Origin of the sequence: Jeongeupia chitinilytica, assembly GCF_014652315.1 — a bacterium.
GTDB classification, from domain to species: Bacteria; Pseudomonadota; Gammaproteobacteria; order Burkholderiales; family Chitinibacteraceae; genus Jeongeupia; species Jeongeupia chitinilytica.
Genome location: NZ_BMYO01000007.1, coordinates 110,623 through 218,691, shown reverse-complemented (window position 1 = coordinate 218,691; position 108,069 = coordinate 110,623). Strand labels below are relative to the sequence as shown.

The window sequence follows — 108,069 nt, the reverse complement described above, 5'->3', positions numbered from 1 at the left end:
CCGAGGGCGCGCGCCATCAGCTGCGCACCAAGGCAGATGCCGAGAATCGGCTTGCCTGCGTCGAGCCGGGCACCGATCAGTTTCAGCTCGTCGCTCACGAACGGGTACACCGTCTCGTCGTAGGCGCCGATCGGGCCGCCGAGCACGACCAGCAGGTCCGGTGCCAGCGGGTCGATCGCCGCCAGCCTGGCGGTCGTGGCATCGACATATTCGACATGGAAACCGCGCGCCGCGAATACGGCTTCGAGCGTGCCGAGGTCTTCGAAATGAACGTGGCGGATCGCAAGAACGGACTTCATAACACCTGCTCCTCTGGTAGTTGCTGGCTGGGCCAGTAATGGTGGTGCGGCAAGGCACGCGCGCCGAAGACGGCCTGGCCGACGCGTACGACGGTGGCCCCCTCTTCGATGGCGATTTCGAAATCACCGGACATGCCCATCGACAGCTCGTCGAGACGCATCCCGGCCGGCAGGTCCGGCAGCAGACGATCGCGCAACTGGCGCAACCGGACGAAGCAGGCCCGGACCCGCTCGGGGTCGGCCGACTGGATCGCCAGTGTCATCAGCCCTTTCACCCGCAGCGACGGAAACTGCTGCAACTGCTGGATGAACGATGCCGCGACATCCGGATGCAGGCCGTACTTGCTCGGTTCGTCCGAGGTATTGATCTGCACCAGCACGTCCAGCTGGCGCTGTTCATGTCGCAGACGCTGCTCGAGGGCCTCGGCCAGCCGCAGGCTGTCGAGCGCCTGGAACTCGCTGGCCAGCCGGGCGACGACCTTGGCCTTGTTGGTTTGCAGATGGCCGATGACGATCCATTCGACATCGCCGAGATCGGCCATCTGCGGCTGTTTCAGCTGCACCTCCTGCACCTTGTTTTCACCGAACGCCCGGTAGCCGGCGGCATGGGCAAAACGGATCCGCGCCTGATCGACGGTCTTGGACACCGGCAGCAGCCGGACACCGGCCGGATCGCGGCCGGCACGCGCGCACGCGCGGGCCATGCGCTCGCGGATCGCCGCCAGATTGGCGGCCACCTCGGCCGGCGTTTCCGCCTGCGGATACAGCATGCCCCCGGCAAGGGGGAGATCAGGACCTGGTGCGTTCAATGCATGCTCCCGGTTGCGATCGTCAGAGCGCGATCGTCAGTGTGGTGTTGGACGACGGGTAGGTGCAGCACGCCAGGGCAAAGCCCTGCGCGTGCTCGCCCGGGCTCAGTGCGAAGTCCGCTTCGCGACGGCAATCGCCATCGACGACCCTGATCCGGCAACTGCCGCAAATGCCCGAGCGGCACTGGCTCTTGATCGGCAGCTTGTGCTGTTCGAGCAGGTCGAGCAGGCTCTGGCGCGGATCGGCCTTGAGCACCTGCGCGTGGCCTTCGACCGCCACCTTCGGTGCCGCCAGCGCAGGGTCGACCACGATCGGAGCCGCATCGCTCGCCGGCGGCGAAAACGACTCGATCAGCACTTTCGCGCCGGGATGCAGCCGCCGCATCGCCGCCTGCTGTGCGCTGGCGAACGCATGGCTGCCGCAAATCACCACGGCATCCGGATCGGCCAGCGTGCTCAGGTCGGCGTCGCTCGGTCGGCCTGCGTGGAAGTGCGGCGTCCGCGACTGGATCGCGTCACCGGTCACGAAAATGCGCACGCTGAACCACGGGCTGCGCAAGTCCAGCTCGAGCAGCTCGTGCAGGAAGGGCACGGCCGAGATCGACTTGGTGCACAGGCACAGCTCGACCCGGGGTACCGCATGCCCTTGCTGCGCCAGCTTGCCGAGTTCGCGGATCAGCGCGATCGGCAGCGTGATGCCGATCCCGCCGGCCAGCATCAGCACCCGGCGCATTCCGGCCACGGCGTCGACGGTGATATGGCTGGCCGCATACTTGATCGCCAGCAGCTCGCCGGCGTTCAGTCGCGCATGCAGACTGTCGGCCACCCCCTGATTGCCGGTCTTCTTGACGGCGATCTCGAAGGTGTCCGGGGCCGGACGGCGGACAATCGAATAGCAGCGCTGCTGCGTCACGCCATGGGCATCCGGAAACTCGATCGCGACGTGACCGCCCGGATGCAACTCCAGCGCCGTGTGGGCCGACTGCGCCCGCAGCGTGAACACCTTCACGCCGCCGGCCTCGTTGTGCGCCTGCTCGCAGCGCGCATGCATCATCGTGGTCATGACACCACCTCCAGACTCGCCGACGGCAGCGACGTCGTCGCGCGCACGGCACGGTCGGTCAGGCCGATTCGCTCGATCAGCGCTTCGACCGAATCGGTGTAGACCCCGATCTCGTTGCTGTCGCCGGTATCGCGCAGGATGTCGTCCTGATGCGGCAGGCCGATCAGCTGGAAGGCTGCACGCCATGCACCCAGCTCGTTGTTGGCGAACAGCTGCACCGTCTTGAGGATGATCTCGCGCAGATAGCCGCGTTCGGCCTGGCTCAGCCCGTGCACCAGATCGGCGGCGACGAAGCTGAACACGCTCGAATGACTCCATTCGTCGACCGCGTGCGTGCGGGTCACCTGGTGGCAAATCGCCTGGATCGACTGGTCCTCGGCCATCGTCTTCAGGTAATCGGTGATCAGCGTTTCGCTGGCGCACGCGATGCCGAAGCGGGTCAGCCGGCGTTCCCACTCGGCGCCGCATCCGGCCAGCGCATCGTCGCGCCAGCGCACGAGGTTGAAATCCTCGAACGCCAGCGGCGCAAGACCGCGCTCGCGATAGATGTAGTTGCACGCGCCGATCGACATCCGCGTGTGCAGTGCCTCGTCGAGCAGGGCTTCCGAAATCACGTCCTGGATCAGGTCGCGATTCCTGGTGAAGCCCGGCGGCGCCTTGATCAGGTCTTCGCACGCCGGGGTGACGATGTCGCACTCGATGTAGACGGTCTTGAGGTTGTAGATCGCCCACGCATACGACAACGCCTGCGATTTCAGCTCGGCCGGTGTCGACAGCCACGCCTCGTGCTGTTTGAACGGCAGCAGCGATTCGCTGAAATCGCTCTTGGCCGGATCGAAGACCAGATCGGCATAGTCGTTCGGTCCCTGGTTGACCGCAGCCCGGGTGCGCCACAGCGCGGACAGGCGCTGGAGCATGGTTGCAACCGAGTCTTCACGTACTGTTTCTGAAAAAGCCATGGTGGTTTGCCTCATGCAGATACTGCGTTGAAGTTAGGGAGCCTCTTGCTTTACTGCACTCTGGCGGCGGCGACTTGGACCCCGCCCTCTTGTTTGTATTAGTTCAATACACACAATGAACTAGTTCATTAAATGATTTTGGGAAGCTTTCGTCAAGCTTGTTGATGTTTTATTTTCTTGACAGCGCCTCTCCCCATCCCGGTTACCGCCACGGATGGCTTGCAAATTCTTGGTTTGCAAAGCAAAGTGAAATGCCGCCAGACGTCGGACCGCCGCTATTGACCGTCGTGGATCAAGTGCAACACGCTGCTTGAACATGGCCGGATCAATCTTTGTTTTGGTTCGTAATACATTTTGAATGAGTACATACATGCTGGAAGGAAGCACCGCGCTTGAAATCGTCGCGTCGATCGACCGGATGATCCGCTTCGAGCAATGGAAGGCAGGCCATCAGCTGCCGTCGGTCCGGGTGCTGGCAGGCCAGCTTGGCGTCAATCCGAATACGGTGGCGTCGGCGTACAAGATGCTGCGCGATGCCGGCACGATCGTGACCGATGGCCGCCGGGGAACCCACGTGGCCGGCGACGTCGAGCATTCGGCCATCGAAATGGCGGTGCCTGCCGGACTGCGCGACCTCGCCTCCGGCAACGTCGACGGCCGCTTGCTGCCCCGGCTGAATCCGGACTGGCTGGCGACACCGGTCTCGCTCGCCAGCTACGACGCCGGCGAGGACGATCCGGCGCTGATCACGCTGGCGCAGCGCTGGATGTTCGAACCCGCCGGCTGCAACGGCCCGGTCGCGGTGTTCTCCAGCGTGCTCGACGCCATCGAGCGCGCACTGCTGCAGCGCTGCCGTCCGGGCATGAAGGTGCTGGTGGAGGACCCATGTTGGCCGCCGTTGCTGGCACTGCTGATCAGCATGCGGCTCAAGCCGGTGCCGCTGCCGGTCGATGCGCACGGCGCACAGGTCCCGAGTGCGGCGCTGTTGCAGGAATCGTGCGCGGTGATCCTGACCGCGCGGGCACACAATCCCACCGGGGTCAGTTACTCGCGCGAACGCTGGCAGGCCTGGCAGTTCGCGCTGGCGCGCTCGGCCGACAGCCTGCTGATCATCGACGACCATTGGGGTGCGCTGAGCGCCGTCGCCCCGCCGCCGCTGCAGATCTTCTCGTGCGAGTGGGTCTACGTGCTGTCGGTGAGCAAATTTCTCGGCCCGGAACTGCGGCTGGCAGTCGCCGCCGGCAACGGTCCGGTACTGAAAACCATGCTGCGGCGGCATACCTTCGCGCCCCGCTGGGTCAGCCCGCTGCTGCAGCGCATCGTCGCCCGGGCGTGGCAGGGCATGCTCGACGACAACGCACTGGCCACGGTACGCGACGCCTATGCGACCCGCCGTGCCACCCTGCAGGCCAGCCTGCTGCGCCACGGCGTCGGCGTCATCGAACACGGCGAGGGTCTGCACCTGTGGGTGCCGGTCGACAATGAAACCACCATCGTCCAGCACCTCGCGTCGCTCGGCTGGGCGGTACAGGCAGGTCAGCCGTTCCGGCTGGCCAGCCCGCCGGCCATCCGCATCAGCATCGGCAATCTGGCCTTGACCGACCTCGATACCCTCGCGGCCGATCTGGCCCGGGCACTGGTGCCGCGGACCCGCGCGATCTACTGAGCCGGCGTGCGCTCCGGCTGCCAGTCCGGTGGCCGGCGCGGGAACAGCGCATCCATCAGGTCGATCGGCCCGTCGCGCTTGCCCACCCAGACATCGTGGTGCGGCGAGACCTGGAACAGCGCGATCCGGCCATCGTCGACCGGCATCCACGCATAGTTGACCAGCAGGTACTGACGCTGGGTGTGGTTGTAGTCGTCGAGCAGCTGCACGTTGCCGACGCCGTCGCGCAATTGCCGGCGCTCGCGGATCAGGAAGATCAGCTGGTTGGCGACCGAAATCTGGTACGCCGACACCGACCATTGCGAACCGGTCTGCTGGTCCGACTCGAGGAAGGTGACGTCACCAAACCGGCAGACACCGTAATAGCTCAGGTTGCGGTGGTTGATCCTGAGTTCGTAATTGCAGCCCAGACTATTGACGATGACGAAGGCAACCGTCAGCAACGCCGCCAGCGGCAACAGCCAAAGCAGCAAACGGCTCCGTTTCATCGCGGCGCCCCCGCTTCGGGCTCGAGGACTTGCACGGCATGCCCCGAAACCAGCACCAGCCTGCCCTGCCGCTGCTCCGGCACGGCCGCATCGGCGAGACGCGGATCGGCGACCGCGCAAATCATGCCCCGGCCATCCTGACTGCAACGGACCGCAATCCATTCATGGGCGCTGATCAGGACCAGCAGCAAGGCCCCCGATCCGATCACGATATTGGCCAGCACCAGGCGACGCTGCCATTTGCTGTCGGTGCCGGCCGGTAACGGCATGGGTTCGGTCATTGCCGCCGGCAAATCCGCCGTCGGGATATTTTCCACGGCCGGTCCGGATGGCCGGGCAATCTCCGCCCTATCCGGCAGATCGCATTGCAGCGGGACGGTCAGGGTCAGCAAATAACCCTGGCGCGGCAGAGTGCGGATTTCCACCTCGTACGGCGCCACGTGCAAATGCCGGCGCAAATTGCCAATGGCGACCGGCAGGGAATTGGCACTGACCGGACGTCCGCCCCAGCCGATACCGACCAGTTCGTCCTTGCTGCAGACCACGTCGGGACATTCGAGCAGCCGGGCCAGGATCGCGGCTTCGGCGCCGGCCAGGCGAACGCGCACCGGTTCGCCGCTGCCCTGCTGCCGGATCAGGTAGCGAAGCCCGGGCTGGAACACGAACGAGCCGAAGCGCAAACAGGTGGTGGTCAAGCCCTTTTCCTTGGTGTGCAGATTCACGCTGTGCCGGACGGAATGCGTGCCGGCAGCCCAAACGGACGCAAACATCATCACCGGCCTTGTTCCTGGCATGCAGCGCGGCCGGAACGGCGATTTTGATTAGTTTTAATAATTTTTTATGTGTTTACCCGCCTGGCATCCGCCGCCAGAGTGGGCTGCATCGACGACCCGCCCTCATCGGGGCACGTTGCAGGAGGCCGCATGTTGCGCATTCATCCTACCCGACACTCGCATGCCGATCTTGACGCCGGTCCAGGACCTCGTCGTGTCGCCGGGTATGCACAGCCCGGTGGCTGGCGCATCGGTCATGACGGCATCCGGTGCGCTTTGAACAAGCGCAATGGCAAACGGCCGGGCGATTCGCGGCATGGCGCAATGGCCGATTGCATCGCCGGTGAATTGGCGCACCGCAATCGGCCAATGACCTTCGGAATCCGCCATTGCCGGCGTCAATACGCGCGCCGTCCATTAACCGGCGCGATACGGATTCAACTGTCCATTCAACCATTCACCCATCCCGACCAAGGAGTCCGATCATGAATCGCTACCGATTGCCGCTTGCCGCGTTGCTGACTTCGGCATTGGCATTGAACCCGCTGCTCGCCGTGGCCTCGCCGGCGTTCAATACCGATACGCTGATCGGCACCCGCTCCGATACCGCCGAGCAGATCCTGCAGAACAACGGCTACCGGCAGGTGCATACCGAGAATGGCAGCGACCGCAACTGGGTCAGCTGGTGGAACGGCGATCGCCAGGACTGTCTGGTCACGTCGGTGAAGAACGACCGCTATGTCGCGGTGCAACCGACAATTGCGCACGAGTGCCAGCAATACGCGAGCAGTGGCGGCATCGGCAAGGGCACCGCACTGGCGCTGGCGGCCGGCGCGGCGGCCTTGATCGGCGGCGTTGCACTGTACAACCACAACAAGCACCACCATGACGGCAACAACGATCAGGCAAACCAGAACGACTACGACTTGGGCTATCAGGACGGTTTGAACAACCGGACCAGCAGCAACGGCGGGGATGCCTATACCTCGGGCTACAACGCCGGCATCGACGAATACAACCGCCAGCACGCCGGTCGCCACCATCGCCACGGCCGCGATGCTTATGTCGACGTTTCCGACCTCGTCGGCGTGCGCGCGTCGTACGCCGAGTCGGACCTGACCAGCCGCGGCTTCCGCAATATCGACGGCAGCAAGGGCTGGCACAACGCCTACACGACATGGTGGAACCCGCGCGCCAACGAATGCGTGCAGGTCGTCACCCGCGACGGCAGGTACGACCGGGTCAACGTCGTCGATGCCAATCACTGCGCCTGAGCGGCGCACCACAGCACAGGCCCAGCGGCCGAAGGAGAAATCATGGAACTGGAAATGACCTGGCGCAGGGCGATTCGGGTCTGGTGGGCCTATGCCTGGCGCGTACTCGTGCTCACCCTGCTCGCCGGCGCGGTATTCGGCATCACGGCCGGCGTGATCGTCGCCATCCTGGCCGGCAACGCGGGGGCGTCGGCGGACATTCCCCGACTGGCACTGGCCGCGTTCGGCACCCTGCTTGGTGCCGTCCTCTCGCTCGTGTCGATGAAGTGCGTGCTCGGCTGCAATTTCGGCGAGTTCCGCGTTGCCCTGATCAGCAACACCCCCTGGCTTCCCCGCTGACCCACCCCTCACGGTGCCGCGCATCCGGTACCAAGGAGAACCCTTATGTTTCGCGCTTCGCTACTCGTGCTGAGCATTGCAGTATCCCTTCCGGCGGTTGGACATGCTGCCGATACCACCCAGACCGTCCGTTTCGCCCGCGGCGCCTCGTCGACCCGGTTCCAGCACAAGCTTGCCGGCAGGGAGGTACGCGACTACGTACTCGGCGCGCGCGCCGGCCAGACGCTGGTCGTCGACCTCAAGCCGGGCAGCGTCTACTTCAACGTGCTGCCGACCGGCACCGATACCGCCTTGTACAACGGTTCGATCAACGGCAGTCACGCCAGCATCCCGCTGCCGCACGACGGCAACTACACCGTGCGCGTCTACCAGATGGGTGCTGCCGCGTCGTCGGGCAAGACCAGCGCGTACACGCTCCAGCTCGCGATCAACGACTCACCGGCCGCCAAGCCAGCCCAGACCGCAACGGTCGACGTCTCGGATCTGGTCGATGCGCGCGCCGCCGGTGGCGAAACGGCACTGACCCAGCGCGGCTTCAGCAATGTCGACGGCTACAAGCACAGCGGCAAAAGCTACACGCTGTGGTGGAACGCTCAGGCACAGCAATGTGTTCGGGTCGCGACTGCCAACGGCCGCTACACCGAGTTGACCCAGGTCGACGCGGCCCGGTGCCGCTGAGCGGCGCAGCCGGGAGCCGGCGATGAAACTGCGCCACCCACGCCGCGCGATCACGGAGATCTGGCTGCCACGCAACGGCCAGCCCGGCGCATTCCGCGTGCTGCAGTTCCGCAACAACCGCTTTAGCAGCAACGATCACGCCGATCTGCGCTGGCAACGACAAGGCTGCGACTGGCAGGTGGAAATCGACGGTACCGAACGGCACCGGATTCCGCACGCACTGATTTGCGGCTAAGCCCACCGGGCACGAACGACCCGGATTCAAGGAGAACCTCATGCGTATCGCATCCCTCGTCACCGCCGTACTGCTGGCGGCCCCTGCCCTCGTTGCCTTGCCGGCCCGCGCCGGCAACGCGGCGATCGAACTGGCCGACATCAATGACCAGGGACTGGACTTCGCCCAGCGCACGCTGCAGGAGCGCGGCTACCGGCTGGTGTCGCTGAACGACGGCGATCAGGTGTGGTGGAACCAGGACAGCAACACCTGCGCCCGGCTCAAGATCGGCGCCCGTGCCCGGATCAGCGACGTCGAGAACGCGTCGGCAAGCGAATGCCGGATGTACCAGCGGCGGACGCAAGCCAGCCAGGACCGGCCTCAGGCCCGCCGCCGGGATCATGGCGGCGCAGCCGTCGAACTCGCCGATCTGGACCATCAGGGGCTATCGTATGCGCAACGCGAAATGCAGCAGCGCGGCTACCAGCTGGTGTACTCGAACGCACTCGACGGCCGCCAGCTCTGGTGGAACGATGCCGCAGGCCGTTGTGCCGACGTGCCGATCACCGGCAACCGCCAGATCGGCGAGATCCGCAACGCCGGCCGTGGCGAGTGCACCTCGCACCTTTAAGCCCCTCGGCCACCGTCGCCCTTTCCGGAGCCCATCGCATGGACGACCTTCGCCAACGCCGCCGACTGCGCCTGCTGGCACTGCTCGGCCCGCTGCTGCACCTTGGCATGCTGCTGCGCTTTGCCGACGGGCTCACGCCTTTCGCCGCGGGGCTTTACCTGTGGCTGTGTGCACCGTACGCGGTCGCGGCCTGGCTGATGCGGTCGCGCCCTGCCGGCGACAGGCGGCACACGTTCACACTGGGCAGCCCCTTGCCCGGCGTTGCCTATGCGCTGGCCTGCCTGCTCGCGGACGCCAGCATGCTCTACAGCGTGTTCTACCTGTCGCGCTCGTCGACCGCCGCCATCGGCCTGCTGTTCATCCCGCTCTGGGATTTGCTGCTGGTCGGACCGCTGGCGGCACTGCTCGCCAGTCTGGTAGTGCGTGTGCGTCAGCGCCGGCGCGCCTGAGCCTCAGTGGAAGTCGCGGCTGCCGACCTGCAACTCGCCCAGCCAGTCGCTCCTGTCGGCCAGCCGTTTCGCCAGCAGGTGCACGACGTCACCCTCTCGCTGCACCACGCCGTAAACCGCCAGAAGCTGCGAACCGAGCAGCTCGCGCCGCTGCCGCTCGGCCAGATCGCTCCAGACGATGACGTTGACGTTGCCGGTCTCGTCCTCGAGCGTGACGAACACCACGCCGGTCGCCGTCGCGGGCCGCTGGCGGCCGACGACCAGACCGCAGGCGCGTGCGGACATGCCGTTCGGTGCCGCCGCCAGCTCGGCCGCGGTCAGCAATCTTTCTTTTTTCAGCCGCGCGCGCAGCAGGCCGACCGGATGCGCGCGCAGGCTCAGCCCGGTCGCACGGTAGTCGGCGACGATGTCCTTGCCCAGTGACAGCGGTGGCAGCCCCGGTACGGCATCGGGCTCGACCAGCGCCAGATCCTGCTGCACCCCGGCCCCGCTGACCTGCCACCATGCCTCGCGCCGGTGGCCGGCAAGCGCGGCCAGCGCGTCGGATTCGGTCAGCGCCGCCAGCGTGCGCGGGTCGGCACTGCTCAGCCTCAGCAGCTGATCGACCGATGCATAGCCACCCGCCGGCCGCGCGGCAACGATGCGTCGGCCCGTCTCCTCGCCCAATCCCTTTACCTGCCGCAAACCGAGCCGCACCGCCGGTTGCCGCCCCGCCACCGACTCGCCCGAATATTCGAGCGTGCAGTCCCAGTCGCTCAGCTGGACATCGACCGGCCGGACCTCGACATCGTGCCGGCGCGCATCCTGAATCAGTTGCGACGCCGAGTAGAAGCCCATCGGCAGCGAGTTGAGCAGGCCGCAGCAGAACGCCGCCGGTTCGTAATGTTTGAGCCATGCCGACGCGTAGACGAGGATGGCAAAGCTCGCCGCGTGCGACTCGGGAAAGCCGTACTCGGCGAAGCCTTCGATCTGCCTGAAGATGCGCTCGGCAAAGTCGGCCGAATAACCGCGTTCGAGCATGCCGCCGACCAGCTTCTCGCGATGCTGTTCGAGCTTGCCGGTACGCCGCCATGCCGCCATCGACCGGCGCAACTGGTCGGCATCGCCCGGTGAATAGCCGGCGGCGACAACGGCGATCTGCATCACCTGCTCCTGGAAAATCGGCACGCCGAGCGTGCGCTTGAGTACGGCTTCGATCGCCGGACTCTCGTACGTCACTTTTTCCCGCCCCTGCTTGCGCTGCAGGTACGGGTGGACCATGCCGCCCTGGATCGGCCCGGGCCGGACAATGGCGACCTCGATCACCAGATCGTAGAAGGTATTGGGTCGCAGCCGCGGCAGCATGCTCATCTGCGCCCGGCTTTCGACCTGGAACACGCCGATGCTGTCCGCACGGCTGAGCATCCCGTAAACCGCCGGGTCCTCGTGCGGAATCCGCTGCAGGCTCATCGGCGTCCGCCGCAGGCCGGAGACCAGCTGCAGCGTGCGCCGCAACGCCGACAGCATCCCCAATGCCAGCACGTCGACCTTGAGCAGTCCGACGGTGTCCAGGTCGTCCTTGTCCCACTCGATCACGGTCCGGTCCGCCATCGCCGCGTTCTCGATCGGCACCAGCCTCGAAAGCGGCCCGCGCGAGATGACGAAACCGCCGACATGCTGCGACAGGTGGCGCGGAAAACCGCGCAGCGTGCCGGTCAGTCGCAGCAGCTGCTGGACCGGCAGGCTGTCCGGATCAAGACCGACCTCGATCATCCGCTGCGCCAGCGCCTTCCGGTCGTCCCACCACGCCAGCGAACGCGTCAGGCGGTCGAGCTGGTCTTCGGACAGGCCAAGCGCCCGGCCGACATCACGCAGCGACGACTTGGTGCGGTAGGTGATCACCGTCGCCGCCAGTGCGGCACGGTCGCGGCCGTACTTGCGGTACAGGTACTGGATCACTTCCTCGCGCCGGTCGTGCTCGAAATCGACATCGATGTCCGGCGGCTCGTCGCGTTCGGTCGAAACGAAACGCTCGAACAGCAGGTTGCCGTTTTCCGGGTCGACCTCGGTGATCCCCAGTACGTAACACACCGCCGAGTTGGCCGCCGAACCGCGCCCCTGGCACAGGATGCCGCGGCTGCGGGCAAACGCGACGATGTCCTCGACGGTGAGGAAGTAGGCCTCGTACTGCATCCGGGCGATCAGGGTCAGCTCGGCATCGACCTGCGTCACGACCTTGGCCGGTGCGCCGGCCGGGTAACGCCGCGCCAGCCCGGTCTCGGTCAGCGCGCGCAGGTGCGCTGCCGGCGTCAGGCCGGCCGGCACCAGTTCGTCCGGGTATTCGTAGCGCAGTTCGTCGAGCGAAAAGCGACAGCGCGCGGCGATCGCCACCGACTCGGCCAGCCACGCCGCCGGGTACACCTGGGCCAGCCGGGCGCGGTGACGCAGATGGCGTTCGGCATTCGGTTGCAGCGCCATGCCGCACTGCGCCACCGGCTTGCCGAGACGAATGGCCGTCAGCACGTCCTGCAAGGGTTTGCGCGTACGCGAATGCATGTGCACGTCGCCGGCGGCGGCACACCGCAATCCGGTCTCCGTCGCCAGCCAGCGCAATTGCGCCAGCCGGCCTGCATCGTCGGGGCCCGCCAGCAGCTCGGCGGCAATCCAGCTGCGGCCGGCAAAATGTCCGGCCAGCCACAGCCCGTCGGCCGGGTCGGGCGCCGCCGGGGGCAGCCACAACGCCAGCAGGCGGCCGGCGAAATCGGCGACATCCGTCCGGCCCAGCCGGTATTCGCCCTTGGCGGCATTGCGCCGGCCGCGGGAAATCAGTTCCGCCAGATCGCCGTAGGCAGGCTTGTCGGGGGCCAGCAGCAGCAGTTTCAGGCCATCGTCGAGCACGAATTCGGCGCCGACAACCAGCTTCAGTCCGAGTGCCTTGGCAGCGCGGTGAGCACGGACGATGCCGGCGAGCGAGCATTCGTCGGTGATCGCCAGCGCCGTGTAGCCCAGATCGCGCGCCCGCTCGACCAGTTCCTCGGCATGCGAGGCACCACGCTGGAACGAAAAGTTCGACAGGCAGTGCAGCTCGGCATAATCGGGCAGCGTCGTCGCGTCCTGCGATGCGCGGCTCAGGGCCAGATCGTGCATCTCAGAAGATCCCGTGCAACCACCAGCCGAGCTCGTGCCGGTCCTGGAAAATCCAGTACCGCCGCCCCGACGGACCCACGGCCTGCCAGTAGTCGCGCACCGTGCTGCCGTCATCCCACCAGCCCGACTCGATCCGTTCGGGCCGGCCGATGGCACGCAGCGGTTCGTCGTGCCAGGGCCGCTGATCACGCACGGCCAGCGCCAGCGGCTCGGGCAGCAGCCAGCCCGGTCGTGCACCGATGGAGCGATCGTCGATGGCCTGACCACCGGAGGGCGGCCCTCCGCCGGGAAGCAGCGTGCCGGCTTCAGCATCGGCGACGATCCGCCACGCCCGCTCGGGCCGGTGATCGGCCACGGTGGCGATGCTGCAGACCGCCTCGTCCCCCAGCCGCGCCCGCAAGCGCGCCAGCAGCAGCGGCAGATCGCCGTGCCCCAGTTGCCGGTCGAGCAGCGGCAAGGCCTGCCCATCGAGCGGTTGCAGCCGGTCGGCACGTACTTCGACCGCGAACACCGGCGCGGCGAGCGTGATCCGCTCGGCACGCTCGCGCAGCACCGCGAGCATGTCGCCGAGCCGGCGCAGCGGCCGGCCGAAACCGACGTCGAGCTCGGTGGCCGGCAGATCGTCGTACACGAAGCGGAAACACAGCGACTGCACGCCGAGGCCGCGCCCGCCGAGAAAGCCGGCCAGCTCGGTCAGCAAGCGCTCGGCCAGCCGGAGGAAAACGTCGACGTGTTCGAACGGATAGTCGAGGTCGATGCAGCGGACAAAGCGCGCCGGCGGCACGAAGGCCACGCGCGGGTCGGCAACGATGCCGAGCGCCCGGTCCAGCCACAGGCCGACATCAGGGCCGAAGCGTCGCGCCACCCCGGCGCCGGGCAGCGCCATCAGTTCGGCCAGCGTCGTCACGCCGAGCTGCGCCAGCCCGTCTTGCTGGCGCGCTTCCAGCGGCAGCACCGCCAGCGGCAGGGCGGCGATGCCGGCGCGGAGCCCGGCGGGCTCGACGATGGCCGCCGCCTCGCCCTGCCCGGCCCGCCAGCACGCGGCCAGCGGTGTCGGCGCGCAGGCACTCTGCGCGGCATAACCGAGCGATGCCAGCCCGGCCTCGACCCGCTCGCGCAGCGCTGCCAGTCCGCCGAAATAGCGCAGGCAACCACCGATTTCGAGCAGCAGCATGGCCGGCCCGACCACGACCACGGTCGGCGTGAACTGCTGCGCCCAGCAGGCCAGCGCCTGCAGCGCCTCGGCTTCGGCCTGCGGCCGGCGCCGGTGCACCGACAGCTCGTTGGCCAGCGCCAGCGCAGCGGAGAGCCTGATCCCGGCACGGATGCCCAGCGATTGCGCCAGCGCATCGGCAACAACCACGCGCTCGAGCCGGCCCGCCGACTCGACCACCAGCCTGGGCCTAGGCGGCGTTTCGGTGGCCGGACAGACGTCCAGCGGCAAGGTCGGCAGGTACAGCGCCAGCCAGAGCATGGTTTGTCTCCGTCAACATGATGGCCTCGGCCAGCGGTGAACCGCGACGCTTGAGTACCCGCACCGCCGGCCCGGCCGGTGTCGCCTCGAGTGCGAGCCGCAACGGCAATGGCGACGCTCCCGCCGCACGGGCGCACAGCAGGAAGCCGCAGCCCCCTCCTTCGCGGCTGGCCAGCAACAGCCGCCGGGCAGCCCGGTCGTCGACCCCGTCCATCCAGCCGAGCACCGCGCCGCAGCCCGGTTCTCGCAACGCCTGCTCCATGGCCCACAGCGCGTCGGCCCGGCTGGCCGGCCTCACCCAGATCAGCCGCGTCAGCGCCACGCCCGCGGCCTGCCATGCCGGCGCATACGGCAGCAGCGGCGGCTGGATCAGCACCACCGGCTGGTTGCAGCGCCGCAGCACCGGCCACAGCAGCGCCAGTTCTCCACTGCCCGGTCGCCGGACGACGAGTTCGCTGACGCTGGCGCGCGGCCAGCCGCCGCCGGGCAGTACCGCGTCGAGTGCAGCATGGCCACTCGGCAGGCAGGGCTGCGCCACAGCGCCCTGCTCGCCGCGCCAGATCGCCGGATGCCTGAGCACGTCGTCCAGACTGGAATTCTGCGTGTCCATGCCTTGATGATATAGAACGAATGTTCTACACCACAAGTACAACCGGCAAACGGCAGAAACGAATCGGGCCGGCATCAAGCCGGCCCGGTCGGGAAACGGGGGTACGGGCGACTCAGGCGCCAAGCACCACCGCCACCACGCGTCGCGATTCGGCAGTGAGGATGTTGAAGGTCCGGCACATTGCGCCGGTGTCCATCGCATCGAAACCGACACGGGCGGCAGCAAGTGCGGCAGTCAGGCGCGGGTGCGGAAAGCGCAGGGTGCTGCCGGTGCCGAACAGCACCAGTTCGGGCCTGAGTTCGAGCAGCACGGCAAAATCGTCCGGCGTCAGGGCCTCGAAATCGGCCGGCCGCCACTCGCGGATTTCCTCGGGCGTGACGATCAGGCTGCCTTCGTAACGGACATCGTTGACCTTGACGAAGCCCTCGCCATAACTGGCGAACTGGTTCAGATGCTCGGTCACGGTGTGGTGCAGTTTCATGGGGCGAAGTCCGGATGCGTACAGCCGCCATTCTAGCCGAACTGTCATCCGCATCGTCGCCCCCTGCTGTATGCACCGCAGCATGATTCTTTCGATAGAATGGTCAGTTCCTCTACCCCCATACCGGCCAGATCGCCATGGAAGCCATCCTCAAGTCGAACAAACTGCTCAACGTCTGCTACGAAATCCGCGGCCCGATTCCGGAGCGAGCGCGGCAGATGGAAGAGGAAGGCCAGCGCATCATCAAGCTGAACATCGGCAACCTGCAGCCGTTCGGTTTCGATGCGCCGGAAGAAGTGGTACAGGACGTGATCCGCAACCTGCCGAACGCCTCGGGCTACGTCGACAGCAAGGGCCTGTTCCAGTCGCGCAAGGCGATCATGCATTACACGCAGGAGAAGAACATCGCCGGCGTCACCGTCGACGACATCTACATCGGCAACGGCGCATCCGAGCTGATCGTGATGGCGATGCAGGGCCTGCTGAACAACGGCGACGAAGTGCTGGTGCCGATGCCGGACTACCCGCTGTGGACCGCCGCGGTCAGCCTTGCCGGCGGCCGTCCGCGCCATTACCTCTGTGACGAGGCCAACGGCTGGCTGCCGGCGCTGGACGACATCCGCGCCAAGATCAGCGACAAGACCAAGGCCCTCGTCATCATCAACCCGAACAACCCGACCGGCGCACTGTACCCGGACGAGGTCCTGCTCGAACTGGTGCAGATCGCCCGCGAGCACGGGCTGATCATTTACGCCGACGAAATCTACGATAAGGTGCTGTACGACGGCGCCAGGCACACTTCGATCGCGTCGCTCGCCGACGATATCCTGTTCGTCACCTTCAACGGCCTGTCGAAGAACTACCGCGCCTGCGGTTATCGCGCCGGCTGGATGATCGTATCGGGCAACAAGAAGATCGCCCGCGACTACATCGAGGGGCTGAACATCCTCTCGACCATGCGGCTCTGTGCCAACGTACCCGGCCAGTACGCGATCCAGACCGCGCTGGGCGGTTACCAGAGCATCGACGACCTCGTTGCTCCGGGCGGTCGGCTCGCCAAACAGCGCGATCTCGCGCACGAACTGCTCAACGCCATGCCCGGCGTCAGTTGCGTCAAGCCCAAGGCCGCGCTGTACATGTTCCCCAAGCTCGACCTGAACGTGTATCCGATTGCCGACGACCAGCAGTTCATCCTCGACTTTCTGGTGCAGGAAAAAGTGCTGCTGGTGCAGGGTACCGGCTTCAACTGGCACCAGCCCGACCACTTCCGCGTCGTCTTCCTGCCCAATACCGACGATCTGACCGATGCGCTGGGCCGGCTCGACCGCTTCCTGGCGTCTTACCGAAAACGCCACGGTACCGCATAATGCGGGTCTTGCCGCTCACCGATGACCGGGGTGCGCTGATCGCACCCGAGTGGCTGCCCGCAACCGAACCGGTGCACCGCCAGTTGCGCCCGATGCTGCCGGATGATTATGCCGGCCGGATCGCGGCGGTTTGCGCCGCCGGTGCCCGTCTGGCCGTCGTAGTCGACGGTGAGCGCGTTCTCGGCCTCGCGCTCTGGCGCCTGATCGAGAATACCTATGAAGGCCGGCGTCTTTACGTAGACGATCTGGTCACCGACGCGGCCGCACGCTCACAAGGCGTCGGCCGCGTACTCCTCGCCTGGCTCACCGAGCGGGCCCATGCGCACGACTGCGACGTGCTCGCGCTCGACTCGGGCGTGCAGCGCGCCGGCGCACACCGCTTTTATTTCCGGGAAGGGATGAGCATCGCTTCCTACAGCTTCAAGAAAAATTTGAAAATGGCCTGACAGGCCCGAGGGTTGACCGTGATGAAACCGATCTATGTAGGCTTGTGCGGCGTCGGCACCGTCGGTGGCGGCACTGCCACCGTGCTGAAACGCAATGCCGAAGAAATCGCCCGCCGTGCCGGCCGGCCGATTACCGTGAAAATGGCCGCCAGCCGCGACCTCGCGCGCGCGCGCGAAGTCTGTGGCAGCGACGTCGAAATCATCGACGACGCGCTGGCGATTGCCCGTCATCCGGACATCGACATCGTCGTCGAGCTGATCGGCGGCACGACCGTCGCCAAGGACCTAGTGCTGACCGCGATCGAACACGGCAAGCACGTCGTCACCGCCAACAAGAAACTGATCGCCGAATACGGCAACGAAATCTTCGCCCGCGCACAGGAAAAAGGCGTGATCGTCGCCTTCGAAGCCGCCGTCGCCGGTGGCATTCCGGTCATCAAGGCACTGCGTGAAGGCCTGACCGCCAACCGCATCGAATGGGTTGCCGGCATCATCAACGGCACCAGCAACTTCATCCTCACCGAGATGCGCGACAAGGGTGCCGCGTTTGCCGACGTGCTGGCCGAAGCGCAGCGCCTCGGTTATGCCGAAGCCGACCCGACCTTCGACATCGAAGGCCACGACGCCGCGCACAAGCTCACCATCATGAGCGCGATCGCCTTCGGCATCCCGGTCCAGTTCGACAAGGCCTACCTCGAAGGCATCAGCAAACTGCAGGCCGCCGACATCAAGTACGCGCAGGAGCTCGGCTACCGGATCAAGCTGCTCGGCGTCACCCGCCGCCGCGACACCGGCATCGAACTGCGCGTCGCCCCGACGCTGATCCCGGCCAAGCGCCTGATCGCCAACGTCGACGGCGTGATGAACGCCGTGCTGGTCAAGGGTGACGCTGTCGGCGCCACCATGTACTACGGCCCGGGCGCCGGTGCCGAACCGACCGCCTCGTCGGTCATCGCCGACCTCGTCGACATCACCCGCCTGCACACCGCAGACCCGGAACACCGCGTACCGCATCTGGCGTTCCAGCCGTCGCAACTGGCCGACCTGCCGATCCTGCCGATCGGCGAAGTCGAGAGCTGCTACTACCTGCGCCTGAACGCGCGCGACCAGACCGGCGTGCTCGCCGACGTCACCCGCATTCTTGCCGACCAGCAGATCTCGGTCGACGCGATGCTGCAGCGTCCGAACGATGCGACCAGCGACGACGGCCACGACGATGTGGTGATCATTACCCATCTGGCGATCGAGAAGAACGTCGACGCCGCACTGGCGAAGATCGAAGCGCTCGACACCATCAACGGCAAGATCGTCAAGCTGCGACTCGAGCATCTGAACGGTTAATCCATCCAACTCGGCGTGGCTTCGACCACGCCTTTTTGCTGAATGAGATCATGAAATACATCTCGACCCGCGGCGGCATGGCCCCGCAATCGTTCTCGGACATCCTGCTCGGCGGCCTGGCGCCCGATGGCGGCCTTGCCATTGCCGAAGCCTACCCGCGCTTCGGCCTCGACGCGCTTGAGCGCCTGTCGACGCTGTCGTACGCCGATCTCGCCTTCCAGATCATCGATCATTTCGTCGACGACATCCCCGCCGCCGACCTGAAGGCACTGATCGCCAGGACCTATACCGCCGAGGTCTACTGCAACGGGCGGGATCCGGCCCGTGCGGCCGAGATCACCCCGGTGACCCGGCTTGAAGACAACCTCTACCTGCAGGAACTGTCGAACGGCCCGACGCTGGCGTTCAAGGACATGGCCATGCAGCTCCTGGGCAACCTGTTCGAGTACGTGCTGGCGCATAAGGGCGAAACGATCAACATCGTCGGCGCGACGTCCGGTGATACCGGTTCGGCCGCCGAGTACGCGATGCGCGGCAAAGCCGGCGTCAACGTCGTCATGCTGTCGCCGTACGGCAAGATGAGCCCGTTCCAGCGCGCGCAGATGTTCAGCCTGCAGGACGCGAACATCCACAACGTCGCGGTCAAGGGCTTCTTCGACGCCTGCCAGGACATGGTCAAGGCGGTGAACAACGATGCGGCATTCAAGGCCGAGCACAAGATCGGCGCCGTGAATTCGATCAACTGGGGTCGCGTGATCGCCCAGGTCGTCTACTACTTCAAGGGCTACTTCGCCGTTGCCAAGAAGGTCGGCGATCCGGTCGACTTCTGCGTGCCGTCGGGCAACTTCGGCAACGTCTGCGCCGGCCACATCGCGCGCCAGCTCGGCCTGCCGATCCGTCATCTGGTCGTCGCGACCAACGAGAACGACGTGCTCGACGAGTTCTTCAAGACCGGCCGCTATCAGCCGCGCGGCCTCGACCGCACTTACGAAACGTCGAGCCCGTCGATGGACATCACCAAGGCGTCGAACCTCGAGCGCTTCGTGTTCGACCTGATCGGCCGCGACGGCGACGAACTCGCCTCGCTGTGGCAACAGGTCGAAAAAGCCGACGGTTTCGCGCTGTCCGAGGGCGACTTCAAGCGCATGCACGACGCCTACGGCTTCCGCTCGGAAAAGAGCACGCACGCCGACCGGCTGGCCAGCATCCGTGAAGTTGCACAGAAGTACGGCATACAGATCGATCCGCACACTGCCGACGGTTACAAGGCGGCCAAGGCGCACCGCGATGCGAACGTGCCGATGGTAATCCTCGAAACCGCGCTACCGGCCAAGTTCGAGGCGACGATGGTCGAAGCGCTCGGCAGTCAGCCGCAACGCCCGGCCCATCTCGTGGGACTGGAAGACCTGCCGCAACGCTTCGACACGCTCGAAGCCGACGTCGATGCGCTGAAACGCTACGTCGCCGAACGGGTCTGAACGATCCGCCAATGAAAAAGCCGGTCATCGACCGGCTTTTTCATTGCTACTTGGCGGAGACCGCTGCCGGGGCCAGCACCTGCTTGCCCGGCACACCGAGCAAGGCATCGACCGTGACCAGCGCGTAGCCCTGCGCCTTGAGCTTGGGGATCATCGCGTCGACCACGGCAATCGTCCGGTCGCGGACGCCACCGCCGTCGTGCATCAGCACGATGGCTTCCGGGTGCAGATAATCGGTGACCATTTTCTCGATCTCGACCGGGTCGCCCTTCTTCCATGCGACCCACCAGTCGCGGGTATCGATCGACCAGCTGATCACCTTCATGTTGCGCTCCTGCAGCCAGCGCACTTCGGCATCGCTGATGTCGCCGTAAGGCGGCCGGAACAGCGTCGGCGCAAAGCCGAGCGTCTGCTGCATGATCTGCTGCGTCCTGTCGACCTGATCGCGCCAGAACACCGCCGGAATCAGCTTGCTCGAATACGGGTGGCTGTAGGAATGGTTGGCGATCGTATGCCCCTGAGCGGCCACGTCGCGCGCAATGTCCGGATTCTTTTCGACTTGCGCCCCCAGCCAGAAGAAGGTCGCATGCACACCGTGCTTTTTCAGCACTTTCAGCAGTTCCGGCGTATTGGCGCTCGGACCGTCGTCGAACGTCAGTGCGATCTGCTTGCGCAGGCCCGGCCCTTCCAGCCAGTAGGTGCCCGGGAAAGCCGCGGCCTGCCGCTCCATGACTTCGAGCGGAACCTGCTCCCAGCCTTCGAGATAAGGCGTGCGGATTTTCTGCACCTTGTCCGCGGCGCCTGCCATTCCGGTACACAGCATCATCAGCATCACCATCCATACGTGGACTATCGACTTCATCCCGGCACCTCCCTGCGTTGCCGACCATTCTAAAGAAGAGTGACGCACCACCGGTTTGCCCGGCTTGCCGCATCCTCGGCACATAAAAAAAGCCTGCCGAAAAAGGCAGGCTTTTTTTTGCAGCGCCGATCAGATCGTGCGCTTGAAGGCCAGACCTTCGGCATCGAACAGCAACACGTTCTTTTCCGGGAAAGCGATGCGCACGCTGTCGCCGTACTTGAGACCGGTCATGTGGCCCGGCAGCTTGATGCAGATGATCTCGTTGATGCCCGGGATCTCGATGTAGGCCAGCACGATGTCGCCCAGGTGTTCGATCAGGTCGACACGTGCCGGAATACCGTTGGCGTCCTGCGGGTCGGCCAGCTGGATGTGTTCCGGACGAATGCCGAGGGTGACCTTGTCGCCGACCTTGCCACGGCTGGCGTCGACCGCGCTGCGCACCGTGATGCCCTTCGGCAGGCGCATGACCGCTGCACCCTGTTCGACACCGACCAGCTGCGCTTCGAGCAGGTTCATCTTCGGCGAACCGAGGAAGCCGGCAACGAACAGGTTCGACGGGTTTTCGTACATTTCCAGCGGCGTGCCGACCTGCTGGATGATGCCGGCGTTGAACACGACGATACGGTCGGCCAGCGTCATGGCTTCGACCTGGTCGTGGGTCACGTAGATCATCGTGGTCTTCAGGTCCTGGTGCAGCTTGGACAGTTCGACCCGCATGTTCAGGCGCAGCGACGCGTCAAGGTTCGACAGCGGTTCGTCGAACAGGAAGACCTTGGGTTCGCGAACGATGGCACGGCCGATGGCCACACGCTGGCGCTGACCGCCCGACAAGGCTTTCGGCTTGCGTTCGAGCAGATGGGTAATCTGCAGGATGTCGGCCGCCTTGTTGACGCGTTCGTCGATTTCCGCCTTCGGCGTACCGGCGAGCTTGAGCGCAAAACCCATGTTCTGCGCGACCGTCATGTGCGGGTACAGCGCGTACGACTGGAACACCATCGCAATGCCGCGCTTGGACGCGTGCACGTCGTTGGCCAGCGTGTCGCCGATGTAGAGTTCACCGTCGGTGATGTCTTCGAGGCCGGCGATCATGCGCAGCATGGTCGACTTGCCGCAGCCCGACGGACCGACGAAGACGACGAACTCGCCGTCCTGGATGTCGAGGTTCACACCCTTGATGACCGTGACGTCCTTGGTGTAGTTCTTCTTGATGTTCTTGAGCGTAACCGAAGCCATTTTCGATTTCCTTGCAAATTCAGTTCTTGAGCATTAGCCGATCACGACACGCTTACTTCACGGCGCCATCGAGGCCGGAGATGAAGTAACGCTGCGTGAAGGAGAAGAAGATCAGGACCGGCAACACGGTCAGCACGATCGCGGCCATGACGAGGCTGGTCGACACCGCGAACGGACCGGTCAGGTCATTGAAGACGCCGACGGCCAGCGGCAGCTTGTCACGTGTCGTCATCACGATCGACGGCCACAGGTAGTCGTTCCAGGCGTTCACGAGCGTGAAGATCGACAGCGCGGCAATCGACGGCGCCGACACCGGCACCATCACGCGCCAGAGGATCTGCAGCTCGGTCGCACCGTCAACGCGGGCTGCATCGATCAGATCTTGCGGAATCTGCTCGAAGGCCTGCTTCATCAGGAAGATACCGAACGCACCGGCGAAGTTCGGGATGATCGCGCCGGTGTACGAGTCCAGCAGACCGAGGTGCTTCAGCGTGATGAAGTTCGGAATGATGTTGACTTCGGACGGCAGCATCAGCGTGGCGATGATCGCAACGAAGATCAGGTTGCGGCCCGGAAACTTCAGTCGGGCCAGCGGATAGCCAGCCAGAACCGAAATCACCACGACGGCAACGATGGTCCAGAACGACATGATCGTCGAGTTCTTCAGGTAGGCCAGGAACGGCATTTCCGTGAAGACACGCTCGAACCACATGATGCTCGGATCGGTCGGCCAGAACGAACGCGGGAACAGCCAGGTATTGGACGGATCAGCGGACAGGCCGACCGACAGCGCCCAGACGAACGGGAAACACGTGAAGATGGCGAAGGCGATCAGGCCGGCGTATTGGCCGGCCAATGCCAGCGCCAGCCGGGTCTTGCGACTCGAAGCCATGGTGCGGGACCTCTTTTGGGTGTTGCGGCTATCCTGCGCGGACGCAGACAGTGCCTTCTCAGCGGAGTGACTGGCAGACATGATGCGCTCCTTATTTCTTTTCGCCGAAGAATCGGAACTGAATGGCGGAAAGCATCAGGCAGAAGAATGTCACCACCAGACCGGCAGCAGCACCACGACCGAAGTTGTAGTTGCGGAACGCTTGGTCGTACACGTAGTAGAGCGCGGTATAGGTATCGGCCTGGCCACGGGTGAGAACGATGATTTCCTGGAACGCACGGATGGCGGCAATGGTCGACAACAGCGTACAGAGCAGGATCGTCGGCTTGACCATCGGCACGGTGATCTTCCAGAAGCGGTCCCAAGCGTTGGCGCCGTCGAGGATTGCCGCCTCTTCGACTTCGGCCGGAATCGCCTGCAGGCCCGCAAGATACAGCACCATGTAGTAGCCGATCCCCTTCCAGAAGGTGAACAGCATCACCATGTAGAGGGCGATATCGGGATTGCCGAGCCAGTCGATCTGGCCGTCCGGACCTTGCGGCACCAGATGCAGCGTCTGCATCAGCCAGGTCAGCATGCCGTCGTACTTGTAGACGTTGGCCCAGACCACACCGGCAATCGAAATGGCGGTAATGACGGGAATGTAATAAGCCGCACGGAAGAAGGTCATCCCCGGCAGCTTGTTGTTGACCAGTTTGGCAACGACGAGCGCAGCCACCTGGATCACCGGAACAACCAGCAGATAGAGCAGCGAGTTCTTCAGGGCGCTGTGGAACAGTTCTTCCTGAGCAATGTACTTGAAGTGCTCGAAGTTGTTCCAGGTCGCAACGCCATCGGCAATGCTGTAGTTATTGAATGCCAGATAGGTGTTATACCCTACTGGCCAGAACGTGAAGATGCCCATCAAAATCAAGGCGGGGGCCAAGAACAGATAAGCAATGGCGGTATAGCTGCTGGAGTTTTTCACGGCGCAACTCGACTGTATTTATTTATGTACGGCGGGAGAAAAACGGAACTGCCGTTGCCGACAGCCCCGTTTTCCGAGAAGCAGAAGAATTGCTTACTTCTTGCCGAGCTTCTCGTTCCAAGCAGCAACCACTTCATCCAGGGCGGCCTTGACCGACTTGCGGCCTTCGACTGCGCTCTGAACTTCGTCTTGCAGCTTCTTGTTCATTGCAGCTTCGTCCGGCAGCACGCCCGGAGCAATGGTCAGAGTGCGAGCGTTTTCCATCGACTTGGCAGCAACGGCACGAGCCTGGTCAACCACGTCGGCGCTCTTGGCACCAGCCTGGAAGTACGGGTCGAGGTTAGCCTTCTTGGTCGACGGGAAGGTGGTTTCGGTTGCCTTCGAGAACGCAACTTGCTGGTCGTCCGAGGTCAGGAACTTGCCGAGCTTGGCAGCAGCGGCCGGATCCTTGGTGCCCTTCGGAACCACGAAGTCCATCATCCATGCGCCGAATGCCATCTTGCCAGCATCAGCCGGGAACGCAGCAACGCCGGTCTTCTCGTAGATGGCCTTGGCATCGGTCTCGGTACGCTTCAGGGCTTGCGGCGCGGTGGTCATCATCGCGATCTTGCCCGAGTTGTACGCGGCGATTTCCTGCTCGAATTCCATCTTGAAGACATCCTTCGGCATCACGCCAGCCTTGTACAGGTCAGCGAACTTCTGCACGAAAGCAACGTGCTTCGGCGAGTTGAACACGGCCTTGCCGTTTTCAACGACCGGCAGGCCAGCGTAGTAGAACCAGCCAACCATGTTGCCCATCTTCGGAGCGAAAGCGGTAACGCCGGTCTTGGCCTTGATCTGCTTGGCGTCAGCCACCAGCTCGTCGAAGTTCTTCGGAGCATTCTTCACGCCAGCCTTGGCGAAGATGTCCTTGTTGTAGGCAATGATCGAAACCGAGTTGTACCACGGGAAGGCATACACCTTGCCGTTGACGGTCACGTCCTTGAGGGCTGCAGCCAGGTAAACGTTCTTGTCGGCGCCGAGGTACTGGTCCAGCGGCAGGATGTTGCCTTGCTGAGCGTACTCGTGAACCCAAGGCACGTTGAAGTTCACCAGTGCCGGCGGGTTGCCTGCAGCGATCGAGGCGATCAGCTTCGGCTGGATTTGGTCCCAGTTCATGTCAACCCACTTGGCTTGCAGGCCCGGGTTGGCAGCGTTGAACTTGGAAACGGCTTGCTCGAAGTAACCGTTGAACTTCGGTGCGAGGTTCATGGTCCAGAATTCGAGTTCGGTATCGGCGTGAGCTTGGAGAGCCGCGAAGCCGAAGAAGGCCGCGCCAACGGTCAACATTTTTTTGAGCTTCATCTTGTCTTCCTCTTGGAGTTATCGACAAAAACGCAGGACGAAGGTCCTTGCGGTACACCACATTCGACCCAGTGTCACCACCAAATCATGCGGATTGTTTATTTTGCCGGGACAGTCTACCAGATTTAGTCCCGGCAAAATTTGATTCACTGCAATAACGCGAACACCTTACTTCGATGCGAGCTTGCCGTTCCAGAACGCAGCAGCGTCATCCAGCGCCTGCTTGGCCGACTTGCGGCCGGTCACTGCGGCTTGCACTTCGTCATCGAGCTTTTTGTTCATCGTCGCTTCGTCCGGCAGACCCGATACGGTCAGCGTACGCGAAGCCTTGATTGCGGTTGCGGCAACGGAGGTAGCACGCTCGACCGGATCGGCCGACTTCGCACCGGCCTGGAAGTACGCGTCATCCAGTGCCTTGTTGCTCGACGGGAAGGTGGCCGACGCCTTGGCGAATGCCAGCTGCGCATCGTCGCTGGTCAGGAACTTGCCAAGCTTGACCGCAGCATCGACGTTCTTGTAGCCCTTCGGCACCGACCACAGGAACAGGAAGCCACCGAACGGGGTCTTGCCGCCGGCTTGCGGGAAGCCGGCAACGCCGGTCTCGGCGTAGACCTTCGGCGAATCGGTCTTGGTCCGCTTCAGCGCGTGCGCACCTTCGGCGAACATGGCGATCTTTTGCGAACCGAAGGCGGCGATCTGGTCTTCAAACTGCATCTTGAAGACGTCCTTCGGGAACACGCCGGCCTTGTAGGCGGCAGCGAACTCTTCGACCAGCTTGACGTGTGCCGGGCTGTTGAAGACGGCCTTGCCATCCTTGATCACCGGCAGACCTTCGTACAGGAACCAGCCCGTGAAGCCGTCGTTCAGCTTCGGCGCAAAACCGGCGACACCGGTCTTTTCCTTGACGAGCCTGGCGGTCTGCATCAGCTCGGTGAAGCTCTTCGGTGCTTCCTTGACGCCGGCCTTGGCCAGCAGGTCCTTGTTGTAGAACAGCACGCCGGTCACCTGATACCACGGCAGACCATAGATCTGGCCGTCGTAGCTGGCATCCTTGTTGGCGCCTTCGGTGTAGACATTCTTGAAGCCGCTGGCCTGCTTGGTGATCGGCACGATCATCTTCGACTGGGCATACTGGTCCATCCAGGGCTTGGGCAGGTTGACCAGCCCCGGCACATTGCCGCTGGCCACGGCAGCAACCATGCGCGCCTGGAAGGCATCCCACGGTACATCGACCCACTTGGCTTCGATTTCGGTCTGCGAGGCATTGAACTTGCCGGTCAGATCCTTCATCACGCTGTCGAACTTCGGCGACAGGCTGTTCGACCAGTACTCGACCTGCACCTTGCCGGCAGCCAGAGCATTCAACGACGTGGCGGCAAATACGGCGGCAGCCAGTGCAACGGTACGCTTCAACTTCATCGATCCAATCTCCTTCCGGGCGGGGGGATTACCCGACTTCCCAATGCGTCGGGCAACCTAAGTCAACTCACGCATTTACCGTCAAACCAGTGCCACCTTCGCTACGCGATCGGCGGCAACGTGCCAGACGGGCGTAAGACTCGTTCGTTTTCGGCGCGGAGCTCTTCGGCTCACTGTGTCGCGTCTGAACGGTTCGGGCCAGATTACCGCAATTTGAAAGTACGCAGAAACCCGCTAGGGCGTGCTGCAACGCAGCAGATCGACAACGGATGAACGGCAAACACGGACTGCCATCCGGCATATTCGCAGCGCGACGTAGCCGACAACGTAACTCGTCAAACTCCGACTACATGACAAATAAAGAAAGAATCTGTTTTTTTATTCCGAATCAGCAATTTAACAATGGAGCTCAACGACCAGATCGTAGTAATCACTGCGGAAGTAGGAATGGGTCAGTTCGATCGCCATGCCGTTTTCAAGAAACCCGACCCGGGTCAGGTGCAGCATCGCCGATCCGACCGGGACGTTGGCCAGCGCCGCAAGCGCCTCGTTGGCATTGATTGCACCGATATTCTGTATCGCCCGAACAACACTCAGATGGCGATTGCGCATGAATTCGTAAAGGGAATCCCCAATCTCCGCCGGCTCCGGAACCAGATGATAGGGCAAGGCGGTTTCCTCAATCGCCATGATGACGTCACTGGCGGTGCGGACCCGCTGCAGCCGGCTTACACGGCTGTTCGGTGCCAGGTTGAGCTTGAGCAACTCTTCCGGCGTTGCAGTTGCAACTTCACGCTTGAGCCATTTCGACCCGGGCGTGAAGCCGCGCTGCTTGAGCATTTCCGACAGATTGGTCAGCCGCGTCAACGGCTGTTCCAGCTTTGGGGTGATATAGGTTCCGGCGCCCTGGCGCCGGATGATCATGCCCTGCTCGTAAAGCAGGTCGAGCGCCTTGCGCGCAGTCACGCGCGAGACGCCGAGCACGTCACAGAAAGTGCGCTCGGAAGGCAGCGGATCATCCGCCTTCCAGAACCCCGCGTGGATCGCTGCGGCCAGTTTGTGACCGAGCTGCAGATAGAGCGGCGTCGCACTGTCCGGATCGGGTTTGAGGACGAGCAACTTGGCCGATGCTTGCATGGCGACGCCTCCGGCTGATCAGACGACGGCGCGACGGATCAGGATCAGCGCACCGGCGCACGAATCGGCCTGGGGGCGCGAGGTGCTGGCAAGGAAGTCGACCGGAATGTAGGGGCGCAGCGCCTCCGACAGGCCGCCACCGCAAATGGCGATCGGCAGCGAAGCATCGTTGCGACGCAGTGCCTTGCCGATGATCTCGATTTCACGACCGGCGTCGAGCAGGAAGGCCTTGGCAACCGGATCGCGCTCGCCGAACTCGACGACGATCGGCGACAGCGACGCACACTCGCCCTGCTTCATCTTGCCCATCCAGGCAAAGATCGCCTCCTTGGTCTCGCCGACGACGCTCATCAGCTTGCGGCCGAAGTCGGTTTGCGGCTGGCGACCGTCGAAGAGACGCTGGACGTGGTTGATCGCCTTGAGGCCGAGGAATGCCCCCGAACCTTCGTCCGAGGTCGGGAACCCCCAGCCGCCGACTTCCAGGCGCGTACCGTCGGCGAGCCAGGCTTCGCCGATCGAGCCGGTGCCGATCGCGATGATCGCGCCGAACTGGCCCTTGTGGGCACCGAGCAGTGTCGAAAACCCGTCGGTCTCGACGATGATTTTCGCAAAGCCCGGGTTCTTCTGTTCGAACTCGTCCGCCCAGGCGCGGTTATGCACGCCCGACAGACCCAGACCGACCGCACAGCGCGAGAAATCCGGCGACGCGACGCCAATTGCGGCGAAACCGTCCCGGATCGCCTGCAGGATGTTGGCCCACGCCTTGTCGACGCCCTGGCCCAGCGCCGATGCGCCGGCTTCGGCCCGGACCTTTTCGATGCCGTCGAGACCGGCGATACAGATGCGCGTACCGGTGCCGCCACCATCGACGCCAATCAGATATTCAACTTGATTCATGACCCGTCCTCTTCTTCATCGTTATATTTGTTGCGCTTTAAGACCACTGGCACGGAGCTTCAATACCAGTGTCCTGCGCTTGGCTCGCCGGACCCAATCCAGACAACGACGGCATCGCGGTCGCTGCGAACCAGATTGCGCCGGGCAAGAACACCAATCTATGTGTGCCTCCCCCGCTATGTCAACGAACGCTGATGGAGCTGCGTCAACAACAACGCCCGCAGCAGCGGGCGTTGCAGGGGTACCGAAGATACCTCAGTGCCTGGCGTGCAAGCCGCACTCCTTGAACTCGGGGTTTTCCCACCACCAGCGACCGGCGCGGACATCCTCGCCCATCGCGATCGAGCGGGTACAGGGCGCACAGCCGATCGACGGGTAATGCTTGTCGTGCAGCGCGTTGTACGGCACGTTGTTGTCGCGCAGGTAGGCCCAGACGTCCTTTTCGGTCCAGTCGAGCAGCGGGTTGAATTTGTCCAGCCCGTTCGCCTCATCGAACTCCTGATGCGTCATGTCGGTCCGGGTCGGCGACTGTTCGCGCCGCAACCCGGTCACCCAGGCCTGCTTGCCCGACAGCGCCCGTGCCAGCGGTTCGAGCTTGCGGATGCGGCAGCATTCCTTGCGCAGTTCCACCGACTGGTAGAAGGCATTGATCCCGTTGGCATTGACGTAGCGCTCGACCGAGGCCGCGCTCGGAAAGAACGTCACCACCTGCGTCGCCGGATACGTTTCGGCGGTCTTCTGCATCAAATCGTAGGTTTCCGCCGGCAGCCGGCCGGTGTCGAGACTGAAGATCTCGATGCCGATGCCGTGTCTGGCGATCAGGTCGGTCAGCACCATGTCCTCGGCGCCGAACGAGTTGGCGAACACCGCCGGGCTGTATTCGGCAGCGATGCGCTCGAGCAGCGCCACGGTCACCGCCAGCTTGTCTTCGATACTCATGCGAACTCCGGATTGCGTGAATCGGTTACGGTCAAAATACCAGTTTGCTGCCGGTCACGACCAGCATCACCGCCAGCAGCGGCCGCAGCACCCGGTCCGGCACCTTGCCGGCGAGCTTGCTGCCCAGGTAGATGGCCGGCAGCGAGCCGATCAGCAGGTTGAGCAGCAGATGCCAGTCGAGGTTGCCAAGACCGGCATGGCCGAGGCCAGCGACCAGCGTCAGCGGCACGGCATGGGCGATTTCGGTACCGACCAGACGCGACGTCGGCAGCAGCGGATACAGCATGAACAGTGCCACCGTACCGAGCGCGCCGGCGCCGATCGACGTCAGCGTGACGATGACCCCCAGCAACACGCCGACGACGACGGTATAGCTGTTGCGGCGCTCGTCCGGCATCGCCAGCCAGTCGCCGGCGTGGCGTTGTGCCAGTTTCAACAGCGGCTGTTTGCAGATGATCGCCACCGCGGTCAGCAGCAGCGCGATACCCAGACCGTGCTTGATGAGCCGGTTGACCGTCTCGATGTCGCCGTGCCAGTTGTGCAACAGCAACACCGTTGCGGCCGCGGCCGGGACGCTGCCGGCGGCGAGCCAGCCGGTGATTTTCCAGTCGATGTTGCGGGCACGCTGGTGGACGAGAACGCCGCCCGACTTGGTGATCGCCGCGTAGAGCAGATCGGTGCCGACGGCCGTGGCCGGGCTGATGCCGAAGTACAGGAGGATCGGCGTCATCAGCGAGCCGCCGCCCACGCCGGTCATGCCGACGACGAAGCCGACCGCGAGCCCCGCAATGATGTAAGCCAGTTCCATACCGCGCCGTTCCTTGATTTGAAGCGCGATGATAGCAACGGCTTTTATAGCAACTTAGATTGATATGTTAGGATAATAGAATCCTCGGTTATTTGATATCCGCCATGAAACTGCAACAGCTGCGTTACCTCGTCGAAGTCGCCAAACAGGGCCTGAACGTGTCCGAAGCGGCGGAAAAGCTGCACACCTCGCAACCGGGGATTTCCAAGCAGATCCGCCTGCTCGAGGATGAACTCGGCGTGCAGATCTTCATCCGCAACGGCAAGCGCGTCGTCGACGTCACCGCGCCGGGGCGCGAGATCCTGCGCATTTCCGAACGGATGCTGATGCAGGCGCAAAACCTCAAACGCATCGGCGAGGAATTCGTCAACGTCGAGGGCGGCAGCCTGACCATTGCGACGACGCACACGCAGGCGCGCTACGCGCTGCCGAAAACGATCAAGGCCTTCCTGTCGCGCTATCCGAAGGTGCGGCTGTCGATCAAGCAGGGCAGTCCGACACAGATCAGCGAGATGGTCGTCGACGGCGAGGCCGACATCGCCATCGCCACCGAAGGCATCGATCATTATCCGGAACTGGCGATGCTCGACTGCTACGACTGGAACCGCGACATCGTCGTGCCGCAGGACCACCCCCTCACCGGGCTGACCCGGCCGCTGACGCTCGCCGACGTCGCCGCCTACCCGCTGATCACCTACGACTTCGCCTTCACCGGCCGCAACAAGATCAACAGCGCGTTCGAGGCGGCCGGGCTTGCTCCCAATGTCGTGCTCACCGCGATCGACACCGACGTGATCAAGACCTACGTGTCGCTCGGTCTCGGCGTCGGCATCATCGCGGCAATGGCGTTCGAACCCGATCGCGATCACGGTCTGGTCGCGATCGATGCCGGCCACCTGTTCGAATCGTCGACGACGCGGATCGGCGTGCGTCGCGACGCCTATCTGCGCGGCTACGCCTTCGATTTCATTTCGCTGTTTGCACCGCAACTCTCGCGCGAGATCGTCCAGGGCGCGCTGATGTGCGAGATCGACGACGGCGAATGAGCCGGCCGCGTCAGACGCCCGCACGAGAAAACGGCCCCGCTTTCGAGCGGGGCCGTTTCATTCCGGACACCGGACGGGCTCAGAGTGTCTGCTGTGCCCAGAAGATGCCGGCCACGGTCTTGGCGTCGGTGATGCTGCCGTCGAGCACCCCGGCGACCAGTGTCGACAGTGGTATCGCAACGGTTTCGACGAACTCGCCTTCGTCGAGCTTCGCCTCGCCGGCAGTCAGGTCGCGTGCGAGAAAGAGATGGATTTCCTCGGTCGCATAGCTGATCACCGGGTGCGTCACGCCGAGGTAATCCCAACGTGTGGCGGTGTAGCCGGTTTCCTCCTCGAGTTCGCGCTGCGCGCAGGTCAGCAGCGCCTCGCCGGCATCGAGCTTGCCGGCCGGAAACTCGACGAACACCCGGCCCAGCGGATAGCGGAACTGCCGCTCCATCAGCAGGCGACCGTCCGGCAGGACCGGGATGACCATCACCGCGCCCGGGTGCACCACGTACTCGCGCACCGCCTCGGCGCCGTCCGGCAGGCGCACGCGATCGCGGTTGATATGCAACAGTGCGCCGTCGTAGACACGCTCACCGTCGATGCGGGTTTCGACCAAATGCGAATCATCTTGCATGCGCAGGTTTCCATGCTGAGGGCGGAAAACCGCAGTGTAGCGCCGATCCGCGTCGTTCCGGTGACAGCGCCGGCGAGCTAGCCAGCCGGGAAGCCGGCTCCAAGCGCAAATAATCACACCGCACAAGCACCGCGCGTGCGTTTATGCTCGACGGCATATCAAAAAAGCCGGCCGTCAGTGCCGGTCACCCACAGGACAGACACATGATCCACGCCAAAAAATTGTTCCTCGCCGCCCTGCTGGCGATTTCGGCCACCGCAGCGCAAGCCATCGAAGCGACGGCGAGCGCCGGCGACGATTACCAGCACATCGACGGCAATGCCTCGCTGCTCGGCATCGACTTCTCGGCCGACTGGACCCACAACGACCACAAGGGCGAAGTCGCCGGTGTCGGCCTCGGCATCAAGCTGCCGGTTCCCGTCGTCGACGCCGCGCTGGGCGTCAAGGCAGTCTATCTGTCGCCGAACGACATGGACACCGAATACGCCGGTGCCCTCGGCGGCCGCCTGACCATTCCGCTCGGCGAGCATTTCGCCGCCTACGGCAGTGCCTATTACGCACCGGACGGCTTTGCCAGCGGCAACGTCAAGAATTTCACCGACGCCGCGATCGGCGTGCGCTGGAACGTGATCAAGCCGCTGTCGATCGACGTCGGTTACCGTTACACCGCCATCGACCGCGACAACGGCGACAAGATCAGCATCGCCGACGGCATCTATGGCGGTCTGGGCGTGCGCTTCTGATCCGGACGCACGACGACCGTTACACAAAAGGGGCCGTGCGCCCCTTTTTCTGTATCTGCGCGCCGGCCGCAGCGCCGGGTAAGATGGCTGCCCGCCCTCTCCGCCCGGAACGACGATGAACGAGACTTGGCTTTCTCCGCTGCTTGATCTGCTTGCCCGTGGCGAGCGCCTGCTGGACGAATACGAGCGCCGGATGCCGGCGTTGCCGCCGGTCAACGACTGGCAGGCACAGGCCTATCGCTGGCGCAGCTTCGACCAGCGCGTTGCGCTGCAGCCGGTGCTGCATCCGCACACGATCACGCTGGCCTCGCTGTGCAACATCGACCGGCAGAAGGAACTGCTCGTCGCCAACACCCGCCAGTTCGTCGAAGGCCGGCTCGCCAACAACGTCCTGCTGACCGGCTCGCGCGGCTGCGGCAAGAGTTCGCTGGTCAAGGCGGCGTGGAACGAATTCAAGGCGCAGGGCCTGCGGCTGATCGAGGTCGAAAAGACCCACCTGACCGACCTGCCCGACATCGTCGAACAGGTTGCCGGCCGGCCCGAGCGCTTCATCCTGTTCTGCGACGACCTCAGCTTCGAGGAAGGCGACTGGGGCTATCAGGCGCTGAAGACGGCGCTCGACGGCTCGATCGCCGCGCCGAGCGCCAACGTGCTGATCTATGCCACGTCGAACCGCCGCCATCTGGTGCCGGAGTATTTCAGCGAAAATGCCCAGACGCGTTACGAAGGCGGCGAGATCCACTTTGCCGAAGCGATCGAGGAAAAGGTCGCGCTGTCGGAGCGCTTCGGCCTGTGGCTGTCGTTCTACGGTTTCGACCAGAACGACTACCTGAACGCCTGCAGGCTGTGGCTGGGCAACTTCGGCATCGCCGAATGGCATGACGAGACCGAGCGCGCAGCGCTGCAATGGGCGCAGGGGCGCGGTTCGCGCAGCGGCCGCGTCGCCTGGCAGTTCGCCCGCGACTGGGTCGGCAAGGCCGGCTGACGCGCCCCGCAGGCAGGTATGAATGCCGCCGTGCCGTCAGCGCCGGCACGGTACAATCGCGACCTTCCTTTCCTGCCCGCTTCCGCCATGACCGCACCGCGCATCACCCACGTCGCCGCCGGCATCCTGCTCCGCCCGGACGGCACTTTCCTGCTCGGCAGCCGCCCCGCCGGCAAGCCGTACGCCGGCTACTGGGAGTTCCCCGGCGGCAAGCTCGAAGCCGGTGAAACCGGGCTGGACGCGTTGAAGCGCGAGCTGCACGAGGAAATGGGCATCACCGTCACCGCGGCCACGCCCTGGCTGGTGCAGACCTTCACCTATCCGCACGCCACGGTGCGGCTGCAGTTCTTCCGCGTCACCGGCTGGGACGGCGAACCGCAACCGCACGAGGGCCAGTCGTTCGCGTGGCAGACGCCCGGCGCGCTGAACGTGTCGCCGATCCTGCCGGCCAACGGCCCGATCCTGCGCGGACTGGCACTGCCGCCGGTGCTGGCGCTGTCGAATGCGGCCGGCCTCGGCATCGACGCCTGGCTGGCACGGCTCGACCAGCGTCTGGCCCGTCCGCCCGGACAGGGCGGCCTGCGCTGGCTGGTGCTGCGCGAACCGCAACTCGCCGCCGACGACTACCGCGCGCTGGCGACCGGGGTACTGGACCGCTGCCGCCCCCACGGTTGCCGCGTGCTCCTGCACGGCGATCTCGCGCTGGCGCAGCAACTCGGCGCCGACGGCGTGCATCTGCCGGCACGGACCGCCGCCGCACTGTTACGCCGCCCCCGCGGCATCGACTGGCTCGGTGTTTCGACCCACGATGCGGCCGAACTCGCCGTCGCCCAGCGCGTCGGCGCCGACTATGCCCTGCTCGGCCACGTCGCCGAGACCGCGTCCCACCCCGGCCAGCCCGCATTGGGCTGGGACGGTTTCGCCGCCCTGACCATGGCCGGCTGGCCCTTCCCGGTCTACGCAATCGGCGGCATGGGCGACGATGACATCGCGACCGCACAGGCCCACGGCGGCCACGGCGTTGCCCAACTCTCGGCAGCCTGGAGCCGCGCATGAAAGACAAGATGCTGAAACGCGCGCTGCTGCGCGTCGGTGCGGTGCTGCTGATCGCCTTCGGCGCGGCGTGGCACTACGGCTGGGTCCACCCGCAATACTGGTTCCGCGATTACCAGGTCAACACCATCGTCACCCAGCAGTGCGACGATCTGGTTGCCGGTTGCCGCTTCCGGCTGGAAAACCACGACTACGTGCTGAAGAGCCGCGGGCCGGTCACCACCAAGGCGCCGGTCGAGCTGGTGCTGAGCGGCAAGGCCGACAAGGTCGGCGCCGAATGGGCCATGGCCGGCATGGACATGGGCAGCGCCCGCTATGCGCTGCAGCGTGACGGCGAAAGCTGGCAGGCGTCGACGATCCTGCCGGTCTGCAGTCAGAAGCGGCAGGACTGGCAGCTGACGCTGGACATCGACCGCAACCGCATCGTGCTGCTGACCCGCTCCCGGCCGTGATCCGGCCGCGGCCGGATCAGTGGCCGTTGAGGCGTGAAAACAGCTGGATCACCGCAACGCCGGCGACGATCAGCGCCATGCCGAGCCATGCCGCCGGATCGGGCACCTGCCGGTACATCACGCTGGCCACCAGCGTCACCAGCACGATGCCGGCACCGCACCAGATCGCGTAGGCCACACCGACCGGTACCGTTTTCATCACCTGCATCAGCAGGTAGAAGGCACTCGCGTAACCGAACACGACCAGCACGCTCGGCACCAGCCGGCTGAAACCCTCGGATGCCTTCAGGCTGCTGGTTGCGATCACCTCTGCGACGATGGCCAGTCCGAGCATCAGATATGCATTCATCTCAATGTCTCCTTCGAATGCGCCGCATCCTGACCCGAAAAGCCGATGGCACCAAGTTGGAAACCATCTGATAATCGGATGGATGAACTGGACCCACGACCAACTCGCCACCTTCGTTGCCGCCGTCGATGCCGGCTCGTTTTCGGCCGCCGCACGCCGGCTCGGCCGGGCGCAATCGGCGGTCAGCAGCGCGATCGCCCTGCTCGAAGCCAGCCTCGGCGTCACGCTGTTCGACCGCAGCGCCCGCACGCCGGTGCTGACCGACGCCGGACGCGTGCTGCTCGACGAAGCCCGCGAACTGCTGCGCCAGCGCGAGCACTTCGAAAACCGCGCCTTTGCGCTCGGCAGCCAGGCGCCCGGGCAGATCACCCTCGCGCTCGACGAGGGACTGCCTTACCTGCCCGCGATGCAGCTGCTCGCCGATTTTGCCGGGGCCTATCCGCAACTCGCCGTCACCGTGCTCAACTGTTCGGCCGCCGAGATTGCCGAATGGGTCGCCGACGGCCAGGTCGACGCCGGGCTCTCGTTCCGTCGTCACGCCGACGACGCCGCAATCGAGTCCGAATCGGTCGGCGCCGTGCCACGGGTCATCGTCACCGGCGTGACGCATCCGCTCGCGACCGGCGAGCCGGTCAGCCGCAGCACGCTGGCCCGGCACCGACAGCTGATCGTCACGCCGCGCACCGGCAACGACGACGGCGACGAGCGCCTCAGTCCGCAGGTCTGGTATTCGGACAGCCTGTACGCGGTCGCCGAACTGGCCGCCCTCGGCGTCGGCTGGGCGGTGGTGCCGCGCAACGTCGCCCGCTACCCGACCCTGGCCGGCCGGCTGGTCGAACTCGCCGGCAACGACGTCGCATTCAGCGCACTCGAAGTCCGGCTGTGCTGGCGCACCGGTCGCGGCAGCTGGCCGATTCTCGGCTGGCTGCGCCGCTATCTGGCACGGGCGGTGTTCGCCGGTGACGATGTGCCACCACAACCGGTGCCCGGCGCGTGACGCTGGCGAGCGGTTTTGAAACAATGCAGTCTTTACCCACGCGCACAGCCATGCTCCGCCTGCCCGTCGTCCTCGCCGCCCTGCTGCTGTCGCTGCCCACCCTCGCCAAGATCTACCAGTGGCGCGACGCCGACGGCCAGGTCCATTACAGCGACCAGCCACCGGCCGGCCAGACCAGCCGCGAACGGACGATCCGCCCGAATGTGGTCGGCGCCGGCAAGCCGGCGACGGCAAGCGGTCCGCAAGCCAGGGCCGCCAGCGTGGTGCTGTATACCAACCCGCAATGCGGCACGACGTGTGCGGAAGCCGTGATGCTGCTCGACGCCCGCGGCGTCGACTACGAAGTGCGCAACCCGGCCAGTTCCGAGGCCCAGCTGCTCGCGTTCTACCAGGCCACCGGTCAGACACAGCTGATTCCGCCGGTCCTGCAGATCGGCAGCGAAGTCTTCCGCATCTGGGACCCGCAGCTGTGGTCCGCGGCACTGACCAAGGCCGGTTATGCACCGGCCAAGCGCTGAACCGTCAACCGGCCGCCGCGGCCGGCGTTGTAATGTCATTCCCCCTGCGATGTCCCCGATGAAACGCCTGATCCTGTTGTGCTGTACCGCCGCCCTGCTCGCCGGCTGTTCGAAAACCGACCCCCATTCGCCGAGTGCGATTCGCCAGACCATTTTCAAGGACATGCTGCGGACCAGCGAAACGCTCGGCGGCATGGTCCGCGGTCGCAGCAGTTATGATCCGGCCGCGTTCCAGAGCGGCGCGCTCAAGCTGAAGACGCTGGCTTCGGCACCGTGGACGCATTTCCCCGAGTTCGACGCCAGCGGCCCCAGTCACGCCAGCGCGGGGCAATTCAACGCAGCCGCGCGGAAACTCGAGGCCGCGACCACCGAACTGGCCGCCCGGACCGGCCCGGCCGCGACGATGGCCGACATCCGGCCGCGCTTTGCCGCGGTCGAGGAGTCGTGCGCGGCCTGCCACCGGCAGTTCCGCCCGGAGTAATCAATCCGGCAGACGCTGCCCGCAGCGGCGGCAAAACAGCGCATCACCGTCGTGACCGGCCGCGTTGCAGGCCGGACAGCGCCGCCGGGCTTCGTCGTCGCGCACGCGGGCAAACTCGGCGGTCACGATCCCGGTCGGAACGGCGAGGATGCCGTACCCCATCAGCGTCACCACGGCCGCCAGTGCCTGGCCCAGACCGGTTTTCGGTGTCAGGTCGCCGTAGCCCAGCGTCGTCAGCGTGACGATCGCCCAGTAGATGCCGCGCGGAATCGACGTGAAGCCGTTGGCCTCGCCCTCGATCACGTACATCAGCGTCCCGAGCACCACGGCCATCATCAGCATCACGTAGATGAACAGCGTGATCTTGCGCCGGCTGGCTGCCAGCGCCTGGGTGATCGAACTGCCCGCGTTGAGGAAACCCGCGAGCTTGAGTACCCGGAACACCCGCAACAGCCGCAGCACGCGGATGTCGCTGAGGTAATAGATGCTTTGCGGCAGCAGCAGCCCCAGATAGGTCGGCAGGATGGACAGCAGGTCGATCACGCCGAGCGGACTGAGCACGTAGCGCCACGGCCGCTCGACGCAGGCGACGCGCAACAGGTATTCGACGGTGAACAGCAGCGTGAAGCCCCATTCCAGCGTCGTGAGCAGGTCGCCCCATTGCGCCCGGATGCCGGCGACGCTGTCGAGCATGACCGTCAGCACCGACGCAACGATCGCGAGCAGCAGGCAGAGGTCGAAGGCACGGCCGGCCGGCGTGTCGTGTTCGAAAATCACCGTATGACACGTGTGCCGCCAGCCGCTGGCGGGTTTGAGTGGGATCGGCACTGCGGACATCGTGAACCGGATGGCACTGACAAAAGGCCAGTCTAGCCTTTCGGCGCCGGCGCCGACCCCGATCAGGTCAAGCCCGGGACAGTGACACCGGCAGCACCGTGCGGCGGGCCTGATAGAATCAGTCCATTCCCAATCTTCATTGTGCGACCCGCCCATGCAATTTGCCACCTGGAACGTCAACAGCCTCAAGGTCCGCCTGCCGCAGGTGCTCGAATGGCTGCAGAGTCGCCCCGAGCTGACGGCGCTCGCACTGCAGGAAACCAAGCTCGAGGACCACAACTTTCCGCAGGCCGACATCGAAGCCGCCGGTTTCCACGTCGTCTACGCCGGGCAGAAAACCTATAACGGCGTCGCCATCATCAGCCGCCTGCCGATCGACGACGTCGTCGTCAACATTCCCGGCTTCGACGATCCGCAGAAGCGCGTGATCACCGGCACCATCGGTGGCGTGCGCCTCGTCTGCGCCTACATCCCGAACGGTCAGGCGCTCGACTCGGACAAATATCCGTACAAGCTCGGCTGGCTCGAAGCGCTGATCACCTGGCTCAAGGACGAACTGGCGCAGCACCCGCAACTGATCCTCGCCGGCGACTACAACATCGCGCCGGAAGACCGCGACGTGCACGACATCAGGAAATGGGAAGGCGGCGTGCTGGTCTCGCCGCCCGAGCGCGAGGCCTTCACCACGCTGATCGGTCTGGGTCTCGCCGACGCGTTCCGCGCGTTCGAACAACCGGACAAGTCGTTCTCGTGGTGGGATTACCGCGGTTTCAGCTTCAAGAAGAACGCCGGCCTGCGCATCGACCATCTGCTGATCACGCCGGCGCTGTCGCAAAAGCTGACCGCGTGCGAGATCGACCGCGAGCCGCGCAAGGCCGAGCGCCCTTCCGATCACACCCCGGTGATCGCCACTTTCTCCGCCTGAGGACGATATGGACAAGGTCAAACTGCTATCGGGCAGCAGCCTGTTTTGCGAACTCGACAGCGACGAGCTCGCCGGCCTCGCCGCGCATGCCCAGCCCCGCAGCGTGCGTGCCAAGGAAATCGTCGTTGCCCAGGGCGCGACCGGCGACGCGATGTACGCGGTGCTGCACGGCCGGCTCAAGGTACTGCGCACCAGCGACGAAGGCCGCGAAGCCACGCTGGCGATCCTCGAAGCCGGCGAAGTCTTCGGCGAAGTCGCCATGCTCGACGGCGGGCCACGAACCGCGAGCGTCGAAGCGCTCGAACCGTGCGAGCTGCTGGTCCTGCGCCGCGATGCGGTGATGCAGCACCTCGAATCGCACCCGAAGGTGATGCGGCAGCTGATTGCCGCGCTGTGCCAGCGGCTGCGCGGTGCCGACGAACTGCTGCAGGACACGCTGTTCCTGCCGCTGCCGCAGCGACTGGCCAAGACACTGCGGCAGCTTGGCGAACAGCACGGCGCGCAGGACGCCGGCGGCGTGCTGATCGACCTGAAGCTCACACAGCAGGAAATCGCCAATCTCGTCGGCGCCAGCCGCGAGAGCGTCAACAAGCAGCTGAATGCCTGGGTCGACGACGGGCTGATCGCGCTCGAAGGCGGCTACGTCCGGCTGATCGCGCCGGAACACCTGCCGCGCTGACCGGCAGACCCGAGCGGACCCGCGGGTCCGCTTTTTCCTGCGCTGCGCCTCAGCTGGCGACGTATTCGATCCGCCGGTTCTGGCGCCGGCCGTCCTCGCTGCCGTTGTCGGCGACCGGCCGGCTGTCGCCGTAGCCGACCGCCGTCAGCGCATCGGGTGCCACCCCCTTGCCGATCAGGTAGTCGCGCACCGCCGCGGCCCTTTGCTCCGACAGCGCCTTGTTGTGCGCCGCATCGCCGACGTTGTCGGTATGCCCGGCAATCTCGCCGTGCTTGCCGCTGGCCTTCAGTTCCTCGGCCAGCTTGTCGAGCGCGGCGTGGTACTGCGGTTCGATCGCGGCGCTGTCGGTCGCGAACTGCACGTCGACCTGGATGCCGGCCAGCTTGAACAGCGCCGGAGCGCTCGCCGCCACCGACGCCGCAGGCGCCTTGACATCGACCTCGGGTACCACCGGCGCCTTGGGTGCACTGCAGAACTTCAGGCCAAGGAAAGCGAGGATCGCCAGCGGTACCACCCACCACAACCAGCGCGGCAGACCGGACCTCACCGCCGTTTCGGCCGATTCGACCGCGCTGCCTAGCTGCCGCTTCGCCTCACCCGCGGCCTCGCTGGCCGCACCGATGGCAGTGCCCGCGTGCGAGCTCAGCCCCCCGAACAGGCTGGCCAGGCTGCCGACGCCGAGCGCCTGCAGCAGGTGGCCGTCGAGCAGCTTGGCCAGCCAGCCCTGCTGTTCGGTCAGCAGGCCGACAAAGCTGCCATAGCCGCCATCCGGTCCAAGCCTGCCCTTGATCAGCGACAGCAGCATCGGTGCGCCCAGCGCCAGCAGCGTGCCGGCCGACTCGGTCGGCACACCGGCCTTGCCGGCCACCGCAGCGGCCACCTGACCGGACTGACCGCCCAGGATCACCGGCAGCAGCGCCCGGCCCCGCTCGACCAGTCCGCCCAGCACGTTCGAATCGCCCGCCTGCACGGCCGGACTGTCGAGCACACCGGCGTCGACATCCGGGCCCGAAATCAGCGAGAACAGTCCGCGGGCAGCCTGCGGATCTCCGGCCTGCTTGACGAGGCCGGCCACCAGCGCTGGCAGGGTTTGCGCTGCGGCCGCACTCGCCGTTCCGGTGTCCATGCCCAGCTTCTTGCCCGCGAATTCGGCCAGCACCGGCCCCGCCGCGCCCTGCAGCGCTTCGATCAGATTGAACGCCATGGTGTTGCCTCCGTGCATGATGGGGAGACCCTCGCTCCCCCTTGCATCGCGAAGGCGGACCCGCAGGTCCAGTCCCCATTCAGGAAGGCACACCAAGAAAAATTCAAGCAGATCAGGCAGATAAAGCCGGACGAGCGGAGATTGCTCCGCTCAGCGGCGTCCGTAGCGCAACCGCAGCAGCCGGGTGCGAACCTGCACGTCCTCCCACACCGGCATGACTGCCAGCAGCAGCAGGAACAGCGCCAGCGGCACCGTGGCGACGAAGCCGACACGCTGGAACGCCCATGCGCCAGCCACGCCGCCGGCCAGAAACAGGACCAGCAAACCCAGGTTCAGCGCCAGCAGCGTGCGGTCGGCGACCACCCTCGGCAGGTCCGGGCTGTCGTGCCGGTTCCAGTACAGCAGCCGGCCGAGTTCGATGCCGATATCGGTCACGAGACCGGTCACATGAGTCGTGCGGATGCGCTTGCTCGAGAGCTTCGTGACGATGGCGTTCTGCAAGCCCATCAGGTAGCACAGCCACATCACCGTAAACGGCAGGAAAAAGCCGGCGTAGCGGCTCAGCCAGCCGCCGAGCAGGCCGAAGCCGAGCATCAGCACCGCTTCGACCAGCAACGACAGCGCATACTCGCTGTGCATGCGCCGCCGCCGAGCCCAGTTGATCAGCAGCGACGAGGTGGCCGCGCCTGCGGTAAAACAGACAAAGGCGCCCAGCCCGGCCAGCACCAGCCTGAGGTTGCCGAGGACGAACTGGTCGGCCATGGCCGAGACGATGCCGGACATGTGCGAGGTGTACTGGCCGACGGCGAGAAAACCGCCGGCATTGGCGGCGCCGGCAACGAAGGCCAGCGACAGGCCGAGGCGCTGGTCGGCGGCGAGCGTGCGCTCCCGCCCGACCAGTGCATGCATCCATTTCATCGCGCGCTCCCGTCCGACCACATCCGTTCAGCATGGCAGAACGCCGCCGCCGGCGCTTCGCCCCAGATCAAGGCCGGGCCGGCGGGGCGGCCATTGCGGCAAATTAACGTCGCGGCACGATGGAATTGGTCAGCCGGGCGATGCAGACCAGCTTGCCGGCGGCATCGTCGATGCGGATTTCCCAGACGTGCTGGCTCTGGCCCAGCCGGATCGGCCGGGCGGTCCCGGTCACCCGGCCCGAAGTGGCCGAGCGCAGGTGGCTGGCGTTGATTTCGGTACCGACGGCCAGCTGCTTGTCGGTGTCGACGATCAGGTTGCTCGCCAGACTGCCGAGCGTTTCGGCCAGCGCGCACGAAATGCCGCCATGCAGCAGCCGCATCGGCTGGACCGTGCGGTGATCGACCGGCATGGTCGCCACCAGATAGTCGTCGCCGACTTCGGCGAAGCGGATGTCGAGGTGCTCGACCGCAGTATCGGCGCACATCGCGTCGAGGTCGGCAGGGGTGAACGGGCGGATCCAGATCGACATGAAGACCTCCTGAGAAGGCGTCCACGATAGGTCGGCGCCGTGCGCCCGGCAAGCCGGCCCGCCCTGACGACGCAATTTGAAACGCTTCAGGCCTCCGGCGCGACGACGTCGGCGCCGCGCGCCTGCAGCAGCTCGCGCAGGATGGAACGGTGGCAGTGATGTTCACTGTCGCAGTAACAGCCGACCGACACGTCGGTCCGGTGCGACAGCGCCGCCAGCAGGTCGAGATCGCGGCTCGCCGCCGGCTCGGCCATCTCCGCGAGAAAGCGCCTCTTCACCGTCGGCCACAGCACCTCGTCGTGCGTGGCCAGCATCACGCGGAACTGCTTGAGCAGCTCGGCCGACGGCGCAAGATTGGGAAACCAGACGTCGAAGTAGTCGAGCCGCGCGTAGTCGGCCTTGGCCACCCCGCGCGGCGGACGCCGTACGGTGCCGAGCCGCAAACCTTCACCGGGCTGGCGCGGACTGCCGAGCCGGACGATGCGGATGCTCATGCTGCCTCCCTTGCTTCGGAGCGCAGGCCGTTGCGCCTGCCTGGCGTATCAGCGCTGGGCGACGCTGTTGCCGGCCCCGCTCCACGCGTAGTAGTTCTTCCACGCACCGTAGACGAGGTTCGGGTATTCGGCACGCCCCAGGCTGCCGTTGTAGCGCCCGAGCGCGCGGAACAGGTCGCCGTTCTCGATGTCGAGGTAGTGGCGCAGGATGGTGCAGCCGTAACGCAGGTTGGTGTTCACATCGAGCAGGTTCTGGTCCGACGTGCCGATCTGCCGCTGCCAGAACGGCATCACCTGCATCAGCCCGCGTGCGCCGACCGGGCTGATCGCATAGCGGTTGAAGCCGCTTTCGATGTGGATCAGGCCGAGTACCAGCTGCGGGTCTAGCCCGGCACGGGTCGCTTCGTACTGCACCGCGGTCAGCACCTTGCGGCGCATGAATTCGTCGGGAATCCGCTTCGCCAGCCGCGCACTCATTTCCGCCATCCACGCATCGGCTTCGGCCTGCGTCGGGAAGATCAGCTTCGCCTGCACGCCGTCGCCGATGGCGCGCGACATCGCCGACTGGACCGACGACGACAGGGCCTCTTCCTTCTGCGCACCGGCGAAAGCAGCACAGACGTACAGCGACAGGAAGGCGGCAAGGGCAAACTTGTTCATGAGACGGGTCGTCGGTACGGATGTGAAAACGGGGCCAGCGTCAGACGCTAAGCCCCGTTGCTACGATCGGCAAGCCGGGCGTCGATTTATGCCAATTGCTGCTGCACGAAGGCAACAGCCTCGCCCAAGGCAATCTTCTGCATCTCGCCACCGGCACGGGCGACATACTCGACCTGACCGTCGGCCAGCACCTTGTCGCCGATGGTGACACGGTGCGGAATGCCGATCAGCTCCATGTCGGCAAACATGACGCCCGGGCGCTCGTTGCGGTCGTCGAGCAGCACGTCGACACCGGCAGCGACGAGTTCGGCATACATCTTGTCGGCAGCGGCCTTCACCGCTTCGGACTTGTGATAGCCGACCGCGACGACGGCAACCGTGAACGGCGCCAGCGCCGGGGTGAAGATGATGCCGCGCTGGTCATGGTTCTGCTCGATCGCGGCGGCGACGATGCGCGACACGCCGATGCCGTAGCAGCCCATTTCCATCGGTTCCTGCTGGTTGTTCTCGTTGACGAACAGGCAGTTCATCGCGGCCGAGTACTTGGTGCGCAGCTGGAAGATGTGGCCGACTTCGATCCCGCGGCACAGCTCGATCGAACCCTTGCCGTCCGGGCTCGGATCGCCGGCGACGACATTGCGGATGTCGGCAACGATGTGCGGTTCCGGCAGGTCGCGCCCCCAGTTGACGCCGGCGATGTGGAATTTCGGCTTGTTGGCGCCGCAGACGAAGTCGCTCATCGCCGCGACGGTGCGGTCGGCGATGACCTGGATGTCGGTGGCGATGCCGACCGGGCCGAGGAAGCCCGGCGGGCAGTTGAACTTGGCGCGGATTTCTTCGTCGGTGGCGAAGCGGAATTCGCCGATGCCGTCGACCTTGGACAGCTTCACTTCGTTGAGCGAATGGTCGCCACGGATCAGCGCAACCACGAAACGGCCGTCGCCGGCGACCAGCGCGATCAGCTTGACGGTCTTCTCGATGCCGATTTCCATCAGCCTGGCGACGTCCTCGCAGGTCGTCTGCTTCGGCGTATCGACATCGCGCAGCGCCTCGGCCGGTGCGGCACGCAGTGCGGTCGGCGCCAGCGCTTCGGCCAGTTCGACGTTGGCGGCGAAGTCCGAATCCGGGCAGTAGGCGAGCAGGTCTTCACCGGCGTCGGCGAGCACGTGGAATTCGTGCGAACCATCGCCGCCGATCGCGCCGCTGTCGGCGGCGACCGCACGGAACTTCAACCCGAGGCGCGTGAACACGTTCGAGTACGCCTGGTGCATCTTGCCGTAGGTGAGCTGCAGGCCTTCGAAGCTGGCGTCGAACGAGTACGCATCCTTCATGGTGAATTCGCGCGCACGCATCACGCCGAAACGCGGGCGGATCTCGTCGCGGAACTTGACCTGGATCTGGTAGAAGTTGACCGGCAGCTGCTTGTACGAGCGCAGCTCGGTGCGGGCGATGTCGGTGATCACTTCCTCGTGTGTCGGGCCGAAGCAGAAGTCGCGCTCGTGGCGGTCACGGATCTTGAGCATCTGCGGGCCGAACAGGTCCCAGCGACCGGTTTCCTGCCACAGCTCGGCCGGTTGCACTGCCGGCATCAGCAGCTCCTGCGCGCCGGCCCTGTTCATCTCGTCGCGCACGATCGCTTCGACCTTGCGCAGCACCTTCAGGCCCAGCGGCATCCAGGTGTAGAGGCCGGAGCCGAGCTTCTTGATCAGGCCCGCACGCAGCATCAGCTTGTGCGAAATCAGTTCGGCCTCGCTCGGAGCTTCCTTGAGGGTCGAGATGTACAGTTGCGAAGTGCGCATGGCAGTGTCGGTCGGCAATCGGGGAAACCCGAGATTCTACCAAAGCCGCCCCGCTCTGCCTGCCTGTACGCGGAGTGGTCGGAATTATCCCGGCAGCGGTACAACGCATCGGTGGCAAAATAGGCATAATGCAGAAATCCAAACCGGTTTGAACACAATGCAACGTCAGACGCTCCCGCTTCCCGCCGCGACCGGCAACGGCGCCCGCTACGCCACGATGGCGCTGTTCTTCGTCGCCGGTGCCACCTATGCCACCTGGGGCATCCACATTCCGACGCTGCGCGACCGCTTTGCGCTGTCGCCGGCGTGGCTGTCGGTGGCGATGTTTGCCGTCGCCCTCGGCGCGATCGTCGCCATGCAGCCGGTCGGCAAACTGATCGCCCGGGCCGGCAGCGACCGGGTCGCCGGCTATGCGGCCTGGTGCTTTGCCGCCACGACCGCGCTGCTGATGCTGATGCCGGGCCTCTGGCCGACGCTGGTGATGCTGATCGGCTTCGGCATTGCCAACGCCGCCTACGACGTGGCGATGAATGCGCAGGCCGCCACGGTCGAAGCCGGCAGCGACAAGCCCATCATGTCGACGCTGCACGGCCTGTTCAGTATCGGCGGCATGGTCGGCGCCAGCGTCGGCGGCCTGGTCATTTCACTCGGCGTGCCGCCGTGGCTCCATTTCGTCGGCATGGGCCTGCTCATCGCGATCACCGGGCTGGTCGCGCGGCCGAAGCTGATCGCCGATCCGGCGGTCAGCGCCGTCAGCGCCGACAAGCACGCGCATGCGGGCCGGCTGCTGTGGGTGATCGGCATCCTCGCCTTCCTCGGCCTCGTCGCCGAAGGCGCAATGTACGACTGGACGGCGATCTATCTGCGCGACGTGGCAAAGTCGGCGGCGCTGGCCAGCTTCGGCTATGCGACCTTTTCGGGCGGGATGGCGGTCGGCCGTTTCAGCGGGGATGCGCTGCGCGCGCGGCTTGGCATGCTCAGGCTGCTGATGCTCAGCGGCAGCATCGGCCTTGCCGGCATCGTGCTGGCACTGGCCTGGCCGAATCCGTGGGCAGCCTTGCTGGGCTTCCTGCTGATGGGGCTGGGATGCGCCAACCTGGTACCGATCTTCTTCGTGGCCGCCTCGCGACTGCCGGGCCTGCATGCCGGCGAAGCGATCGCCGCGGTCGCACGGCTGGCCTACGTCGGCATGCTGATCGGCCCGGTGCTGATCGGCTTCGTCGCCGAGCACGCCGGCCTGCGTACCGCACTGTGGCTGGTGGCGCTGTCGATTGCCTGGATTGCCATCGATGGCAGCCGGGTGCTGAAGAAGGCGATCGCACCACCGCCGCAGCCCTGACGCGCAGACCCTGAGCAGGATCAACAAGCGCGCAAGCGGCACGCCGTACTATTCACACTCGACCGGCCCCTCCGGGCCCATGGGGAGTGCGCAATGAAGTACCGGCAAGCGGGCGATTTCCTCGCCCTCGTGGCCAACCGCAATCCGGCTCAGCCGGAATACCTGCAGGCCGTCACCGAAGTCGTCGACAGCCTGTGGCCCTTCATCCAGCTGCATCCGCGCTACGCCGAGCACGGCCTGCTGGACCGGCTGATCGAGGCCGAGCGGACACTGATCTTCCGCGTCGCTTGGGTCGATGACCACGGCGAGGTCCGCGTCAACCGCGGCTACCGCGTCCAGCACAGCTCGGCGATCGGTCCGTACAAGGGCGGCATCCGCTTCCACCCGTCGGTCGACCTGTCGGTGCTCAAGTTCCTCGCCTTCGAGCAGACGCTGAAGAACGCGCTGACGACACTGCCGATGGGCGGCGCCAAGGGCGGCGCGGACTTCGACCCCAAGGGCCGCAGCCCCGGCGAGGTGATGCGCTTCTGCCAGGCCTTCATGACCGAGCTGCACCGCCATGTCGGTGCCGACACCGACATTCCGGCCGGCGACATCGGCGTCGGCGCGCGCGAGGTCGGCTACATGGCCGGCATGATGAAGAAACTCTCGAACCGGGCCGACTGCGTGTTCACCGGCAAGGGCCTGTCGTTCGGCGGCTCGGTGATGCGGCCGGAAGCCACCGGCTACGGCACCGTCTATTTCACCGAAGAGATGCTGCGCCACGCCGGCCGATCGCTCGAAGGGCTGCGCGTTGCCGTTTCCGGTTCGGGCAACGTCGCCCAGTTCGCGATCGAGAAAGCCATGGCGTTCGGCGCCAAGGTGCTGACGGCGTCCGACTCGGCCGGCACCGTGATCGACCCCGACGGCTTCACCCCGGACAAGCTCGCTTTCCTGCAGGAGATCAAGAACCGGCATTACGGCCGGGTCAGCGACTACGCACAGAAGCTCGGGCTCGAATACGCGCCCGGCCTGCGGCCGTGGCACGTGCCGGTCGACGTGGCGATGCCGTGCGCGACGCAGAACGAGCTCGACGGCCAGGATGCCGCGCAACTGGTCGCCAACGGCGTGCGCTGTGTCGCCGAAGGCGCCAACATGCCGTCGACCGCCGCCGCGGTGCGGATTTTCGTCGAGCACGGCGTGATGTATGCACCGGGCAAGGCCAGCAACGCCGGCGGCGTCGCGACCTCGGGGCTGGAAATGAGCCAGAACGCGATGCGCCTGTCGTGGACGCGCGACGAGGTCGACGCCCGGCTGCTGCAGATCATGCGAGGCATCCACACCGACTGCCTGCGCTACGGCCGGCGCGACGACGGCAGCGTCAGCTATGTCGATGGCGCCAACATCGCCGGCTTCGTCAAGGTGGCCGACGCCATGCTCGCGCAGGGCGTCATCTGAGCCGTCCGTCCCACAAACCGTTCACGCCGATGCGCCAACCGGCGTGAGCGAAGAAGCTTCATCACGGTTTCCGCCGTTTGCCCCGCCATACAGGCGGGGTTTTTTCATTCCGGCGCCAGACAGGACATCGCCGATGCGACGGCGTCGGCAACGCGGCGGCGCGTTGCCGGTTGTTTCATCGTCAGCGCTTCGTCGCGATTGATGATCACGCCGGCCTCGAGCAGCAGCGCCGGCACCGTCGCGTACTTCACCACCACCAGCGACGAGCGATAGACGGCCAGCTCCGGGTCGAGCACGACGTACCCTTCGCCGGCATCGTTCATCACGTGATGCAGGTTGGGCGCAAAGCCGGCGCGCTTCATCGCGCTGCCGACCGCTTCGGCACAGGCGTAGCTTTCGGCGTAATGCGGATTGTCCGGCGACACGAAGACCGAGTAGCCGTGCGAGATGTCGCTGTAGCGCTGCGGCTTGCCGGCGACCGTCCACGTCGACAGGTAACGCTCGTTGACCGAGTCGTGGTGGATCGAGATGAACAGGTCCGCCCCCTCGGCCATCGCCGGCCGCGCGCGCAGACTGTCCATGTCGCCGCCGGCGCCGATCAGCAGCACGACGTGTCCGTCGGCACGCAGGCGCTGCACAACGACCTGCGCCAGCGCCAGGTTGTAGCCGAACTCGGTGTCGCCGTAGGCGCTGGTCGCCCCCGGTGCTGCAAGGTAATGGCCGACGTCGACGGCGATCGTCGCCGCCTGCGCGCTGCCCGCACACGCGGCGAGCAGTGCCCAGACGGCCGTCGACCTAGCCGGCCGCATTGTTTCCGTCGTCTGCGGCATTCGCTGCGTTCGCGGCAGCCAGCTCGGCAGCCTGCTTCTCCGCACGCTTCGCGGCAATTTTCGGCCGCAGGATGTTCATCATCACGATGTCGCGCGCGCTCATCAGCGCCAGCAGCCAGACGATCAGCACCGCCGCGTAGCCGAGGGTGTTGTTGCGGAAGCCCGGCGCCAGCGATTCGACCAGCGGATTGATCACGAACTGGATCGAACCGATCACGATCAGCAGCAGCACCAGGGTCGAAATCGCCCGCTCCTTCAGGAAGGTGCCGCGCAACAGCACGCGCTGATCCCACTTCGACAGACCACGCAGTTCGGGCACGTCGTCGGCCCGGAAGTAAAACGCCATGATGACTCCTTTAAACAAACAGCTGACCGCCCGTCGGGGCGATTCGTTCCCGGCGCAGTGTTGCCGTAAGCGTCGCCATTGGCAAGCGCTGATCGACATCGCACCGGCCGGCGGCATACCGGCTGCAAGGCGTAAGCGCTTGTGGTAAGAAAGGCGCGGGAGACCACAACACGGAAAACGAAATGAACAAGCCGCTCCGCGCGCTGCTCGCCGCGCTGTCCGCCACCACCCTGTCCGTCGCGGCAATGGCCGAGACGCCACCGCTGCAAGCCCCCGAGCTGGTCCGTGCGCTCGCCGACCAGGTCTATTTGCCGAAGCTTCTGGCCTTCCAGACCGAATCCACCCAGCTGCAGCAAAGCGTCGACGCACTGTGCGCGCAGCTGGATGCCGCCAGACTCGCCCAGGCCCAGGCGGGCTGGCGCAAGAGCGTCGACGCGTGGCGGCGGGTCGAGAGCGATCGGGTCGGCCCCTTGCTGCAGGACCAGTACCTGAACAGGATCGATCCGTGGCCGCTCGACCCCAAGGTACTGGCCGCAAGCCAGTCGGCCACGCCGGCCAATCCCGCCGACCCGTATTCGTTCGAACTGTGGAACCGGCAGCCGAAGGGCGGCAGCGGCCTGCCGGCGCTCGAAAGCCAGTTGTTCGGCCAGCCGGCCGCCAGGCAACTGGCCCAGCTCAAGTGCGGCTTCGCCCAATGGCAGGCTGCCTCGCTGGCGCGCCAGTCGCAGATTCTGGTGATGGAATGGCAAGGCATGCGCCGCGGCCTGAACTACGACCCGACGTATCCGCGACCGCTGATGATCGAAATGCTGACCCGCAGCGTCGTCGGCCTGCGCGAGATCGCCGGCTGGAAGCTGGGCAAAGAGGAGATCGCCCCCGCCGCCTCGCAGTTTCCCGATGCGCTGGCCGGCCAGACCCGCGCCAGCCTGATCGCCAGCTTCGACAGCGTCCGCGCCGTCCTGCTCGGCGCACCGAACGGCGTCGGCTTCGACGATTACCTGCTGACCCGCGGCAAGGACGATGTCGTTGCCGAACTGAACAGCCGGCTCGACGACACCCGCCGCGCCCTCGATGCGCTGCCCGACGATTTCACCGCACGCGCCGGGGAAGTCCGGGGTGAACGCGTGCTGGCGCAACGCCGGCTGACCGCGCTGGCCGACTACGTCGACGGCCCGCTGCGCGACGCCTTGGGACTGGCGATCTCGCGCTAAAAAAAGGCCCCGGCTCAACCGGGGCCCAAGAGGGTGGCGCCCGAAGGCGCCGGGGGGTGTCTGGTGCCGCCGGGTTCAGGCGGCAAAAACCGGTCGTCCGCCCACCCAGGTCGCCACGACGCCGAGCGCGGGCGTGATCGCCGTCAGGCTGGCGGTCTGCCCCGGGGCGATGCTGCCGAGATCGGGCCGGCGCAAGGCACGCGCCGGATTGCGGCTCGCCAGTGCCCACGCGCGCTCGACGGGCAGGCCGAACCAGTCCATCGCGTGCTTCACCGCGTCGATCAGCAAGGCGGTACTGCCGGCCAGGCCGCCGACGTCGGTACGCACCACGCCGCCCTTCATGTGCACGGTGATTTCGCCGATCCGGTAGTCGCCTTCGGGCATGCCGGTGGCACGCATCGCGTCGGTGATCAGGATCAGCCTTTCCTCGCCCGCGCTGTTGAGCGCGATCTGCGCCGCCGCCGGGTGGACGTGATGGCCGTCGACGATCAGCTCGACGTCGGACTCCGGCCGCGTCAGCCCCGCGCCGACAACGCCCGGATCGCGGTGATGCAGCCCGCGCATGCCGTTGTAGCAATGGACGACGCCGCGCGCACCGGCCAGCATCGCGTCGACCGTTTCGTCGTAGCTGGCGTCCGAATGGCCGATCAGCGTACGCACGCCGCGCTCGCGCAGCCAGGCGATCGCCTCGTCGGCACCGGGCAACTCGGCCGCAAGCGCGACGGTGTTGAGCGAGCCCTCGGCCAGCGCATGCCAGCGCGACAGCTCGGGCACGCTGATCGGCCGCATCAGCGGTACCGGGTGCGCGCCGCAGCACTTGGCAGTGAAATACGGCCCTTCCAGATAGGTGCCGACGATTTCGGCACCGGACACGCCGTGCTTGCGGCTGTCGCGGACCTGGACGATGGCAGCTTCGATCGCTTCGACCGGTGCGGTCACCGTGGTTGCTGCAAACGCGCCGACGCCGTGGCGGGCAAAGTAGGCCGACATGGTGTCGAGCGCGTCGTGGCTCGCGTCCATCACGTCGGCGCCCATCGCGCCGTGCACATGACTGTCGACCAGCGCCGGCATCAGCCAGGCGTCATCGAGGTCGCGGTCGAAATCGCCACCGGCCTTCACCGCGAGGATGCGGCCGTCGTCGCCGACATGCACCACGCCACCGGCGAGCCAGCCCTGCGACGTCAGCACCCGTGCGGCGCGGATACGGACCGGGTCACAGGCCATCGACGGCCTCCGCACGCTTCTGCTGCCTTGCCAGCCGGTCGGCCAGACTGGTGATGCCGCCCTGCCCGGCCTCGATCGCGCGCTGGCGGAATTCGGCCGCGGTGGCGATGTCGTCACGCTCGAACAGCATTTCGGCGAACATCGACAGATTCATCCCGGCGATCACCTCGGTCCCCGGACGGGCCTGCGCCAGGATCGAGGCAATCCGGAACGGCGACCCGCCGAGCAGGTCGGTGAAGAACACCGTTTCACTGCTGCACGTCCCCAGTACCTCGTTCAGCCGGACTTCGAGATCGCCGGTACCCATGCCGTCGGGAAAATCGACGACGTGCAGGTCGGCCTGCGCGCCGAACACCTGGGTGATCGCTTCTTGGATGCCGGAGGCAATGCGGCCGTGGCCGGTCAGGATCAGGGAAATCATTGTCTTGCTCCATGCGGCCATGGCCGCGATGTCGTTTCAGCCGCCAAGCACCCCGGCATGCAGCCGGGGTGCAGGCGATTACAGGAAGCCCATGAATTTGCCGACCAGCCCCAGCAGCACGGTCAGACCGATCAGCTTCACCGGCGAGTAGCCCTTCTTCATCAGCCAGTAGACCACGAGCGTGAAGCCGAGCGGCAGCAGGTTGGGCATCAGCTTGTCGAGCACGCCGGACTGCAGCGCGATCTTGGCTTCACCGGCGTGGATCTCCAGCGGCGTACTCAAGCGTACGTAGGAAGCGACCAGTGCACCGATCACCGTCATCCCGACGATGGACGCCGCGTGCGAGATCTTCTTGGTGCTGTTCTTGAGCACGTTGATCGCGCCCAGCCCCGCCCGGTAGCCGTAATGCGCCAGCCCGAAACGCAGGCCGAAGTGCAGTGCGTTGAACAGCAGCAGGAAGACGATCGGGCCGAACATCGAGCCTTCGAGCGCCAGCGCCGCGCCGATGCCGGCGCAGATCGGCAGCCAGGTCAGCCAGAACATCGCGTCGCCGATCCCGCCCAGCGGCCCCATCAGCGCAACCTTGACCGCACGGATGGTCGAGATCTTCTCCTTGCTCTGCTCCATCGCCAGCACGAGGCCGGACAGGAAGGTCACGTCGAACGGGTGGACGTTGATGAACTCGAGGTGCATCTTCATCGAGTTCCGCAAGTCCTCGTCGTTCTTGTGGATCTTGCGCAGCGCCGGGATCAGCGTGTACAGCCAGCCGCCGGCCTGCATCCGTTCGTAGTTGAACGATGCCTGCAGCGCCAGCGAGCGCCACGCCATGCGGTTGATGTCCTTCTTGGTCAGCGGCTCGGCCGGGATGGTGTCGATGTAATCGTCCCGTTCGACCGAACTCGTGGCCAGCGCCTGTTCCATCCGCTTCTCGGCCTTGGCGGCCAGTGCGGCTTCGCTATCGTTAAATGCCATCTTCCACCTCCACATTCCGGGCAGCAGCAGCCTGCGGCTGGGCGCGGTTGCTGTTGAAGAAATCGATCATCGCAATCGCCAGTGCGCCGAGCGCGATCGCCAGGATCGGCAGCTTCAGGTAGGTGACGCCGACGAAGCCGAGGATGAAGTAGGCGACGTAGTTCTTGTTGAGCATGATCTTCATCAGCAGCGCGAAACCGATTGCCGGCATCATGCCGCCCGCCACGCCGAGGCCGTCGAGCACCCACTGCGGCGCAGCCTTGACGACCGCACCGGCGGCATCGGCGCCGAAGTAGATCGGCAGGAAGGCCACGATGAAGTAGAAACAGAACAGGATGGCCATGCCGAAGTAGTTGACCAGCTCGATACCGCGCCAGTTGCCCTTCTTCGCCATCGCGTCGCACTTGTGCATCATCGGCGAGAACGCGGTGAACAGGATGGTGATGCACCCCTGCACGGCGATCGAGAACGGCACCGCCACCCCGATCGCCACCGTGGGCTCCGCCTTGGTCAATATCGCGAACGCCGTGCCGATGACGCCGCCGATGACGACGTTGGGCGGCTGGGCGCCGGCCAGCGGCACCATGCCCATCCACACGAGTTCCAGCGTCCCGCCGACCAAGAGGCCGGTATGGACATCCCCCAGAATCAGCCCGACCAGCGGGCCGAGCACCACGGGACGGTGGAAGTGGGTCAACCCGTCAAACAGGTCCACCCCCGCCAAACCGGCCAGCAGCGCTATCAGCAGTGCTTCGATCAACATGTCTCAACCCCTCCCAGAGTCAGAGCAACTTCGAAACGAGTTCGCCGGCCTCGTCGGGAACGCGGCGGATCTCGCAGGTCACGCCCAGCGAGGCCAGCTCGCGGAACGTCGCCACATCGGCGTCGTCAACCGACACCGTCTTGTGGATCTGGCGCTTGCCCTCGGCGAAGTGCATGTTGCCGACGTTGACAAACGTGATCGGTACCCCGCCCTTGACCAGCGTCAGCACGTCCTGCGGCGTCTTGCAGACGATGAGGATCTTCTGGCGGTCGGCGGCCTTGTGGATGACTTCGGTCGTCTTGGCGAGCGTGAAGTAGCGCGTCTGCACGCCCTCGGCGACGACCATGTCCATCAGGTTCTGCTGCACCGGGTCATTGGCGGCGGCGTCGTTGGCAACGAGGACCAGATTGGCGCCGAGGCTGCCGGTCCAGGTCACGCCGACCTGGCCGTGCACGAGGCGGTTGTCGATGCGGGTCAAGAGGATGTTCGGCATGGTGTTTTTCTCGCTTGTCCTGAATCAGTTCGGATACGGGTAGATCGTCACGCCCTGGACGACGCGGTTCACTTCGCCGGTCGGGCACGGGTTGTCCGGCGTCAGGCCGGCGGCGAGCGAGGCCTCGAAGGCGAACAGCTGCGCGAACAACAGATAGGGCAGCGCCAGCCACAGGTCGTCGGCATCGGCCAGTTCGACCTGCAGCGTGTCGCCGGCCCCGGTCCCGAGCGCGATCACCTGCGGCGCGATGCCGTTGCCGACCAGTTCGGCGTACAGGTCGTCGTCGTAACGGCGCGTGTACGGTTTCGACGACATGAACACCAGCACGCAGGTCCGCGCATCGATCATGAATTTCGGGCCGTGGCGCACGCCGAGCGGCGAGTCGAAACGGGTCGCGATCCTGCCGGCGGTCAGCTCGAGCAGTTTGAGCGACGCCTCCTCGGCCAGCCCGGCCAGGCCGTTGCTGCCGAGATAAACCACGCGTTCGAAGCCGTCGATCGCCAGCTGGCGCGCCCGTTGCGGCCAGAGCGCGAGCTTGGCCTCGCACAGCGCGGCAACCGACTCGACCCGTGCAGCCGCGTCGGCCAGCGGTACCGCGCCGAGCATCAGCGCGGCGCTGACGAACATCGACGTGAAACTCGACGTCATCGCGAAGCTCTGGTCGTTGGCGCCGTCGGGCATCAGCACGCAGCGCACCCGCGGGTTGCCGGCGGCATAGCGCGCCAGCGCACCGTCCGGGTTGCACGTCAGGATCAGGTGACGGCAGTCCGGCAGCAGCTGGTCGGCCAGTTCGACCGCAGCCACGCTTTCCGGGCTGTTGCCCGAGCGGGCGAACGACACCAGCAGGGTCGGCAGGCGCGGATCGAGCCAGGCTTGCGGATCGCCGACGATGTCGGTGGTCGCGACCGGGTCGATGCGCAGGCCGGTACGTTCGCGCAGCACCGGGGCCAGCGTCTTGCCGGCGAAGGCCGAGGTGCCGGCGCCGGTCATCACCACGCGCAGGTTCGGCGTGGCGAGCAGGTCGTTCAGCCACGGCTGCCAGTCGGCGGCCGACGCCTGCAGCGTGGCGGTAATTTCGCGCCACAGCCGCGGCTGCTGGGCGATTTCGCGGGCGGTGTGGATGGCGCCGTGGGCGACGAGCCAGTCGTGATCATGGTCGAGGTAGCGCATCATGCAGCCCTCCGCACGTCGGCAGGCCGGGCCATGCCGCAGGCACGGGCATAGCTGCGGGTCACTTCCATCACCTTGTCGATCACCAGCGCCTCGGCGGTCGGCGCGATGCGGCCTTCGGCGATGCGCTTGGCCTGCTCGGGCAAGTACTGGCTGACCAGGGTCATCAAGAGCGGCTGCTTGCCGAGGTTGGCGAACAGGGTTTCCTGTGCGGCGACGACCTTCGGGTGCGGCCAGTAGTAGCGGATCCGGTCGGACAGGCTGTAGTTGCGGTCGAGGTACTGCTGGTGGCCCGGCTGGCTGTAGTACGGCAGCCAGTAGTCGGGCTCTTCCTGCATCACCTGCGCGATCACCGACTTCAGGTGCGAGGCACCGAGTTCGCCGATGGTTTCGCGTTCGATCACGTCGAGTGCATACAGCGCTTCGCGCATCGCGAACGTCAGCCCCGGACCGACCTTGAGGATGGCGAAGTGGTCGCGCACCAGTTCGGCGAGCGCGGTGTCGCTCTGGTAATCGGTCGAGTGCGCTTCGAACACCAGCGGTTCGGATTCGATGAAGGTGCTCAGCGCCTTGGCCTTGGCCGCGTTGTAGCGAACGACCTTGTGGTGGTCGAACTCGACGCCCGGCTGCACCACCATGGCGATGACGCGCTCGAACGTCCCGGCGAGGCCGGCGGCGGCAAACACGTCGCGATGGACCTTGAGCGTGGTGCCGGCGGCCTCCGGTGACGTCACTTCCAGCTCGCCGAGTTCTTCGTTGGCGCCACCGGGCACCGGCACTTCGGTGCCGATCACGTAGACCGGCGCCTCGCCGCCGACCTCGCGCCAGGCCGCTTCGGAAATCGCGCACAGCTGCGCGGCGCGTTCGGCGACGACGGCATCGGACAGCGGCACCGGATCGCCGGCGCACGACATCGAGCAGTCGAGGTGGATCTTGCGGAAACCGGCCTTCACGTAATCGCGGACCATGTCGCCGGCCAGTGCCATCGCCTCGCTCGCCGGCGCCTTCTTCCAGGCGTTCGGGCCGAGGTGGTCACCGCCGAGGATCAGCCGCGCCGGATCGAAACCGGTTTTCTTCGCCAGACCGAACACGAAATCGCGGAAGTCCGCCGGCTTCATGCCGGTGTAGCCGCCGAACTGGTTGACCTGGTTCGACGTCGCCTCGATCAGGATCGCGCTGTCGTCTTCCAGCCCCTGCAGCAGCGCGGCTTCGAGCACCAGCGGGTGCGCCGAGCACACCGAGTAGATCCCGTCCGGCTGGCCGGCCTTGTGGCGGTGGATGATGTCGAGCAACAGACTCATGGCGTTCTCCTTGTTCATTCGTCGGCGACGATCACGTTGACGCCGGACAGCGTCAGCGCACGTCGGTATTCGTCGGTGATGCCGCTGTCGGTGATCAGCGTGTGCACCTGAGGCAACGGGCAGATCACGCAGAAACCGCGGCGGCCGAACTTGCTCGAATCGGCCAGCAGCACGACCTTGTCGGCCGCCTTGATCATGGCGCGGTTGAGCTGGGCATCCTGTTCGTTGGTGGTGGTGACGCCGGCCTTGAGGTCGATGCCGTCGGCACCGATGAACAGCGTGTCGAAGTGGTGCAGCCGCACCGCCTGTTCGGCGATCGGTCCGCACAGCGAGTAGGAATCGGCACGGACGGTGCCGCCGGTCATCATCAGTTCGAAGCGCACGTCGCCGATCAGCTCGTTGGCGAGATTCAGCGCGTTGGTCATCAGCGTGCAGCGCTTGTGCGCTTCGACGTAGCGCGGCACGAAGCCGACGGTCGAGCCCGAATCGATGATCAGCGCATCGCCGTCGCCGACGAGCTGCGCGGCAGCGCGGCCGATCAGCTGCTTGGCTTCGCTGCGGGTTTTTTCCTTTTCGCGGAAATCGAGCTCGAAGGCGAAGTGCGGGCTGAGCACCGCCTTGCCGTAGCTGCGGCTGATGCAGCCGCTGTCTTCGAGGAAATCGAGGTCGCCGCGTATCGTCACCGTCGATACACCGAGCGCGTCGGCAAGGTCGCTGACGTTGCAGCTCTCCTGTTCGCGCATCAGTTGCACGATGCGGTTGCGGCGTTCCTGTACCCGATCCATGGCTGCGTCCTGGTGTCCGTTTTCCGTGCGCCGGACGGTGATCCGTATCCGGTCCGGCGTATTGCGTTGACCGGACTGTAGGCCGGAAAACACAAACAGGTCAAAGCCATAACTTTCGATTAGGGCCAATCAAAACTTGCGGGTTTTCGACGACTCGACAGACCGGCGCGATCCGGGACCTTCACAAAACTACAAACCGTCATGTTTAAAACATCAAACCGCAATTGATTGATTCATATGAACATATGCAGAACATCCATCACATGTCGCGCAGAAGATCCGGCCAAAAACCGCCTTGCATGAAGGATTGTTACGGAGAAATGAAGAAACGGAACCGGTACATATGACAAACGAAAGAAAAACAAATGGAAAAAACAAAATCCGATTTTCTTTCGATCTTTAACCGACGAACGGTAATATTTACCGCGTTCCGGACCCGCTGCGACGAATCCCAATACACTATGGGCAGAGGGTCGCCGGGTAGACCGACCGGCGACCCGTGCCGAGATACCCAGCAAGGATTCCGCCAATGAAGAACTTCAGCTTCCACAATCCGACCCGCCTGCATTTCGGCAAGGGACAGATCGCCCAGATCACCGCGGAAATTCCGCCGGGCGCACGGGTACTGGTCGTCTATGGCGGCGGCAGCATCAAGCGCAATGGCGTCTACGACCAGGTGATCGCCGCGCTGGCCGGGCGGACCGTGGTCGAATTCGCCGGCGTGCCGGCCAACCCCGAATTCGAAACGCTGATGCAGGCGGTCGAACTCGGCAAGGAACAGGGTGTCGACTGGGTACTCGGTGTCGGCGGCGGCTCGGTGCTCGACGGCAGCAAGTTCATCGCCGCGGCGCTGGCGCTCGACCCGGGCATCGACCCGTGGCTGATCGTCGGCAACAAGACGCCGCTGAAATCGGCGCTGCCGATCGGCTGCGTACTGACGCTGCCGGCCACCGGTTCGGAAGCCAACTTCACCGGCGTGATCACCCGCAAGGAAACGCAGGACAAGCTGTCGTTCAAGAACCCGGCCGTGTTCCCGCGCTTCTCGGTCCTCGACCCCACCGTGATCTCCACGCTGCCGGCACGCCAGCTCGGCAACGGCCTTGTCGACGCCTTCGTGCACACCACCGAGCAATACCTGACCTACCCGCTGGAGGCGCGCGTGCAGGACCGACTGGCCGAAGGCATCCTCTCGACGCTGGTCGAGATCGCGCCGGCACTGCTGCAGGACCAGACCGACTACGACGCCCAGGCCAACCTGATGTGGGCCGCCGACCAGGCGATGTACGGGCTGGTGCCGCTCGGCCAGCCGCTCGACTGGGCCACGCACGCGATCGGCCACGAGCTGACCGTGCTGTACGGGCTCGACCATGCCCAGACGCTGGCCGTGACGCTGCCGAACCTGCTGGCGCATACCTTCGACGCCAAGCGCGCCAAGCTGGCGCAGTACGGCCGCCGCGTCTGGGGGCTGGACGGCGACGACGCGACCGTGGCGCGCGCCGCGATCGACGCGACCCGCCGTTTCTTCGAATCGGCCGGACTGAAGACGAGACTGGCCGATTACGGCATCGACGCCGCCGAAGCGGCAGCCGGTGTCGAAGCACAGCTGACGCGCCACAAGCGGCTGGCGCTGGGCGAGCACGGCACGCTGACCCCGGCCGACTGCCGCGCCATCGTGCTCGCATCGGCCTAGCGCGGGACCGATCGGCGGCCCGTCGCGACCGTCTGCAGACTTGTCATCCCGGCGTCATGAAGCCGGCTTACAGTCGCGCCCCTGACTACCTGGGGAACGGCAATGCGGCATTTCTGGATCACGATGGCGACGCTGGCGCTGCTCGCCGGTACGGCACGCGCCGACCTCACGCTCGGCCTGCTGGCCGGCAAGAACGAGGGCGACGTCGTGGCCGACTGGCAGCCCGTCGCCAACGATCTGGCCAAGGCGCTGGGCCAGCCGGTGAAGGTCGTCGCGGTCAAGGACGACGCCGAACTGCTGCGCCGTTTCGCCAGCAAGGAAATCCAGATTGCCCGCGCCAACACCGGCACCGCGCTGTCGCTGATCGAAGCGGGCAACGGCGAAATTTTCGCCCGCCTTGCGCTGACCGGCGGCGTGGCCGACTACCGCTCGCTGCTGCTGGTGCGCAACGACGGACCGGCCGACTTCGACGCCCTGCTGCGCGACAAACAGCGCTGGCGGCTGGCCACCGGCGCAACGAGTTCGACCGCGGGTTACCTGATTCCGGCCTACCTCGCGTTTGCCAAACGCAACGTGCTGCCCGAAGCGTTCTTCCGCGAGGTGAAGTCCGGCAACGCCGAGGACAACTTCCGTGCGCTGGCCGACAGGCGCGTCGACGTCGCCGTCTGCAACAGTGACGATTTCGACAAGCTGCGCGAAACCTATCCGCGCGACGTCAGACAGATGCGCGTGCTGTGGCAGTCGCCGTCGTTTTCCTACGATCCGCTGGTCTACCGCAAGGATCTGCCGGCGGCGACCCGCACCGCCGTCGCGCGCTTCTTCCTCGACTACGGCCGCAAGGGCGCGAACACCGCGCAGGAGAAAACCCGGCTCTACTACGCCGACCAGCTGTCGGGCTTCCTGTCGTCGAGCAACCGCCAGCTGCGCGAAGTCACCGACCTGCAGCTGTACTTCGACCTGTTCAAACTCAATCTCGCCAAGCAGACCGACGCCGAACGCACCGCCAGCGAGAAACAGCTTTACCGCCGCTACAACCAGCTGGTTGCCGTCCTCGGCGGGCCGAAGTAGTCCGATTTCAGAGCACTCGATATTGATACGGGCCGCAAGGCCCGTTTTTTTTGCTTCCCGGCGTCCGGTCCCAGCACGGATTTGCGCCAGATCACAATCGGTGAATGTTGCACTTGAACTTTCCGCTTGCGGAAGTGCAAGCTAATCGGTTGATTTTGTGGAGATTTTGATGTCTGAGACTGCCAACCGGGCAAACTGGGGCTCCAAGCTGGGCTTCATCCTCGCCGCTTCGGGCTCCGCCGTCGGCCTGGGCGCCATCTGGAAATTCCCCTACGTCGCCGGCAAGAACGGCGGTGGCGCCTTCCTGATCGCCTACCTCGTCTGCGTCTTCACCATCGGCATCGCGCTGCTGCTGGCCGAGATGCTGATCGGCCGCACCGCGAAGAAATCGGCCACCACCGCCTTCCGAGACCTCAAGGGCGGCCTGTGGCCGTGGGCCGGCCGGCTGTCGGTGCTGTGCATCTTCATCATCCTCTCGTACTACTGCGTCGTCGGCGGCTGGACGATCGCCTACATCTTCCGCTCGATCACCGGCGAGGCCCTGACCAGCGACACCAAGGCGCTGTCGGCAGCCTTCGGCAGCTTCATCGCCAATCCGGGCCAGGCACTCGGCTATACCGCAGCCTTCCTCGGCATCACCGTCGCCGTGGTCATGGGCGGCGTCGAGAAAGGCATCGAGCGGATGAGCAAGGTGCTGATGCCGGCGCTGTTCCTGCTGATGCTGATCCTGATCGCCCGTTCGCTGACGCTGCCGGACGCCTGGGACGGCGTGAAGTACTTCATCACGCCGGACTTCTCCAAGCTGACCGCCAGCATGATCGTCGACGCGCTTGGCCTGGCGTTCTTCTCGCTGTCGCTCGGCGGCGGCATGATCATCGCCTACGGCTCCTACCTGCCGCAGGACACCAAGCTCGTCGGTGCCACGCTGTGGGTCAGCTCGCTGGCGACGCTGGCCTGCGTGCTCGCCGGGCTGATGGTGCTGCCGGCGGTGTTCGCCTTCCACGTCGATCCGGCGGCCGGCCCGGGGCTGACCTTCATCACCATGCCGGCGATCTTTGCGCAGATGCCGGCCGGCCAGTTCTTCGCGATCGCGTTCTTCTTCCTGCTGCTGTTTGCCGCGCTGACCTCGTCGGTGTCCATCCTCGAGCCGATCGTGTCCTTCCTGATCGACGAATTCGGCTGGGCGCGCAAGACCGCGACCATCGCCGTCGCCATCGCCTCCTTCGTCGTCGGCATTCCGGCCGCGCTGTCGTTCGGCCCGCTGGCCGACGTGCAGCTCTTCGGCAAGGGGCCGTTCGACCTGATGGACTATGTTGCGTCGAACATGCTGATGCCGGCCGGCGGCCTCTTCGTTGCCCTGTTCGTCGGCTGGGCGATCTGGCCGAAGATCCGCAACGAGCTCAGCGCCGAAGGTTCGGCCGCCGTCCTGCCGGCGTTCCGGCTGGTGTGCGCGGTACTGGCGCCGATCGTCATCGGCGTGATCTGGTACCACAATCTTTGAGTCGCCTCGCGACCCGATGAAAAAGGCCGGCATTGCCGGCCTTTTTGCTGCGCGACGGGTATGCCCCGGCCACTCAGGCGGTCGCGATCCGGTCGCGGCCCATGTCCTTGGCCGCGTAGACGAGGTTGTCGACACGCTTGAGCGCCGCGTCGATGCGCTCGAACGGCTGGTACTGGGTGACGCCGATGCTGGCGGTCACCCGGCCGACGATCTCGAACGGCTCGTCACGCAAGGCGGTGAGCAGCATCTGCGCCAGCTGTTCGGCGGCGGCGAAGTCGGTATCGGGACAGACGAGCAGGAACTCCTCGCCGCCCAGACGGCAGAAGATGTCCGAATTGCGCACGCGCTGGCGTACCAGCTGCGCCAGATGCTGCAACACCTTGTCGCCGACATCGTGACCGAACTGGTCGTTGATGCGCTTGAAATGGTCGATGTCGAACATCAGCAGCGACAGCGGCGCACCGCTGCGGTTGACCCGGCCAACCTCGCGCTCGATCGCCAGATTGAAATAGCGGCGGTTGTAGAGCTGGGTCAGCGGATCGGTGATCGACATCTGCTCGAGTTCGCGCTGCAGGCGTTTCTGTTCGGAGATGTCCTCGGCAATGCACCACGCCAGCCCCTGCCCTTCCTTGCTCGGCATCAGGAAGCCGTTGATCAGCACCGGCACGCGGTGGCCGCCGCGGTGCAGGTATTCCTTTTCGTACGGGCCGTAGCGCTGGTGGCGATACAGCTCGTACACCAGCTCGCGGTCCTGTTGCGCGAACTCGACGGGCGTGATCGCGGCGAGCGATTGTGCGCGCAACTCGTCGACGCCGTAGCCGAGCAGATTGCAGAACGCGGTATTGGCGTCGACGAAGTGGCCGTCGCTGTGTCGGATCAGCGCCATGCCGACCGGCGACGATTCGAAGAAGGTGCGGAACTTCTCCTCGCTCGCCGCCAGCGCGTTCTGCGCCTCGACCCGGTCGGAAATGTCCTCGCACACGCCGATGAAATGCGTCGGCACACCCAGGCCATCGGTCAGCGGCGTCAGCGACAGCGAGTTCCAGAACGGCGTACCGTCCTTGCGGTAATTGCGCAGCCTGACCCGACCCGCACGCTGCTCTGCGATCAGCCGGCGCACCGTCTCGATCTCGGGCTGCAGCCGGTCGCGCCCCTGCAGGAAGCGGCAGTTGCGGCCGATCACCTCGTGGCGCGCGTAGCCGGTAATGTGTTCGAACGCCGAGTTGACGAAGATCAGCGGCAGATCCGGTTCGCGCGCATCGACGATCAGCACCGCGAGCGAACTGGCCTCGATCACGCTGGCCAGCAGCGCGATCTGGTCGCTGGCCTTCTTCTGTTCGGTGATGTCGGAAATGAAGCCGTACCAGATCGTGCTGCCGTCTTCCTGTCGCTCGGGCGACGACTCGCCGCGCAGCCAGCGCACACCGCGCTGCGGCAGGTCGACGCGGTAGTCGCAACGCCACAGACTGAGCTGTGCCTGCGACTGTTCGATCGACTCGATCAGCATCGGCATGTCGTCGGCAACGATGCGTTCGAGCACGACGCGGGCATCCTCGGCAGCCTCCTCGGGGCTGACACCGTAGATTGCCTGGATGCCGTCGCTGGCATACGGGAAGCACGAGCGGCCGTCGGGGAAGCGCTGGAACTGGTAGATCAGCCCCGGCACGCGCTCGGACAGCTTGGACAACAACCGGTCGCGACGAAGCAGCGCCGCCTCGGCCGCCAGCCGTTCGGTGATGTCGACGCCGATGCACAGGTAGCCGACGCGGCGGCCCTGCGCACCGACGATGCGCGTCACGGTCAGCTCGACCTGACGCAGCTCGCCACTGCGGGTCCGGTGCGTCCAGACGCGTGCATCCATACCGCTGCGTTCGGCCACGAGGGTCAGCGCCTCGAAACGGCCGACCGCATGCCCCAGTTCGTCACCCAGCTCCTGCACCCGCGCGTCGATCTCGGGGTCCGAGAGGAATTCCAGCATCGATGCGACGCCGGCAACCTCGTCGGCTCGATAGCCGAGCAGGTATTCGGCGCCGCGATTGAAGAGTTCGATCTGCCCGTGCAGGTCGGTGGCAATGATCGACACCCGCGATGCGGCATCGAGCACGTTGCCCAGATAAGCCCGGGTTTCCTGCAGCTCGAGCAGCGTACGCCGCTGTTCCGACAGGTCGGAAATGCGGATCAGCACGTCGTCGACGCTGGCACCGGCACGCGCCACGCGTACGCCCGAGATCGCGTAGCTGTGGCCGCCGATCACCCGATCGAGCAGGAAGGGCTCGCCGCCGGTCAGCAGCCCGGCCACTTCGGCGTCGAACCCGGCCTGTGTGGCCACGGCGGTAAACGCCCCGACCTCGTGCCCGTCGTCGATGCGCCACTCGGTCAGCAGCGTTTCGGCCGACTGGTTGGCCTTGCGTACCGACCAGCGCGCATCGACCAGAAACAGCGCGTCGTCGATGGCGTGGAAAATCCGCCGCAGCCGTTGTTCGCTCTGCCGGAGTTCGCGCGCCCGCGACACGGCCAGTGCTTCGGCATAGCGCTGGCGATTGGCGAGCACGAAGACCAGCAGCGCCACCAGCAGCGGAATCATCGTGCCCGGCACCCAGACCGTTGCGGCATCGATCCAGTTGTCCTTGCGGGAGAATCCGCCGGCGGCGGTCACCCGCAAGGTCAGCGCCCGGTCACCGATCAGCAGCGGCTGAAAGTACGCAGGCAGCGGTGCCGCGGCGGCGGGGTCGCCGCTGCCGACTATGGTCCGGCCGCTCTCGTCCTCGAGCGCGAGCACGATCCCGCGCTCCTGTGCCAGCCGGTCCAGCTGCGCCTGCAGCAGCTTGAGCCGGTAGGTGCCCCAGACAAAGCCGAGCGGCACGTTCTGCCCGGGCCGGAACACGGCGATCGCAATTGCGTACCCCTGTTCGCCGAGGTAATCGCCGCGCAGCGGCATCACCGGCGAGGTGGCGATGCCGCGCCGTTCCTGCGCGCGCCGCAGCACCGGCCCACGCGTCGGGTCCCTGCCCAGCTCGGCACCGACGAAGCCGCCGTGCGAGCCGCCCGGTTCGGCGTAGTGGACGCGCTGCGATCCGTCGTTGCCCGGCCGGACCCAGGCTAGGCCGCCAAAGGTATCCAGATAGGGTTCGACGAACAGGCCGAAGTCACTCGCCGACGCCTCGGGCGACAGCGCCATGAAGCGCGCGATCGAATGCAGCGCGCCGATGTCGTGCGCCACACCGCGCCCCAGCTGGCCGACGACGCCCTGTGCTTCCATCCGGAAACGCCCCTCGAGCGCCCGTGATTCGATCCGCACCAGCAACTGCGAGACCAGCCAGGACAGGCACAGGCCGACCGTCAGGACGGTCAGCGCCAGCACGAGCGGGCGTGGTACGAAACGCAGGGCGGCAGGCAGTCGGATCACGTCGTCGGGTCGAGGGGATGGCGACCGCCAAATATAACATCGGCCCCGCTGCGCCCTTCCGCGTTCCCGCTTCGCGGCACCGAAGCGTTGGTGTGCCGCATCACTTGGAAAGCGGCGCCGAAGCGAGGCACAATCGCGCCGGTGAATACCGACTCCTTTTCGCTCTCGCCGCTGGGCCATCTGGCAACGCCGTTTCCGGACAAATTCGGCATCCCGCGCCAGCCTTCGCTGGCGCCGCACGCCACCGGCACGCTCAGGCTGCTTCCGCCTTACGACCGGCCCGAAGCGGTGCGCGGACTCGATGCGTTCTCGCACGTCTGGCTGACCTTCGTGTTCCACCAGACCGGTGGCCAATGGCAGCCGACGGTGAGACCGCCGCGCCTCGGCGGCAATGCCCGCGTCGGCGTCTTCGCCAGCCGCAGCCCGTTCCGGCCCAACTCGCTCGGGCTGTCGCTGGTCGAGCTGGCCGGCGTCGACACCACCGACGGCGTGGTATTGCACTTTCGGGGCGTCGACCTCGTCGACGGCACCCCCATCGTCGACATCAAGCCCTATATCCCCTACGTCGAAAGCCTGCCCGATGCCGTCGGCGGCTTTGCCAGCAGCGCTCCGCCACGGCTGACGGTGAATTTTTCCACCGCTGCACGGCAGGCGATCGAGCGGCAGGCAAGGCATCATCCGGAACTGGCCGCACTGATCACCGAAGTGCTGGCGCAGGATCCGCGCCCGGCCTACGCCGGCGACCCCGCCCGCGTCTACGGTGTGCGGCTGTACCGTTTCGATGTGAAATTCCGCGTGGCCGACGGCTGCGCCTTTGTGGACTCCCTGGACCCGGCATGAACCGACTTTCCCGCCTCTCGCGTCCGCTGTTCGGCGCGTTCCTGACGCTGGCGCTGCTCGCCGGCTGCACCACTACGCCCCCTGCACCTCCTGTCACGCCGGAGCCGCCGCCCAAGGTCCGTGTCGGCTTGGCGCTCGGCGGCGGCGCGGCCAAGGGCTTCGCGCACATCGGCGTGATCAAGATGCTCGAAGCCAACGGCATCAAAATCGATACCGTTGCCGGCACCAGCGCCGGTAGCGTCGTCGGCGGCTTGTACGCCAGCGGGCTGGACGCATTCGCCTTGCAGGAAAAGGCCTTTGGTCTCGACGAGGCTGCGATTCGCGACGTCAGCCTGTTGAACGGCGGCATCGTCAAAGGCCAGAAGCTGCAGGACTTCGTCAACCAGCTGGTCGGCAACCGGCCGATCGACAAATTCACCAAGCCCTTCGGCGCGGTCGCGACCGAACTGGATACCGGCAAGCGCACCGTATTCGTCCGCGGCAACGCCGGTCAGGCCATCCGCGCCTCGAGCAGCATTCCCGGCGTATTCGAGCCGGCGCTGATCGCCGGCAAGCGCTACGTCGACGGCGGCGTGGTCAGCCCGGTGCCGGTCGACGCGGCGCGCGAGCTGGGCGCCGACATCGTCATCGCCGTCGACATTTCGACCAAGGCCGGCAACAAGGCCCCGAGCGGGCTGATCGGCACGGTCAATCAGGCGGTCGTGATCATGGGCCAGAAGCTCGGCGAGCAGGAACTGACCCGTGCCGACGTGGTGATCCGGCCCAAGGTCGGCAAGATCGGTCCGACCGATTTCGACCAGAAGAATCAGGCCATCCTCGAGGGCGAAAAAGCTGCGCTGGCGGCCGTTCCGCAGATCAAGCAGAAGATCGCCGAGAAGCAGCAGGCGCTGATCGCCGCACGGATGGCCAAACGATGAGCGAGGCGCTGATCCGCTTCGAGCCGGCCGAGCGCGCCGAACTGGCCGCCCGCCTGCGCACTTGGTGCGATCGCGAGATCGGTCTGGAACTCGGCGGTTTCGATGCCGAGTTCCTGCTCGACTTCGCCATCAATGAAATCGGCACGCAGTGCTACAACCGCGGCCTGCTCGACGCGCAGGCCGCGATCGCCAAGCGCGTCGACACGCTGACCGACGCGATTGCGGAGCTGGAGAAAGCCCCGCCACGTCGCTAGTCAGACGAGACTGCGCAGGGCACCGGCCAGATCCGGGTGGCGGAATCGGAAGCCGTGCGCCAGCAGGCGAGCCGGAACCACCCGCTGGCCACCGACGAACAGCTGCGCCATTTCGCCTGCCAGCCAGCGGATCGGCGCGGCCGGCAAGGCCAGCCAGACCGGACGGTGCAGCTGGCGCCCTGCGCAGGTGGCGAACGTCGCCTGTGCAACCGGCTCGGGCGCGACGGCGTTGTAGACCCCCGCCATCGTCTGTTCAGCGAGTGCGTTGGCGATCAGCGCCAGCACGTCGTCGCGATGGATCCAGCTCATCACCTGCCGGCCGCTACCCAGCCTGCCGCCAACACCCAGACGGATCGGCAGCAGCAGCGCCGGCAAGGACCCACCGTCACCGAACACCAGCCCCAGACGCAGCACGACCTGCCGCACACCGTACGTGGTCGCCGTACGCGCGGCATCTTCCCAGCGCCGGCACAGCTCGACCATGAAACCCTGCCCCGGTGCAGCATCCTCGGCCAGCGTCTCGTCGGCCGGCCGCACGCCGTAATAGCCGATCGCCGATGCCTGCACCCAGACGCCGGGGCGTGTTTCCGCCCTTTGCAGCCAGCCCAGCAGGGCTTGCGTAGTACCGATCCGGCTGGCAAGCAGCTGCGCCTTGCGGCGCGGATTCCAGCGCGGCCCGATCACCGGCGCACCGGCCAGATTGACCACGGCGTCGAACGCCTCGTCATCGGCCAGTGCATCCAGCGAGCGCACGCAGCGCGCCCGGCCATCGAACAGGTAGGCCGCCCGCAGCGGATCACGCGCCAGCAGGGTCACGGCATGGCCGGCGTCGAGCAGTTGCCGTACCAGCGCCGTGCCGATGAAGCCGGTGCCGCCGGTCACGAGCACGCGCCGGTGCGACAGCGCGGCAAACGGATTGGGTACTGGCAGGGCACGGGACAGCCTGAACGCCGCCCTGCCGTCACGCAGTCCCGACAGGGCCACGCCAAGCGCAAACAGCGCCAGCACGGTGCCGCGCCAGCCCGAATCGGTGGCCACCAGCGCCGTCGGCAGCGCCCCCCACTGAACCAGTTGCACCGCGTAAAGCCCGAACACGGCACCGCCGTTGATCGCCAGCAGCGTGTGCAGCACCCGTTCGCTCGCCGGCAGCTTGCGGCTGCCATCCTCGACGACGAAATCCCACAAGGTCAGTCCGACCTCGACGGCGATCAGTGCCGCCACGGCCAGCGCCCAGAAGCCCTGGAATGCAAAATGCGCGACACCGGCGAACAGCAGCCCGTACAGCACGGCACGTACGGCATGGATCGCCAGCTCCAGCCGGGCACTGCGCTGCGCGGGCAGCCGCACGGTCAGCTCATGGTGGTAAACGGTATCGAAGGCGCCCATCAGGCCTTGCGCGATCAACAGATTGAGTACCCATTGCAGTGGTTCTGACATCGCCCTCTCCTCATCGTCATGAATCGTCGGATACGCTCCGGTCACGCCACCACAGCCAGCACAACGGCGGCAGCATCGTGGCCAGCGCCAGCACGTCGACCCAGACGTGGATCCACGCACCGGCGCGCAGGGAAACCAGCATGTCCTGTGGCGCCCACAGCAGTAGCCCGGCAATCAGCCAGCCCCATGCGGTGACGCTGCGCTGCACGTCACCGATGCGGACCAGCGCCCACATCCACAGCGCCAGCCCCTGGATCGTCGGGCCGAACAGCGACATCCACCACACCTGCAACGCCCGCGCCCCGTCCGGCGTCGTGCCGCCCCGGAACGCCGGCTCGATGCTGCGGTGATAACCGTCGAGCAGCGCGGCATCGGCCACCCACGGCAACGCCAGCCCGACCACCAGATGTGCCAAGGCCGCGCCATACAGCCAGCGGACCAGCCAGACTCTCGTTTGCATCACGGCCTCCGGTCTTGGGTCAGCGCAGAAAAGGATTGCCGATTTCGCAACGGTCGCCGTCGCAACGCGTGATCGGCCGGTAGCCCAGCCAGCGCGAGATGCGATAGCGGTTGCGGGCAAACCGGCGGTACCAGCGCGCCAGATGCGGCCGGAACACGGCGACCCGCAGCGGCGCCACCAGCCAGCCGCGGCCGACCAGGGTGTAGGCGGCCAGCATCGTGTCGATCCCGACAAGCATCCGGCCATTGGCGTCGCGCCCGTGCAGCTCCCGACCGAGTGCCGCCATGTCGACACCCAGCTCGGCCGGATCGAATCCCGCTTGCGAGATATCGACAAACCCGAGCTGTCCGCCACGGTCCCAGCGATGCAAGCGCTGCATTTCGGCGGCACAGAACGGGCAGAGCCCGTCGTAATACAGGGTGAGCGTGGTCATGGCGCATCTCCGTCGTCGTCCGGTCCCGTCCGCCCGATCCGGCAGCCACAGCGGAATTGCTGAAGGCAGCAGTGGCGTGACACCGGCCAATTCGTCATTTATTTCCGAAATTTCTGTATTTACAGAAATTAAAGATCGAACGAATGCCAACGTCAAGGCCGATTGATATCGGCCGCGCCGCACGCCACAGGCAAGCGCCTCATTGTCCTGTCAATGGAACAATCAATTGCCGATCCGGTGGATTATCATTCCGGGCAGCTTGTACGATGATAGCGACACCACCACTGACTGGAGTCCCCGATCATGACCACCGCTTCCTATCGCCGTATCGCCCGCATCGTTCGCGGCATGGCCACCTCCGACGGCGGTGGCGTCCGGCTCAACCGCGTCATCGGCAGCCAGGACCTGCCGATGCTCGACCCGTTCCTGCTGCTCGACGAATTCCGCTCGGACAACGCCGACGACTACCTCGCCGGCTTTCCGGAGCACCCGCACCGCGGCTTCGAAACGGTGACCTACATGCTCGCCGGCCAGATGCAGCACGGCGACAACAAGGGCAACACCGGCAACCTCGGCCCGGGCAGCGTGCAATGGATGACCGCCGGGCGCGGCATCGTCCACTCGGAAATGCCGCAACAGGAAAACGGCCTGCTGCAGGGCTTCCAGCTGTGGGTGAACCTGCCGGCCAGCGACAAGATGACCGCGCCGCGCTATCAGGAATTCGCCGCCAGCGAAATCCCGCAGGTTGCGCTGGATGGCGGCGGTTCGGTCAAGGTGATCGCCGGCACGTTTGGCGGCGTGACCGGCCCGGTGTCAGGCGTGGCGACGCAGCCGAGCTATTTCGACGTGACCCTGCCGGCGGGCGCGACGCTGGATCTGGCCATGCCGGCGGAACATCATGCCTTCATCTACGTCTATCAGAATGTGCTGGGCGTAGTCGACGGCCCGCAGGAGCGGCCGGTGAAGCAGGGTGAACTCGCCGCGCTGACGCAGGGCGACACGATCGCCGTCGGCGCGCTGGAACAGGAAGTCCGTTTCATCGTCGTCGCCGGCAAACCGCTGAACGAGACTGTGGCACGCTACGGCCCCTTCGTGATGAACACCGCCGAAGAGGTCCAGCAGGCCTTTGTCGACTTCCAGCAAGGCCTTAACGGTTTCGAACGGGCCTAGGCACCCGAAATCAGTGTGCGTGGCTCTCGGCAGATGCGGTCAGCATTTTTGCCGAGAACCGCCCACTCATCACATCGGCACCGGCGGCATAGCCTTGTGCACGCTCCTGTGCGAGCAGTTGCGCGATGGTGGCGTGCACCTCGTCGGAAATGGCACCTTGCTCGCGCATCTGATCGAGCAAGCGATAAGCATTCGGTTGATGCGACATGTCCTGATTCCTTGGCGAGATGAACAACAAACATCGATGCCCGCAACGATAGCTCGCCATCTTTGTGGGCAATACTGCGATAAATCCTAACTGCGGGCTTCCCTTACCACCGCGCTCGCCGCAAAGTATTCGCATCCGCCGCGACTGCCGCGATGAAAGAAGAAGTCAGGCAACCGGCGCCCCTGCGCCAATCCAGACAAGGAGCCGTGATGAGCAGCACCGAACACGAAGTATCGATCTCGACCGACTGCCCGGCACCACCCTTCGTGCAGCGCTTTGCCGCGCACAATGCCGTGCTCGGCGAAGGCATGCAGATCCGCCGCGCCCTGCCCAACCGCGAACGCCGGATGATCGGCGCGTGGTGCTTCCTCGACCATTTCGGCCCGGTCGACATCGGTGCCGGCAAGGGCATGCGCGTCGGCCCGCACCCGCACATCGGGCTGCAGACCTTTTCGTGGCTGCTGGAGGGCGAGGTCTACCACCGTGACAGCCTCGGCTTCGAACAATTGATCCGCCCCGGCCAAGTCAACCTGATGACCGCCGGCCACGGCATTTCGCATTCGGAAGAATCACCGCCGAACCACAGCGCCATCATGCATGGCGCCCAGCTGTGGATCGCGCTGCCGGACGAGCAGTTCGAGCGGCCGCCGGCATTCGAGCATTACCCGTCGCTGCCGGAATTCGACGACGGCGGCTACCGGGTCACCGTACTGGCCGGCGAATTCATGGGACACGTGTCGCCGGCGCGCGTCTATACGCCGCTGCTGGGGCTCGACCTCAACGCCGCCAGCGCCGCCGCGACGACGCTGCCGCTGCGCCGCGACTTCGAGTACGGCGCCATCGTGCTGGTCGGCGAAGCCCGGCTGAACGGCGAGACGCTGGTGCCGGGCGAATGCCTGTACTTCGGCTGTGGCCACGATGCATTGCAGGTCGAAACCGATGCCGCGACACGCATCCTCATCGTCGGTGGCGAGCCGTTCAAGTCCGAGCGCATCCTGTACTGGAACTTCGTCGGCCGCAACGGCGCCGACATCCGCGAGGCGACGGACGAATGGAACGCCGGTGACGCGCGCTTCGGCGAGGTTCACGGCTACGACGGCGACCGTCTGCCGGCGCCGGCCGTGCCGAAACTCAGGGGGGAATGATGGCGCACGATATCGTCAACGCACACCTGTCGGGCGAACCGTTCCGCACGCTGCTCACCGACGGCCGCCACGATTGGTTCGGTGATGTCGGCCGCGAATCGGGCGGCATGGATGCCGGCCCCGATCCGCACGCGCAGCTGCTGGCCGCGCTCGGCACCTGCACCGCGATCACGCTGAAGATGTACGCAGCACGCAAGGGCTGGCCGCTCGACGACGTCCGGGTCCGGCTCGCCTATGCGCCCGACCACAAGGATGGCGATGCCAAAATCGACCGGCAGGTCGAGTTCGTCGGTGCGCTCGATGCCGACCAGCGCGCCCGCCTGCTCGAGATCGCCAACGCCTGTCCGATCCACAAACTGCTGACCGGCCCGGTCGCAGTGGCCACCACACTCACGGAGTCCCCATGACGGTTCGCCTGCTCGCTTTTTCCGCCAGTACCCGCGTCGCCTCGTTCAACAGCAAGCTGATCGCCGTCGGCGCCCAGGCCGCGCGCGACGCCGGTGCCGAGGTCACGCTGATCGACCTGCTCGACTACGAACTGCCGCTGTACAACGGCGATCTCGAAGCCCGCGACGGCCTGCCCGAAGCCGCGGCACGGCTGCAGCAGCAGTTTGCCGCCCACCACGGCCTGCTGCTGTCGACGCCCGAATACAACGGCATGTTCCCGCCGCTCTTGAAGAACACGCTCGACTGGGTCAGCCGTGCCGATGCCAGCGGCCAGTCCGGGCTGCGCTTTCTCGAAGGCAAGGTTGCCGGGCTGCTGTCGGCGTCGCCGGGCGCGCTGGGCGGGCTGCGCTCGCTGATCGCCAGCCGCCAGTACCTGACCAACCTCGGCTTTCTGGTGATTCCGCAGCAGCAGGCCGTCGGCGGCGCCGGTCAGGCCTTCGGCGAAGGTGGCGCGCTGGTCGAGGCCCGGACACAGGCCGGCGTCGAGAAAGTTGCCCACGCGCTGGTCCGGATCGCCCGACAGACCCAGGAATAAGGTCCGTTCAATTCCGCGGCCCACGGCAGTGACGATGCATCGATCGACGCTGCCGCGCGGCCGGGACCGGCCGCGACCGTTCAGACCTTCACGTCCACCGAACCGGTCACGACCTGCAGCGCTTCACTCACCGGATTGGCATCCAGCCTTGCCCGCGCCGGCGCATGTTTGTCGCTGCGCTCGCTGCGTTGCTCGATCAGCTGGCGCAAACGCTCCTGCAGCATCGCCAGCTGGGCCTGCAACAGCTGCTGGATTTCCTTCTTCTCTTTCGGTCCGAGCGAATCGTCGTGCGCAAGCTTGCTGATCTGGTCCTGCGTGTCCTGGATTTTCTCCTTGACCCGCTCGATCTGCTCGTTGATGTTGCCGCCGCCGGCAACAGGCTGTGTACTGGTCCCGAGACTCGGGACCGAAATGGTCGACATGGCGGACTCCGCTGTTTTCCATGCCATCGGCAATCCGCGGCAAATCTTGAGCCGGCGCCCCCGCCTCGCCAAAACCGGCCAAATCCGCTACAGTCCAAGGCAACAGAACAATCGTTCTAGCCTGATGGACCTTGCCCAACTCCAGCCCGGCCTGCGCACCCGTCTGTTGAAGCTCGGCATCAGCCGCGCCTTCGATCTGGTGCTGCACCTGCCGACGCGCTACGAAGACGAAACCCAGCTCTACCCGATCGCCGAAGCGCCGGTCGGCACCGCCGCGCTGGTCGAAGGCGAAGTCACCGGTTGCGAGACCACATTCCGGCCGAAGAAACAGCTCGTCGCCCGCGTGCGCGACGCCAGCGGTACGCTGGTCGTGCGGCTGATCCATTTCTACCCGAACCAAGCCCAGCAGCTTGCCGTCGGCAAGCGGGTGCGGCTGTACGGCGAGATCCGCCACGGCTTCTGGGGCGACGAAATGGTCCACCCCAAGGTCAAGACGCTGTCGGACAACGACACGCTCAACGACAGCCTGACACCGATCTACCCGACCACCGCCAACCTGTCACAGGCCCAGCTCTCCCGGCTGATCGCCAAGGCGCTGAAGGACGAGCCGCTGACCGACACCCTGCCGGCGGCGGTGCGCCACGATTTCGGTTTTCCCGATTTCGCCGAATCGGTCCGCTTCCTGCACAACCCGCCGCCCGACGTCGCCCGCGTCCAGCTGATCGAACGCATCCACCCGACGTGGCGGCGGATCAAGTTCGACGAGCTGCTCGCCCAGCAGCTGTCGCTGCGCATGGCGCGGGCGATCCGGCGCGAGCGCACCGCCCCGGTGATCGCGCCGCCGGGCCGGCTGGCCGCGCAGCTCGTCGCCAGCCTGCCGTTCGGGCTGACCAAAGCCCAGAACCGCGTGCTGCTCGATATCGCCAAAGACCTCGGCCAGCGCCATCCGATGCAGCGGCTGCTGCAGGGCGACGTCGGCGCCGGCAAGACCATCGTCGCCGCGATCGCCGCCTGCCACGCGATCGAGGCCGGTTATCAGGTCGCGATGCTCGCGCCGACCGAAATCCTCGCCGAACAGCACTACGCCAAGTTCGTCCAGTGGCTCGAGCCGCTCGGCGTCAAGGTCGCCTGGCTGACCGGCAGCCTCAAGGCCAAGGCCAAGCGCAGCGCACTCGAGGACGCCGCGCTCGGCAGTGCGCAGATGGTCGTCGGCACGCATGCGATCTTTCAGGGCACGGTCGAATTCAAGAACCTCGGCCTCGCCATCGTCGACGAGCAGCACCGCTTCGGCGTTGCCCAGCGGCTGGCGCTGCGCGAGAAAGGCGGCAGCCCGCACCAGCTGATGATGTCGGCAACGCCGATCCCGCGCACGCTGGCGATGAGCTTCTACGCCGACCTCGACGTCAGCGTGATCGACGAACTGCCGCCGGGCCGTACGCCCATCGTCACCAAGCTCGTCTCGGACGCGCGCCGCGACGAGATCATCGAGCGCATCGCCAGCAAGGTGCTCGAAGGCCGGCAGGTGTACTGGGTCTGCCCGCTGATCGAGGAATCCGAAGCGCTGCAGTTGCAGACTGCCGTCGACACCCACGCGCAGCTGACCGAGGAGCTCGAAGGCATCGCCATCGGCCTTGTCCACGGCAAGATGAAGCCGGCCGAGAAGGCCGCGATGATGGACGCGTTCAAGCGCAACGAGATTCAGGTGCTGGTCGCGACGACAGTGATCGAAGTCGGCGTCGACGTCCCCAACGCCAGCCTGATGGTGATCGAGCACGCCGAACGGATGGGATTGGCGCAGCTGCACCAGTTGCGCGGCCGCGTCGGCCGTGGTGCGCACGCCAGCCTGTGCATCCTGCTGTATACCGGCCCGCTGGGCGAGACGGCCAAGGCGCGGCTCAAGGTCATCTACGAGTCCACCGACGGTTTCGAGATCGCCCGTCAGGACCTGCAGATCCGCGGCCCCGGTGAGCTGGCCGGCGTGCGCCAGTCCGGCGTGCCGATGCTGCGCTTCGCCGATCTGGAAAAGGATGCCGACCTGCTGGACGCCGCACGCGACGTCGCCGAGAACATCCTCGCGACCGAGCCGCAACTGGCGATTCCGCATCTGGACCGCTGGCTGCCGGGGCGCGAAGCGCTGCTACGGGTCTGACCGACGATGCTGCGACGCAACCTGTGGCGCATCGCCGGCCTGCTCGCGCTGCTGCTCGGCGCTATCGGTGCAGTACTGCCGCTGCTGCCGACGACGCCCTTCGTGCTGCTGGCCGCCTTCTGCTTCGCCCGGGGCGAACCGGCGTGGCACGCCTGGCTGCTGCGCCACAAGACCTTCGGCCCGCTGCTCGCCGACTGGGAAGCCCGCGGCGCCGTCCCTCGGCGCGCCAAGTGGGCAGCCACCATCATGATGGCCGCAAGTCTGGCAATCAGCACACTGCTGATCCGCAGTCAGGCGCTGTGGTTTGCGGGAGTTTCGATGGCGCTGGTACTGATCTGGTTATGGCGACGACCCGAATAACACCCTTAATGCGGCCAGAACGCCAGAATGACCGGCAGCACGATCGACGTCAGCACGCCGTTCAGCCCCATCGCCAGCCCGGAGAACGCGCCGGTCGTCGTCGACAGCTGAAACCCGCGCGCGGTGCCGACGCCGTGGGCGGCTACGCCGAGTGCCAGCCCTTGCTCGATCTCACCGGTGACCTTGAGCCAGCGCATCAGTGGCACGACGATGATCGCGCCGAGGATGCCGGTGATGATGACGAGGTTGGCGGTCAGCGGTGCGAGGCCGCCGAGCTTGTCGGCCAGCGCCATCGCGATCGGCGTGGTCACCGACTTCGGTGCGAACGACACCTGGACCGGCCACGACAGTCCGAACAGCTTGCCCAGCAGCAGCGCCGAGACGATGCCGGTGACACCGCCGACGAGCAGTGACACCGACAGCGGCACGAGCAGCGAGCGCACCCGTTGCAGGTTGTCGTACAGCGGCACCGCCAGCGCAACGGTCGCCGGACCGAGCAAGAGGTGAAGCAGGCGCGCGCCACTGAAATAGTCCGGATACGGCACACGGGCGACGCTGAGGACGACGATGATCAGCGCAATCGCCACCAGCACCGGATGCAGCAGCGGATTGTGGCCGCTCTTGCGGAACAGCTTTTCGGCCAGCAGGTAGGCAAGCCCGGTCACCAGCAACCACAACAGCGGCGCGGCCTTGAGCGAAGCGAAGGCGGCATCAACGTTCATCGGCCTTCCCCTTGCGACGCACCAGCACGCGGTTGCGCAGCTTGCGGCGATGACGGTTCAGCATCGCCTTCATCGTCAGCGCCGTCACCGCCATGGTGATCACCAGCGACAGCACGAGCACCGGCAGCATCGCCAGCCCCTGATCGCGCAGCACCGGGCCAAGCAGCATCAGCCCGACGCCGGCCGGCACGAACAGCAAGCCCATGTAACCGAGCAGCCCTTGTGCGACCTGTGCCAGCCGCGGATCGACGCCACGATGCCAGACGCACCAGAAGGCAAGCAGCAGCATGCCGAGCACCGGGCCGGGCAGTGGCAGGTGCAGCAGGGTTGAGGCGGCCTCGCCGATCAGCTGGAACAGCACCAGCACGCAGAATCCGTACAGCACCTATGCAACTCCTCCAAGCGATCCGTTGGCACCCTGACCACACCAACAACACGGCAAGCACGATTCATAAAACGGCGCTGACAAGGCGTGCGAAGCGCAGACAGTACAAGCAAATACGGCAAGCGAGCACAGCCGGCGGGGCTTTTTGCATCGTGCTAGAGGCTGACGAGTTCGACCTTGCCCAGACTCCGCCCCAGAAAACGCTCGCCGATGGTCTGGAACTTCACCGGCACGTCGGTCACATAGCAACGATAGTCCGGCCGGCCGCGATGCGGATTGGCCAGGCCCTGCTCGGCCAGCAGGTCGGCGGCCTGATCGGCAATCGCCAGCGCCGAATCGACCAGTTCCATCCGGCTGCCGGTCACGTCGAGCAGCATCGGCTTGAGCAACGGGTAATGGGTACAGCCGAGGACCAGCGTGTCGATGCTTTCGACGAACACCGGCCGCAGGTATTCCTGCGCCACCATCCGGGTCACCGGGTGGTCGACCCAACCTTCCTCGACCAGCGGCACGAACAGCGGACAGGCCTGCGAGTAGACGCGGTACTTGGGTTCGAGCGTGTGGATGGCGCGGGCGTAGGCGTTGGAATTGATCGTCGTCGGCGTGCCGATCACGCCGATACCGCCCGACTTCGTCCGTTTGGCCGCTTCGCGCGCACCGGCCTCGATCACGTCGAGCACCGGCACCGGCGACGCCTCGCGCACCTTGTCGGCGGCCACCGCCGCCATGGTGTTGCAGGCGATGATCAGCATCTTGACGTTCTGCGCGCGCAAAAAGTCGGCGATCTGCTGGGTGAAATGCTCGATGGTGGCGACCGACTTCACGCCGTAGGGCACGCGCGCGGTGTCGCCGAAATAGATGATGTTCTCGAACGGCAGCCGGTCCATCAGCGCGCGGACGACGGTCAGGCCGCCGACGCCGGAATCGAATACGCCGATGGCGTGCGATGGTTGAGCGTTCTGCATTCTGTTCCCCGAAAGCGGGCATTCTACGCCGCCCGGCAAGGGCGAAACAGCCTCAAACGCGTCGGGGAAAGCGCTTGCGCAAGGTTTGGGCAAATTTCAGCGCATGGGCATTGTCGCCATGGATGCAGACCGAATCCGCCGCCAGCGGCAGCCAGTCGCCGTTCTGCGCGTACACGCCGCCCTGCCGCCACAGGCTCTCGACCTGGGCGATCGCGGCGATGTCGTCGAGCACCGCGCCGGCTTCGCTGCGGGGCACCAGACTGCCGTCGTCGCGATAGGCGCGATCGGCGAAGGCCTCGCGGATCACCGTCAGGCCGACCGCCTCGCCGGCGCTGGCCAGCGCGCTGCCGGCCAGCGCCATCAGCGCCAGCGACGGGTCGATCTCGTAGACCGACTGTGCCAGCAGCATCGCCAGTTGCGGATCGCGCGCCGCGTCGTTGTAGAGCGCGCCGTGCGGCTTCACGTAACACACCGACACGCCGGCCTCGATGCACACGGCCTTCAGCGCCCACAGCTGGGCGGTCAGGCTGGCGACGAGCTTCGGCTCGGGCATCGCCAGCGAGATGCGGCCGAAGTGCTCGCGATCCGGGTAGCTCGGGTGTGCGCCGATGCGTACGCCGTGCGCCCGAGCCAGCACGACCGTTTCGCGCATGGTGTCGACATCCCCGGCATGGCCGCCGCAGGCGACGTTGGCGGCGTCGATCAGCGGCATCAACGCCGCGTCGTACTCATAGCCCTCGCCAAGATCGGCGTTCAGTTCCAGATACTTCATCGTGCCTCCCAGGCGAGCGAGCGGCTGACGCGTGCCAGCCAGTCCCGTTGTGCCGCGAGAGCGGCCAGTGCGGCGTCGGAGTCGACTTCGGCGAAGCGCAGCGTGTCGCCCGGCTTGAACTGCCCTGCCCGCCACAGATCGGCACGGATCACCACCAGCGGGCGCAGGTATCCGCCGGTGGTCTGCGCATCCGCCAGCAGCACGATCGGCTCGCCCGAGGGCGGCAGTTGCACGCAGCCCGGCATCACCGCGTGCGAATCGAGCGAGTCCGATGCATCGCACTCGAGTTGCGCACCGGTCAGGCGCATGCCCATCCGGTTGCTGGCCAGACCGACCTGCCACGGCGTGCTCAGCAGCTGACGCTGTGCGGCATGGCCGAGCAGGGACCAGTCCGGCCCCGGCAGCACGCGCAGGTGCTCGCCGCGCTCCGGTTGCGCCACCGCCACGCCGGGAACCTGCCGCGGAGCACGGCCGCATTCGACGACGTCGTCACGGCGCAGCGCCCGTCCGTGAAATCCGCCCATGCCGGCCAGCAGGCCGGTCGAGCGGCTGCCGAGAATCGGCGGAACCGCGATGCCGCCGGCCAGCGCCAGATACGCGCGCGCGCCGCGCTCGGCAAAGCCGAATCGCAGCACTGCGCCCTTTCCGGCCGTATAACGATGCGCCGGATGCAGCATCGCGCCATCGAGCGTGACCTGCATCGTCGCGCCGGCCCACGCGAACGTCGTCTTCGCATCGAAGCGCAACGCCAGCCCGCCCAGCGTGATCTCCAGCCCCGCCGCTCCCTCGTCGTTGCCGGCGACGAGATTGGCCAGCCGCAGCGACAGCGGATCGCAGGCGCCGCCGTGCGGCACGCCCAGTGCGGCGTACCCGTCTCGACCGAGGTCCTGCACCGTGGTTAGCGGACCGGGTTTGAGGACGGTCAGCGTCATGACGTCACCGGGACGAAAACGACGCGATCGCCGGGCGACAGCAGCCCCGGCGTTTCGCGGTACGGATCGAAGAGGACGGCATCGGTATGGCCGATCAGTTGCCAGCCCCCCGGCGACGCCAGCGGATAAACCGCGGTCTGCGCACCGCCGATCGCGACCGAACCGGCCGGCACCGCAATGCGTGGCGACGCACGACGCGGGCAGGCCAGCAACGGATCAAGGCCGCCGAGATAGGCAAAACCGGGCAGGAAGCCGAGGCAGTACACGATGTATTCCGCCCCGGCATGCCGTGCGATGACCTCGTCGCGACGCAAACCGGTGCGTTCGGCCACGACAGCCAGATCGGGGCCGGCCTCGCCACCGTAGACGACCGGAATCTCGACGCGTTTGCCCGCCTCGCCCTCGGCACCGGCACTCTCCTGCCACGCCGCTTCGAGAGCCGACTCGATCCGCGCCGCCGGGATCGCCAGCGGGTCGAAAAAGCCGGTCAGGTTGCCCATCCCCAGCACCCACTCCACCCGCGGTTCGCGTTCACGCAACGCATGCCATGCCGCCCAGAGCCGCCGCTGGGCGGGCAGGCTTGCGCCCACGCCGAGCATCAGCGCGGATTCGCCGAAGGGCTGGATGCTCACCGGGGACGGGAGGTTTGCTGGAAGGCGTTCGGACATGACGGAGGGCATCGGGATCGATGCCTCCATCATGGCGTATTTTGCACCGCAGCGTGACGCGCCAGCGCCCAGGCGACGTGTTCGCGCACCATTTCGTCGGCGTCATCGGCACGCGCAGCCAGCGCCGCAAGCACCGCCGGAGTCGTCGGGGCATTGCCGAGCCCGACCGCGAGGTTGCGCAACCAGCGTGCATAGCCGATCCGGTAGATGGGACTGCCGGCGAGCCTTTCCTTGAAGTCCGCCTCGGACCACGCAAACAGCTCGACCAGCGTCACGTCATCGAGGCCGTTGCGCACGTGGAAATCGGGTTCGGCCGTGTCGACGGCAAAGCGGTTCCACGGACAGCAGAGCTGGCAGTCGTCGCAACCGTAGACGCGGTTGCCGATCATGGGCCGGAACTCTTCCGGAATCGCCCCGTGCAACTCGATGGTCAGGTAGGAAATGCAGCGGCGCGCGTCGACGGTGTACGGCGCGACGATGGCCTGCGTCGGACAGGCAACCAGACACTTGGTGCAGCGGCCGCAGTGCTCGTTTTCCTCGGGCGGATCGAGCGGCAGTTCCAGATCGGTGAACAGCTCGCCCAGAAAAAAGTACGAGCCGTAATCGCGGTTGATCAGCAGCGTATGCTTGCCGCGCCAGCCCAGTCCCGCCTGCGTCGCCAGTTCGACCTCGAGCACGGGCGCCGAATCGACGAACACCCGGTGGCCGAACGGGCCGATCGTTGCGCCGACCCGGTCGGCGAGCTTCTGCAGCTTGTTGCGCAGGACCTTGTGATAGTCGCGGCCGAGGGCGTAACGCGAGATGTGCGCCTTTTCGCCATCCATCAGCACCGCCTCGCTCGACGACACACCGGGCGGCCGATAAGGCAGGAAGACGCTGACAACGGTTTTAGTGCCGGGCACGAGTTCGGCAGGCCGCGCGCGCTTCATGCCATGGCGTGCCATATAATCCATCTCGCCGTGAAAACCGGCCTCCAGCCACGCGGCGAGGCCGGCTTCGGCATGCGACAGATCGGTGCCGGTGATCGCCACCCTGGCAAAGCCGAGTTCGCGCCCCCACACCTTGATCGAAGCCGCCAGTTCCCGAACGTCGAGACCCTTGTCGAGATCCATATGCATAGCGCCCATGATACCGCCTTCACGCCCTTCCTCGCCGACGAGGCCGAGACGCTTTCGATGGGCGGGCAACTGGCTGCAGCGCTGGTGCCGGGGATGGTGATCTTCCTCGAAGGCGACCTCGGTGCCGGCAAAACCACGCTGACGCGCGGCATCCTGCGCGGCCTCGGTTTCACCGGACGGGTAAAAAGTCCGACCTATACACTGGTTGAACCTTATACAGTTTCGAACTTATACTTGTATCACTTTGATTTATATCGTTTTAGCGACCCTTCCGAGTGGGAGGACGCCGGTTTTCGCGATTATTTCAACCGCGACAGCGTCTGCCTGATCGAATGGGCCGACAAGGCCGAGGGCCTGCTCCCGGCGCCGGACTGGCTGATCCGGCTCGAGCCCGAGGCCGACGGCCGTCGCCTTCACCTGACCGCACTGACCCAAAACGGAACGCAATGCCTGGCCCGACTCGCCCGCTGATCCCCGACGCCCACCGCCGCACCGTGCTGCGCGCGGCGGTGACCACCCTGTTGCTGTCGGTCATCCCGAAAGGCTTTGCCGCGACCGATTCGCGCGTCGTCGCCGTCCGTGTCTGGCCGGCACAGGCGTACACGCGGATCACGATCGAATCGACCGCGCCGCTGACGTTCAAGCAGTTTTCGCTCAAGGACCCCGAGCGTCTGGTCGTCGACCTCGACGGCATCGACCTGAACGGCGAGCTGCAGGCCCTGTCCGGCAAGGTCAACGCCGACGACCCCTATATCCAGCAGCTGCGCGCCGCACGCAACAAGCCCGGCACGGTACGGCTGGTGCTCGACCTCAAGGGCGAGGTCAAACCGCAGGTGTTCACGCTGGCGCCGGTCGGCGAATACCAGCACCGGCTGGTGATCGACCTGTACCCGGCGGTGCAGAACGACCCGCTGCTGGCCTTCCTCGACGACCAGACCACGCCGCCCGCACCGCCGCCCAAGCAGGTCGAGCCGGCCAAACCGGCCGAACAACCGTCGAAAACGGCCAATGTCGACCGCAAGGACCTGAAGATCGACCGGCTGGTCACCGTAGTGCTCGACCCCGGTCATGGCGGCGAGGACCCGGGCGCGATCGGCCCGCAAGGCAACCACGAAAAGACCGTCGTGCTGGCGATCGCCAAGAAGGTCAAGGCGCTGCTCGAGGCCGAGCCGAACATGCGCGTGGTGATGACCCGCGACGACGACTTCTTCGTCCCGCTCGGCGTACGGGTGAAAAAGGCCCGTGCGGTGCAGGCCGACCTGTTCATGTCGATCCACGCCGACGCCTTCATCAAGCCCGACGCCAACGGCTCGTCGGTGTTCGTGCTGTCCGATCGTGGTGCATCGAGCACCGCCGCCAAATGGCTGGCGCAGACGCAGAACGACGCCGACCTGATCGGCGGCGTGAAGATCGCCAACGTCAAGGACGTGCATCTGGCCAAGACCCTGATGGACCTGACGCAAACGGCAACGCTGAACGACAGCATGAAGTTCGGCAACGCCATGCTCGCCCAGCTCAAGCAGATCAACCGGCTGCACAAGGGCAGCGTCGAGCAGGCCGGTTTTGCCGTGCTCAAGGCGCCGGACATTCCGTCCATCCTGATCGAGACCGCCTTCATCTCGAACCCGGCCGAGGAGCAGAAGCTGATCGACGAAGGCTACCAGCAGAAGATGGCGCAGAGCATCGTCAGCGGCATCAAGGCCTACTTCGCCAAGAATCCGCCACTGTCGCGGACCAAGCTCGCGCAGGGGTAATGAGGGCAAGGCGGTTTTCGTCGTAGAATCGCCCACCGCCGCCTGATCAGGAATTCCGATGCCCGCCCTTCCCGCCAAACTGTTCGACGAGATCGAAGCGCTGTCCGACGCCGGTGACGCGCTGTACGAGGCCGGTGACTACAAGGCCGCCATCGCCAAGTACAAGGCCGGCTACGCGCTGGTACCCGCACCGAAGGAAGAATGGGAAATCGGCACCAGCCTGCTGATCGCGATCGGCGACACCCAGTTTGCCGACGGCGACTTCGCCCGCGCGGTCGAAACGCTGACCGCCGCGTCGTTTGCACCGGCCGGCATGGGCAATCCCTTCGTGCACCTTCGCCTCGGTCAGAGTCTGTTCGAAACCGGCGCACTCGATCTCGCCGCCGAATCGCTGCAGCGCATTCGCGGTCATGGCGACGACAGCATTTTCGACGACGAAGACCCGAAATACCTCGCCTTCCTGCAATCGCACACGCCGAACCTCTGACTCGGCCCCCAACAAGGATCGCCCCATGCACCGTCTTGCCGCGTCCGTCGCCGGTCTCGCGTTGTTCGCCGCGTCTGCGGCCCAGGCCATCGACCTGCCATCGATGAACCTGCCCAACCTGATCGGTATCGGCGTTGGCGCAACGCCGGAATGCTCCGGCTGCAAGGACGACATGATCGGTGTCGTCCCGGGCGTGCGTTACGTCACCGAATCCGGCCGGCTGTTCGAGTGGTACGGTCCCTACGCACAATACAACTTCGGCGATCTGACCGGCTTCCAGTGGGGCCCGGCGATCAACCTCAAGCTCGGTCGCAGCAACGTCAGCGACGACGTGATCGCCAAGCTGCACGACATCGACACCACGGTCGAGTTCGGCGGCTTCATCGGCTACGAGTACGACAACCTGCAGGGCATTCCCTACCGGTTGCGCTTCAACGCCAATGTGCTGACCAATGCCGGGCAGGTGTACGACGGCGCCAGACTGAACGTCGGCGCGACACTGTGGGTGCCGCTGTCCGAGCGCTTCTTCGTCGGCAGCGGCATCGGCGCCACCTGGGCCAGCGCGAGCTACGTGAACACCTACTACGGTGTTACGGACGCCGATTCGGCGGCCTCGGGTCTGGCACCGTTCCAGGCCGGCGGCGGCAACCAGCAGGTGCTCGGCTGGATCGGCGTGATCGGCCAGATTTCGGGCCACTGGTGGGGTGGCGCCGGCGCCTTCATGCAGCGGCTGATGGGCGACGCAGCGGACAGCTCCTTCGTACGCGAGCGCGGCGAGCGCGACCAGCTGACCTACGGTGCCGGCATCGGCTACGTCTGGTAAGGCGCCCGAAACCGCACACCTGCGATGCAGACGCAAAAAACCCCCGGTCATCGCTGACCGGGGGTTTTCGTATCTGGCTCCCCGACCTGGGCTCGAACCAGGGACACACGGATTAACAGTCCGTTGCTCTACCGACTGAGCTATCGGGGAAAAGAAAATCCCGGTCTGTCGACCGGGACTTCGGTAATGGGTTGGCTCCCCGACCTGGGCTCGAACCAGGGACACACGGATTAACAGTCCGTTGCTCTACCGACTGAGCTATCGGGGAACCGAAGAGATGCGTATAATAGGAACGCACTCGCCCGTTGTCAACACATTCCAACAATAAATCCAGACGAGATCATGCAAAATACACGGAAGCTCCTGATTTTTATCGCTTTAATTCTGATCCTGATCGGCGTGCTTCCGCTCGTGATCCCCGACTCGCTTTACCGCGACCGGCTCGTCGCTACACTGGAAAAACGCCTGCACGGCCCGGTCCAGATCGGCGGGAGTGGTATCGAATACGCACCCCGGCCGGCGCTGGTCATCCGCAACGTCGTATTCAACGGCGACCCGAATACCGCCAAGATCGACAAACTGAGCGTGCCGGTCTCGTTCCACAACCTGCTGAACTGGGGTCGCGAGATCCGCGGCATCACCGTCGAGAACGGCCAGTTCAGCCCGCGCTTCGCAATGCAGTTGCCGGAAAAACTGCGTCCCGAAGCCGATCAGCCGCGACTGGCGCAGATCGAGCTCAAGCAGTCGCGCATCCTGCTCGGCAACGGCACCATCGGCCCGATCGACGCGACACTGCGTTTCGCCAGCGACGGCCAGCTGGCCGAGCTGCAGGCCGGTGACGAAGCCAGCCACCTCGATTTCCATGTCCAGCCCAAGGGCGGCCAGTTCGCCGTGACCCTGACCGCCAGCGGCTATACGCTGCCCTTCGGCCATCCGGTGCATTTCGACCGGTTGCTGCTCAAGGGGCTGGCCGGTCCTGACGGCGTCGACATCGAGGACATCCGAGGCGACCTGTACGGCGGCATCGTCACCGGCCGGGCCCAGCTGGGCTGGCAGGACAACGCCTGGACACTGGCCGGCACCCTGCGCACCAACGGCATTCAGGCCGAACCGTTCAGCCAGGTGTTCAGCGAAGTCACCCACGTTTCCGGCCGGCTCGCCGGCGAATCGACCTTCGTCTACAAGGCCGACGACTACCACAAGCTGTTCGATCGCCCGGGCATCGATGCGCAGTTCCGCGTCAGCGACGGCATGCTGCACAACTTCGACCTGATCACGCCACTCAAGTCGGCGCATCCGGCAACCTATGCCCGCGGAGGCCAGACGCGCTTCGAGACCTTCACCGGTCGCCTTGCCGTCCGTGGCGACACGGTCCAGATCCTCGATGCCGACCTCGTTGGCGGCAAGTTCAATGCCCGCGGCCAGTTGACGATCCAGCCGGACCTGCGCCTCAACGGCGCCGTTCTGGCCAGGCTGTCGGGCGGCACGATCAATGTCGCCAATCGCATCACGGCCGGTGGCGTGCTGAAATCGCCCGAACTGTCGACCGCCAGCAGCAACCGGCCCCAGCCGCAGGCCGTCAACCTGACGGCCGAAGAGCCGGCGCCGGAGCAGGTCGCACAGTAAGCGCCGGCGGTTCGCCTCACAGGCGACGGCGACACTCAAGCGCAGGCAAAGACTGGATATTCCGGTCTTTGCCCCCATCTGGCCCGGTATTCTTCCTTCATTTTTTCCGGCGGAGTCCCTCATGCCCTGGAACGACCACCTCGAATCCCTTGGCGCCCGACGCGATGACGCCGGCGTCATTACCGACTTCGGTCAGGCTGCCGACGAACTCGCCGCACTGGCAACGCAAACCGTCGTCTCGCCACTGAACCAGTTCGGCCTGATCCGCTTCAGCGGCGAGGAAACCGCTGCCTTCCTCAACGGCCAGCTGTCGAGCGACGTACGCACGCTGCCGGCCGACGCGGCGCAGTACTCGAGCTACTCGACCCCGAAGGGCCGGATGCTCGCGAGCTTCCTCGTGTTCCGCGACGGTGACGACTACTACCTGCAGATCGCGGCCGAACTGCAGCCGGCGATCCAGAAACGTCTGGGCATGTTCATCCTGCGCACCAAGACCAAGCCCGCCGACGCCAGCGCCGAACGCATCCTGCTGGGCGTCGCCGGGCCGACCGCGGCAGCCACGGTGGCCGCCGTGACCGGTGCCGCAGCACCGGCCGCACAGGCCGTGACCACAGCCTCTGTGCATGGTGCAAGCGTGACCGTCATCGGCCTGTCCGGCGATCGTTTCGAACTGGCCATTCCGGCCGATGCCGCCGAAACCGTCTGGCAGGCGCTGGTCGACGCCGGCGCACGCCCGGTCGGCGAGCCGGTGTGGCGCCTGACGGAAATCCGCGCCGGTGCGCCGTGGATCACCGCAGCCACGCAGGAAGCCTTCGTCGCGCAGATGGCGAACATGGAACTGATCGGTGCGGTGAGCTTCACCAAGGGCTGCTACCCGGGACAGGAGATCGTCGCGCGGACGCAGTACCTCGGCAAACTCAAACGACGGATGTTCCGCATGCACGTCGAAGCCGAAGCAAAGGCCGGCGACGAGGTCTACAGCAGCGAGATGAACGGCCAGGCGTCCGGCCAGCTGGTGCTTGCCGCCCCGGCACTGCAAGGCGGATACGAAGTACTCGCGGTCGCGCAGATTGCCTCGCTCGAACACGGTCTACACCTCGGCAGTATCGACGGTCCGGTGCTGTCGCGGCTCGACCTGCCCTACCCGCTCGACTGATTGCCGGCAATCTGCCCGAACCGCCCGCGCAGCCAGCCGCGGGCGGTTTCGTTTATAATCGCGCGACTCTATTTAGAACGATATCTCCAAGGGGACTACACGCATGGGCTTTCTCGCCGGCAAAAAAATCCTGATTACCGGGCTGTTGTCCGACCGCTCGATTGCCTACGGCATCGCCCAGGCGTGCAAGCGCGAAGGCGCCGAGCTGGCGTTCACCTATGTGTCCGAAGACCTGAAGCAGCGCGTCGTCGATCTCGCCAAGCACTTCGACTCGGACCTCGTCCTGCCCTGTGACGTCGCCAGCGACGAGCAGGTTGCCGCCGTGTTCGCCGACCTCGGCAAGCAGTGGGACGGCCTCGACGGTCTGGTCCACTCGATCGGCTTCGCGCCGCGCGATGCGCTCAAGGGCGACTACCTCGACGCGGTCACGCGCGAGAATTTCCGCATTGCCCACGACATCAGCTCGTACAGCTTCGCCGCGCTGGCCAAGGCCGCCCGCCCGATGCTGAACGATGGCGCCAGCCTGCTCACGCTGTCCTACCTCGGCGCCGAACGCGCGATCCCTAACTACAACGTGATGGGCCTGGCCAAGGCCTCGCTCGAAGCCAACGTGCGCTACATTGCCGCAGCGGTCGGTCCGGAAAAGGGCGTGCGCTGCAACGGCATCTCGGCCGGCCCGATCAAGACGCTGGCGGCCTCGGGCATCGCCAACTTCGGCAAGCTGCTGAAGGCCGCTGCCGATGCCACGCCGCTGAAGCGCAACATCACCCAGGAAGAAGTCGGCAACGTCGCCGCCTTCCTGCTGTCGCCGCTGGCGTCGGGCATGACCGGGGAAATCCTCCACGTCGACGCCGGCTTCAGCATCGGTGCCGGCGCACTGGGCGACAAGTCGGAGTAATCCGCGCCGCACCGAGAAAATGCCCGGCCGTTGCCGGGCATTTTTGCTTTTGAGCCGGCGGCATGCCGGTGCACAATGAATCATCCTTACCATTCGGAGCACGCCGATGTGCCAGCTTCTGGGCATGAACTGCAACGTGCCGACCGATATCGTGTTTTCGTTCGAGGGCTTTCACCGTCGCGGCGGACTGACCGACCATCACGCGGACGGCTGGGGCATCGCCTTCTTCGAGGAGCGCGGCTGCCGGCTTTTCCTTGACTACCTGCCGTCGATCAGCTCGCCGATCGCCGAACTGGTCCGCGCCTATCCGATCAAGAGCCGCAACGTCATCGCGCACATCCGCAAGGCGACACAGGGCACGGTCAATCTGGCCAACACCCATCCGTTCCGGCGCGAACTGTGGGGGCAGTACTGGATCTTCGCGCACAACGGCAATCTCGACAGTCTGCCGTCGCTGCAGGGCAGCCGTTTCCAGCCGGTCGGCGACACCGACAGCGAGCAGGCGTTCTGCTGGCTGCTCGACGCGCTGGCAAAGCGCTTTGACGTCGCGCCGACGTACGACGCGCTGCACACGGCGCTGAAATCGCTCACCGCAGAACTGGCCGACCGCGGCAGCTTCAACTTCCTGCTCTCGAACGGCGAAGTGCTGTTCGCACGCTGCTCCACCGACCTGCATTACATCATCCGGCGTGCGCCGTTCTCGACCGCCCACCTTGCCGACGCCGACGTCAGCGTCGATTTTTCCTCGGTGACGACCCCCGACGATCGCGTCGCCGTGATCGCAACCCAGCCGCTGACCGACAACGAGACCTGGACCCGGATGGACAGCGGCCAGCTGCTGATGTTCGTCGACGGCGAACCGGTCGCCTGACGACGAAAACCGCTCAGCGTTCGCGCGACTGCAGCCGCAGCAGCGCGTAGAACGAGGCGCCGAACGTCTCGTCACCCGGATCGAGCTGGCGCAACTGGTGGGCCAGCCGGTCCGGCGTCGACATGCCGGCGGCGAAACGGTCGCGGACCTTCTTGAGCATCTGCGCCCGGGCAACCAGCTCTTCGCGGCGCTGCTCGACCCGCTTGCGCTGGCGCCGGTGTGCGCCGACCGACAGGTTGAGCCAGAGGATCAGCGGTACCGCCACCAGCCAGTACTCGCCGAACAGCGCCACGATCGCGGCAATGATCAGCGTCAGATACCAGATCTGGTCCGCCATTTCGAGCTGTGGCAACAGGACCGACAGGCTGGGCCAGCGGTGCTTGAACGTCGCAGCCACGAAGGCATCGTCGCCCGCCTCGCGCTTCTTGCGCATCAGCACGGCGTCGAGCGCCAGCGTCGCGTACCACTGGCTGACGATCTTGCAGTGCAGCCATGGCGTCGCCAGATACAGGTCCAGCTGCGCGTAGAACGCCTCGCGGAACGCCTCGGTGCCGATCGGCGGCACCACGTCGTTGAAGGGCTGGGCTGTCGAACGCTGCACCAGCAGCGGCCAGCCGGCCACGTCGGCGATCTGCCGCCGCCGTTCTGCCAGCAATTCGGGCGAGATCGTCAGCTGCGGGTGATCAAGGCGCAGGTAATGCCCCAGCAGCGCCTCGAGATCGGCAAAGTCGGGCGCCTCGCCCGGGGACGACTGCAGCGTCGCCCGCAGGCGGGCGACTTCGGCGACGATCGCCTCGCCGATCGGCGAGGCCTCGGGCACCCATGGCAGGCGCACCAGCGATTCGGCCTTGAACAGGCTTTCGTCGTAGTGACGGACAAAGGCCGCGTTGTAACGCGAGCGCTCCTCCTCATCACGCTGCCGGTCGCCCGACACCAGCGGCGGCGTCGGCGGCTGGCGCTTCAGGTCCACCAGGATGCGGTTGACCTGCGACTCCAGTTCCGGCGCAATGCCGGCCTGGGCAAACACCGGCTCGAGTTCACGGCGGCGCGAACGCCAGTCGTCCAGCGCCTGCCAGATCGTCCAGTCGGTCATTGCGCGACGATCAGACGATGCGGCATGCGGTCTCGAACGGCAGGCGCGGATTGCGCGGATGCAGCTTCTCGCGCAGGCCGTAGCCAAGATTGATCAGGAAGTTCGAACGCCAGTTCGTGCCCGCAAAGAAGGCTGCGTCGACGACCGCGTTGTCGAAACCCGACATCGGGCCGCAGTCGAGGCCGAGCGAGCGCGCAGCCAGCATCAGGTAGGCGCCCTGCAGGCTGCCGTTGCGCAGGCAGGTCGTCTGGATGGCGGCATCGTTGCCGACGAACCAGCTCTTCGCATCGGTGTGCGGAAACAGCGTCGGCAGCTCGTCGTAGAAGGCCAGATCATGCGCAACGATCACCGTCAGCGGCGCAGCGATCGTCTTGTCGCGGTTGCCTTCGGACAGGGCCGGCGCAAGCTGCGCCTTCGCCTCTGCCGAGCGCACGAATACGAAGCGGGCCGGCGAGCTGTTGGCCGATGTCGGGCCGAACTTCAACAGGTCGTACAGCGCGCGGATCGTTGCGTCATCGACGTTGCGGCCGTCGAAATAGCTGAACGTGCGGGCCTCGCGGAACAGCTGGTCAAGCGCGGCAGCGCTCAGGATCTGGGACATGGTCACTCCTTGCGTGTAAGGCGGGCTTCGATCGCGTCGCACAGTTTTTCGAGGATTTCGACTCGGGCATGATACTTGTTGTTGGCACCGATCAGATGCCAGGGCGCAATTGCCGAACTGGTGCGGTCGATCATGTCGCTGGCGGCGACGATGTAGTCGTCCCACTTGTCGCGGTTGCGCCAGTCCTCGTCGGTGATCTTGAAGCGCTTCCATTCGATCGCTTCGCGTTCCTTGAAGCGGCGCAGCTGCTCGTCCGGATCGATCGCCAGCCAGAATTTGACCACGATGATGTCGGCCGCGTCGAGCTGGGCCTCGAAGTCGTTGATCTCGCTGTAGGCACGCATCCAGTCGAACTGGCTGGCAAAGCCTTCGACCCGTTCGACCAGCACCCGGCCGTACCACGAACGGTCGAAAATCCGTACCTGGCCATGCGGCGGCACGTGACGCCAGAAGCGCCACAGATACGGTTGCGCGCGTTCTTCCTCGGTCGGCGAGGCGATCGGCACGATGCCGTACTGGCGCACGTCGAGGGCGGCGGTAATGCGCCGGATGCTGCCGCCCTTGCCTGCCGCGTCCATTCCCTCGAACACGGCGACCACGCCCATCTTCCGGAAGCGGCGCTTGCGGGTCAGCCGGTTCAACCGGCCCTGCGCTTCGGCCAGCCGTTTTTCGTAGTCCTTCTTGTCGAGCGCGTGCTTCAGTTCGAGCTTGTCGAGCAGGCGGACACCGTCCACCGACGGCAGCAGCGGCGCTGCCTCGCCATAGGGCTGGAACTGTTTGTCGAAGCGCGCCGTCAGCGCGTCGAGCAGCTGCTGGCCGACCGAGATCGAGCGGTAGTTTGCATCGCCCCCCTCGACGACACGCCACGGGGCAAAGGCCAGATTGGTTCCCTGCAGCATCTGCTGGCAGGCGCCGAGAATCTCGTCGTAGTTCTTCAGGAACCAGCGGTCTTCGTCACCGACACGCCAGGCCGTGAGCGGATCGGATTCGAGCTGGTTCAGGCGCTTCTTCAGGTCGGCCTTGGGCAGGTGCAGCCAGAACTTCATCAGCAGCACACCTTCGGAAGCGAGCATGCGCTCGAAACGGGTGATCTGCTCGATCTCGCGCTGGAAATCGGCCTTGCGGCCGCTGCGCAGGGCATCCCACACCGGACCGAGATACCAGCCGCCGAAGAAGATCGCGGTCTTGCCCTTCGGCGGCAGCGTCCGCCAGTAACGCCACAGCGGCGGACGCTCGGCCTCTTCGTCGGTCGGCTCGCCGAAGGCGTGGTTCGCGATATGACGCGGGTCCATCCATTCGTTGAGCAGGCTGGCCATCTCGCCACGTCCGCCGGTCGGCACACCCGAGAGCAGGATCACCACCGGAAACTCGCCCTGCCGGCCAAGCTTGAACTGGGCCGCCAGCAGCGCCTCGCGCAGTACGGCTTCGCGCTTGCGGTACTCGTCCTTGCCGATCCTGTGACCGAGATTTGCCGATTCGAACATGCACCGCTCCCCTTGGGTATCGAACTGCCATTATCGGGCCGAAGCGCGCCCGCAAGGCAAGTCGGTTTCAGGTTTGCGACAAAGAAAAAGGGAAGCGCCCGCGCTTCCCTTTTGCATCCAGACCGCCGGATCAGACCGAGAACGACGAACCGCAGCCGCAGGTCGACTGGGCATTCGGATTCTTGATCGTGAATTGCGAGCCTTCAAGGCTGTCGACATAGTCGATTTCGGCGCCAACAAGGTACTGGTAGCTCATCGGATCGACCAGCAGCGTCACGCCGCCCTTGTTCACTTCGGTGTCGTCGTCATTGACGATTTCGTCGAAGGTAAAGCCGTACTGGAAGCCGGAACAGCCGCCGCCGGTCACGAAAACGCGCAGCTTGAGGTCGGGATTTCCTTCCTCGGCGATCAGTTCGGCCACCTTGCTTGCAGCGGCGTCGGTGAACAGGAACGGGCTGGGCATTTCGGCAGTTGCGGTGGTCATCGCATACTCCACATTTAATAGTTGACTAAACAACTAGGATTATCGCGCCGACCCTGCCGGCGGGTCAATCGGCGCCGGCCGGCACTTCTGCCGCGGTGATGACTTTCGCGCCGTCGAGCGGGATCAACCGGCCTTCGATCACCGCGCCGGGGTGCATTTCCAGGACCTTGTAGGTCAGGTCGCCGTGGACTCGCGCCTTGGGCTGCAGCTCGACGTAGTGGCTGACCTCGATCGGCCCGGCGATCTCGCCGTTGAGGATCAAATGGGTCGCGCGTACCCCGCCTTCGATCCGGGCCTTTTCCGACACGACCAGCGTCCCGTGCTGGGCGTCGACCGCAACCACATTGCCCGCGACGATGCCGTCGACGCGGAGACCGCCGGCGAAACGCAACTCGCCGTCAAACTGGGTGCCGTGGCCGATCAGGCTGTCGATCCGCTGGCTCCCCTTTTTCTTCTTGAACATCACCCCTCCTGATTGTTGCAGCTCGCCAGCGGCTGCTTGTCCTTGCCGGCGACGAGCCGCAGCTCGATGCGCTCGACCCTGGCGGCGGCCGGCAACGCCAGCTCGCCTTCGGTACTGCCGTAATGCCGGAACGCCAGCGGCGCCGCGGCCAGATCGATCCGGCGCCGGGCATTGCCCTCCCGTACCACGGCGCTGGGCAGCAGCTGGCCGGCAAAAGCGGTATCACGACCGGCCCCCTGCGTCGCCAGTGCCCGCCAGCGCCAGCGGCCGTCGCCCTGCGGCTCGAAATCGCAGCGAACCAGTTCGGCCGGACGATTGCGGTCGTTGCGGGTCAGCAGGGTATCGAAGAACGCCAGCCGCTGTTGCTGCGCCGCAAGCTGTTGCTCCACGCCAGCCAGTTCGGCAGCCAGCGCCTTGCGGGCCGCCTCGCTCACTTCAAGTTGTTGCTGGACACCAGAGGCGGTTGCGGCCAGCGCGATGCGCTGGGTTTGCCCGGCTTCAAGCGCGGCCAGTTGCCTGGCCGCCTGCTGCTGTGCCTGGGTACGGCCACGCTGTTCCCCCTGCCAACTGCCGGCTGCGAATGTCGCCGCCAGCACGCCCAGCCAGAACGCAGCCCGCAAGACGCGACCCCGCCAGCCCAGCGCGGGCCGCAGGGTCAGCGGCGTCGCCGTCAGCCGGGCGCGCTGCAGGCGGTACAGGCGCTTGAGCGGCACGTTTACGGCAGCAGCGGAACGACGTCGAGGCCTTGCGTTTCCGGCAGGCCGAACATCAGGTTCATCACCTGCACTGCCTGGCCCGATGCACCCTTGACGAGGTTGTCCTCGACCACGAGGATCACCAGCAGGTCGCCATTGCCGGGGCGGTGCACCGCGATGCGCGCAATGTTCGAGCCGCGCACCGAGCGCGTCTCCGGGCAGCTGCCGGCCGGCATCACGTCGACGAATGCCTCGCCGGCAAAGCGGTCTTCGAACAGCTTCTGGAAATCGGTGCCTCGGCCTTCGGGCCTGATGCGTGCGTAGATCGTCGAGTGGATGCCGCGGATCATCGGCGTCAGATGCGGCACGAAGGTCAGCGTGACCGGCGCACCGTGGATCGCGCTCAGGCCCTGGTTGATTTCGGGCGAGTGACGATGCCCCTTGACGCCGTAGGCCTTGAAGTTGTCGCCGGCTTCGGCGAACAGGGTGCCGACCTCGGCCTTGCGGCCCGCGCCCGACACGCCCGACTTGCAGTCGGCGATCAGGGTATCGGTTTCGATCAGTTGCTGGCCGTTTTCGAGCAGCGGCAGCAGGCCGAGCTGCACCGACGTCGGGTAGCAGCCGGCCATGCCGATCAGCCGTGCCGCCCTGATGGCGTCACGATTGACTTCGGCCAGACCGTATACCGCCTCGTCAAGCAGGTCGGTACAGCTGTGCTCCATCGCGTACCACTTCTGGAACTCGGCCGGATCCTTGAGGCGGAAATCGGCGGCGAGGTCGATGACCTTGACGCCGGCGTCGAGCAGCTCGCGCGCCTGCGCCATGGCCACACCGTGCGGCGTGGCGAAGAACACCACGTCACAGCCCTTGAGGTTGGCTTCCTCCGGCGTCGAGAACGCCACGTCGACGCGGCCGCGCAGGCTCGGGAACATTTCGGCGACCTTCATGCCGGCCTCCTTGCGCGACGTCACCGCTTCGATGCGCGCACCGCCGTGACCCGCAAGCAGACGCAGCAACTCGACCCCGGTGTAGCCCGTGCCGCCGACAATCCCGACCTTGACCATCTCGAACTCCTTGTAAGCAATCGCTGCGATCATAAAACAAAAGCCGCCCGGATGGGCGGCGCTTGTCCGGTGCAGACGCCGGAAACGACAAAGCCGCCCGAGGGCGGCTTTGCTGGTGCAGACAATTCCGATTAACGCTTCGAGAATTGCTTGCGGCGGCGGGCTTTGTGGAAGCCGACCTTCTTACGTTCGACTTCACGCGCATCGCGGGTAACGAGGCCGGCAGCCTTGAGTGCACCCTTGAGTTCTGCGTTGTAGTCGATCAGCGCACGGGTCACGCCGTGGCGAACCGCACCGGCCTGACCGGTTTCACCGCCACCGTTCACGTTGACGAGGATGTCGAACGCTTCGAGGTTTTCGGTGAGGGCCAGCGGCTGACGCACGATCATGCGGCTGGTTTCGCGGCTGAAGTATTGGTCAACCGGCTTGCCGTTGACGACGATGTTGCCCGAGCCCTTGGCCAGGAACACGCGGGCAACGGCGCTCTTGCGGCGACCGGTACCGTAGTTGTACTTACCTACCATTTTGCTATTCCTTTGTCAGGGCTCAGACTTCAAGCGCTTTAGGCTGTTGCGCGGTATGCGGATGCTCGTTACCGGCATAAACCTTCATCTTCTTGAGCATGGCGTAGCCCAGCGGGCCCTTCGGCAGCATGCCCTTGACGGCTTTTTCCAGCACGCGACCCGGGAACTTGTCTTGCATCTCGGTGAAGGTACGTTCGTAAATGCCGCCCGGATGACCGGTGTGACGGTAATAGATCTTCGATTGGGCCTTGTCGCCGGTCACGCGCAGCTTGTCTGCGTTCACCACAACGATGTAGTCGCCGCAATCGACGTGCGGGGTGTATTCGGCTTTGTGTTTGCCACGCAGGCGCTTGGCAATTTCAGCCGCAAGGCGACCCAGCACTTTGTCAGTGGCATCAACAACGAGCCACTCGCGCTTCACCTCGTGCGGCTTGGCAGAGAAGGTTTTCATGACTGCTTAGTCCACGTTACGATTTCGAGAAAGTCGCAGATTTTATCTCCTCAAGAAAGAACGTGTCAAACCTGCCGAGCCCAATCTGCCAAAAAAAACGCAATCCGTGAGGATTGCGCGTAAATTCCACCAAAGAAGGAGGATGGAGGAGACAACGCCGGGCAAGCCCGACGCCGAGACCCATTCTTGCATGCGCCCCCATGGCAAACAAGATGCCAAAAGGGTAAAAATGACATTCAGGTGGTCAGGTAAAACCCTTAAAAGCTGCGCCGAATCAAGCTTCTCTCTACAATCCTGCCCTGATCGAAACGGCCGTATCCAGGAGGGAAGCGAAGTCATGAAAGTACGTCTGAAATGGGTGGAAGCAGTGAGCTTTCTGGCGCAATCGGAGTCGGGCCACGCGGTACTGATGGACGGCCCGCCGGAGGGCGGCGGACGCAACCTCGGCCCCCGGCCGATGGAAATGCTGCTGATGGGCATGACGGGCTGCTCGACCTACGACGTGATCCACATTCTCAAGAAGGGCCGTGCCGACGTGCGCGACTGCGTGGTCGAGGTCGATGCCGAACGCGCGGAGGTCGATCCGAAAGTGTTCACCAGGATCCACCTGCACTTCATCGTGACCGGCCGTGCGCTCAAGACCGAGCAGGTCGAACGCGCCATCAAGCTTTCCGCCGAAAAGTACTGCTCGGCGTCGATCATGCTCGGCAAGATGGCCGAGATCACCCACGATTTCGAGATCGTCGAAGCCGACTGATCGCGGGCGACACCAGCGAAAAAGCCGCCCGAGGGCGGCTTTTTGCATGTGGCGGAGACCTGCTCACTCGACCGTGTCGGCAACGCCGCCTTGGCCGAAATCCGTGTCGCGCTGACGGCGGCGACCGAAACGCGGCGCGTTCTGCTCGCTGTAGACCAGCGTGTACGGCAGGCCGATCACCAGCGCACCACCGACGATGTTGCCCAGCGTCGCCGGAATCAGGTTGGAGACGATGAACTGTCCCCAGCCGATGTCCAGCCCGCCAAGCATGGCGCCCGGAATGATGAACATGTTGGCGATGCTGTGTTCCATGCCGAGGGTGACGAAGGCCATCACCGGGAACCAGATCCCCAGCACCCGGCCGAAGGTGTCCTTGGCCGAATAGCCCTGCATCGTCGCCACGCACACCAGCACGTTGGCGAGTACACCCTTCATGAAGGTCATCAGGAAGGGATGCGAGGTTTTCCCGGCAGCGATACCGACCAGATACTGCGTGGCCGGATCACCCGGGGTAATCAGGTGCGTCAGGTAGCCGAGGAAATAAGCCGCACCGACGGCACCGACAAAGTTGCCCAGATAGGACACCCCCCAGAAGCGCAGCATTTCGCCGACGCCCAGCTCGCCGCGCAAGGCGGCCGACGTACCCAATGCGCAATTCGAGGTAAACAGGTCTGCCCCGGTCAGCGTGACGGCGATGAAGCCCAGGGGAAACAGCGCGCCGAAGATGAACTTGACCAGCCCCGGGTTGCTGGCCGCCAGTCCGGTACAGCCGCCGGCCACGATGACCGCCAGAATGGTACCGATGCCGATGAACATGCCGCCCAGCACGGCAATGCAGAACAGCCGCCCCGGATTCAGCTTGGCCTTTTCGGCGCCGGCATGCGCGATATAGCCGACGATTTCCGCCGGGCTGCGGAGCGTCGTGGACGAAGTCTCGTGGGCGGACATGGAGCGCACCTGTAGTGAAATGACATGACGTGTAGTTATACGCCCGCGCCACCATGTAGTTTTGGTACAAGTTCCGCCCTGCGTGACCAACGGACGCTCCCGCTGATCCAGATCAAAAGTTGCGTCGGCCCTAGTTCTTTCGAACTAGTCCCTGTGCTAACGACAACCCGATCCGCTGCGGTTCAGAACCGGTAGCTCAGCGAGGTCATCAGCTTCGACGTCAGCCCCATCACCGCCTTCAGCGGCAACGGCAGCTCGGCCGCACCGAGTTCCAGCGCCAGTTCGGCATGGCCCATTTCGTCGTGGTACATCTGTTCGACCACCGCGCGGCTCTTGGCATCCTGCGGCGGCAGCGTGCCGAGATGCGACTGCAGGTGCGCACCGACCTGGCGCTCGGTCTCGGCCAGAAAACCGAGGTTCCACCGGTCGCCGACCAGACCGGCGGTAACGCCGATCGCGAGGCTGCCGGCATACCACAAGGGATTGAGCACGCTGCGGTGGCTGCCGAGCGCGTCAATCCGGCGCTCGGTCCACGCCAGATGCTCAACCTCTTCCTGGGCCGCGTGGCGCAGCGCCTCGCGGTTGGCCGGGTCACGCGCGGTCAGCGCCTGCCCCTGGTAGAGCGCCTGGGCACAGATCTCGCCGCTGTGGTTGACGCGCATCAGCCCGGCCGCGTGGCGCTTTTCCGCCTCGTCGAGTTCGGCTTCGTCGATGTGCGCGTCCGGATGCGCCCGGCCGCTGCTGGCCGGCGCGGCGAGCGTGCGCAGCACGGTATCGAACTCGGTGACCACGGCGTCGATACCGGGCAGTCTGGGCAGGGCGGGCAGTTTGAACATGGGCGTCTCCTTGGCGCCGATTTTACTATTTATCCGCGTGCTATGATTCGGCGGATTTTCACCGCACCCGATACGGATCAGAACACGATGAAAAAAATCTTCGCCGCCGCGGCGCTGAGCCTTGCCGCGATGTCCGCCTTTGCCGCCAACCCGCAAGTCGAGCTCGTGACTAACAAGGGCAAGATCGTGCTCGAGCTGTATCCGGACAAGGCACCGGCCACCGTGGCCAACTTCCTTCAGTACGTGAAGGACAAGCACTACGACGGCACGGTCTTCCACCGCGTCGTCGCCGACTTCGTCGTCCAGGGCGGCGGTTTCGACGTCAAGGGCAACCAGAAGCCGACGCGTGCGCCGGTGAAGAACGAAGCCCAGGCGGCGTTCAAGGCCGGCCTGAAGAACGACCGCGGCACCCTGGCAATGGCCCGGACCAGCGATCCGAACTCGGCATCGAGCCAGTTCTACGTCAACTTGAAGAACAACGACTTCCTGAACTGGCCGGGCCGTGACGGTGCCGGTTATGCCGTCTTCGGCAAGGTCGTCGCCGGCATGGACGTCGTCGACAAGATCGGCGCGGTCAAGACGCTGCCGGGCGATACGCCGGTCGATGCCGTCGTGGTCGAATCGGCACGCGAACTGCCGGCCGGCGCCGCTGCCAAACAAAGCTAGACTCAGCTTCCAGAATCAATCGACAGAGGATCAATCATGACCCAGGTAAAACTCAGCACCAGCGCAGGCGACATCGTTCTCGAACTCGACGAGGCCAAGGCGCCGGTCACCGTGGCCAACTTCGTCCAGTACGTGAAGGACGGTCACTATGACAACACCGTGTTCCACCGCGTGATCGACGGTTTCATGATCCAGGGCGGCGGCTTCGCCCCGGGCATGAAGCAGAAGGACACCCGTGACAACATCAAGAACGAAGCCGACAACGGCCTGAAGAACGACGCCTACACCGTGGCGATGGCGCGTACGCCGGAACCGCATTCGGCTTCGGCACAGTTCTTCATCAACGTGGCCAACAACGACTTCCTGAACTTCCGTGCGCCGACGCCGCAAGGCTACGGCTACGCCGTGTTCGGCAAGGTCGTCGAGGGCAAGGACGTCGTCGACGCGATCAAGGGCGTGAAGACCGGCAACAGTGGCTTCCACCAGGATGTACCGAAGGAAGACGTGCTGATCGTCAAGGCCGAAGTGCTCGGCTAAGCGCCACCGTCCCCGACTGCGCCGCCCCTTCCGGGCGGCGTTGTTGCATCTGGCCGACCGCAATGTCCTCCGCCTGGCTCTGGCAAGCCCCCAGCTTCATGCTCCTGTCCGGCAGCATGCTGATGCTGCTGCTCGCACTGTGGATTTCGCTGCGTCCGGCCTTTGCCGGCCGCGCGGCCTTTGTCGGCATGCAGCTGACACTGGCATGGTGGTGCGGCATGGCGGCCCTCGAGTACGCCACGACCTGGCCGGAACTCAAGGCCGACCTCGCCCGCTGGACCTGGCCCGCGATCGTGCTCGGCCCGACGTTCTGGCTGCTGTTCGCGCTGCGCTACCTGTACGGCCACGGCGCACCGCTGGGCTGGCGCGGCCATGCGCTGGCATGGAGCATGCCCCTGCTGATCGGCGTGCTGGCGGTGACCGACAGCCTGCACCACGGCCTGTACCGCAGCTACATGCCGATCCGCGCCGGCGTCGACAGCCAGCTGCACTATTTCGCCGGCCCGGTGTTCTACTTCGGCGCGCTCTACCTTTACCTGCTGATGCTTGGCGCCCTGACGCTGATGCTGCTGAGCCTGAGCCGCTGCGCCCGCGTCTACCGCAAGCAGTACCTCGGCTTCGTGCTGGCCTCGCTGCCGCCGTGGATCGCCAACGTCGGCTACATCACCCAGACGTGGACGCTGTTCGACTTCGATCCGACACCGTTCGCACTGACCTTCACCTGCCTGATCTTTGCCTGGCTGATCCGCCACGGCCAGCTGTTCGACCTGATCCCGGTTGCACGCACGCTGCTGCTCGACGCACTGCCCGATCCGGTGCTGGTGCTCGACCGGCGCCGGCGCATCGTCGAGGCCAACCCCGCCGCACGGCGCTGGCTCGGCGACGAACCGGTCGGCCGGCCGCTGGACGACTGGCACTGGCTCGCCGAAGGGCTGGCAATGCACGAACGGGACGTGCTGCACCACGATGACCATGCGTTCGAAATCAGCCGTCAGCCGCTCGGCACGCCGGCGCGCTCGGCCGGCGAACTGGTGCTGCTGCGCGATGTCAGCCACCGGATCCGTACCGAGCAAACGCTGTCGAGCGCGATGATCGTGCTGGAGGCCCAGCTCGAGGCCAATCAGCAGTTGCAGGAGCAACTGCACGAAGCCGCGATCCGCGACCCGCTGACCGGCAGCTACAACCGGCGCTTCCTGGCGGAAATCGCGCCGCGCGAACTCTCGCATGCCGCCCGCACCGGCCAGCCGCTGGCACTGGCGCTGATCGACTTCGACCATTTCAAGCGCCTGAACGACAGCGACGGCCATGCCGCCGGTGACGCGGCGCTGGTCGCTTTCGCCCGCGGCTGGCAGTCGCACGGCCGTGCCGACGATTACTGTTTCCGCTACGGTGGAGAGGAGTGGCTGCTGCTGCTGTCGGGCTGCAACGCCGCACAGGCTGCGGAACGCGTCGATGCGCTGCGGCAGGCCTTTGCGCGCGAGCCGATCGGCACCCAGCGGCGCACGCTGACCTTCTCGGCCGGCATTGCCGTCTTTCCGGCCGACGGCGGCGATCTGGCCGGACTGACCGCCGCCGCCGATGCGGCGCTGTACCATGCCAAGGCCACCGGCCGGAACCGCGTCGTCACCGCAGCGGCGCCCCCCACCACTTGCAACGAAACCGATGCCTGATTCCGTCCTGCTGATTTCCGACCTGCACCTCTCGCCCGCCGATCCCGCGACGGTCGACGTCTTTGGCCGCTTTCTCGCCGACCGGGCCCGTCATGCCCGGGCGCTGTACATTCTTGGCGACCTGTTCGAAGTCTGGATCGGCGACGACCAGCTCGACGAGCCGTTCTACGCCGCGCGCACCGCCGAGTTGCGCGCACTCACCGCCAGCGGCATCCCGGTGTACTTCATGGCCGGCAACCGCGACTTCCTTTGCGGCGGACGCTTTGCGCGCGAGGCCGGGCTGGTGCTGATCACCGATCCGAAACTGATTTCGCCGTTCGGCGCGCCGCTGCTGCTCGCGCACGGTGATGCCTACTGCACCGACGACGTCGATTACCAGCGTTTCCGCCGCGTCGTCCGCAATCCGCTGGTGCAATGGCTGTGGCGCCGGCTGCCCTATCGCTGGCGCAACCGCGAAGCGGCCAAGCTGCGGGAAAAGTCGACCGCGATGAACCGGCGCAAGGCCGAGTCCATCATGGACGTCAATCCGGCGGCCGTTGCGGCAGTGATGCGCAAGGCCGGCGTCGCCACACTGATCCACGGCCACACCCACCGGCCGGCGCGGCATGCTGAAACCGCGGGCACGCGCTGGGTGCTGCCGGACTGGCACAACGGCGAAGGCGGCTACCTGCGGATCGCCGAAGACGGCCTTTCGATGTTCACCCTCGACGACCGGCCGTTTCCGGGGACCACCACCTGAGTCACGGCGTCGCGTCGACGCGTACCCAGACCGTATAACGGGTGGTCGCGTTCGCCGACGCGCCGATGCCCGAAGTACTGGCCTGCCGGGTCGTTTCGCCGACCGGCAGCCATTCGCCGAGCGCGCCGGCAACTTCGCTGTAGACGCCGCGATAGGCAATGCTGCCGTCGGCATTGAAGCGGCTGCTTTGCGGATACAGCCGCAACCGGACCTCCCCGCCCTGCAACGCCGGCGCAACCCAGAAACCGCTGCCGGCGTCCTGCCACTGGCCACCGTAGGTCGCGATCCGGTAGCCGGGCCGGTACGACCACGACAGCACCGGCATGAAGCGTGATTCGCCGAGCGAGATCATCGCCCGGCCGCCGTCCATCGTCGTGACCTTCTGCACCGCGCTGCGCGTCCCGCCCGACTGGGTGGCTCCCAGCCGGACCGCGGCAGCGCTGCCGCGACTGGAGATGACGACCGCCGCATCCGCATCGACACCGGCTTCGGTCCCCGATTCGCGCTGCTCGACGGTCACCGTCAGCCGCCGCGTCGGCGTATCGAGCTTGTCGACCAGCGCGGCAATCGCCGCCAGCGTCGCGGCATCGGGCGCGCGGACGATCAGCTGGTCGTAGAAGCCCTGAATCCCCGCGTCCGGAAACGCCTGCTGCAGCGCCGGAACGATCTCGGCCGCCGGTTTGTGCCGCAACGGCACGGTGTCGACAACGTCGGCCATCGCGACGCCGGCGACGAAAACCGCGGCAAGGAGCAGCGGTGCGCGCATGATGGCCTCAGCGGCCCCAGGGACCCGAGACGGTCGAGCGGCGCTCGAGCAGGCACACCGCCTGCGCCTCGACCGCTTCGGATGCGCCGACCGGGCCGAGCTTCTCGTAGGTCTTGGCCTTGACGTTGACGTCGGTGACCTCGATGCCCAGATCGGCGGCAATGTTGGCGACCATCTGCGGAATGTGCGGCGCCATTTTCGGCTGCTGGATCAGGATGCTGGCATCGACATTGCCGACACGCCAGCCGGCCTCGGCCACGCGCCGTACCGCCTCGCGCAGCAGCACGCGGCTGTCGGCGCCCTTGAACTCGGCGGCGGTATCGGGGAAGTGCCGGCCTATGTCGCCGAGTCCGGCAGCACCAAGCACGGCATCGGTGATCGCGTGCAGCAGCGCATCGGCGTCCGAATGGCCCAAGAGGCCTTTCTCGAACGGGATCGTCACACCGCCGAGGATCAGCGGCCGGCCTTCGACCAAACGATGTACGTCCCAACCCTGTCCGATTCTCATGCTGCCTCTCCATGGACGACCAGCGCGGCGATCGCTTCCAGCGCGCGCGCGTCGATGTCGTCGAATTCGTTCAGGCGCTCGCTGTCGACATCGAGCACGCCGATCACGTCGCCATCGCTGTCGCGCAGCGGTACGACGATTTCCGAACGCGACGCCGACGAGCAGGCGATATGGCCCGGAAACGCGTCGACATCGGGCACGACCAGCGTCTCGGCGCGCGCCCAAGCTGCGCCGCACACGCCACGCCCCTTCGCGATCCGGAAGCAGGCTACCGGTCCCTGGAACGGCCCGAGCACCAGCTCGTTGCCGTCGACCAGATAGAAGCCGACCCACAGCCAGTCGAAGGTCTGCCTCAGCGCGGCAGCGGCATTGGCCAGCCTCGCGGTCGGGTTCGGCTCGCCGGCCAGCAGCGCCACCAGTTGCGGTTGCAGCGTCGCATACCGCGCCGCCTTGTCGCCGGCGGCGACGTTCAGGCTTTCGGCCATTTCATTCCCCTCTCGCCGCCAGAATCAGGCTGGCGAGCTGCAGATCGTGCGGATAGGTCACCTTGAGATTCCACGGGCTGCCCATCAGCAGCTGCGGTTGCGCGCCCTGCTTTTCCAGCGCACTCGCTTCGTCGGTGATGTCCGGGCCCATGCCGGTTTCCAGCGCGCCGGCCAGCATCGCCAGCCGGAACATCTGTGGTGTCTGCGCCTGCCACAGCCCGGCGCGCGGTGCGGTTTCCACGATCCGCGCATCGTTGCCGGCACGCTTGAGCGTATCGGCCACCGGCACGGCGAGAATGCCGCCGACCGGGTCGTCGGCCAGCGTCGCGATCATGCCGTCGACCTGGGCCGGATCGACGCACGGCCGCGCCGCATCGTGCACCAGCACCCAGGTGTCCGACGGCGTGAACAGCGACAGCGCCTGCAGGCCGTTGAGTACCGATTCGGCGCGGGAGTCACCGCCGCAACGCATCACGACCAGCCGTCCGAAGTCGTCCCACTCATAGGCATCCCACCACTCGTCATCCGGCGAGATCACGACGAAGATCCGCTCCAGTGCCGCAACCTGATGCAGCGCGTCGAGCGTGTGCCAGATCAGCGGCTTGCCGAGCAGATCAAGGTACTGTTTGGGCGTGTCGCTCGCCATGCGGCTGCCGCTGCCGGCGGCGGGAACCAGCGCGATCGCACTCATCATTGCGCTTCGGCCGGCGGATTGGTCAGCTCGCGCCACAGGCAGGTGCCCTTGACCGACTTGTCGAGCACGTCGAGGTATTCCTCGTGTTGTGCCAGATCGTCCGCGGGCACGGTGGCCCGGATCAACGGCTTGCGCGGCCGGCCCTGGCTGAAGGAGGCGGCGTCGGCAGCGGCATCACCGGTGGCAAAATCGATCAGCAGGCTGTCCTGACCGCGCGTCAGCGCCAGGTAGACCTCGGACAGCAGTTCGCAGTCGATCAGCGCGCCGTGCAGCGTCCGGCCGCTGCGGTCGATCTCGAAGCGGTCGCACAGGGCGTCGAGACTGTTGCGCTTGCCCGGGAACGTGTCCTTGGCCATCTTCAGCGTGTCGATCACGCCCGACACGTAGTCGGTGATCGGACCGCGGCCGAGCTTGCCGAGCTCCATGTTCAGGTAGCCGACGTCGAACGGCGCATTGTGGATGATCAGCTCGGCGCCTTCGACGAAACGCAGGAACTCGTCGGCAATGTCGGCAAACTTGGGCTTGTCGGCAAGGAACTCGGTCGTCAGGCCGTGGACGTTCAGCGCGCCCTCTTCCGAATCGCGCCCCGGGTTGATGTAGCGGTGCAGGTGGCGGTCGGCCGGCGACAGCTTGCGGTCGACCATTTCGACCGCGGCGATTTCGAGGATGCGGTTGCCGTCCTCGACGCGCAGACCGGTGGTTTCGGTATCGAGAATGATCTGCCGCATCAGGCTCTCCCCATCGCGACGTCGACACCGCGGTTGGCAAGCTGGTCGGCACGTTCGTTGAACTCGTGGCCGGCGTGCCCCTTGACCCAGTGCCAGCTGACCGCATGGCGGGCAACCTGAAGGTCGAGCTGCTGCCACAGGTCGGCGTTCTTCACCGGCTTCTTGTCGGCCGTCTTCCAGCCGTTCTTCTTCCAGTTGTGGATCCAGCTCTCGATGCCGTTCTTCACGTACTGGGAGTCGGTCCACAGCGCGATGGCGCACGGACGCTTGAGAATGGCCAGCGCCTCGATCACCGCGGTCAGCTCCATGCGGTTGTTGGTCGTCTCGCGCTCGCCGCCGAAGAGCTCCTTCTCCTGCTCGCCGTACTGCAGCAAGGCGCCCCAGCCGCCGGGGCCGGGGTTGCCTTTGCAGGCGCCGTCGGTATAAATCGTAACTGTCGTCATATCTTTCGAAGGCCCGGCATGCGCGCCCTCCTGTTCCTTTTGTGTGTCGCCACGGCCGAGGCCGCGACGTTCTGTCCGTACAGGCTGCCCGGCAACGACAAGAGCGAGCGCTGGGTCAACCTGACTGTCGTGCAGTATGTCGAGCTTTCCGACACCGAAGCGCACCTGGTTTTCGGTGGCGGCAACCTCGGCAGCGGTCACGACGTGAAGATTCCGCTCAAGAGTCGCGATGAAGGCCAGAAGCTGCTGCGCGATCTGGTCGACACCTCGCGCCGCTGCGATCCGTCGCCGCAGTAAGTCCTGCAGCGCTCATTTGCAGCGGTCCTTGCCGGCCTGCTGGCGCAGCCGTTCGATCAGCGCAACCTGGTCGATCGCCGCGGCCGGCTTGGCCTTGGGCACGACCACCTTGCCCCGCCACGCCGGGCCGATCACCCGCATGCCGCGCACGCGCTTGACCACGTCGAGGCAGTAAATGCCGCCCGCCGCCGGCCACCACCGGTCGCCGGCCTGCTCGAACAGGCGACCGCGGGCAATCCAGCGTTCGTGCTGCACAGGCAGGCCGTAGCAGAGGAACTGGCCGCGCACCGTTTCCATGCCCAGCAGCTTGAGCCAGTCCTTGAGCCGCGGCAGCGCGACGAAATGGCCGGACCACGGCGCGTCACCGCGATGGCGCCACTTGCGCAGCCCCCACAGGCTCCACGGATTGAATCCGGTTACCAGCAGCCGGCCCTCCGGTACCAGCACCCGTTCGACTTCGCGCAGTACCGCATGCGGATCGGCGCAGAAATCGAGTACATGCGGCAGCGCCAGCAGGTCGAGCGACTGGTTCGCGAAAGGCAGCTGCTCCGGCGCGCAATGCAGCGCGCAGCCGGCGCTGCGGCCGGCGATCGTCCGCCACGACATCCGGTTCGTCGCCAGCGCGTCGAGCTGCGGCAGCTCGAGCTGCACCGCCTTGTAGCCGAACAGGTCGGCCGCGGTGCGCGCATACCAGCCGCGCTCCTGCCGTGCGACGTCGCACCCTAGCGGTGTCGCCAGCCAAGCGGCAAAATGGTCGAACGATGTACTGCAGTCCACGGGACCCGTCATGCTGGAACTCACCCCGTTACCGATCTTCGACGACAATTATATCTGGGTTTTGCACGACCACCGCCGCGCGCTGGCCGTCGACCCGGGACTGGCCGCGCCGCTCGAGGATTTCCTGAGGGCCCGCGACCTGCAACTGGCGGCGCTGCTCGTCACCCATCACCACCACGACCACACCGGCGGGCTGGCTGCGCTCGCGGCCGCGCGCCCCGGCTTGCCGGTCTACGGGCCGGCACGCGTTGCCGAGGTCAACCGGCCGTTGGCCGGCGGCGAAACCGTCACCGTACTCGATCGCGACTTCACGGTGCTCGCGGTGCCCGGCCATACGCTCGACCATGTGGCCTATCACGCCGCACCCTGGCTGTTCTGCGGCGACACGCTGTTTGCCGCCGGCTGCGGCCGGCTGTTCGAAGGCACGCCGGCGCAGATGTACACCTCGCTGCACGCGCTCGCCGGTTTGCCCGACGAAACGCTGGTGTGCTGTACGCACGAGTACACGCTGTCTAATCTGAAGTTTGCCGGTGCCGTCGAACCGGACAACGCCGACATACGGCAACGCCGCATCGATGACGAGGACAAGCGACGTCTGGACTTGCCGACGCTGCCGAGCACCATGGCGCGGGAACGGGCCACCAACCCTTATCTGCGTTGCCATGAGGACGCCGTCATTGCCGCCGCAAGGGAA

At 65.6% G+C, this 108,069-nt stretch carries 123 protein-coding genes and 2 tRNA genes (2 of these 125 cut by a window edge); 52 read left to right on the top strand and 73 right to left on the bottom strand.

Features of this window, described 5'->3' with window-relative positions; genetic code table 11:
* The 4 genes in view from IE097_RS14055 to IE097_RS14040 are tightly spaced (at most 22 nt apart) and all read right to left on the bottom strand, a layout consistent with a single transcriptional unit that may run on beyond the window.
* Positions 1-299: the beginning of a glutamine amidotransferase gene (locus IE097_RS14055; protein ID WP_189461484.1), read on the bottom strand. Its footprint begins 418 nt before the window's first position; only the first 299 of its 717 coding nucleotides appear in the window; it begins with the start codon at positions 297-299; its stop codon lies beyond the left edge, outside the window.
* Positions 296-1,108: a YggS family pyridoxal phosphate-dependent enzyme gene (locus IE097_RS14050; RefSeq protein WP_229797597.1), complete on the bottom strand. Its 813-nt coding sequence runs from the start codon at positions 1,106-1,108 to the stop codon at positions 296-298. Before IE097_RS14050 ends, IE097_RS14055 begins: the two co-directional genes overlap by 4 nt.
* Before the next feature lie 22 nt (positions 1,109-1,130).
* On the bottom strand, positions 1,131-2,171 hold the full coding sequence (locus tag IE097_RS14045; RefSeq protein ID WP_189461483.1) for a 2Fe-2S iron-sulfur cluster-binding protein: 1,041 nt from the start codon (positions 2,169-2,171) through the stop codon (positions 1,131-1,133).
* A complete protein-coding gene (locus IE097_RS14040; protein ID WP_189461482.1) occupies positions 2,168-3,088 on the bottom strand; it encodes a diiron oxygenase in 921 nt (306 codons plus the stop codon). Before IE097_RS14040 ends, IE097_RS14045 begins: the two co-directional genes overlap by 4 nt.
* 412 nt (positions 3,089-3,500) lie before the next feature.
* Between IE097_RS14040 and IE097_RS14035 the strand changes: the two genes are divergently transcribed.
* The gene (locus tag IE097_RS14035) at positions 3,501-4,796 is read left to right on the top strand and encodes an aminotransferase class I/II-fold pyridoxal phosphate-dependent enzyme (RefSeq protein ID WP_229797596.1); all 1,296 of its coding nucleotides are present in this window, start codon (positions 3,501-3,503) and stop codon (positions 4,794-4,796) included.
* Here IE097_RS14035 and IE097_RS14030 read toward each other — a convergent pair.
* From IE097_RS14030 to IE097_RS14020, 3 genes are all read right to left on the bottom strand, one after another.
* Entirely contained in the window at positions 4,790-5,284 is a 495-nt protein-coding gene (locus IE097_RS14030; RefSeq protein WP_189461480.1) for a hypothetical protein, read from the bottom strand. The genes IE097_RS14035 and IE097_RS14030 overlap by 7 nt on opposite strands.
* Positions 5,281-6,057, bottom strand: a complete 777-nt coding sequence (locus IE097_RS14025) for a winged helix-turn-helix domain-containing protein (RefSeq protein WP_189461479.1) — start codon at positions 6,055-6,057, stop codon at positions 5,281-5,283. Before IE097_RS14025 ends, IE097_RS14030 begins: the two co-directional genes overlap by 4 nt.
* A gap of 123 nt (positions 6,058-6,180) precedes the next feature.
* Entirely contained in the window at positions 6,181-6,447 is a 267-nt protein-coding gene (locus IE097_RS14020) for a hypothetical protein (protein ID WP_189461478.1), read from the bottom strand.
* Positions 6,448-6,542: 95 nt separating this feature from the next.
* Between IE097_RS14020 and IE097_RS14015 the strand changes: the two genes are divergently transcribed.
* From IE097_RS14015 to IE097_RS13990, 6 genes are read left to right on the top strand one after another with little or no spacing between them, the layout of a single operon-like run.
* Positions 6,543-7,331, top strand: a complete 789-nt coding sequence (locus IE097_RS14015) for a hypothetical protein (protein ID WP_189461477.1) — start codon at positions 6,543-6,545, stop codon at positions 7,329-7,331.
* 42 nt (positions 7,332-7,373) lie between these two features.
* Positions 7,374-7,670, top strand: coding sequence for a hypothetical protein (locus IE097_RS14010; RefSeq protein WP_189461476.1), 297 nt, complete (start codon positions 7,374-7,376; stop codon positions 7,668-7,670).
* A 45-nt stretch (positions 7,671-7,715) separates the two neighbouring features.
* Positions 7,716-8,348 (top strand): hypothetical protein, encoded by a 633-nt coding sequence (locus tag IE097_RS14005; RefSeq protein WP_189461475.1) that lies wholly within the window; start codon positions 7,716-7,718, stop codon positions 8,346-8,348.
* Positions 8,349-8,370: 22 nt separating this feature from the next.
* Positions 8,371-8,583, top strand: coding sequence for a hypothetical protein (locus IE097_RS14000; protein WP_189461474.1), 213 nt, complete (start codon positions 8,371-8,373; stop codon positions 8,581-8,583).
* Between the two features lie 40 nt (positions 8,584-8,623).
* Positions 8,624-9,193 (top strand): hypothetical protein, encoded by a 570-nt coding sequence (locus IE097_RS13995; protein ID WP_189461473.1) that lies wholly within the window; start codon positions 8,624-8,626, stop codon positions 9,191-9,193.
* A 38-nt stretch (positions 9,194-9,231) separates the two neighbouring features.
* Positions 9,232-9,642, top strand: coding sequence for a hypothetical protein (locus IE097_RS13990; RefSeq protein ID WP_189461472.1), 411 nt, complete (start codon positions 9,232-9,234; stop codon positions 9,640-9,642).
* A gap of 3 nt (positions 9,643-9,645) precedes the next feature.
* Here IE097_RS13990 and IE097_RS13985 read toward each other — a convergent pair whose 3' ends face one another.
* The 4 genes from IE097_RS13985 to IE097_RS13970 form a co-directional block, all read right to left on the bottom strand.
* Positions 9,646-12,768: an error-prone DNA polymerase gene (locus tag IE097_RS13985; protein ID WP_189461471.1), complete on the bottom strand. Its 3,123-nt coding sequence runs from the start codon at positions 12,766-12,768 to the stop codon at positions 9,646-9,648.
* Between the two features lies 1 nt (position 12,769).
* Positions 12,770-14,242 (bottom strand): Y-family DNA polymerase, encoded by a 1,473-nt coding sequence (locus tag IE097_RS13980; RefSeq protein ID WP_189461470.1) that lies wholly within the window; start codon positions 14,240-14,242, stop codon positions 12,770-12,772.
* The gene (imuA, locus tag IE097_RS13975; protein WP_189461469.1) at positions 14,172-14,852 is read right to left on the bottom strand and encodes a translesion DNA synthesis-associated protein ImuA; all 681 of its coding nucleotides are present in this window, start codon (positions 14,850-14,852) and stop codon (positions 14,172-14,174) included. The genes IE097_RS13980 and imuA overlap by 71 nt, the downstream gene beginning before the upstream one ends.
* Before the next feature lie 112 nt (positions 14,853-14,964).
* Positions 14,965-15,333, bottom strand: a complete 369-nt coding sequence (locus tag IE097_RS13970; protein ID WP_189461468.1) for an Mth938-like domain-containing protein — start codon at positions 15,331-15,333, stop codon at positions 14,965-14,967.
* 137 nt (positions 15,334-15,470) lie between these two features.
* On the opposite strand from IE097_RS13970, the gene IE097_RS13965 reads away from it, so the two are divergent.
* The 4 genes from IE097_RS13965 to thrC are packed head-to-tail and all read left to right on the top strand — an operon-like array spanning position 15,471 to position 19,965.
* A complete protein-coding gene (locus IE097_RS13965) occupies positions 15,471-16,700 on the top strand; it encodes a pyridoxal phosphate-dependent aminotransferase (protein WP_189461467.1) in 1,230 nt (409 codons plus the stop codon).
* Positions 16,700-17,146: a GNAT family N-acetyltransferase gene (locus tag IE097_RS13960; protein ID WP_189461466.1), complete on the top strand. Its 447-nt coding sequence runs from the start codon at positions 16,700-16,702 to the stop codon at positions 17,144-17,146. Before IE097_RS13965 ends, IE097_RS13960 begins: the two co-directional genes overlap by 1 nt.
* 21 nt (positions 17,147-17,167) lie before the next feature.
* The gene (locus IE097_RS13955; RefSeq protein WP_189461557.1) at positions 17,168-18,487 is read left to right on the top strand and encodes a homoserine dehydrogenase; all 1,320 of its coding nucleotides are present in this window, start codon (positions 17,168-17,170) and stop codon (positions 18,485-18,487) included.
* 50 nt (positions 18,488-18,537) lie between these two features.
* Positions 18,538-19,965, top strand: a complete 1,428-nt coding sequence (gene thrC / locus IE097_RS13950) for a threonine synthase (RefSeq protein WP_189461465.1) — start codon at positions 18,538-18,540, stop codon at positions 19,963-19,965.
* 46 nt (positions 19,966-20,011) lie between these two features.
* Here thrC and IE097_RS13945 read toward each other — a convergent pair whose 3' ends face one another.
* The 10 genes from IE097_RS13945 to IE097_RS13900 all read right to left on the bottom strand — a co-directional run bounded on the left by IE097_RS13945 (position 20,012) and on the right by IE097_RS13900 (position 30,463).
* Positions 20,012-20,827, bottom strand: coding sequence for a polysaccharide deacetylase family protein (locus IE097_RS13945; RefSeq protein ID WP_189461464.1), 816 nt, complete (start codon positions 20,825-20,827; stop codon positions 20,012-20,014).
* A 129-nt stretch (positions 20,828-20,956) separates the two neighbouring features.
* A complete protein-coding gene (locus IE097_RS13940) occupies positions 20,957-22,060 on the bottom strand; it encodes an ABC transporter ATP-binding protein (RefSeq protein ID WP_189461463.1) in 1,104 nt (367 codons plus the stop codon).
* A 52-nt stretch (positions 22,061-22,112) separates the two neighbouring features.
* Positions 22,113-22,952, bottom strand: a complete 840-nt coding sequence (locus tag IE097_RS13935) for a carbohydrate ABC transporter permease (protein ID WP_189461462.1) — start codon at positions 22,950-22,952, stop codon at positions 22,113-22,115.
* 91 nt (positions 22,953-23,043) lie between these two features.
* Entirely contained in the window at positions 23,044-23,919 is an 876-nt protein-coding gene (locus IE097_RS13930; protein ID WP_229797595.1) for a carbohydrate ABC transporter permease, read from the bottom strand.
* Positions 23,920-24,012: 93 nt separating this feature from the next.
* Entirely contained in the window at positions 24,013-25,263 is a 1,251-nt protein-coding gene (locus IE097_RS13925; protein WP_189461461.1) for an ABC transporter substrate-binding protein, read from the bottom strand.
* A 168-nt stretch (positions 25,264-25,431) separates the two neighbouring features.
* Positions 25,432-26,682 (bottom strand): ABC transporter substrate-binding protein, encoded by a 1,251-nt coding sequence (locus IE097_RS13920; protein ID WP_189461460.1) that lies wholly within the window; start codon positions 26,680-26,682, stop codon positions 25,432-25,434.
* A 396-nt stretch (positions 26,683-27,078) separates the two neighbouring features.
* On the bottom strand, positions 27,079-27,819 hold the full coding sequence (locus tag IE097_RS13915; protein ID WP_189461459.1) for a GntR family transcriptional regulator: 741 nt from the start codon (positions 27,817-27,819) through the stop codon (positions 27,079-27,081).
* A gap of 18 nt (positions 27,820-27,837) precedes the next feature.
* Positions 27,838-28,716 carry a glucosamine kinase nucleotide-binding domain-containing protein gene (locus IE097_RS13910; RefSeq protein ID WP_189461458.1) on the bottom strand — a complete coding sequence of 293 codons (879 nt, stop codon included), beginning with the start codon at positions 28,714-28,716 and terminating at the stop codon, positions 27,838-27,840.
* A gap of 255 nt (positions 28,717-28,971) precedes the next feature.
* Positions 28,972-29,655, bottom strand: coding sequence for a phosphoadenylyl-sulfate reductase (locus IE097_RS13905; protein ID WP_189461457.1), 684 nt, complete (start codon positions 29,653-29,655; stop codon positions 28,972-28,974).
* Positions 29,656-29,686: 31 nt separating this feature from the next.
* Positions 29,687-30,463 (bottom strand): sulfite exporter TauE/SafE family protein, encoded by a 777-nt coding sequence (locus IE097_RS13900; RefSeq protein ID WP_189461456.1) that lies wholly within the window; start codon positions 30,461-30,463, stop codon positions 29,687-29,689.
* 104 nt (positions 30,464-30,567) lie between these two features.
* Between IE097_RS13900 and cysB the strand changes: the two genes are divergently transcribed.
* On the top strand, positions 30,568-31,509 hold the full coding sequence (gene cysB / locus IE097_RS13895) for an HTH-type transcriptional regulator CysB (RefSeq protein ID WP_189461455.1): 942 nt from the start codon (positions 30,568-30,570) through the stop codon (positions 31,507-31,509).
* 79 nt (positions 31,510-31,588) lie between these two features.
* On the opposite strand, the gene IE097_RS13890 is transcribed toward cysB, so the two are convergent.
* On the bottom strand, positions 31,589-32,131 hold the full coding sequence (locus IE097_RS13890) for an NUDIX domain-containing protein (RefSeq protein WP_189461454.1): 543 nt from the start codon (positions 32,129-32,131) through the stop codon (positions 31,589-31,591).
* Between the two features lie 203 nt (positions 32,132-32,334).
* Between IE097_RS13890 and IE097_RS13885 the strand changes: the two genes are divergently transcribed.
* The 4 genes from IE097_RS13885 (at position 32,335) to IE097_RS13870 (ending at position 35,364) form a co-directional block, all read left to right on the top strand.
* Positions 32,335-32,874 (top strand): YfaZ family outer membrane protein, encoded by a 540-nt coding sequence (locus tag IE097_RS13885; protein WP_189461453.1) that lies wholly within the window; start codon positions 32,335-32,337, stop codon positions 32,872-32,874.
* Between the two features lie 115 nt (positions 32,875-32,989).
* Positions 32,990-33,859, top strand: coding sequence for an ATP-binding protein (locus IE097_RS13880; protein ID WP_189461452.1), 870 nt, complete (start codon positions 32,990-32,992; stop codon positions 33,857-33,859).
* Between the two features lie 87 nt (positions 33,860-33,946).
* On the top strand, positions 33,947-34,915 hold the full coding sequence (locus IE097_RS13875) for a Nudix family hydrolase (RefSeq protein ID WP_189461451.1): 969 nt from the start codon (positions 33,947-33,949) through the stop codon (positions 34,913-34,915).
* Positions 34,912-35,364: a hypothetical protein gene (locus IE097_RS13870; protein WP_189461450.1), complete on the top strand. Its 453-nt coding sequence runs from the start codon at positions 34,912-34,914 to the stop codon at positions 35,362-35,364. Before IE097_RS13875 ends, IE097_RS13870 begins: the two co-directional genes overlap by 4 nt.
* 16 nt (positions 35,365-35,380) lie before the next feature.
* Here the strand turns inward: IE097_RS13870 and IE097_RS13865 are convergent, their stop codons facing one another.
* Complete coding sequence (locus tag IE097_RS13865; protein WP_189461449.1) at positions 35,381-35,713, bottom strand: DMT family transporter; 333 nt, start codon at positions 35,711-35,713, stop codon at positions 35,381-35,383.
* Positions 35,714-35,795: 82 nt separating this feature from the next.
* Between IE097_RS13865 and IE097_RS13860 the strand changes: the two genes are divergently transcribed.
* Genes IE097_RS13860 through IE097_RS13850 form a run of 3 tightly spaced genes read left to right on the top strand, consistent with a single transcriptional unit; the run spans position 35,796 to position 37,709 of the window.
* Positions 35,796-36,710 carry a LysR family transcriptional regulator gene (locus IE097_RS13860; protein ID WP_189461448.1) on the top strand — a complete coding sequence of 305 codons (915 nt, stop codon included), beginning with the start codon at positions 35,796-35,798 and terminating at the stop codon, positions 36,708-36,710.
* 50 nt (positions 36,711-36,760) lie between these two features.
* On the top strand, positions 36,761-37,228 hold the full coding sequence (locus tag IE097_RS13855; protein WP_189461447.1) for a DUF4124 domain-containing protein: 468 nt from the start codon (positions 36,761-36,763) through the stop codon (positions 37,226-37,228).
* 58 nt (positions 37,229-37,286) lie between these two features.
* On the top strand, positions 37,287-37,709 hold the full coding sequence (locus IE097_RS13850) for a c-type cytochrome (protein ID WP_189461446.1): 423 nt from the start codon (positions 37,287-37,289) through the stop codon (positions 37,707-37,709).
* On the opposite strand, the gene IE097_RS13845 is transcribed toward IE097_RS13850, so the two are convergent.
* Positions 37,710-38,537 carry an ion transporter gene (locus IE097_RS13845; protein ID WP_229797594.1) on the bottom strand — a complete coding sequence of 276 codons (828 nt, stop codon included), beginning with the start codon at positions 38,535-38,537 and terminating at the stop codon, positions 37,710-37,712.
* Between the two features lie 163 nt (positions 38,538-38,700).
* Here IE097_RS13845 and xth point away from each other — a divergent pair, with 163 nt between their 5' ends.
* Both xth and IE097_RS13835 read left to right on the top strand, forming a co-directional pair.
* A complete protein-coding gene (xth, locus tag IE097_RS13840; RefSeq protein WP_189461444.1) occupies positions 38,701-39,471 on the top strand; it encodes an exodeoxyribonuclease III in 771 nt (256 codons plus the stop codon).
* A gap of 7 nt (positions 39,472-39,478) precedes the next feature.
* A complete protein-coding gene (locus tag IE097_RS13835; protein WP_189461443.1) occupies positions 39,479-40,150 on the top strand; it encodes a Crp/Fnr family transcriptional regulator in 672 nt (223 codons plus the stop codon).
* A gap of 49 nt (positions 40,151-40,199) precedes the next feature.
* On the opposite strand, the gene IE097_RS13830 is transcribed toward IE097_RS13835, so the two are convergent.
* The 6 genes from IE097_RS13830 to IE097_RS13805 all read right to left on the bottom strand — a co-directional run bounded on the left by IE097_RS13830 (position 40,200) and on the right by IE097_RS13805 (position 45,754).
* Positions 40,200-41,354: an OmpA family protein gene (locus IE097_RS13830; protein ID WP_189461442.1), complete on the bottom strand. Its 1,155-nt coding sequence runs from the start codon at positions 41,352-41,354 to the stop codon at positions 40,200-40,202.
* Between the two features lie 150 nt (positions 41,355-41,504).
* On the bottom strand, positions 41,505-42,272 hold the full coding sequence (locus tag IE097_RS13825; RefSeq protein WP_189461441.1) for a YoaK family protein: 768 nt from the start codon (positions 42,270-42,272) through the stop codon (positions 41,505-41,507).
* A 103-nt stretch (positions 42,273-42,375) separates the two neighbouring features.
* Entirely contained in the window at positions 42,376-42,801 is a 426-nt protein-coding gene (locus tag IE097_RS13820; protein WP_189461440.1) for a hotdog fold thioesterase, read from the bottom strand.
* 86 nt (positions 42,802-42,887) lie between these two features.
* Positions 42,888-43,295, bottom strand: coding sequence for a DUF488 domain-containing protein (locus IE097_RS13815; protein WP_189461439.1), 408 nt, complete (start codon positions 43,293-43,295; stop codon positions 42,888-42,890).
* Positions 43,296-43,343: 48 nt separating this feature from the next.
* Positions 43,344-43,955: a lytic transglycosylase domain-containing protein gene (locus IE097_RS13810; protein WP_189461438.1), complete on the bottom strand. Its 612-nt coding sequence runs from the start codon at positions 43,953-43,955 to the stop codon at positions 43,344-43,346.
* 86 nt (positions 43,956-44,041) lie between these two features.
* Positions 44,042-45,754 (bottom strand): proline--tRNA ligase, encoded by a 1,713-nt coding sequence (locus tag IE097_RS13805; protein ID WP_189461437.1) that lies wholly within the window; start codon positions 45,752-45,754, stop codon positions 44,042-44,044.
* A 157-nt stretch (positions 45,755-45,911) separates the two neighbouring features.
* On the opposite strand from IE097_RS13805, the gene IE097_RS13800 reads away from it, so the two are divergent.
* Both IE097_RS13800 and gdhA read left to right on the top strand, forming a co-directional pair.
* Complete coding sequence (locus IE097_RS13800; protein ID WP_189461436.1) at positions 45,912-47,093, top strand: MFS transporter; 1,182 nt, start codon at positions 45,912-45,914, stop codon at positions 47,091-47,093.
* A gap of 93 nt (positions 47,094-47,186) precedes the next feature.
* On the top strand, positions 47,187-48,530 hold the full coding sequence (gdhA, locus tag IE097_RS13795) for an NADP-specific glutamate dehydrogenase (RefSeq protein ID WP_189461435.1): 1,344 nt from the start codon (positions 47,187-47,189) through the stop codon (positions 48,528-48,530).
* 104 nt (positions 48,531-48,634) lie between these two features.
* Here gdhA and IE097_RS13790 read toward each other — a convergent pair whose 3' ends face one another.
* The gene (locus IE097_RS13790) at positions 48,635-49,360 is read right to left on the bottom strand and encodes an N-acetylmuramoyl-L-alanine amidase family protein (protein ID WP_189461434.1); all 726 of its coding nucleotides are present in this window, start codon (positions 49,358-49,360) and stop codon (positions 48,635-48,637) included.
* Positions 49,326-49,706, bottom strand: a complete 381-nt coding sequence (locus IE097_RS13785; protein WP_189461433.1) for a hypothetical protein — start codon at positions 49,704-49,706, stop codon at positions 49,326-49,328. Before IE097_RS13785 ends, IE097_RS13790 begins: the two co-directional genes overlap by 35 nt.
* A 182-nt stretch (positions 49,707-49,888) precedes the next feature.
* Here IE097_RS13785 and IE097_RS13780 point away from each other — a divergent pair, with 182 nt between their 5' ends.
* Complete coding sequence (locus tag IE097_RS13780) at positions 49,889-50,917, top strand: imelysin family protein (protein WP_189461432.1); 1,029 nt, start codon at positions 49,889-49,891, stop codon at positions 50,915-50,917.
* 75 nt (positions 50,918-50,992) lie between these two features.
* Here the strand turns inward: IE097_RS13780 and nagA are convergent, their stop codons facing one another.
* From nagA to agaR, 8 genes are all read right to left on the bottom strand, one after another.
* On the bottom strand, positions 50,993-52,141 hold the full coding sequence (gene nagA / locus IE097_RS13775; protein WP_189461431.1) for an N-acetylglucosamine-6-phosphate deacetylase: 1,149 nt from the start codon (positions 52,139-52,141) through the stop codon (positions 50,993-50,995).
* Positions 52,131-52,562: a PTS galactosamine/N-acetylgalactosamine transporter subunit IIA gene (gene agaF / locus IE097_RS13770; RefSeq protein WP_189461430.1), complete on the bottom strand. Its 432-nt coding sequence runs from the start codon at positions 52,560-52,562 to the stop codon at positions 52,131-52,133. Before agaF ends, nagA begins: the two co-directional genes overlap by 11 nt.
* 78 nt (positions 52,563-52,640) lie before the next feature.
* Positions 52,641-53,534, bottom strand: a complete 894-nt coding sequence (locus tag IE097_RS13765; RefSeq protein WP_189461429.1) for a PTS system mannose/fructose/sorbose family transporter subunit IID — start codon at positions 53,532-53,534, stop codon at positions 52,641-52,643.
* A complete protein-coding gene (gene agaW, locus IE097_RS13760; protein ID WP_189461428.1) occupies positions 53,524-54,297 on the bottom strand; it encodes a PTS N-acetylgalactosamine transporter subunit IIC in 774 nt (257 codons plus the stop codon). Before agaW ends, IE097_RS13765 begins: the two co-directional genes overlap by 11 nt.
* Positions 54,298-54,316: 19 nt before the next feature.
* Positions 54,317-54,790, bottom strand: coding sequence for a PTS N-acetylgalactosamine transporter subunit IIB (agaV, locus tag IE097_RS13755; protein ID WP_189461427.1), 474 nt, complete (start codon positions 54,788-54,790; stop codon positions 54,317-54,319).
* Positions 54,791-54,814: 24 nt separating this feature from the next.
* Positions 54,815-55,963 carry an SIS domain-containing protein gene (locus IE097_RS13750; RefSeq protein WP_189461426.1) on the bottom strand — a complete coding sequence of 383 codons (1,149 nt, stop codon included), beginning with the start codon at positions 55,961-55,963 and terminating at the stop codon, positions 54,815-54,817.
* Entirely contained in the window at positions 55,960-57,261 is a 1,302-nt protein-coding gene (locus IE097_RS13745; RefSeq protein WP_189461425.1) for a D-tagatose-bisphosphate aldolase, class II, non-catalytic subunit, read from the bottom strand. The genes IE097_RS13750 and IE097_RS13745 overlap by 4 nt, the downstream gene beginning before the upstream one ends.
* Positions 57,262-57,275: 14 nt before the next feature.
* Positions 57,276-58,046: a transcriptional repressor AgaR gene (gene agaR / locus IE097_RS13740; protein ID WP_189461424.1), complete on the bottom strand. Its 771-nt coding sequence runs from the start codon at positions 58,044-58,046 to the stop codon at positions 57,276-57,278.
* A gap of 529 nt (positions 58,047-58,575) precedes the next feature.
* Between agaR and IE097_RS13735 the strand changes: the two genes are divergently transcribed.
* From IE097_RS13735 to IE097_RS13725, 3 genes are all read left to right on the top strand, one after another.
* Positions 58,576-59,736 (top strand): iron-containing alcohol dehydrogenase, encoded by a 1,161-nt coding sequence (locus IE097_RS13735; protein WP_189461423.1) that lies wholly within the window; start codon positions 58,576-58,578, stop codon positions 59,734-59,736.
* 102 nt (positions 59,737-59,838) lie between these two features.
* A complete protein-coding gene (gene phnD / locus IE097_RS13730) occupies positions 59,839-60,804 on the top strand; it encodes a phosphate/phosphite/phosphonate ABC transporter substrate-binding protein (protein WP_189461422.1) in 966 nt (321 codons plus the stop codon).
* A 169-nt stretch (positions 60,805-60,973) separates the two neighbouring features.
* Complete coding sequence (locus IE097_RS13725) at positions 60,974-62,305, top strand: sodium-dependent transporter (RefSeq protein ID WP_189461421.1); 1,332 nt, start codon at positions 60,974-60,976, stop codon at positions 62,303-62,305.
* Positions 62,306-62,378: 73 nt separating this feature from the next.
* Here IE097_RS13725 and IE097_RS13720 read toward each other — a convergent pair whose 3' ends face one another.
* A complete protein-coding gene (locus IE097_RS13720) occupies positions 62,379-65,711 on the bottom strand; it encodes a PAS domain S-box protein (protein WP_189461420.1) in 3,333 nt (1,110 codons plus the stop codon).
* Between the two features lie 141 nt (positions 65,712-65,852).
* Here IE097_RS13720 and tsaA point away from each other — a divergent pair, with 141 nt between their 5' ends.
* From tsaA to IE097_RS13705, 3 genes are read left to right on the top strand one after another with little or no spacing between them, the layout of a single operon-like run.
* A complete protein-coding gene (tsaA, locus tag IE097_RS13715) occupies positions 65,853-66,551 on the top strand; it encodes a tRNA (N6-threonylcarbamoyladenosine(37)-N6)-methyltransferase TrmO (RefSeq protein WP_189461419.1) in 699 nt (232 codons plus the stop codon).
* On the top strand, positions 66,548-67,468 hold the full coding sequence (locus IE097_RS13710) for a patatin-like phospholipase family protein (RefSeq protein ID WP_189461418.1): 921 nt from the start codon (positions 66,548-66,550) through the stop codon (positions 67,466-67,468). Before tsaA ends, IE097_RS13710 begins: the two co-directional genes overlap by 4 nt.
* Entirely contained in the window at positions 67,465-67,722 is a 258-nt protein-coding gene (locus IE097_RS13705; RefSeq protein ID WP_189461417.1) for a DUF2164 domain-containing protein, read from the top strand. Before IE097_RS13710 ends, IE097_RS13705 begins: the two co-directional genes overlap by 4 nt.
* Here the strand turns inward: IE097_RS13705 and IE097_RS13700 are convergent, their stop codons facing one another.
* The 3 genes from IE097_RS13700 to IE097_RS19385 are packed head-to-tail and all read right to left on the bottom strand — an operon-like array spanning position 67,723 to position 70,052.
* Entirely contained in the window at positions 67,723-69,159 is a 1,437-nt protein-coding gene (locus tag IE097_RS13700; RefSeq protein WP_189461416.1) for a TIGR01777 family oxidoreductase, read from the bottom strand.
* Positions 69,160-69,175: 16 nt separating this feature from the next.
* Positions 69,176-69,619 (bottom strand): hypothetical protein, encoded by a 444-nt coding sequence (locus IE097_RS19390; protein WP_229797593.1) that lies wholly within the window; start codon positions 69,617-69,619, stop codon positions 69,176-69,178.
* 19 nt (positions 69,620-69,638) lie between these two features.
* Complete coding sequence (locus tag IE097_RS19385; RefSeq protein ID WP_229797592.1) at positions 69,639-70,052, bottom strand: thiol-disulfide oxidoreductase DCC family protein; 414 nt, start codon at positions 70,050-70,052, stop codon at positions 69,639-69,641.
* Between IE097_RS19385 and IE097_RS13690 the strand changes: the two genes are divergently transcribed.
* Together IE097_RS13690 and IE097_RS13685 are read left to right on the top strand one after the other, a co-directional pair.
* The gene (locus tag IE097_RS13690; protein ID WP_189461415.1) at positions 70,051-70,218 is read left to right on the top strand and encodes a hypothetical protein; all 168 of its coding nucleotides are present in this window, start codon (positions 70,051-70,053) and stop codon (positions 70,216-70,218) included. The two genes, IE097_RS19385 and IE097_RS13690, sit on opposite strands and share 2 nt — an antisense overlap.
* A gap of 137 nt (positions 70,219-70,355) precedes the next feature.
* Positions 70,356-71,222, top strand: coding sequence for a pirin family protein (locus tag IE097_RS13685; protein WP_189461414.1), 867 nt, complete (start codon positions 70,356-70,358; stop codon positions 71,220-71,222).
* 10 nt (positions 71,223-71,232) lie between these two features.
* On the opposite strand, the gene IE097_RS13680 is transcribed toward IE097_RS13685, so the two are convergent.
* Entirely contained in the window at positions 71,233-71,430 is a 198-nt protein-coding gene (locus IE097_RS13680; RefSeq protein ID WP_189461413.1) for a hypothetical protein, read from the bottom strand.
* 209 nt (positions 71,431-71,639) lie between these two features.
* Between IE097_RS13680 and IE097_RS13675 the strand changes: the two genes are divergently transcribed.
* The 3 genes from IE097_RS13675 to IE097_RS13665 are packed head-to-tail and all read left to right on the top strand — an operon-like array spanning position 71,640 to position 73,557.
* The gene (locus tag IE097_RS13675; RefSeq protein WP_189461412.1) at positions 71,640-72,575 is read left to right on the top strand and encodes a pirin family protein; all 936 of its coding nucleotides are present in this window, start codon (positions 71,640-71,642) and stop codon (positions 72,573-72,575) included.
* Positions 72,575-72,982, top strand: a complete 408-nt coding sequence (locus IE097_RS13670) for an OsmC family protein (RefSeq protein WP_229797591.1) — start codon at positions 72,575-72,577, stop codon at positions 72,980-72,982. The genes IE097_RS13675 and IE097_RS13670 overlap by 1 nt, the downstream gene beginning before the upstream one ends.
* Positions 72,979-73,557: an NADPH-dependent FMN reductase gene (locus IE097_RS13665; RefSeq protein WP_189461410.1), complete on the top strand. Its 579-nt coding sequence runs from the start codon at positions 72,979-72,981 to the stop codon at positions 73,555-73,557. Before IE097_RS13670 ends, IE097_RS13665 begins: the two co-directional genes overlap by 4 nt.
* Before the next feature lie 80 nt (positions 73,558-73,637).
* Here IE097_RS13665 and IE097_RS13660 read toward each other — a convergent pair whose 3' ends face one another.
* Positions 73,638-73,979: a FlxA-like family protein gene (locus tag IE097_RS13660; RefSeq protein ID WP_189461409.1), complete on the bottom strand. Its 342-nt coding sequence runs from the start codon at positions 73,977-73,979 to the stop codon at positions 73,638-73,640.
* Between the two features lie 82 nt (positions 73,980-74,061).
* Here IE097_RS13660 and recG point away from each other — a divergent pair, with 82 nt between their 5' ends.
* Entirely contained in the window at positions 74,062-76,128 is a 2,067-nt protein-coding gene (gene recG, locus IE097_RS13655) for an ATP-dependent DNA helicase RecG (protein ID WP_373295750.1), read from the top strand.
* Between the two features lie 6 nt (positions 76,129-76,134).
* Entirely contained in the window at positions 76,135-76,488 is a 354-nt protein-coding gene (locus tag IE097_RS13650) for a YbaN family protein (RefSeq protein WP_189461407.1), read from the top strand.
* A 5-nt stretch (positions 76,489-76,493) separates the two neighbouring features.
* On the opposite strand, the gene IE097_RS13645 is transcribed toward IE097_RS13650, so the two are convergent.
* From IE097_RS13645 to queG, 7 genes are all read right to left on the bottom strand, one after another.
* On the bottom strand, positions 76,494-77,210 hold the full coding sequence (locus IE097_RS13645; RefSeq protein WP_189461406.1) for an LrgB family protein: 717 nt from the start codon (positions 77,208-77,210) through the stop codon (positions 76,494-76,496).
* Entirely contained in the window at positions 77,200-77,595 is a 396-nt protein-coding gene (locus IE097_RS13640; protein WP_189461405.1) for a CidA/LrgA family protein, read from the bottom strand. The genes IE097_RS13645 and IE097_RS13640 overlap by 11 nt, the downstream gene beginning before the upstream one ends.
* Positions 77,596-77,750: 155 nt before the next feature.
* Positions 77,751-78,560: a glutamate racemase gene (gene murI, locus IE097_RS13635; RefSeq protein WP_189461404.1), complete on the bottom strand. Its 810-nt coding sequence runs from the start codon at positions 78,558-78,560 to the stop codon at positions 77,751-77,753.
* 52 nt (positions 78,561-78,612) lie between these two features.
* A complete protein-coding gene (pxpA, locus tag IE097_RS13630) occupies positions 78,613-79,332 on the bottom strand; it encodes a 5-oxoprolinase subunit PxpA (protein WP_189461403.1) in 720 nt (239 codons plus the stop codon).
* Complete coding sequence (locus IE097_RS13625; RefSeq protein WP_189461402.1) at positions 79,329-80,264, bottom strand: 5-oxoprolinase subunit C family protein; 936 nt, start codon at positions 80,262-80,264, stop codon at positions 79,329-79,331. The genes pxpA and IE097_RS13625 overlap by 4 nt, the downstream gene beginning before the upstream one ends.
* Entirely contained in the window at positions 80,261-80,932 is a 672-nt protein-coding gene (gene pxpB, locus IE097_RS13620; RefSeq protein ID WP_189461401.1) for a 5-oxoprolinase subunit PxpB, read from the bottom strand. Before pxpB ends, IE097_RS13625 begins: the two co-directional genes overlap by 4 nt.
* A gap of 29 nt (positions 80,933-80,961) precedes the next feature.
* Entirely contained in the window at positions 80,962-82,059 is a 1,098-nt protein-coding gene (gene queG / locus IE097_RS13615; protein ID WP_229797589.1) for a tRNA epoxyqueuosine(34) reductase QueG, read from the bottom strand.
* Between queG and tsaE the strand changes: the two genes are divergently transcribed.
* The 4 genes from tsaE to IE097_RS13595 are packed head-to-tail and all read left to right on the top strand — an operon-like array spanning position 82,045 to position 85,114.
* Positions 82,045-82,521: a tRNA (adenosine(37)-N6)-threonylcarbamoyltransferase complex ATPase subunit type 1 TsaE gene (gene tsaE, locus IE097_RS13610; protein WP_189461400.1), complete on the top strand. Its 477-nt coding sequence runs from the start codon at positions 82,045-82,047 to the stop codon at positions 82,519-82,521. The two genes, queG and tsaE, sit on opposite strands and share 15 nt — an antisense overlap.
* Complete coding sequence (locus tag IE097_RS13605; protein ID WP_189461399.1) at positions 82,497-83,804, top strand: N-acetylmuramoyl-L-alanine amidase; 1,308 nt, start codon at positions 82,497-82,499, stop codon at positions 83,802-83,804. Before tsaE ends, IE097_RS13605 begins: the two co-directional genes overlap by 25 nt.
* 58 nt (positions 83,805-83,862) lie before the next feature.
* Positions 83,863-84,291 (top strand): tetratricopeptide repeat protein, encoded by a 429-nt coding sequence (locus tag IE097_RS13600; RefSeq protein ID WP_189461398.1) that lies wholly within the window; start codon positions 83,863-83,865, stop codon positions 84,289-84,291.
* 25 nt (positions 84,292-84,316) lie between these two features.
* Positions 84,317-85,114, top strand: coding sequence for a MipA/OmpV family protein (locus tag IE097_RS13595; RefSeq protein WP_189461397.1), 798 nt, complete (start codon positions 84,317-84,319; stop codon positions 85,112-85,114).
* Positions 85,115-85,188: 74 nt separating this feature from the next.
* On the opposite strand, the gene IE097_RS13590 is transcribed toward IE097_RS13595, so the two are convergent.
* Together IE097_RS13590 and IE097_RS13585 are read right to left on the bottom strand one after the other, a co-directional pair.
* Positions 85,189-85,264, bottom strand: a tRNA-Asn gene (locus IE097_RS13590).
* Positions 85,265-85,306: 42 nt separating this feature from the next.
* Positions 85,307-85,382: transfer RNA gene (locus IE097_RS13585), tRNA-Asn, on the bottom strand.
* A gap of 74 nt (positions 85,383-85,456) precedes the next feature.
* Between IE097_RS13585 and IE097_RS13580 the strand changes: the two genes are divergently transcribed.
* The 4 genes from IE097_RS13580 (at position 85,457) to IE097_RS13565 (ending at position 89,665) form a co-directional block, all read left to right on the top strand.
* Entirely contained in the window at positions 85,457-86,740 is a 1,284-nt protein-coding gene (locus IE097_RS13580) for an AsmA family protein (RefSeq protein ID WP_189461396.1), read from the top strand.
* A 244-nt stretch (positions 86,741-86,984) separates the two neighbouring features.
* A complete protein-coding gene (gene ygfZ, locus IE097_RS13575; protein ID WP_373295749.1) occupies positions 86,985-87,896 on the top strand; it encodes a CAF17-like 4Fe-4S cluster assembly/insertion protein YgfZ in 912 nt (303 codons plus the stop codon).
* 103 nt (positions 87,897-87,999) lie between these two features.
* Positions 88,000-88,794, top strand: coding sequence for an enoyl-ACP reductase FabI (fabI, locus tag IE097_RS13570; protein ID WP_189461394.1), 795 nt, complete (start codon positions 88,000-88,002; stop codon positions 88,792-88,794).
* A gap of 106 nt (positions 88,795-88,900) precedes the next feature.
* Positions 88,901-89,665, top strand: coding sequence for a class II glutamine amidotransferase (locus IE097_RS13565; RefSeq protein WP_189461393.1), 765 nt, complete (start codon positions 88,901-88,903; stop codon positions 89,663-89,665).
* A 13-nt stretch (positions 89,666-89,678) separates the two neighbouring features.
* On the opposite strand, the gene IE097_RS13560 is transcribed toward IE097_RS13565, so the two are convergent.
* The 9 genes from IE097_RS13560 to rplM form a co-directional block, all read right to left on the bottom strand.
* Entirely contained in the window at positions 89,679-90,758 is a 1,080-nt protein-coding gene (locus tag IE097_RS13560; RefSeq protein ID WP_189461392.1) for a hypothetical protein, read from the bottom strand.
* A 10-nt stretch (positions 90,759-90,768) separates the two neighbouring features.
* Complete coding sequence (locus IE097_RS13555) at positions 90,769-91,359, bottom strand: malonic semialdehyde reductase (protein WP_189461391.1); 591 nt, start codon at positions 91,357-91,359, stop codon at positions 90,769-90,771.
* 2 nt (positions 91,360-91,361) lie between these two features.
* Positions 91,362-92,843, bottom strand: a complete 1,482-nt coding sequence (gene pap, locus IE097_RS13550; RefSeq protein ID WP_189461390.1) for a polyphosphate:AMP phosphotransferase — start codon at positions 92,841-92,843, stop codon at positions 91,362-91,364.
* 130 nt (positions 92,844-92,973) lie between these two features.
* Positions 92,974-93,327, bottom strand: a complete 354-nt coding sequence (gene erpA / locus IE097_RS13545; protein ID WP_189461389.1) for an iron-sulfur cluster insertion protein ErpA — start codon at positions 93,325-93,327, stop codon at positions 92,974-92,976.
* Positions 93,328-93,391: 64 nt separating this feature from the next.
* On the bottom strand, positions 93,392-93,790 hold the full coding sequence (locus IE097_RS13540; RefSeq protein ID WP_189461388.1) for a bactofilin family protein: 399 nt from the start codon (positions 93,788-93,790) through the stop codon (positions 93,392-93,394).
* Complete coding sequence (locus IE097_RS13535; protein ID WP_189461387.1) at positions 93,790-94,503, bottom strand: DUF6776 family protein; 714 nt, start codon at positions 94,501-94,503, stop codon at positions 93,790-93,792. The genes IE097_RS13540 and IE097_RS13535 overlap by 1 nt, the downstream gene beginning before the upstream one ends.
* Before the next feature lie 2 nt (positions 94,504-94,505).
* Positions 94,506-95,549, bottom strand: coding sequence for an N-acetyl-gamma-glutamyl-phosphate reductase (gene argC / locus IE097_RS13530; RefSeq protein WP_189461554.1), 1,044 nt, complete (start codon positions 95,547-95,549; stop codon positions 94,506-94,508).
* 131 nt (positions 95,550-95,680) lie between these two features.
* A complete protein-coding gene (gene rpsI / locus IE097_RS13525; RefSeq protein ID WP_070528521.1) occupies positions 95,681-96,073 on the bottom strand; it encodes a 30S ribosomal protein S9 in 393 nt (130 codons plus the stop codon).
* 22 nt (positions 96,074-96,095) lie between these two features.
* A complete protein-coding gene (rplM, locus tag IE097_RS13520; RefSeq protein WP_189461386.1) occupies positions 96,096-96,524 on the bottom strand; it encodes a 50S ribosomal protein L13 in 429 nt (142 codons plus the stop codon).
* Positions 96,525-96,861: 337 nt separating this feature from the next.
* Between rplM and IE097_RS13515 the strand changes: the two genes are divergently transcribed.
* The gene (locus tag IE097_RS13515; protein WP_189461385.1) at positions 96,862-97,281 is read left to right on the top strand and encodes an OsmC family protein; all 420 of its coding nucleotides are present in this window, start codon (positions 96,862-96,864) and stop codon (positions 97,279-97,281) included.
* Between the two features lie 63 nt (positions 97,282-97,344).
* Here IE097_RS13515 and IE097_RS13510 read toward each other — a convergent pair whose 3' ends face one another.
* Together IE097_RS13510 and coq7 are read right to left on the bottom strand one after the other, a co-directional pair.
* Positions 97,345-98,229 carry a formate/nitrite transporter family protein gene (locus IE097_RS13510; protein ID WP_189461384.1) on the bottom strand — a complete coding sequence of 295 codons (885 nt, stop codon included), beginning with the start codon at positions 98,227-98,229 and terminating at the stop codon, positions 97,345-97,347.
* A gap of 182 nt (positions 98,230-98,411) precedes the next feature.
* Complete coding sequence (gene coq7, locus IE097_RS13505) at positions 98,412-99,065, bottom strand: 2-polyprenyl-3-methyl-6-methoxy-1,4-benzoquinone monooxygenase (protein ID WP_189461383.1); 654 nt, start codon at positions 99,063-99,065, stop codon at positions 98,412-98,414.
* Positions 99,066-99,194: 129 nt separating this feature from the next.
* Between coq7 and IE097_RS13500 the strand changes: the two genes are divergently transcribed.
* The 4 genes from IE097_RS13500 to IE097_RS13485 all read left to right on the top strand — a co-directional run bounded on the left by IE097_RS13500 (position 99,195) and on the right by IE097_RS13485 (position 102,677).
* Positions 99,195-99,731: a peptidylprolyl isomerase gene (locus IE097_RS13500; RefSeq protein ID WP_229797602.1), complete on the top strand. Its 537-nt coding sequence runs from the start codon at positions 99,195-99,197 to the stop codon at positions 99,729-99,731.
* A gap of 36 nt (positions 99,732-99,767) precedes the next feature.
* The gene (locus tag IE097_RS13495) at positions 99,768-100,268 is read left to right on the top strand and encodes a peptidylprolyl isomerase (RefSeq protein WP_189461381.1); all 501 of its coding nucleotides are present in this window, start codon (positions 99,768-99,770) and stop codon (positions 100,266-100,268) included.
* Between the two features lie 62 nt (positions 100,269-100,330).
* Complete coding sequence (locus IE097_RS13490) at positions 100,331-101,938, top strand: histidine kinase N-terminal 7TM domain-containing diguanylate cyclase (protein WP_189461380.1); 1,608 nt, start codon at positions 100,331-100,333, stop codon at positions 101,936-101,938.
* Entirely contained in the window at positions 101,931-102,677 is a 747-nt protein-coding gene (locus tag IE097_RS13485) for a UDP-2,3-diacylglucosamine diphosphatase (protein WP_189461379.1), read from the top strand. Before IE097_RS13490 ends, IE097_RS13485 begins: the two co-directional genes overlap by 8 nt.
* A 1-nt stretch (position 102,678) precedes the next feature.
* On the opposite strand, the gene IE097_RS13480 is transcribed toward IE097_RS13485, so the two are convergent.
* The 6 genes from IE097_RS13480 to rnhA are packed head-to-tail and all read right to left on the bottom strand — an operon-like array spanning position 102,679 to position 106,301.
* Positions 102,679-103,443 (bottom strand): hypothetical protein, encoded by a 765-nt coding sequence (locus tag IE097_RS13480; protein WP_189461378.1) that lies wholly within the window; start codon positions 103,441-103,443, stop codon positions 102,679-102,681.
* 7 nt (positions 103,444-103,450) lie between these two features.
* On the bottom strand, positions 103,451-103,951 hold the full coding sequence (ispF, locus tag IE097_RS13475) for a 2-C-methyl-D-erythritol 2,4-cyclodiphosphate synthase (RefSeq protein WP_189461377.1): 501 nt from the start codon (positions 103,949-103,951) through the stop codon (positions 103,451-103,453).
* Positions 103,948-104,436: a free L-methionine (R)-S-oxide reductase MsrC gene (gene msrC, locus IE097_RS13470; RefSeq protein WP_189461376.1), complete on the bottom strand. Its 489-nt coding sequence runs from the start codon at positions 104,434-104,436 to the stop codon at positions 103,948-103,950. The genes ispF and msrC overlap by 4 nt, the downstream gene beginning before the upstream one ends.
* A 1-nt stretch (position 104,437) precedes the next feature.
* Entirely contained in the window at positions 104,438-105,130 is a 693-nt protein-coding gene (gene ispD / locus IE097_RS13465) for a 2-C-methyl-D-erythritol 4-phosphate cytidylyltransferase (RefSeq protein ID WP_189461375.1), read from the bottom strand.
* Positions 105,127-105,858: a DNA polymerase III subunit epsilon gene (gene dnaQ, locus IE097_RS13460; protein ID WP_189461374.1), complete on the bottom strand. Its 732-nt coding sequence runs from the start codon at positions 105,856-105,858 to the stop codon at positions 105,127-105,129. Before dnaQ ends, ispD begins: the two co-directional genes overlap by 4 nt.
* Positions 105,858-106,301: a ribonuclease HI gene (rnhA, locus tag IE097_RS13455; protein ID WP_189461373.1), complete on the bottom strand. Its 444-nt coding sequence runs from the start codon at positions 106,299-106,301 to the stop codon at positions 105,858-105,860. Before rnhA ends, dnaQ begins: the two co-directional genes overlap by 1 nt.
* A gap of 18 nt (positions 106,302-106,319) precedes the next feature.
* Here rnhA and IE097_RS13450 point away from each other — a divergent pair, with 18 nt between their 5' ends.
* A complete protein-coding gene (locus tag IE097_RS13450; RefSeq protein WP_189461372.1) occupies positions 106,320-106,598 on the top strand; it encodes a hypothetical protein in 279 nt (92 codons plus the stop codon).
* A 12-nt stretch (positions 106,599-106,610) separates the two neighbouring features.
* Here IE097_RS13450 and IE097_RS13445 read toward each other — a convergent pair whose 3' ends face one another.
* Complete coding sequence (locus tag IE097_RS13445) at positions 106,611-107,387, bottom strand: class I SAM-dependent methyltransferase (RefSeq protein ID WP_189461371.1); 777 nt, start codon at positions 107,385-107,387, stop codon at positions 106,611-106,613.
* Between IE097_RS13445 and gloB the strand changes: the two genes are divergently transcribed.
* Positions 107,386-108,069, top strand: partial view of a hydroxyacylglutathione hydrolase gene (gloB, locus tag IE097_RS13440; protein WP_229797588.1) — the 5' portion only. Its footprint extends 69 nt past the window's final position; the window shows 684 of its 753 coding nt (coding positions 1-684); its start codon is at positions 107,386-107,388; the stop codon falls past the right edge of the window. The two genes, IE097_RS13445 and gloB, sit on opposite strands and share 2 nt — an antisense overlap.

Excerpts from the sequence above, each read along its gene's own strand:
- IE097_RS13905 (WP_189461457.1), bottom strand. The coding sequence starts at position 29,655 with ATGAGTATCGAAGACAAGCTGGCGGTGACCGTGGCGCTGCTCGAGCGC.
- pxpA (WP_189461403.1), bottom strand. The coding sequence starts at position 79,332 with ATGAAGTATCTGGAACTGAACGCCGATCTTGGCGAGGGCTATGAGTAC.
- IE097_RS13815 (WP_189461439.1), bottom strand. The coding sequence starts at position 43,295 with ATGAGCATCCGCATCGTCCGGCTCGGCAGTCCGCGCCAGCCCGGTGAA.
- IE097_RS13675 (WP_189461412.1), top strand. The coding sequence starts at position 71,640 with ATGAGCAGCACCGAACACGAAGTATCGATCTCGACCGACTGCCCGGCA.
- gdhA (WP_189461435.1), top strand. The coding sequence starts at position 47,187 with ATGAAGTACCGGCAAGCGGGCGATTTCCTCGCCCTCGTGGCCAACCGC.
- IE097_RS13480 (WP_189461378.1), bottom strand. The coding sequence starts at position 103,443 with ATGCGCGCACCGCTGCTCCTTGCCGCGGTTTTCGTCGCCGGCGTCGCG.
- IE097_RS13625 (WP_189461402.1), bottom strand. The coding sequence starts at position 80,264 with ATGACGCTGACCGTCCTCAAACCCGGTCCGCTAACCACGGTGCAGGAC.
- rpsI (WP_070528521.1), bottom strand. The coding sequence starts at position 96,073 with ATGGTAGGTAAGTACAACTACGGTACCGGTCGCCGCAAGAGCGCCGTT.
- IE097_RS13985 (WP_189461471.1), bottom strand. The coding sequence starts at position 12,768 with ATGCACGATCTGGCCCTGAGCCGCGCATCGCAGGACGCGACGACGCTG.
- murI (WP_189461404.1), bottom strand. The coding sequence starts at position 78,560 with ATGCAGAACGCTCAACCATCGCACGCCATCGGCGTATTCGATTCCGGC.
- IE097_RS13725 (WP_189461421.1), top strand. The coding sequence starts at position 60,974 with ATGTCTGAGACTGCCAACCGGGCAAACTGGGGCTCCAAGCTGGGCTTC.
- IE097_RS14005 (WP_189461475.1), top strand. The coding sequence starts at position 7,716 with ATGTTTCGCGCTTCGCTACTCGTGCTGAGCATTGCAGTATCCCTTCCG.
- IE097_RS13670 (WP_229797591.1), top strand. The coding sequence starts at position 72,575 with ATGGCGCACGATATCGTCAACGCACACCTGTCGGGCGAACCGTTCCGC.
- IE097_RS13560 (WP_189461392.1), bottom strand. The coding sequence starts at position 90,758 with ATGACCGACTGGACGATCTGGCAGGCGCTGGACGACTGGCGTTCGCGC.
- agaF (WP_189461430.1), bottom strand. The coding sequence starts at position 52,562 with ATGATTTCCCTGATCCTGACCGGCCACGGCCGCATTGCCTCCGGCATC.
- IE097_RS14030 (WP_189461480.1), bottom strand. The coding sequence starts at position 5,284 with ATGAAACGGAGCCGTTTGCTGCTTTGGCTGTTGCCGCTGGCGGCGTTG.
- pxpB (WP_189461401.1), bottom strand. The coding sequence starts at position 80,932 with ATGTCCGAACGCCTTCCAGCAAACCTCCCGTCCCCGGTGAGCATCCAG.
- thrC (WP_189461465.1), top strand. The coding sequence starts at position 18,538 with ATGAAATACATCTCGACCCGCGGCGGCATGGCCCCGCAATCGTTCTCG.
- IE097_RS13925 (WP_189461461.1), bottom strand. The coding sequence starts at position 25,263 with ATGAAGCTCAAAAAAATGTTGACCGTTGGCGCGGCCTTCTTCGGCTTC.
- nagA (WP_189461431.1), bottom strand. The coding sequence starts at position 52,141 with ATGGCCTGTGACCCGGTCCGTATCCGCGCCGCACGGGTGCTGACGTCG.
- IE097_RS13935 (WP_189461462.1), bottom strand. The coding sequence starts at position 22,952 with ATGGCTTCGAGTCGCAAGACCCGGCTGGCGCTGGCATTGGCCGGCCAA.
- IE097_RS13890 (WP_189461454.1), bottom strand. The coding sequence starts at position 32,131 with ATGCAAGATGATTCGCATTTGGTCGAAACCCGCATCGACGGTGAGCGT.
- rplM (WP_189461386.1), bottom strand. The coding sequence starts at position 96,524 with ATGAAAACCTTCTCTGCCAAGCCGCACGAGGTGAAGCGCGAGTGGCTC.
- ispD (WP_189461375.1), bottom strand. The coding sequence starts at position 105,130 with ATGATGAGTGCGATCGCGCTGGTTCCCGCCGCCGGCAGCGGCAGCCGC.
- IE097_RS13495 (WP_189461381.1), top strand. The coding sequence starts at position 99,768 with ATGACCCAGGTAAAACTCAGCACCAGCGCAGGCGACATCGTTCTCGAA.
- IE097_RS14045 (WP_189461483.1), bottom strand. The coding sequence starts at position 2,171 with ATGACCACGATGATGCATGCGCGCTGCGAGCAGGCGCACAACGAGGCC.
- IE097_RS13565 (WP_189461393.1), top strand. The coding sequence starts at position 88,901 with ATGTGCCAGCTTCTGGGCATGAACTGCAACGTGCCGACCGATATCGTG.
- IE097_RS13920 (WP_189461460.1), bottom strand. The coding sequence starts at position 26,682 with ATGAAGTTGAAGCGTACCGTTGCACTGGCTGCCGCCGTATTTGCCGCC.
- phnD (WP_189461422.1), top strand. The coding sequence starts at position 59,839 with ATGCGGCATTTCTGGATCACGATGGCGACGCTGGCGCTGCTCGCCGGT.
- IE097_RS13645 (WP_189461406.1), bottom strand. The coding sequence starts at position 77,210 with ATGAACGTTGATGCCGCCTTCGCTTCGCTCAAGGCCGCGCCGCTGTTG.
- IE097_RS13900 (WP_189461456.1), bottom strand. The coding sequence starts at position 30,463 with ATGGAACTGGCTTACATCATTGCGGGGCTCGCGGTCGGCTTCGTCGTC.
- agaW (WP_189461428.1), bottom strand. The coding sequence starts at position 54,297 with ATGTTGATCGAAGCACTGCTGATAGCGCTGCTGGCCGGTTTGGCGGGG.
- IE097_RS13680 (WP_189461413.1), bottom strand. The coding sequence starts at position 71,430 with ATGTCGCATCAACCGAATGCTTATCGCTTGCTCGATCAGATGCGCGAG.
- IE097_RS13830 (WP_189461442.1), bottom strand. The coding sequence starts at position 41,354 with ATGGCGTTCAATCTGATCGAAGCGCTGCAGGGCGCGGCGGGGCCGGTG.
- IE097_RS13790 (WP_189461434.1), bottom strand. The coding sequence starts at position 49,360 with ATGCCGCAGACGACGGAAACAATGCGGCCGGCTAGGTCGACGGCCGTC.
- IE097_RS13800 (WP_189461436.1), top strand. The coding sequence starts at position 45,912 with ATGCAACGTCAGACGCTCCCGCTTCCCGCCGCGACCGGCAACGGCGCC.
- IE097_RS14020 (WP_189461478.1), bottom strand. The coding sequence starts at position 6,447 with ATGGCGGATTCCGAAGGTCATTGGCCGATTGCGGTGCGCCAATTCACC.
- IE097_RS13605 (WP_189461399.1), top strand. The coding sequence starts at position 82,497 with ATGCCTGGCCCGACTCGCCCGCTGATCCCCGACGCCCACCGCCGCACC.
- IE097_RS13970 (WP_189461468.1), bottom strand. The coding sequence starts at position 15,333 with ATGAAACTGCACCACACCGTGACCGAGCATCTGAACCAGTTCGCCAGT.
- IE097_RS14025 (WP_189461479.1), bottom strand. The coding sequence starts at position 6,057 with ATGATGTTTGCGTCCGTTTGGGCTGCCGGCACGCATTCCGTCCGGCAC.
- IE097_RS13735 (WP_189461423.1), top strand. The coding sequence starts at position 58,576 with ATGAAGAACTTCAGCTTCCACAATCCGACCCGCCTGCATTTCGGCAAG.
- IE097_RS13705 (WP_189461417.1), top strand. The coding sequence starts at position 67,465 with ATGAGCGAGGCGCTGATCCGCTTCGAGCCGGCCGAGCGCGCCGAACTG.
- IE097_RS13965 (WP_189461467.1), top strand. The coding sequence starts at position 15,471 with ATGGAAGCCATCCTCAAGTCGAACAAACTGCTCAACGTCTGCTACGAA.
- IE097_RS13875 (WP_189461451.1), top strand. The coding sequence starts at position 33,947 with ATGACCGCACCGCGCATCACCCACGTCGCCGCCGGCATCCTGCTCCGC.
- IE097_RS13700 (WP_189461416.1), bottom strand. The coding sequence starts at position 69,159 with ATGTCAGAACCACTGCAATGGGTACTCAATCTGTTGATCGCGCAAGGC.
- IE097_RS13540 (WP_189461388.1), bottom strand. The coding sequence starts at position 93,790 with ATGTTCAAGAAGAAAAAGGGGAGCCAGCGGATCGACAGCCTGATCGGC.
- IE097_RS13515 (WP_189461385.1), top strand. The coding sequence starts at position 96,862 with ATGAAAGTACGTCTGAAATGGGTGGAAGCAGTGAGCTTTCTGGCGCAA.
- IE097_RS13445 (WP_189461371.1), bottom strand. The coding sequence starts at position 107,387 with ATGACGGGTCCCGTGGACTGCAGTACATCGTTCGACCATTTTGCCGCT.
- IE097_RS13855 (WP_189461447.1), top strand. The coding sequence starts at position 36,761 with ATGCTCCGCCTGCCCGTCGTCCTCGCCGCCCTGCTGCTGTCGCTGCCC.
- cysB (WP_189461455.1), top strand. The coding sequence starts at position 30,568 with ATGAAACTGCAACAGCTGCGTTACCTCGTCGAAGTCGCCAAACAGGGC.
- IE097_RS13835 (WP_189461443.1), top strand. The coding sequence starts at position 39,479 with ATGGACAAGGTCAAACTGCTATCGGGCAGCAGCCTGTTTTGCGAACTC.
- IE097_RS14015 (WP_189461477.1), top strand. The coding sequence starts at position 6,543 with ATGAATCGCTACCGATTGCCGCTTGCCGCGTTGCTGACTTCGGCATTG.
- IE097_RS13665 (WP_189461410.1), top strand. The coding sequence starts at position 72,979 with ATGACGGTTCGCCTGCTCGCTTTTTCCGCCAGTACCCGCGTCGCCTCG.
- IE097_RS13765 (WP_189461429.1), bottom strand. The coding sequence starts at position 53,534 with ATGGCATTTAACGATAGCGAAGCCGCACTGGCCGCCAAGGCCGAGAAG.
- erpA (WP_189461389.1), bottom strand. The coding sequence starts at position 93,327 with ATGACCACCGCAACTGCCGAAATGCCCAGCCCGTTCCTGTTCACCGAC.
- IE097_RS13880 (WP_189461452.1), top strand. The coding sequence starts at position 32,990 with ATGAACGAGACTTGGCTTTCTCCGCTGCTTGATCTGCTTGCCCGTGGC.
- IE097_RS13780 (WP_189461432.1), top strand. The coding sequence starts at position 49,889 with ATGAACAAGCCGCTCCGCGCGCTGCTCGCCGCGCTGTCCGCCACCACC.
- IE097_RS13915 (WP_189461459.1), bottom strand. The coding sequence starts at position 27,819 with ATGCAAGCATCGGCCAAGTTGCTCGTCCTCAAACCCGATCCGGACAGT.
- IE097_RS14035 (WP_229797596.1), top strand. The coding sequence starts at position 3,501 with ATGCTGGAAGGAAGCACCGCGCTTGAAATCGTCGCGTCGATCGACCGG.
- pap (WP_189461390.1), bottom strand. The coding sequence starts at position 92,843 with ATGTTCGAATCGGCAAATCTCGGTCACAGGATCGGCAAGGACGAGTAC.
- IE097_RS13745 (WP_189461425.1), bottom strand. The coding sequence starts at position 57,261 with ATGAGTCTGTTGCTCGACATCATCCACCGCCACAAGGCCGGCCAGCCG.
- IE097_RS13865 (WP_189461449.1), bottom strand. The coding sequence starts at position 35,713 with ATGAATGCATATCTGATGCTCGGACTGGCCATCGTCGCAGAGGTGATC.
- IE097_RS13595 (WP_189461397.1), top strand. The coding sequence starts at position 84,317 with ATGCACCGTCTTGCCGCGTCCGTCGCCGGTCTCGCGTTGTTCGCCGCG.
- IE097_RS14000 (WP_189461474.1), top strand. The coding sequence starts at position 8,371 with ATGAAACTGCGCCACCCACGCCGCGCGATCACGGAGATCTGGCTGCCA.
- coq7 (WP_189461383.1), bottom strand. The coding sequence starts at position 99,065 with ATGTTCAAACTGCCCGCCCTGCCCAGACTGCCCGGTATCGACGCCGTG.
- tsaE (WP_189461400.1), top strand. The coding sequence starts at position 82,045 with ATGCATAGCGCCCATGATACCGCCTTCACGCCCTTCCTCGCCGACGAG.
- IE097_RS13940 (WP_189461463.1), bottom strand. The coding sequence starts at position 22,060 with ATGGCTTCGGTTACGCTCAAGAACATCAAGAAGAACTACACCAAGGAC.
- IE097_RS13820 (WP_189461440.1), bottom strand. The coding sequence starts at position 42,801 with ATGTCGATCTGGATCCGCCCGTTCACCCCTGCCGACCTCGACGCGATG.
- IE097_RS13690 (WP_189461415.1), top strand. The coding sequence starts at position 70,051 with ATGGCGCATCTCCGTCGTCGTCCGGTCCCGTCCGCCCGATCCGGCAGC.
- IE097_RS13850 (WP_189461446.1), top strand. The coding sequence starts at position 37,287 with ATGAAACGCCTGATCCTGTTGTGCTGTACCGCCGCCCTGCTCGCCGGC.
- IE097_RS13825 (WP_189461441.1), bottom strand. The coding sequence starts at position 42,272 with ATGAAATGGATGCATGCACTGGTCGGGCGGGAGCGCACGCTCGCCGCC.
- IE097_RS13860 (WP_189461448.1), top strand. The coding sequence starts at position 35,796 with ATGAACTGGACCCACGACCAACTCGCCACCTTCGTTGCCGCCGTCGAT.
- IE097_RS13490 (WP_189461380.1), top strand. The coding sequence starts at position 100,331 with ATGTCCTCCGCCTGGCTCTGGCAAGCCCCCAGCTTCATGCTCCTGTCC.
- IE097_RS13945 (WP_189461464.1), bottom strand. The coding sequence starts at position 20,827 with ATGAAGTCGATAGTCCACGTATGGATGGTGATGCTGATGATGCTGTGT.
- IE097_RS13805 (WP_189461437.1), bottom strand. The coding sequence starts at position 45,754 with ATGCGCACTTCGCAACTGTACATCTCGACCCTCAAGGAAGCTCCGAGC.
- IE097_RS13580 (WP_189461396.1), top strand. The coding sequence starts at position 85,457 with ATGCAAAATACACGGAAGCTCCTGATTTTTATCGCTTTAATTCTGATC.
- IE097_RS13990 (WP_189461472.1), top strand. The coding sequence starts at position 9,232 with ATGGACGACCTTCGCCAACGCCGCCGACTGCGCCTGCTGGCACTGCTC.
- rnhA (WP_189461373.1), bottom strand. The coding sequence starts at position 106,301 with ATGACGACAGTTACGATTTATACCGACGGCGCCTGCAAAGGCAACCCC.
- ispF (WP_189461377.1), bottom strand. The coding sequence starts at position 103,951 with ATGAGAATCGGACAGGGTTGGGACGTACATCGTTTGGTCGAAGGCCGG.
- IE097_RS13750 (WP_189461426.1), bottom strand. The coding sequence starts at position 55,963 with ATGATGCGCTACCTCGACCATGATCACGACTGGCTCGTCGCCCACGGC.
- IE097_RS19385 (WP_229797592.1), bottom strand. The coding sequence starts at position 70,052 with ATGACCACGCTCACCCTGTATTACGACGGGCTCTGCCCGTTCTGTGCC.
- argC (WP_189461554.1), bottom strand. The coding sequence starts at position 95,549 with ATGGTCAAGGTCGGGATTGTCGGCGGCACGGGCTACACCGGGGTCGAG.
- IE097_RS13870 (WP_189461450.1), top strand. The coding sequence starts at position 34,912 with ATGAAAGACAAGATGCTGAAACGCGCGCTGCTGCGCGTCGGTGCGGTG.
- IE097_RS13885 (WP_189461453.1), top strand. The coding sequence starts at position 32,335 with ATGATCCACGCCAAAAAATTGTTCCTCGCCGCCCTGCTGGCGATTTCG.
- IE097_RS13660 (WP_189461409.1), bottom strand. The coding sequence starts at position 73,979 with ATGTCGACCATTTCGGTCCCGAGTCTCGGGACCAGTACACAGCCTGTT.
- IE097_RS13685 (WP_189461414.1), top strand. The coding sequence starts at position 70,356 with ATGACCACCGCTTCCTATCGCCGTATCGCCCGCATCGTTCGCGGCATG.
- msrC (WP_189461376.1), bottom strand. The coding sequence starts at position 104,436 with ATGGCCGAAAGCCTGAACGTCGCCGCCGGCGACAAGGCGGCGCGGTAT.
- fabI (WP_189461394.1), top strand. The coding sequence starts at position 88,000 with ATGGGCTTTCTCGCCGGCAAAAAAATCCTGATTACCGGGCTGTTGTCC.
- IE097_RS13510 (WP_189461384.1), bottom strand. The coding sequence starts at position 98,229 with ATGTCCGCCCACGAGACTTCGTCCACGACGCTCCGCAGCCCGGCGGAA.
- IE097_RS13650 (WP_189461407.1), top strand. The coding sequence starts at position 76,135 with ATGCTGCGACGCAACCTGTGGCGCATCGCCGGCCTGCTCGCGCTGCTG.
- IE097_RS13710 (WP_189461418.1), top strand. The coding sequence starts at position 66,548 with ATGAACCGACTTTCCCGCCTCTCGCGTCCGCTGTTCGGCGCGTTCCTG.
- agaR (WP_189461424.1), bottom strand. The coding sequence starts at position 58,046 with ATGGATCGGGTACAGGAACGCCGCAACCGCATCGTGCAACTGATGCGC.
- imuA (WP_189461469.1), bottom strand. The coding sequence starts at position 14,852 with ATGGACACGCAGAATTCCAGTCTGGACGACGTGCTCAGGCATCCGGCG.
- IE097_RS13960 (WP_189461466.1), top strand. The coding sequence starts at position 16,700 with ATGCGGGTCTTGCCGCTCACCGATGACCGGGGTGCGCTGATCGCACCC.
- IE097_RS13995 (WP_189461473.1), top strand. The coding sequence starts at position 8,624 with ATGCGTATCGCATCCCTCGTCACCGCCGTACTGCTGGCGGCCCCTGCC.
- IE097_RS14010 (WP_189461476.1), top strand. The coding sequence starts at position 7,374 with ATGGAACTGGAAATGACCTGGCGCAGGGCGATTCGGGTCTGGTGGGCC.
- queG (WP_229797589.1), bottom strand. The coding sequence starts at position 82,059 with ATGGGCGCTATGCATATGGATCTCGACAAGGGTCTCGACGTTCGGGAA.
- IE097_RS13500 (WP_229797602.1), top strand. The coding sequence starts at position 99,195 with ATGTCCGCCTTTGCCGCCAACCCGCAAGTCGAGCTCGTGACTAACAAG.
- IE097_RS13450 (WP_189461372.1), top strand. The coding sequence starts at position 106,320 with ATGCGCGCCCTCCTGTTCCTTTTGTGTGTCGCCACGGCCGAGGCCGCG.
- agaV (WP_189461427.1), bottom strand. The coding sequence starts at position 54,790 with ATGCCGAACATCCTCTTGACCCGCATCGACAACCGCCTCGTGCACGGC.
- IE097_RS13810 (WP_189461438.1), bottom strand. The coding sequence starts at position 43,955 with ATGAACAAGTTTGCCCTTGCCGCCTTCCTGTCGCTGTACGTCTGTGCT.
- IE097_RS13555 (WP_189461391.1), bottom strand. The coding sequence starts at position 91,359 with ATGTCCCAGATCCTGAGCGCTGCCGCGCTTGACCAGCTGTTCCGCGAG.
- IE097_RS13980 (WP_189461470.1), bottom strand. The coding sequence starts at position 14,242 with ATGCTCTGGCTGGCGCTGTACCTGCCGACCTTGCCGCTGGACGTCTGT.
- IE097_RS13485 (WP_189461379.1), top strand. The coding sequence starts at position 101,931 with ATGCCTGATTCCGTCCTGCTGATTTCCGACCTGCACCTCTCGCCCGCC.
- dnaQ (WP_189461374.1), bottom strand. The coding sequence starts at position 105,858 with ATGCGGCAGATCATTCTCGATACCGAAACCACCGGTCTGCGCGTCGAG.
- IE097_RS13955 (WP_189461557.1), top strand. The coding sequence starts at position 17,168 with ATGAAACCGATCTATGTAGGCTTGTGCGGCGTCGGCACCGTCGGTGGC.
- IE097_RS14040 (WP_189461482.1), bottom strand. The coding sequence starts at position 3,088 with ATGCTCCAGCGCCTGTCCGCGCTGTGGCGCACCCGGGCTGCGGTCAAC.
- xth (WP_189461444.1), top strand. The coding sequence starts at position 38,701 with ATGCAATTTGCCACCTGGAACGTCAACAGCCTCAAGGTCCGCCTGCCG.
- IE097_RS19390 (WP_229797593.1), bottom strand. The coding sequence starts at position 69,619 with ATGCAAACGAGAGTCTGGCTGGTCCGCTGGCTGTATGGCGCGGCCTTG.
- IE097_RS13600 (WP_189461398.1), top strand. The coding sequence starts at position 83,863 with ATGCCCGCCCTTCCCGCCAAACTGTTCGACGAGATCGAAGCGCTGTCC.
- IE097_RS13785 (WP_189461433.1), bottom strand. The coding sequence starts at position 49,706 with ATGGCGTTTTACTTCCGGGCCGACGACGTGCCCGAACTGCGTGGTCTG.
- IE097_RS13910 (WP_189461458.1), bottom strand. The coding sequence starts at position 28,716 with ATGAATCAAGTTGAATATCTGATTGGCGTCGATGGTGGCGGCACCGGT.